73 protein-coding genes, 1 tRNA gene and 7 pseudogenes (2 of these 81 cut by a window edge) are annotated in these 115,343 nt (G+C 67.5%); 48 read left to right on the top strand and 33 right to left on the bottom strand.

The features are described from left to right. On the bottom strand, positions 1-377 hold the start of the coding sequence (locus OG937_11330; GenBank protein ID WUD72227.1) for a Re/Si-specific NAD(P)(+) transhydrogenase subunit alpha. It extends 1,168 nt beyond the left edge of the window; 377 of the gene's 1,545 nt are visible here — the first part of the coding sequence; its start codon is at positions 375-377; the stop codon falls past the left edge of the window. Between the two features lie 327 nt (positions 378-704). Here OG937_11330 and OG937_11325 point away from each other — a divergent pair, with 327 nt between their 5' ends. Next, positions 705-1,718 (top strand): 2-dehydropantoate 2-reductase, encoded by a 1,014-nt coding sequence (locus OG937_11325; protein WUD72226.1) that lies wholly within the window; start codon positions 705-707, stop codon positions 1,716-1,718. A 335-nt stretch (positions 1,719-2,053) separates the two neighbouring features. Further along, positions 2,054-2,986 (top strand): LysR family transcriptional regulator, encoded by a 933-nt coding sequence (locus OG937_11320; GenBank protein ID WUD72225.1) that lies wholly within the window; start codon positions 2,054-2,056, stop codon positions 2,984-2,986. Here OG937_11320 and OG937_11315 read toward each other — a convergent pair. After that, the gene (locus tag OG937_11315; GenBank protein ID WUD72224.1) at positions 2,979-4,613 is read right to left on the bottom strand and encodes a FadD7 family fatty acid--CoA ligase; all 1,635 of its coding nucleotides are present in this window, start codon (positions 4,611-4,613) and stop codon (positions 2,979-2,981) included. The genes OG937_11320 and OG937_11315 overlap by 8 nt on opposite strands. A 258-nt stretch (positions 4,614-4,871) precedes the next feature. On the opposite strand from OG937_11315, the gene oxc reads away from it, so the two are divergent. Together oxc and frc are read left to right on the top strand one after the other, a co-directional pair. Further along, on the top strand, positions 4,872-6,623 hold the full coding sequence (oxc, locus tag OG937_11310; GenBank protein WUD72223.1) for an oxalyl-CoA decarboxylase: 1,752 nt from the start codon (positions 4,872-4,874) through the stop codon (positions 6,621-6,623). A 104-nt stretch (positions 6,624-6,727) separates the two neighbouring features. Further along, positions 6,728-7,984, top strand: a complete 1,257-nt coding sequence (gene frc, locus OG937_11305; GenBank protein WUD72222.1) for a formyl-CoA transferase — start codon at positions 6,728-6,730, stop codon at positions 7,982-7,984. 161 nt (positions 7,985-8,145) lie between these two features. Here the strand turns inward: frc and OG937_11300 are convergent, their stop codons facing one another. Beyond that, a complete protein-coding gene (locus OG937_11300) occupies positions 8,146-11,328 on the bottom strand; it encodes a DNRLRE domain-containing protein (protein WUD72221.1) in 3,183 nt (1,060 codons plus the stop codon). A 568-nt stretch (positions 11,329-11,896) separates the two neighbouring features. Here OG937_11300 and OG937_11295 point away from each other — a divergent pair. Beyond that, positions 11,897-19,795, top strand: a complete 7,899-nt coding sequence (locus OG937_11295; GenBank protein WUD72220.1) for a polymorphic toxin-type HINT domain-containing protein — start codon at positions 11,897-11,899, stop codon at positions 19,793-19,795. Positions 19,796-19,806: 11 nt separating this feature from the next. Continuing rightward, positions 19,807-20,196: a hypothetical protein gene (locus tag OG937_11290; protein WUD72219.1), complete on the top strand. Its 390-nt coding sequence runs from the start codon at positions 19,807-19,809 to the stop codon at positions 20,194-20,196. 364 nt (positions 20,197-20,560) lie between these two features. Here OG937_11290 and OG937_11285 read toward each other — a convergent pair. Then, a pseudogene (locus OG937_11285) lies at positions 20,561-20,803 on the bottom strand (tyrosine-type recombinase/integrase). A gap of 63 nt (positions 20,804-20,866) precedes the next feature. Here OG937_11285 and OG937_11280 point away from each other — a divergent pair. After that, positions 20,867-21,804 (top strand): annotated as a pseudogene (locus OG937_11280) (IS5 family transposase). 53 nt (positions 21,805-21,857) lie between these two features. Here the strand turns inward: OG937_11280 and OG937_11275 are convergent. Then, positions 21,858-22,130, bottom strand: a pseudogene (locus tag OG937_11275) (site-specific integrase). A 591-nt stretch (positions 22,131-22,721) separates the two neighbouring features. After that, on the bottom strand, positions 22,722-23,165 hold the full coding sequence (locus OG937_11270; protein WUD72218.1) for a PAS domain S-box protein: 444 nt from the start codon (positions 23,163-23,165) through the stop codon (positions 22,722-22,724). Between the two features lie 1,348 nt (positions 23,166-24,513). Here OG937_11270 and OG937_11265 point away from each other — a divergent pair. Both OG937_11265 and OG937_11260 read left to right on the top strand, forming a co-directional pair. Beyond that, a complete protein-coding gene (locus OG937_11265) occupies positions 24,514-26,757 on the top strand; it encodes a M4 family metallopeptidase (protein ID WUD72217.1) in 2,244 nt (747 codons plus the stop codon). Positions 26,758-26,907: 150 nt separating this feature from the next. Continuing rightward, entirely contained in the window at positions 26,908-29,340 is a 2,433-nt protein-coding gene (locus OG937_11260; GenBank protein ID WUD72216.1) for a helicase-associated domain-containing protein, read from the top strand. A gap of 20 nt (positions 29,341-29,360) precedes the next feature. Here OG937_11260 and OG937_11255 read toward each other — a convergent pair whose 3' ends face one another. Further along, complete coding sequence (locus tag OG937_11255; GenBank protein ID WUD72215.1) at positions 29,361-29,795, bottom strand: DUF2809 domain-containing protein; 435 nt, start codon at positions 29,793-29,795, stop codon at positions 29,361-29,363. Between the two features lie 436 nt (positions 29,796-30,231). Then, a complete protein-coding gene (gene tnpA / locus OG937_11250; GenBank protein WUD72214.1) occupies positions 30,232-30,660 on the bottom strand; it encodes an IS200/IS605 family transposase in 429 nt (142 codons plus the stop codon). A 48-nt stretch (positions 30,661-30,708) separates the two neighbouring features. Here tnpA and OG937_11245 point away from each other — a divergent pair, with 48 nt between their 5' ends. Further along, positions 30,709-31,923 carry a transposase gene (locus tag OG937_11245; protein WUD72213.1) on the top strand — a complete coding sequence of 405 codons (1,215 nt, stop codon included), beginning with the start codon at positions 30,709-30,711 and terminating at the stop codon, positions 31,921-31,923. Between the two features lie 743 nt (positions 31,924-32,666). Here OG937_11245 and OG937_11240 read toward each other — a convergent pair. The 3 genes from OG937_11240 to OG937_11230 form a co-directional block, all read right to left on the bottom strand. Then, positions 32,667-32,858, bottom strand: coding sequence for a hypothetical protein (locus OG937_11240; protein WUD72212.1), 192 nt, complete (start codon positions 32,856-32,858; stop codon positions 32,667-32,669). A gap of 23 nt (positions 32,859-32,881) precedes the next feature. Then, on the bottom strand, positions 32,882-33,544 hold the full coding sequence (locus OG937_11235) for an MBL fold metallo-hydrolase (GenBank protein ID WUD72211.1): 663 nt from the start codon (positions 33,542-33,544) through the stop codon (positions 32,882-32,884). A 235-nt stretch (positions 33,545-33,779) separates the two neighbouring features. After that, positions 33,780-35,165: an FAD-dependent oxidoreductase gene (locus OG937_11230; protein WUD72210.1), complete on the bottom strand. Its 1,386-nt coding sequence runs from the start codon at positions 35,163-35,165 to the stop codon at positions 33,780-33,782. A 73-nt stretch (positions 35,166-35,238) separates the two neighbouring features. Here OG937_11230 and OG937_11225 point away from each other — a divergent pair, with 73 nt between their 5' ends. The 6 genes from OG937_11225 to OG937_11200 all read left to right on the top strand — a co-directional run bounded on the left by OG937_11225 (position 35,239) and on the right by OG937_11200 (position 41,301). Continuing rightward, positions 35,239-36,162: an AraC family transcriptional regulator gene (locus OG937_11225; protein ID WUD72209.1), complete on the top strand. Its 924-nt coding sequence runs from the start codon at positions 35,239-35,241 to the stop codon at positions 36,160-36,162. Positions 36,163-36,395: 233 nt separating this feature from the next. Then, positions 36,396-37,055 (top strand): nicotinamide riboside transporter PnuC, encoded by a 660-nt coding sequence (gene pnuC / locus OG937_11220; protein ID WUD72208.1) that lies wholly within the window; start codon positions 36,396-36,398, stop codon positions 37,053-37,055. Beyond that, on the top strand, positions 37,052-38,155 hold the full coding sequence (locus tag OG937_11215) for an AAA family ATPase (GenBank protein WUD72207.1): 1,104 nt from the start codon (positions 37,052-37,054) through the stop codon (positions 38,153-38,155). Before pnuC ends, OG937_11215 begins: the two co-directional genes overlap by 4 nt. 627 nt (positions 38,156-38,782) lie before the next feature. Beyond that, a complete protein-coding gene (locus tag OG937_11210; GenBank protein ID WUD72206.1) occupies positions 38,783-39,691 on the top strand; it encodes a helix-turn-helix domain-containing protein in 909 nt (302 codons plus the stop codon). Positions 39,692-39,903: 212 nt separating this feature from the next. Continuing rightward, positions 39,904-40,329, top strand: a complete 426-nt coding sequence (locus OG937_11205; GenBank protein WUD72205.1) for a hypothetical protein — start codon at positions 39,904-39,906, stop codon at positions 40,327-40,329. Between the two features lie 72 nt (positions 40,330-40,401). After that, a complete protein-coding gene (locus OG937_11200; GenBank protein ID WUD72204.1) occupies positions 40,402-41,301 on the top strand; it encodes a hypothetical protein in 900 nt (299 codons plus the stop codon). A gap of 155 nt (positions 41,302-41,456) precedes the next feature. On the opposite strand, the gene OG937_11195 is transcribed toward OG937_11200, so the two are convergent. Together OG937_11195 and OG937_11190 are read right to left on the bottom strand one after the other, a co-directional pair. Next, the gene (locus tag OG937_11195) at positions 41,457-41,999 is read right to left on the bottom strand and encodes a hypothetical protein (GenBank protein WUD72203.1); all 543 of its coding nucleotides are present in this window, start codon (positions 41,997-41,999) and stop codon (positions 41,457-41,459) included. 662 nt (positions 42,000-42,661) lie between these two features. Continuing rightward, a pseudogene (locus OG937_11190) lies at positions 42,662-43,435 on the bottom strand (hypothetical protein). A gap of 158 nt (positions 43,436-43,593) precedes the next feature. Between OG937_11190 and OG937_11185 the strand changes: the two are divergent. From OG937_11185 to OG937_11175, 3 genes are all read left to right on the top strand, one after another. Beyond that, positions 43,594-43,668: a DUF6233 domain-containing protein gene (locus OG937_11185; GenBank protein ID WUD78710.1), complete on the top strand. Its 75-nt coding sequence runs from the start codon at positions 43,594-43,596 to the stop codon at positions 43,666-43,668. Between the two features lie 731 nt (positions 43,669-44,399). After that, entirely contained in the window at positions 44,400-45,251 is an 852-nt protein-coding gene (locus OG937_11180; GenBank protein ID WUD72202.1) for an IS5 family transposase, read from the top strand. Positions 45,252-45,608: 357 nt separating this feature from the next. Next, on the top strand, positions 45,609-48,371 hold the full coding sequence (locus OG937_11175; protein WUD72201.1) for an N-6 DNA methylase: 2,763 nt from the start codon (positions 45,609-45,611) through the stop codon (positions 48,369-48,371). A 134-nt stretch (positions 48,372-48,505) separates the two neighbouring features. Here OG937_11175 and OG937_11170 read toward each other — a convergent pair whose 3' ends face one another. Together OG937_11170 and OG937_11165 are read right to left on the bottom strand one after the other, a co-directional pair. Further along, a complete protein-coding gene (locus tag OG937_11170; GenBank protein WUD72200.1) occupies positions 48,506-49,444 on the bottom strand; it encodes a DUF3800 domain-containing protein in 939 nt (312 codons plus the stop codon). 163 nt (positions 49,445-49,607) lie between these two features. Further along, the gene (locus tag OG937_11165; protein ID WUD72199.1) at positions 49,608-49,805 is read right to left on the bottom strand and encodes a hypothetical protein; all 198 of its coding nucleotides are present in this window, start codon (positions 49,803-49,805) and stop codon (positions 49,608-49,610) included. 582 nt (positions 49,806-50,387) lie between these two features. Between OG937_11165 and OG937_11160 the strand changes: the two genes are divergently transcribed. From OG937_11160 to OG937_11135, 6 genes are all read left to right on the top strand, one after another. Further along, positions 50,388-51,908, top strand: a complete 1,521-nt coding sequence (locus tag OG937_11160; protein WUD72198.1) for a type I restriction-modification system subunit M — start codon at positions 50,388-50,390, stop codon at positions 51,906-51,908. After that, on the top strand, positions 51,905-53,086 hold the full coding sequence (locus OG937_11155; protein WUD72197.1) for a restriction endonuclease subunit S: 1,182 nt from the start codon (positions 51,905-51,907) through the stop codon (positions 53,084-53,086). Before OG937_11160 ends, OG937_11155 begins: the two co-directional genes overlap by 4 nt. Positions 53,087-53,271: 185 nt before the next feature. Further along, entirely contained in the window at positions 53,272-56,841 is a 3,570-nt protein-coding gene (locus OG937_11150; protein WUD72196.1) for a DEAD/DEAH box helicase family protein, read from the top strand. Positions 56,842-57,357: 516 nt separating this feature from the next. Continuing rightward, a complete protein-coding gene (locus OG937_11145; protein WUD78709.1) occupies positions 57,358-59,133 on the top strand; it encodes an IS481 family transposase in 1,776 nt (591 codons plus the stop codon). Positions 59,134-59,308: 175 nt separating this feature from the next. After that, on the top strand, positions 59,309-59,479 hold the full coding sequence (locus OG937_11140; GenBank protein WUD78708.1) for a helix-turn-helix domain-containing protein: 171 nt from the start codon (positions 59,309-59,311) through the stop codon (positions 59,477-59,479). 418 nt (positions 59,480-59,897) lie between these two features. Further along, positions 59,898-61,187, top strand: a complete 1,290-nt coding sequence (locus tag OG937_11135) for a DUF3825 domain-containing protein (GenBank protein ID WUD72195.1) — start codon at positions 59,898-59,900, stop codon at positions 61,185-61,187. A gap of 250 nt (positions 61,188-61,437) precedes the next feature. Here the strand turns inward: OG937_11135 and OG937_11130 are convergent, their stop codons facing one another. From OG937_11130 to OG937_11115, 4 genes are all read right to left on the bottom strand, one after another. Continuing rightward, positions 61,438-61,758, bottom strand: a complete 321-nt coding sequence (locus OG937_11130) for a MafI family immunity protein (GenBank protein WUD72194.1) — start codon at positions 61,756-61,758, stop codon at positions 61,438-61,440. A gap of 31 nt (positions 61,759-61,789) precedes the next feature. Further along, positions 61,790-62,959 (bottom strand): IS630 family transposase, encoded by a 1,170-nt coding sequence (locus OG937_11125; GenBank protein WUD72193.1) that lies wholly within the window; start codon positions 62,957-62,959, stop codon positions 61,790-61,792. A gap of 24 nt (positions 62,960-62,983) precedes the next feature. Next, positions 62,984-63,853 carry an XRE family transcriptional regulator gene (locus tag OG937_11120; protein WUD72192.1) on the bottom strand — a complete coding sequence of 290 codons (870 nt, stop codon included), beginning with the start codon at positions 63,851-63,853 and terminating at the stop codon, positions 62,984-62,986. 292 nt (positions 63,854-64,145) lie between these two features. Beyond that, entirely contained in the window at positions 64,146-65,351 is a 1,206-nt protein-coding gene (locus OG937_11115) for an IS256 family transposase (GenBank protein ID WUD78707.1), read from the bottom strand. Between the two features lie 175 nt (positions 65,352-65,526). Here OG937_11115 and OG937_11110 point away from each other — a divergent pair, with 175 nt between their 5' ends. From OG937_11110 to OG937_11100, 3 genes are all read left to right on the top strand, one after another. Then, positions 65,527-65,700, top strand: a complete 174-nt coding sequence (locus OG937_11110; GenBank protein ID WUD78706.1) for a helix-turn-helix domain-containing protein — start codon at positions 65,527-65,529, stop codon at positions 65,698-65,700. Then, entirely contained in the window at positions 65,697-67,070 is a 1,374-nt protein-coding gene (locus OG937_11105) for a site-specific integrase (protein WUD72191.1), read from the top strand. The genes OG937_11110 and OG937_11105 overlap by 4 nt, the downstream gene beginning before the upstream one ends. A gap of 619 nt (positions 67,071-67,689) precedes the next feature. Then, positions 67,690-68,538, top strand: coding sequence for an HNH endonuclease (locus OG937_11100; GenBank protein ID WUD72190.1), 849 nt, complete (start codon positions 67,690-67,692; stop codon positions 68,536-68,538). A 340-nt stretch (positions 68,539-68,878) separates the two neighbouring features. Here the strand turns inward: OG937_11100 and OG937_11095 are convergent. Next, positions 68,879-68,959: transfer RNA gene (locus OG937_11095), tRNA-Arg, on the bottom strand. A 224-nt stretch (positions 68,960-69,183) separates the two neighbouring features. On the opposite strand from OG937_11095, the gene OG937_11090 reads away from it, so the two are divergent. From OG937_11090 to OG937_11060, 7 genes are all read left to right on the top strand, one after another. Next, positions 69,184-69,729: a hypothetical protein gene (locus OG937_11090; protein WUD78705.1), complete on the top strand. Its 546-nt coding sequence runs from the start codon at positions 69,184-69,186 to the stop codon at positions 69,727-69,729. Then, positions 69,699-71,117, top strand: coding sequence for a hypothetical protein (locus tag OG937_11085; GenBank protein WUD72189.1), 1,419 nt, complete (start codon positions 69,699-69,701; stop codon positions 71,115-71,117). The genes OG937_11090 and OG937_11085 overlap by 31 nt, the downstream gene beginning before the upstream one ends. Continuing rightward, positions 71,114-72,553 (top strand): VWA domain-containing protein, encoded by a 1,440-nt coding sequence (locus OG937_11080; GenBank protein WUD72188.1) that lies wholly within the window; start codon positions 71,114-71,116, stop codon positions 72,551-72,553. Before OG937_11085 ends, OG937_11080 begins: the two co-directional genes overlap by 4 nt. Positions 72,554-72,631: 78 nt before the next feature. Further along, positions 72,632-73,750, top strand: coding sequence for an AAA family ATPase (locus tag OG937_11075; GenBank protein ID WUD72187.1), 1,119 nt, complete (start codon positions 72,632-72,634; stop codon positions 73,748-73,750). Next, positions 73,747-76,548: a DUF5682 family protein gene (locus OG937_11070; protein WUD72186.1), complete on the top strand. Its 2,802-nt coding sequence runs from the start codon at positions 73,747-73,749 to the stop codon at positions 76,546-76,548. Before OG937_11075 ends, OG937_11070 begins: the two co-directional genes overlap by 4 nt. A 704-nt stretch (positions 76,549-77,252) precedes the next feature. Further along, positions 77,253-79,514: a M4 family metallopeptidase gene (locus tag OG937_11065; protein WUD72185.1), complete on the top strand. Its 2,262-nt coding sequence runs from the start codon at positions 77,253-77,255 to the stop codon at positions 79,512-79,514. A gap of 373 nt (positions 79,515-79,887) precedes the next feature. Next, a complete protein-coding gene (locus OG937_11060) occupies positions 79,888-83,721 on the top strand; it encodes a S8 family serine peptidase (protein ID WUD72184.1) in 3,834 nt (1,277 codons plus the stop codon). A 401-nt stretch (positions 83,722-84,122) separates the two neighbouring features. Here OG937_11060 and OG937_11055 read toward each other — a convergent pair whose 3' ends face one another. Further along, entirely contained in the window at positions 84,123-84,746 is a 624-nt protein-coding gene (locus OG937_11055) for a hypothetical protein (protein WUD72183.1), read from the bottom strand. 158 nt (positions 84,747-84,904) lie between these two features. Beyond that, positions 84,905-88,930 carry a S8 family serine peptidase gene (locus OG937_11050; protein WUD72182.1) on the bottom strand — a complete coding sequence of 1,342 codons (4,026 nt, stop codon included), beginning with the start codon at positions 88,928-88,930 and terminating at the stop codon, positions 84,905-84,907. Positions 88,931-89,159: 229 nt separating this feature from the next. Here OG937_11050 and OG937_11045 point away from each other — a divergent pair, with 229 nt between their 5' ends. Together OG937_11045 and OG937_11040 are read left to right on the top strand one after the other, a co-directional pair. Beyond that, positions 89,160-90,146, top strand: a complete 987-nt coding sequence (locus OG937_11045; protein ID WUD72181.1) for a transcriptional regulator — start codon at positions 89,160-89,162, stop codon at positions 90,144-90,146. Positions 90,147-90,213: 67 nt separating this feature from the next. Continuing rightward, positions 90,214-90,327, top strand: a pseudogene (locus OG937_11040) (phosphotransferase). A 69-nt stretch (positions 90,328-90,396) separates the two neighbouring features. Here OG937_11040 and OG937_11035 read toward each other — a convergent pair. Beyond that, a pseudogene (locus OG937_11035) lies at positions 90,397-90,729 on the bottom strand (IS5/IS1182 family transposase). Positions 90,730-90,942: 213 nt separating this feature from the next. On the opposite strand from OG937_11035, the gene OG937_11030 reads away from it, so the two are divergent. Beyond that, positions 90,943-91,347: a DUF6188 family protein gene (locus OG937_11030; GenBank protein WUD72180.1), complete on the top strand. Its 405-nt coding sequence runs from the start codon at positions 90,943-90,945 to the stop codon at positions 91,345-91,347. On the opposite strand, the gene OG937_11025 is transcribed toward OG937_11030, so the two are convergent. Beyond that, a protein-coding gene (locus OG937_11025; GenBank protein WUD78704.1) for an IS5 family transposase occupies positions 91,332-92,107 on the bottom strand; the annotation gives its coding sequence in 2 pieces (ribosomal slippage) (positions 91,332-91,822 and positions 91,822-92,107; 777 coding nt in all). The genes OG937_11030 and OG937_11025 overlap by 16 nt on opposite strands. Before the next feature lie 533 nt (positions 92,108-92,640). Between OG937_11025 and OG937_11020 the strand changes: the two genes are divergently transcribed. The 3 genes from OG937_11020 to OG937_11010 all read left to right on the top strand — a co-directional run bounded on the left by OG937_11020 (position 92,641) and on the right by OG937_11010 (position 95,474). Further along, positions 92,641-93,231 carry a cupin domain-containing protein gene (locus OG937_11020; GenBank protein ID WUD72179.1) on the top strand — a complete coding sequence of 197 codons (591 nt, stop codon included), beginning with the start codon at positions 92,641-92,643 and terminating at the stop codon, positions 93,229-93,231. Positions 93,232-93,665: 434 nt separating this feature from the next. After that, positions 93,666-94,562 carry an alpha/beta hydrolase gene (locus tag OG937_11015; protein WUD72178.1) on the top strand — a complete coding sequence of 299 codons (897 nt, stop codon included), beginning with the start codon at positions 93,666-93,668 and terminating at the stop codon, positions 94,560-94,562. A 408-nt stretch (positions 94,563-94,970) separates the two neighbouring features. Further along, complete coding sequence (locus tag OG937_11010) at positions 94,971-95,474, top strand: hypothetical protein (protein WUD72177.1); 504 nt, start codon at positions 94,971-94,973, stop codon at positions 95,472-95,474. A gap of 196 nt (positions 95,475-95,670) precedes the next feature. On the opposite strand, the gene OG937_11005 is transcribed toward OG937_11010, so the two are convergent. Together OG937_11005 and OG937_11000 are read right to left on the bottom strand one after the other, a co-directional pair. Beyond that, entirely contained in the window at positions 95,671-96,324 is a 654-nt protein-coding gene (locus OG937_11005; GenBank protein ID WUD72176.1) for an XRE family transcriptional regulator, read from the bottom strand. Positions 96,325-96,664: 340 nt separating this feature from the next. Then, positions 96,665-96,823, bottom strand: coding sequence for a hypothetical protein (locus OG937_11000; protein WUD72175.1), 159 nt, complete (start codon positions 96,821-96,823; stop codon positions 96,665-96,667). A gap of 797 nt (positions 96,824-97,620) precedes the next feature. Between OG937_11000 and OG937_10995 the strand changes: the two genes are divergently transcribed. Together OG937_10995 and OG937_10990 are read left to right on the top strand one after the other, a co-directional pair. Further along, the gene (locus OG937_10995; protein WUD72174.1) at positions 97,621-98,322 is read left to right on the top strand and encodes a type 1 glutamine amidotransferase domain-containing protein; all 702 of its coding nucleotides are present in this window, start codon (positions 97,621-97,623) and stop codon (positions 98,320-98,322) included. A 183-nt stretch (positions 98,323-98,505) separates the two neighbouring features. Further along, positions 98,506-101,556 (top strand): AAA family ATPase, encoded by a 3,051-nt coding sequence (locus OG937_10990; protein ID WUD72173.1) that lies wholly within the window; start codon positions 98,506-98,508, stop codon positions 101,554-101,556. An 84-nt stretch (positions 101,557-101,640) separates the two neighbouring features. On the opposite strand, the gene OG937_10985 is transcribed toward OG937_10990, so the two are convergent. From OG937_10985 to OG937_10975, 3 genes are all read right to left on the bottom strand, one after another. Beyond that, positions 101,641-102,786, bottom strand: coding sequence for a helix-turn-helix transcriptional regulator (locus OG937_10985; protein ID WUD72172.1), 1,146 nt, complete (start codon positions 102,784-102,786; stop codon positions 101,641-101,643). Between the two features lie 156 nt (positions 102,787-102,942). Beyond that, positions 102,943-103,761 (bottom strand): alpha/beta hydrolase, encoded by an 819-nt coding sequence (locus tag OG937_10980; GenBank protein ID WUD72171.1) that lies wholly within the window; start codon positions 103,759-103,761, stop codon positions 102,943-102,945. A 652-nt stretch (positions 103,762-104,413) separates the two neighbouring features. Beyond that, positions 104,414-105,265 carry a GNAT family N-acetyltransferase gene (locus OG937_10975; protein ID WUD72170.1) on the bottom strand — a complete coding sequence of 284 codons (852 nt, stop codon included), beginning with the start codon at positions 105,263-105,265 and terminating at the stop codon, positions 104,414-104,416. Between the two features lie 629 nt (positions 105,266-105,894). On the opposite strand from OG937_10975, the gene OG937_10970 reads away from it, so the two are divergent. Further along, on the top strand, positions 105,895-106,428 hold the full coding sequence (locus OG937_10970) for a hypothetical protein (protein WUD72169.1): 534 nt from the start codon (positions 105,895-105,897) through the stop codon (positions 106,426-106,428). Between the two features lie 68 nt (positions 106,429-106,496). Here OG937_10970 and OG937_10965 read toward each other — a convergent pair whose 3' ends face one another. From OG937_10965 to OG937_10955, 3 genes and pseudogenes are all read right to left on the bottom strand, one after another. Next, a complete protein-coding gene (locus OG937_10965) occupies positions 106,497-107,948 on the bottom strand; it encodes a catalase (GenBank protein ID WUD72168.1) in 1,452 nt (483 codons plus the stop codon). Positions 107,949-108,279: 331 nt separating this feature from the next. Next, positions 108,280-109,098, bottom strand: a complete 819-nt coding sequence (locus OG937_10960; GenBank protein WUD72167.1) for an alpha/beta hydrolase — start codon at positions 109,096-109,098, stop codon at positions 108,280-108,282. An 835-nt stretch (positions 109,099-109,933) separates the two neighbouring features. Next, a pseudogene (locus OG937_10955) lies at positions 109,934-110,218 on the bottom strand (transposase). 586 nt (positions 110,219-110,804) lie between these two features. Here OG937_10955 and OG937_10950 point away from each other — a divergent pair. The 4 genes from OG937_10950 (at position 110,805) to OG937_10935 (ending at position 113,638) form a co-directional block, all read left to right on the top strand. Then, complete coding sequence (locus OG937_10950; GenBank protein WUD72166.1) at positions 110,805-111,134, top strand: hypothetical protein; 330 nt, start codon at positions 110,805-110,807, stop codon at positions 111,132-111,134. A gap of 193 nt (positions 111,135-111,327) precedes the next feature. Then, positions 111,328-112,092: an endonuclease/exonuclease/phosphatase family protein gene (locus tag OG937_10945; protein WUD72165.1), complete on the top strand. Its 765-nt coding sequence runs from the start codon at positions 111,328-111,330 to the stop codon at positions 112,090-112,092. Between the two features lie 24 nt (positions 112,093-112,116). Continuing rightward, positions 112,117-113,286, top strand: a complete 1,170-nt coding sequence (locus tag OG937_10940) for an IS630 family transposase (GenBank protein WUD72164.1) — start codon at positions 112,117-112,119, stop codon at positions 113,284-113,286. A gap of 31 nt (positions 113,287-113,317) precedes the next feature. Then, positions 113,318-113,638: a MafI family immunity protein gene (locus OG937_10935; GenBank protein WUD72163.1), complete on the top strand. Its 321-nt coding sequence runs from the start codon at positions 113,318-113,320 to the stop codon at positions 113,636-113,638. Positions 113,639-114,164: 526 nt separating this feature from the next. On the opposite strand, the gene OG937_10930 is transcribed toward OG937_10935, so the two are convergent. After that, positions 114,165-115,343: the 3' portion of a serine/threonine protein kinase gene (locus OG937_10930; GenBank protein ID WUD72162.1), read on the bottom strand. 429 nt of this gene lie beyond the right edge of the window; 1,179 of the gene's 1,608 nt are visible here — the last part of the coding sequence; its start codon lies off the right edge, out of view — the gene reads right to left on this strand; it ends in the stop codon at positions 114,165-114,167.

The following is a 115,343-nucleotide window of genomic DNA, read 5'->3' as shown; positions in this document are numbered from 1 at the left end:
CGGGAGATGCGCGGGACGGCGTCCAGCGCCAGGACGGTGATCGGCCGTGAGGCCAGTTCCCCGACCAGGTCGGGGCTGTGGGCCGGGGCGATCAGCCCGATCAGGGTCGCGCCTTCGCGCAGCTTCCCGATCTCCTCGTGCGAGGGGGCGTTGACCTTCAGGACCACGTCCGCCTGCCAGGCATCGCCGATCCGCGCGCCCGCTTCGGCGTACGCCTCGTCGGGGAAGCCGGAGGCCGCTCCGGCCTCGGATTCCACGACGACCTCGTAGCCGAGGCCGAGGAGCCGGCGGACGCTGTCCGGTGTGGCCGCCACCCGCGTCTCTCCGGCGGTGGATTCGGTGACGACACCGATCTGCTGAGGGGGTGAATCAGACATCGCTCTCCTTTTCGTCGCTACCGACTGACGTCACGGCCTCGTCAGCCGAGCCGTCGTCCGCACTGCGTGTTCCCCGGCCTCGTGGTGCGGCCGTGCGTGCCCGGGACCGCGTGTGCGGCGAAGCGTTCCCCCGCTGCGTGCTCGATCAACCTGTCCGGAGCGTGTGTGACCCGGTTCATGGCGCAGGGTGACGCCGGAGACCTCCGTCGCGGCGCCGGGCGGGACCCTGTTCGGTCCCGGGCGCGCGACTTTCCGTGAGGGGACTGTACATCCCAAGAGAGTACTGCATACAGTATTCACTCCCCCTTCGAATGGAGAGGAGTCGCCGTGAAAATCGCAGTCCTCGGAGCCGGTGCGATCGGCGCTTACGTGGGCGCGGCACTGCACCGTGGTGGCGCCGACGTCCACCTGATCGCCCGGGGTGAGCATCTTCAGGCGATACGTGCCCACGGAGTCCGGGTGAACAGCCCGCGCGGTGACTTCGTGGCCAAGCCCCACGCCACGGACGACCCCAAGGAGATCGGCCCCGTCGACTATGTCTTCCTGGGCCTGAAGGCACACTCCTACGCGACCTCAGGTCCGCTGATCTCCCCGTTGCTCGACGACAAGACCGCGGTGGTGGCCGGTCAGAACGGCATTCCCTGGTGGTACTTCCACGAGCTGGCCGGCCCCTACGAGGGGCGGCGGATCGAGGCGGTCGACCCCGGCGGCGCCACCAGCGCGGTGCTGGCGCCGGAACGCGCCATCGGTTGCGTCGTCTACCCCGCGACGGTCATCGAGGCCCCCGGGGTCATCCGGCACCTGGAGGGCACCCGGTTCTCCATCGGAGAGCCGGGCGGCGGCGTCTCCGACCGGTGTACGGAGCTGAGCGAGGCCATGATCGCCGGCGGCCTCAAGTGCCCGGTGGAGCCCAACCTGCGCGACGACATCTGGATCAAGCTGATGGGCAACGTCGCCTTCAATCCGATCAGTGCCCTCACCAGGGCGACCATGGTCGACATCTGCAAGCACCCGCACACCCGGCGGCTGGTCGCCCAGCTCATGGAGGAGACCCTCGACATCGCGGCCAGGGTCGGCAGCACCCCCGACATCTCCATCGAGAAGCGGCTTCGGGGCGCCGAGGGGGTGGGACACCACAAGACCTCGATGCTCCAGGACCTCGAGGCCGGAAAGCAGCTGGAACTCGACGCCATCGTGACGGCCGTCGTGGAGATGGCCGACATCTCCGGCGCGGACGCCCCCAACCTGAGGGCGGTCCACGCCGCGACCGACCTGCTGGCGCGCGGCGTCACCGCGGACCGGGAGACCGGGGCCGGCGCGCGGAAACCCGTCCCCGCCTGACCCGTCCCACCCGTCCCACCCGTCCGAACCCGGGACACCCGCGGATCTCCGGTCCACCGCCGGACGTCCGCCGCAGCAACTCCGGAGCCCGGTCCCGTCGCGGCGGCGACGGGACCGGGCCCCGGGCAGGGGCCCGCGCCGGCTCGGCGGGCACGAACGAGGGCCGCGATCCGGCTCGGTAGGCTGTGCCAGGTCACACCGCATCCAGCTCGTCCGCCGTCGGCCACCCGGTGACGTTCCCGGCCCCGGGAGCGTCGGTCCGCCGGCACCGACGGCGTTGCGACTCCAGCAGGAAGTGCCGGCGCGGCTGCGGCCCAGGCAGAGAGGAGTCGTTCATGCTGTTCCGTCAGCTGGAGTACTTCGTGGCGGTCGCCAGGGAGCGGCACTTCGCCCGGGCGGCGGAGTCCTGCTACGTCTCGCAGCCCGCGCTCTCGGCGGCGATAGCCAAGCTCGAGCGGGAGCTGAACGTCACGCTGATCAACCGCGGGCACAACTACCAGGGCCTCACCCCGGAGGGCGAACGGCTGGTGGTCTGGGCCAAACGCATCCTCGCTGAGCAGGAGGCCTTCAAGGCCGAGGTGGCCGCCGTCCAGTCGGGCATCACCGGCACCCTGCGGCTGGGCACCGAGCCCACCGCGTCCACCACCCTGGTCCTGCCCGTCGCCGCGTTCTGCGCGGCGCACCCGCTGGCCAAGGTCCAGGTCCGCTCCAGGCTGTCGACCACCGAACTCCACCGCCAGCTCCTCGCGTTCGAGCTGGACGCCGCGATCGCGCACTTCGCCCCGCACGACCGGGAGAACCTGCAGGTGATGCCGCTGTACGAGGAGCGGTACATGCTCCTCGCCTCCAGCGACCAGCTGCTGCCGCAGACCGACACCATGAAGTGGGCGGACGCGGCCACGATGCCGCTCGCGCTGCTGACCCCCGACATGAGGATCCGCCAGGTCATCGACGACGCGTTCGCCGAGAGCGGGGTCGTGGTGACCCCGCAGGTCGAGACGGACTCGGTGGCCGCCCTGTACGCCAGCGTGGGCGCAGGCGCGTGCGCGAGCATCGTCCCGCACACCTGGCTGCGGGCGATGCCGCCGCTCGGCCGGATGCGGGCCGTGCGCCTCGTCGAGCCGGACGCCAGGGCGCAGGTCTCCGTCGCGATCCACGCTGCGACCCCGGGGTCGGTCGCGGCGCGGGCGTTCATGACCGCAGCGGCCGGGTTGTCGCTGGACGAGTTCTTCGACGAGCCGCTGCCCGCGGAGCACCGCGTCAGGTGAGCCCGGGCCACTCGGGGCCCTCCGCGTACAGGACGTCCACCGCCGCCCGGTCCAGGCCTCCCTTTGCGGTGTGCGGGAGCGAGGCGACGACCCGGATCCGGTCGGGGATCTCGAACGGGGCCAGCCGGGCGCGGCAGTACCGGCGGATCTCCTCGGCCCCGGGCGCCTCGGCCCCCGGCGCCTCCGCACCGCTCAGGACCACGGCCGCGCCGACCCGCTGCCCGTACGTCGCGTCGGGCACGGCGAACACCGCGGCCTCGGCCACCCCCGGACACCCGGCGAGGACGTCCTCCACGTGCTCGGGCACGACCTTCTCGCCCCCGCGGATGATGAGGTTCTTCAGGCGTCCGGTGAGGAACAGGTGGCCGTCCTCGTCGAGCGCGCCCAGGTCGCCGGTGCGGAACCAGCCGTCGGCGAAGCCGTGCGCGGTCTCGGCGGGGTTGCCCAGGTAACCGCGGGCCACCGTGGGACCGTGCACCCACACCTCGCCCTCACCGCCGGGCGGGCACGGCTTTCCGTCCGGGTCCAGGACCCGCAGCTCGATCCCGGTCGGCCGGCCGACCGAACCGTGCTTGAGCGACCCGTGCTGCGGCAGCGGCTCGCTCGTCGCCTGATGCGCGGACTCGGTCATGCCGTACGCCGACAGCAGGGGCGCGCCCAGGGTGCGTTCCAGCGCCCGCTGGGTGGCCGTGTTGAGGGGGGCGCTGGAACTGCGCAGGAACCGCAGCGCCGGCACCTGCGGGCCCGTGAGGTCCGTCGCCGCCCGCTCCAGGAGGAGTTCGTGGACGGTGGGGACCGCGGTGAACCACGTGGCGCCCGCCGCCCGCATGTCGTCCCAGAAGGTGTGCGCCGAGAACCGCCCGCGCGCGGGCAGCAGCACGCAGCCCCCGCTCGCCAGCGTGGACAGCAGCGTGGCGAACAGCCCGTGCCCGTGGAAGAACGGCATCGCCGCGACCGTCGCGTCGCCCGGCACCAGTTCGTAGGTGGCGCACACGCCGCGGACCGAGGCGGCCACGTTGCCGTGCGTCAGCGGGACCATCTTCGCCCGGTCGGTGGTCCCCGCCGTGAACAGCACCAGGGCGTCGTGCGCGGTGAGTTCGCCGGACGCGCCCCGCGCCGCGGCCGGCGCGCCCGCGCCCGTTCCGAGCGCGGCCGTCGCCGTCCCGGCGGGGGAGAGGTCCACCCGCAGCGTCCAGGCCGGGACACCGGGCCCCACGGCCGCCGGCGGGGCGCCGCCCGCGGTCGGGCCCAGCAGGACGGCCCGCACCCCCAGCGCCTCCAGCCGGGCCGTCATCCGCGGCTCGGGCAGCGCGGGGTCCACGGGGGCGACCACCAGCCCGGCCCGCGCCCCGCCCAGCAACGCCACGACGAACTCCACGGTGTTGGCGCCGACGAGGCCGACCGGGTCCCCGGGGCGCAGCCCCGCCGAGGTCAGGCGCGCGGCCACCGTGTCGGCCAGCTCGTCCAGGGCGCGGTAGGAGACCTCCGCGCGGTCCGCGCCGGCGATCAGCGCCGGTGCCTGCGGACGCCCGCGGGCGTGCCGGTCGAGGAGATCGGTCAGGCCCGTGACCGCGGGCGGCCGGTAACGGTCGGGGTCGCGCACGGATGCAGCGGCCGGAACGGCCATGGCCGCACCTCCTCGCGCCGGGAATGTCTGATGAACCGTCCCCAGCGAGACTGCGCGGGGCGCGGAGCACCCGTCCAATACGCACTGGCGAACGGTCGATAGCGGAGGTCTATCAACCCACCTCAACGCCCCTGTGGCGTGCGTCGATAAACGCCGTCTATCGGCTGGTCGCCGATAGGTCTTGGACGCGGGGGAGCGGGCTGCGGATGGTGAAGGGAGAAGCCGCACGCATGACCTGCCCAAGGAGGACCTCGGACCATGACCGCCCCCTCACCACTGGAGACCGCGGCGAACGCCGACGCACCGGCCGAGCTCACCGACGGGTACCACCTGGTCGTCGACGCGCTCAAGATGAACGACGTCGACACCATCTACGGGGTGGTCGGCATCCCGATCACGGATCTGGCACGGCTCGCCCAGGCGCAGGGCATCCGTTACATCGGCTTCCGCCACGAGAGCAACGCGGGACACGCGGCGGCGGCGGCCGGTTACCTCACCAAGAAGGCCGGCATCTGCCTTACGGTGTCGGCGCCGGGCTTCCTCAACGGACTGGTGGCACTCGCGAACGCCACCACCAACTGCTTCCCGATGGTGCAGATCTCCGGCTCCAGCGAGCGCCACCTCGTCGACCTCAAGCAGGGCGACTACGAGGAGATGGACCAGCTCGCCGCCGCGCAGCCGTTCTGCAAGGCCGCGTACCGCATCAGCCGCGTCGAGGACATCGGCCGCGGCATCGCCCGCGCCCTGCGCACCGCGGTCTCCGGGCGCCCCGGCGGCGTCTACCTCGACATCCCCGCCGCGGTGCTCGGCTCCATCATGGACGCGCAGGAGGGCGCGAAGACGCTCAGCCGCCTCGTCGACCCCGCTCCGCGCCAGCTGCCCGCCCCCGAGGCGGTGGACCGCGCGATCGAGCTGCTGGCCGGCGCGCAGCGGCCGCTGATCGTCCTCGGCAAGGGCGCGGCCTATGCGCAGGCGGACACGCAGATCCGCGAGTTCGTCGAGTCCACCGGCATCCCGTACGTGCCGATGTCGATGGCGAAGGGCCTGCTGCCCGACGATCACCCGCAGTCCGCGGCCACCGCCCGCTCGCTGGCGCTGAAGAAGGCCGACGTGGTGATGCTGGTCGGCGCCCGCCTGAACTGGCTGCTGAACCACGGCGAGGCACCCCAGTGGAACCCCGACGCGAAGTTCGTTCAGGTCGACATCGAGGCGAAGGAGATGGACAGCAACCAGCCCATCGCCGCCCCGCTCGTCGGTGACATCGAGTCGGTCGTCGAGGCCCTCATCGAGCGCAGCAAGCCGGGCCAGATCGCGGCCCCCGCCGCCTGGCGGGAGGAACTGGGCGCGCGTTCGGCGCAGAACGTCGCCAAGATGGCCGAGCGCCTCAAGGCCGACCCGCACCCGATGCAGTTCATGGGCGCCCTGAAGGCCGTACGCGACGTCATCCGCGAGCGCCCCGAGACGTACCTCGTCAACGAGGGTGCCAACGCCCTCGACATCGCGCGCAACGTCATCGACATGCACGTGCCGCGGCACCGCCTCGACAGCGGCACCTGGGGCGTCATGGGCATCGGCATGGGCTACGCGATCGCCGCCGCCGTCGAGAGCGGGGCGCCGGTCGTGGCCGTGGAGGGCGACAGCGCCTTCGGCTTCAGCGGGATGGAGATCGAGACGATCTGCCGCTACAAGCTGCCCGTCGTCACGGTCATCATGAACAACGGCGGTGTCTACCGCGGTGACGACGTCAACCCCTACGACGAGGCCCCGTCGCCGACGACGCTGATGTCCGCGGCCCGCCACGACGTGATGTTCGAGGCCTTCGGCGGCAAGGGGTACCGCGCGACCACCCCCGCCGAGGTCACCGCCGCCCTCACCGAGGCGCTCGCCTCGGGCGGCCCGGCCCTCATCGACTGCGTGATCGACCCCTCGGCGGGCACCGAGAGCGGCCACATCGCCCACCTCAACCCCAAGGGCATCACCGTCGGCAACATCGTGCCGGCCAAGAAGTGACCGCCCCGTAGGCGACGCACCGCACCCCGAAGCACCGAACCCCGAAGCACCGTTCCCCAGCACCGCCCACCCGCGCACCGCGAACAGACAAGAAGGAAGCCACCATGAGTGAAAAGCCGCTCGCCGGGATCAAGGTGATCGACTTCACCGGGGTCCAGGCCGGCCCCGCCTGCACCCAGATGCTCGCCTGGTTCGGCGCCGACGTGATCAAGGTCGAGCGTCCCCAGGGCGGCGACGTGACCCGCAACCAGCTGCGGGACGACCCCGACCTGGACGCGCTGTACTTCACGATGCTCAACAGCAACAAGCGCTCGCTGGCCATCAACACCAAGACCCCCGAGGGCAAGGAGGTCATGGAGAAGCTGATCCGCGAGGCGGACATCCTGGTCGAGAACTTCGCGCCGGGTGCCATGGACCGCATGGGCCTGGGCTGGGAGCACATCCACGAGCTCAACCCGCGCCTGATCTTCGGCTCGGTCAAGGGCTTCAACGACGACTCGTCGTGGAACGACCTCAAGGTCTACGAGAACGTCGCCCAGGCCGCCGGCGGCGCCGCCTCCACCACCGGCTTCTGGGACGGCCCGCCGACCATCAGCGGCTCGGCCCTCGGCGACAGCAACACCGGCATGCACCTGATGATCGGCCTGCTGACGGCGATCATCCACCGCAACGCGACCGGTGTGGGCCAGAAGGTGTCGGTGTCCATGCAGGACGCCGTCCTCAACCTGACCCGCGTCAAGCTCCGCGACCAGCAGCGCCTGGAGAAGATCGGCTACCTGGAGGAGTACCCGCAGTACCCGAACGGCGAGTTCGGCGACGCGGTGCCCCGCGGCGGCAACGCCGGCGGCGGCGGCCAGCCGGGCTGGATCCTGAAGTGCAAGGGCTGGGAGACCGACCCCAACGCCTACATCTACTTCACGGTCCAGGAGCAGAACTGGAAGCGCACCGCCGAGGCCATCGGCCGGCCCGAGTGGGTCGACGACCCGGAGTACACGACCGCCAGGGCGCGGCAGCCGCACATCTTCGAGATCTTCGCGGAGATCGAGAAGTGGCTGGCCGACAAGACCAAGTACGAGGCGGTCGACATCCTGCGCAAGTGGGAGGTGCCCTGCGCGCCCGTCCTCAGCATGAAGGAGCTCGCCGAGGACCCGGACATGCGCAAGAGCGGCACGATCGTCGAGGTCGAGCAGAAGGGCCGCGGCACCTACCTGACGGTGGGCAGCCCCATCAAGTTCTCCAACTTCAAGCCCGAGATCAAGGGTGCCCCGCTGCTCGGCGAGCACGGCAGCGAGGTCCTGGCGGACCTGGGGTACGACGCGAACGACATCGTGGCCCTGCGCGAGAAGAAGATCATCGTCTGACCGGTTCCGCACAGTCCCACGTGTGCCCCGCGCGATCCGTGCGCGCGGGGCACACGTGCGTCCGGGGCGGTGTGCCGCGCGGCGCACGGCGAAGCCCCCGGCACCGAGGATCGGTGCCGGGGGCTCACCCGTGGGGAACGGGCCGGGTCAGACGGGCAGGATCACCCGAAGACCAGCTTGTCGTTCCAGCCGGAACCGATGACGGTCTTCACCGGTGCGTTCGTGTTGGTGGTGGACGGGTTGTAGATGGCCATGTGGCCGTCCGACGTGAACCGGGCCCAGATGTCCGGGATGCCGTCGTTGTTGATGTCCGGGATGCCGATCGCCGCGTTGACGTTGGCCTCGGTCCAGCTGGTGCCGAACGGGACGTCGCCGTTGAGCGAGTTGGCCGCCAGCATCAGGGAGTTGAGGTCGACACTGCCGGCGACGGAGCCGGGCTTGCCGTGCCGGGCGTACATGTTGCCGTTGTCCAGGTTGCGCCAGAGCAGGTCGGGCGTGCCGTCCTTGTTCATGTCGGCCAGGTTGACGATGTCGCGGCGGCCCCAGGCGTCGGGGTTCATCAGGGTCGCGGTCCGGAAGGTGGCGCCGCTGTAGCCGGAGAGCACCCAGAAGCCGATGTCGGTGCGCAGGACCAGGTCGGGCAGCTTGTCGCCGGTGATGTCGCCGATGGCCTTGAGCTGGGTCCAGGTGGACGGCGCGGGCGCGTTCGACGGGAGGCGGATCTTCAACCGCTGGCCGACGTCGAACGAGCCGTAGCCGTCGCCGGGGTAGAGCCAGAACGTGCCGTCCGGGTTCACGGCGAACAGGTCCGTGGTGCCGTCGCCCGGGTAGGCGTCCTGGTAGTGCGCGATGAGCGCGGCCTTGCCGGTTGTCGCGTTGTACCAGTGACCGGCCGGGTTCAGCGCGGGCTTGCCGTCCGCGCCCATGGTGTACGAGGACGTCAGCTGGCCGTACAGCTCGCCGCCCGGCTGACCCGGATACGTCCGCAGGACCCCGGTGTTGTCGATGACGAGCAGGTCGGCGGTGCCGTCGCCGCCCGTGTCACCCGGGGCGTCGGCGTTGTCCTTCGGCGGGACGTAGGTCGTGTAGTCCGTCCGCGCGCTCGCATTTCCGAGGCTGTCGTAGGCGTAGACCTGCAGCGTGTTGGGGCCGGCGTTCAGCGGCCGCAGGTCGGGGACGGTGGCGATGCCGTTAGCGTCGGCGTTGACCGAGACCGCGCCGACCCCGCCCCACGCGTAGGTGAACCTCGCGGCCCCCGGCGATTCGAAGGTGATCGGTCCGGTCAGGCCGAACTTCACCGTCGCCCACGTGGCGCCGTCCGACGTGGCCCTGGGGAACACGTCGCTGGCGACGATGGGCTGCGACGGTCCGCTCGGGTCCACCGTGATGCGGCAGGGCTCGGTGCCCGGCGGGTAGTTGGTGGACGTCGCACCCGCCGAGTCCTTGCCCATGGCGTCCCAGGAGAAGGTGGTGTTGGTGGTGATGTCCTTCAGCAGCGGGTCGCTGGACGGGATGGTGTACGTGGCGGTGCCGCCGGAGCTGCCGATCGGGATCTCGACACCGGCCGGGACCGTGCCGCCGGTCTTCCAGAACCGGAAGCGGACCTTGCTCATGTTGTTGTCGGGGTCCTTGGCGGTCACCGACAGGGTGATGTTGGTCTTGCCGACCGTCACGCCCGCGCCGGGGCCGGGCGTGCAGGGGCCGCCGGGCTTCGAGGAACCGCCGGTGGGCTCGGACGGGTTGCGGTTGTAGACGGCCTCGATGGTCGCGGAGGTCGCCTTGAACTTGCGCCAGGTCTGCGTGTCGGACTCGCTCGTGGCCCGCATGCCCAGGGTGACGGTCGAATCGCCCCTGTCGGTGGCGTACTGGGCGGCGTCCTTGACGTTGAAGGCCTCGTACTCGTCCGGGCAGGAGGTCGACCAGCCGTGCGCGAAGGACTTGCGCTGGATCTCGTCGGACCAGCTGGGCTGCGCGTTCCAGGTCGTGCCGGACGAGATCGCGCCGGTGCGCCACAGCTGGAACTCGCGGTCCGTGCAGGACCAGGAGTGGTTGTTGAGCACCTTGAAGGTCGCGCTGGTGATGTCCGCGCCCTTGATGGCCTTGTTCCAGTCCATGCGCCAGAAGGAGCGGGCGGTGCCGCCGGTGTCGGACTCGTGGCCCACGCGGGCGTCGGAGGTTCCGGAGGAGAAGTTGGTGCCATTGAAGAAACTGGTGCTCGGGTACGGCTTGTAGGCCACCGTCCACGCGTCCCAGCCGGGGTTCAGCGGCGGGTCGACGTACAGCGGGTACGTGACGTCCTCGCGCGCCGCGAGACCGGAGGCGGCGAAGCCGAGGCCGAGCCGGGCGGTGTGGGTGTCCTCGCCGTCCAGGGTGATCGGCAGCGGCGCGGACTGCGCGCCGGGCTCGATGCCGGTCAGGCCCGACAGCTTCAGCACGTCGGCCGGGGTGGCGACGGACGTACGGTCCGGGGTGCCCTCGGGCAGCTCGGGGTCACGGCCGCTGGAGTCCCACGCGAACGGCGTCGGGATCGTGCCGACTTCCTTGCCGGCCTTGTCCAGGACCTGGACCCGGCTGGCCTTGCGGTCCTGCCGGAACACGGCCGTGGCGGAGCGCAGGCCGTACGAGACGGTCCTGAGCGCTTCCTGCCGCGCGGCCTCGGGCGTCTTGACGATCAGGACCTGTGCCATACCGCCCTCCTCGCGGGCGACGAGCAGCAGGTCGACGCCGGGGAGGACCTCGGAGTACAGGGCGCGCGGCCCGTCGAGGACCGGCTCGGGCAACGCGTCCGGCCAGGTGTACGCGACGGTGTGGCCGTCGAGTTCGACCTCGGCGAGCACCGTCTCACCCGGCGTCTCGGTGCGGGCGTACGAGCGGTCGGCGCGCGTCTTGCGGGCATCGCCGCTCGCGAAGCGGACGGGAACGGCCGGGTTCGCGGGTGCGATGCCAAGGCCCTTGGGGGCCTTGGCCGTTCGCTTCAGGGTGTTGTCGACCGGGGCCCACTCGCCCTTGGCGTTCTTCGCCCTGGTCGGTGCGGCCGTGATCCGGGTCTTGAAGTGGCCGTCGGGCAGCGCCCAGGTCAGCGTGGTGGCGCTGGTCGCGGTGTCGACGAGTACCTGCTTGTGGGTGCGCACGGCCTGGGCCATCGCGGTGGCCTCGTCGCGCGGGCCGGTGGAGACGGGGGTGGCGTCGGTGGTGCCGCGGCCGGCGGTGGCCGGGGAAGGGGCGCCCGGCTGCCACCACGGCAGCAGGGCGGCGGTCAGGGCGGCCAGCACGAGGCCGAGGGTCAGGGACAGCCGCGTGCGCGTGCGCACGAATGGGCTGAGAAATCGAGGCGGCGCGGTCACGGCGGTCTACTCCCGTGGGAACCAGACGGATTGAGGACAGCACAGACAGCCCCGGTCGGCAGGCCGCGGGGCAGAAGGCGGGCACACGATCACACGTGTGAAGTCTTTACGTCCACGGGTGAAGATTTTATGAATCCGTTACATGGGCGTGGAGCGGACTTGACCGGCTGTTAACTGAGTCCGGTTTGCGGCAATTCCGGGGCCGCATTGGTGCTGATCATTGGATTTCCACCATCCTTCTGATTGGCCGTTACTGGAGCGGTCTGATCCGTTACGCACCGTGTCGCAGATCACTTTCGCGGGCTTTTGGCACCCCGCGGTGATCTTGCATATGCGGCGGACATGACAGAAGGTGCCACATGCATGCGCCTGAGCCAGGGGTGTGCCTATTGGTGTTTCCGCACCTCGTCCGTCGTTTGAATCGCCAGGGTGGGAGTCGACGCGTATGCGTGCTTCAGGTCGGCTGTCGTGGCTGGGGCGGGGACGCCCAGCCATGACGGAGTCACAACGATGGCGCCGGCGGCGAAGCCGCACGGGGGTCGTCCTTCTGCTGTCCTCGACACTGACCATGACCAGCCTGGGCAGTGAGGCGCTCGCCGTTCCCGGGCCCGGCATGAACCGCGAGAAGTCGATCGCCGAGGTCGACCTCCCGGATCTGCCGAAGGCCACCGAGGTCGAGGGCGACGAGCTGGCCGACAAGACCCTGACCCTCGCACCGGAGAACCCGGTCACCTCGTACACCCCCACCGCCACCGCGGCGTGGACCTCCGGCACCGGTCAGGCCACGCTCGACGCGAGCAGCGCGCCCGGCACCACCAAGCCGGTCAGCAACGACCTGCCGGTCGCCATCGGCGTCCCCGAGGGCGGTGACGCCGCCGCCCTCGCCGGTGACTGGACCGTGGGCGTGGCCCCGCAGACGACCTCGCAGGACGCGGGCGTCTCCGGCATCATCATGAAGCTCACCCCGCCGGCCACGGTCGACCCGGCCGCCGAAGTGGCGATCAGCATCGACACCGCGGGCTTCGCCGACCTCTACGGACCGCAGGCCGTCGAGCGCTTCGGTCTGATGCTGCTGCCCGAGTGCGTCTACTCCTCCCCGACCGAGGGCGACTGCGCCGAGGACGGCGGTACGAGCACGATGTCCCTCTCCGACGGGGACAAGAACGTCAAGAACGGCAGGAAGAACTTCCAGCGCCTGCGCAGCACGGTGACGACCGTGGCCGCCAAGGACGCGCCGACCAACGCCAAGACGGCGAAGAACACCCCCACCCACAAGATCCTCAGCGGCACCATCCCGGTCTCCAGCCTCGTCGACGAGGGCTTCGTCCCCTCCGGGGCGACCAAGGCCTCCTACCGGGAGGGCGTCCAGCCCGCGGTCTCCGCGGGCGGCGGCGCCGCCGTCGGTGGCCTCGACACCGGCTCGTCGGCGACCGGTGACTTCACGGCCTCGCCGCTGCTGTCCTCCGGCTCCTGGTCGTCGGGCTCCTCCTCGGGCGCCTTCACGTACTCGTACGACGTCCAGGTCCCGGAGACCGCCGGCGGCCTGATGCCGAAGGTCAACCTGGCGTACTCCTCGCAGTCCGTCGACGGCCGCACGTCCTCGACGAACAACCAGGCCTCCTGGATCGGCGACGGCTGGGACTACAACGCGGGTTCCATCACCCGCACGTACGCCAACTGCCGCCAGGACTCCAAGAAGGCCGGCTCCAACAACGCCACCCACCGCACCGCGGACCTGTGCTGGGGTTCGGAGAACGCCACCCTCTCCCTCGGCGGCATGACCACCGAGCTGGTCTGGGACAAGACCCAGAGCAAGTGGTTCACGGCCAACGGCGACGGCTCCACCGTCCAGGTGATCAAGGGCGAGGCCACCGGCAACGGCGCCAAGGACGGCGAGTACTGGGTCGTCACCACCAAGGACGGCACGAAGTACCACTTCGGCAAGAACAAGCTCCCGGGCTGGTCGGACCACGGCACCGCCGCCGACGACCCGACCACCGACTCGGTGCTCACGGTCCCGGTCTACGGCAACCACTCGGGTGAGGACTGCTACAAGGGCCCGACGACCACCGACTGGACGAACTCCTGGTGCACGCAGGGCTGGCGCTGGGGCCTCGACTACATCGAGGACGTCCACGGCAACGCCATGTCGCTGTGGTGGAAGAAGGACGCCCCGAACTACTACGCCCGCAACTTCAACTTCAAGGCGCCGGTCCCCTACGACCGTGACGGCTGGCTCGACCACATCGACTACGGCCAGCGCAACAACAGCATCTTCACGGCCGAGGCCCCGGCCCGGGTCGGCTTCAAGGTGGCGGAGCGCTGCTACACCGTCGACGACGTCACCTGCTCCGACGCCAACTTCGCCTCCAAGGACCCGCGCAACTACCGGCCCTGGTTCGACACCCCGGCCGACCTGCGCTGCGAGGCCGGCAAGAAGTGCTGGAACGCCGGTCCGTCCTTCTGGACCCGCAAGCGCCTCGACAAGATCACGACCTCGGCCCAGCGGCTCACCACCACCACGGCCCGCCAGGTCGTCGACGAGTACCAGCTGAAGCAGAGCTTCGCCAAGCTGCTGACCGGCCCGAACACGGCCCTGTGGCTGGAGTCGGTCCAGCGCACCGGCTACGCCCGCAAGGGTTCCACCGACGCGAGCGTGAAGCTCAACACGGTGCGGTTCGAGCCCAACGCCGAGGACATGCCGAACCGCGTCAAGAAGGTCCACCCGTCGCGTCCCGGCTTCTCCCGGCTGCGCATCGGCCGCGTCGTCAACGAGTACGGCGGCGAGACCATCGTCACGTACAAGCCGATCGAGGGCGACTGCCTTTCCGGCAACCTGCCCGTGCTCGACCAGCAGCCCGGCGAGGACAGGGCCACGGCCATGGCCAGGCTGCAGGCCCAGCTCAAGGTGAACGACCGGCTCTGCTACCCGTCGTTCTGGAACCCCGACCCCGAGGTCGAGGACGTCGACTGGTTCCACAAGTACGTGGTGGACACCGTCGAGGAACTGCCGAACATCGACGGCAACTTCACCACCAGGACGGAGTACCGGTACAAGAACCCGGCCTGGAAGCTCGCCGAGGCCGAGTTCACCAAGAAGTCCCAGCGCACCTACTCGCAGTTCGCGGGCGTCGAGCAGACCACGGTCCTGACGGGTCCGGTCGTCGAGGACACTCCGGACACCGTCAACCAGCGCTCCAAGTCCGTCACCCGCTTCTTCCGGGGTCTCGGCGACACCGTGTCCGTCAAGGACATCACCGGCGCCGAGATCGCCAAGGACCGGGAGCCGTTCGCCGGCCGGATCGCCGAGGAGATCACGTACACCGACTCCACCAAGGCCGACTCCGACTGGCTGTCCCGCTCGATCACCAAGCCCGAGGCCACCGAGCTCGCCAAGCGCGACCGCGACGACGGCCTGAGCCCGCTGCGGGCCTGGCGGGTCACGGAGCCCGAGGAGATCGCGTACACCAGGTCGTCCGGCACCAACACCGACGACCCGCGCACCCTGCGCACGGTCAAGACGAACACGACGTACGACGCGACCTACGGTCTGCCGACCCTGGTGGAGTCCCTGGGCGACGCCGACTCCACCAAGACCGGTGACGAGTCCTGCACCAAGCTGGAGTACCTGCACCGGACCGACAAGAACCTCATCGGTCTGTCCAAGCAGGTCCTGGTCTCGCCGACGACCTGCGAGAACGCCAACTGGGCCGACCTGTCGACCCTCAGCGGCGGCCAACGCACCGCGTACGACGGCACGTCGTACGGTACGGCGCTCGGCTCCTCGACCCGCGGCCTGGCCACCGAGGCGTGGTCGCTCAACGGCGCCGGCACCGGCTTCCAGACCGCCGGTACCAAGGAGTTCGACGCCGTCGGACGCGTGGTCAAGGAGACCCCGGCGGACCAGCTGACCCAGCAGAATCCGAAGTCCGCCACGATCACCTACGACTCCATAGGACCGGCCACGGGCCAGGTCTTCAAGGTCACCACGACCAACGTCCTCGGACACAGCCAGATCCAGGAACTGGAGCCGGGCCGCTCGGTCACCGTCAAGACGACCGACGCCAACAACCAGGTCAGCGAGGCCGTGTACGACCCGCTGGGCCGGCTCGCCGAGGCCTGGGCCCCGGGCCGTACCCCCGGCAACGGCGTGGCGGACTTCCGCGCGGTCTACACGATCCCGGCGGAGGAGACCGACCCCACCGACGCCAACATCAAGATCCGCAAGCCTCCGTACGTCACCACGTACGCACGTGGCTACGAGGACCGCATCGAGACCTCCGTCACCCTCTACGACGGCCTCGGCCGCGAGCGGCAGACGCAGGAGGAGGCCGACAACGACGCCGGCTGGCTCATCACCGACACCCTGTACAACAACTCCGGTGAGGTCTACCAGACCAACAACGCCTACCTGACCCAGGAGGCGAAGCCGGGCGAGCTCTTCAGCCCGCTCGCAGACACGGCCGTCCCCAACATCACGCGCTACACCTACGACGGTCTCGGCCGCGTGCTGAAGGAGACGCCGTACCTCAAGTGGATCGACCCGGACACCAAGGAGTCCTTCTCCAAGGCGTACGAGGACCGGGCCGTCCGCTACGAGTACGGTGAGGACTGGTCGAAGGTCATCCAGCCGGAGGGCGACTCGTCCTACCGCGTCTGGACCGACGCGACCGGCCGTACCGTCCGGACGGACACTTTCAACCCGGCGGCACCCGGCGGGTTCACGTCGACGCGCTACGAGTTCGACACGCGCGGCCAGATCAAGAAGGCGACCGCCTCGGCGGACGACACGCACCCGTGGTCGTGGACGTACAACCACAACGGCCAGGTGGAGACGGCCACCGACCCTGACTCGGGCACGACCCGTACGACGTACGACGCCTTCGGCCGGCCTCTGACGGCCACGAACGACCGAGGCGTCAAGGTCTGGAACAGCTACGACGAGCTGTCGCGGCCCAAGCAGCAGCGCCTCAACGACGCCGCCGGCACCCTGCTCTCGGAGTACACGTACGACTCCGCCACGGGCGGCAAGGGCATGCCCGCCACCGCCACCCGTTACACCGACGGCCTCGCGTACACGCAGACGGTCAACGGCTACACGAAGGACTACCAGCCGACCTCGACCACGCTGTCCCTGCCGCAGTCCATCGTCGACACCTGGGGCCTGAAGAAGGAATACAGGTACGACTACACGTACAACGACAACGGGATGCTGGACGAGTCCACCGTTCCGGCGGTGGGCAACTTCGAGGCGGAGAAGCTGGTCGTCCGCTACAACAAGGACGGCAATCCGCTCTCGGTCTCCGGCAAGGACTGGTACGGCTCCGAGACCGCCTACGACGCCTACGGCCAGGTGCTGCGCTCCACGCTCGGTGCCCAGCCGTACCGCGTGTGGACGCAGAACTCGTTCGACGAGGGCAGCGGCGAGCTCACGGAGCAGTCGGTCTACCGCGAGAAGACCGACGACAAGACCGTCGTCGGCGGCAACCTGGTGTCCAACCGGGCGTACACCTACGACCCGGCCGGCAACGTCACTTCGATCCAGGAGAAGTCCGACGGGATCGCGGAGCGTCAGTGCTTCGTCTACGACCCGATGGGCCAGCTGAAGTCGGCCTGGACCGCCAAGGACCAGACGACCTGCGTCAACCCGAGGAACCCGGACGGCTCGCTCAACAAGAACGCGGACGGCACGCTCCGGGTCGCCGCAGGCGCGGACGCTTCCGGCTACTGGCAGGAGTACGAGTACGACCTGCTCGGCAACCGCACCAAGCTGACCGAGAACGACCTCGCCGGCGACACCACCAAGAACGCCGTCAGCACGTACGCGTACGGCAAGAACGCCGCCAAGGACCAGCCGCACACGCTGACCAAGGTGTCGAAGACCTACAAGACCCCCGCGGGTGCGCAGGTCACGGCCGAGGCCACGCGTCTGTACGAGCTGACCGGTGAGACCAAGTCGGTCACCTCGGTCCAGAACGGCGACAAGCAGGACCTGACCTGGACCTACGACGGTCAGGTCGACCGGATCACCGGCCAGGGTTCGGGCGGCAAGACCTCGTACGTGGGTCTCGGGCAGAAGTGCCTCGACCTCAAGGGCGGTCTTCCGTCGGCCAACCAGGTGATCCAGCTCTACTCCTGCAACTCCTCGGGGGCGCAGAAGTTCAAGTTCACCGCCACGCCGGGGCAGGGCAACTCCAACCGGGGCACGCTCTCGACGCAGGACACCTGGTGCCTCCAGCCCACCGCGGCGTCGGTGGGGTCGGCGGTGCAGATCCGCAAGTGCGACGGTTCCGCCCTGCAGGAGCTGCAACGCAACGCCGTCGGGCAGCTCATGCTGGCCGGCACTCCCAGCCTGTGCCTCGCGGTCCAAGGCGCCGTCAACGCCAACTCGACCCCCGTCGTGCTGGCGACGTGTGACGGTTCCTCCGCGGCACAGCTGTGGGAGCCGCAGAACGACACCCGTCACATCTACGGCCCCGACGGTTCCCGCCTGCTCACCATCCAGGGCAAGCAGGCCACGCTGCACCTGGGCGAGGCCGAGGTCACCGTCCAGAAGGGCGGTGTCCTGGTCAGCACCCAGCGCACCTACGCGGCGCCCGGCGGCGCGGTCATGCGCTACGCCTACGGCACCGGCTCGGACGTCCTGGTCGCCCAGACCACGGACCACCAGGGCAGCGCCTACACCGAGGTCGTCCTCAGCGGCACCATGAAGGTGCGCATCCGCAAGCAGGACCCCTTCGGCAACGAGCGCGGCAGCGCCGGTGCCGGCCTGCAGAACCACAAGGGATTCCTGGGTCAGACCACGGACGACGCCTCCGGCTACCAGCCGCTCGGTGTCCGTCTCTACGACCCGGTGGTCGGACGCTTCCTGTCCGCCGACCCGCTGCTCGACCTGAACGACCCGCTGCAGTCCAACGGGTACGCCTACGCGCAGAACAATCCGGTCACGTACTCCGACCCGACCGGTGAGTCGATCGTCCTGACCGCTTCGGAGAAGGCCGCGGCCCTCGCCGGCGCGGGTCTGTCCGCGGCGCAGGTCGCGCAGGCGCAGTCGATGCAGGGCAGGTCCCTCACCTCCGTCATCCTGGCGGTCGCATGGGAGACGCTGAAGGACTTCATCGGCATCAACGACGCCATCGCCTGCTTCGGCGGCGACATGTGGTCCTGCGTCAGCATCGCGGTCGACGCCATCCCGTGGGCCAAGCTGGGGAAGATCCCGGCGGTGATCAAGGCGGTCAACCGCACCATCGACGCCATCAAGGCGTTCAAGGTCGCCAAGCGGGCCGCCGAGGCCGTCCTCAAGGCAGCCAAGGCCGCAGAGTCAGCCGCGCTACGGGCCAAGAAGCTGGCCATCGAGAGGGCCAAGAAGGAAGCCGCACAAAGGGCCAAGAAGAAGGCGGCCGAGGCCGCAAAGAGAAGAGCCGACGCAGCGGCCGCCGCGAAGCGGAAGACCGGTAACCCCACACAGAAGCAGTCCCAGGCCAAGGCCGCACCCAAGTCCTCCTCGCACTCCGGCGGAGGCAAGGGCGGCGGCAGCAAGTCCGGAGGCGGCGGAGGCGGCGGCAAGTCCGGCGGTTCCTCCCGCAGCAACGGCGGCAGCAGCGGGAACGGCGGTTCCGGCAAGGCCGGGGAGGGCGACACCTGCAACAGCTTTGTGCCGGGCACGAAGGTGCTGATGGCCGACGGCTCCACCAAGGCGATCGAGAAGATCAAGGTTGGTGACAAGGTCGTCGCGACCGATCCCGAGTCCGGAGAGACCCGGATCGAGACGGTCACCGCCGAGATCAAGGGCCAGGGCCTCAAGCACCTGGTCAAGGTCACCATCGACATCGACGGCAAGCATGGCACCAAGACGGCCCAGGTCACCGCGACCGATGGCCATCCCTTCTGGGTAGCCGAGCTCGGCGAATGGATCAAGGCCACCGACCTGAAGTCGGGCCAGCGGCTCCGGACCAGTGCCGGCACGTATGTCCAGATCACGACGATCAAGCGCTGGACGGTCAAGCAGTCCGCGGTCAACAATCTGACTGTCTCCGACCTCCACACGTACTATGTGCTGGCGGGGGCTACCACCGCGCTGGTTCACAATTGCGGTGGCGAGATGCCGGATTCTTTCGGAAAACACGATGTCACGTGCGAGTGCATGGGTTCTGGCGAAAACATCACTTACGAGTCGGTTGCCGATGAGACCTCAACCAACATTGCCAATCACGCCAACGGAGAGGCTCTGCGTCCGGATGGAGATGGCACTCACTACGTGAGGGGAGTGCATCCGGGACGGATGGCCGAATATGCCGATGGAGTCATAAATGGCAATGTTCCAAACGTAGAACCCCCCCGAAATCTCCGTGCAGGCCGCAGGGCCTACTGGGATCCGGACAAGGGCGCGGTTGTCATCGTCGATGGAAATCGCGGCACGATGTTTACGCCGAAGACGGGACGGAAGTACTTTGACGAACTGAGTTGAGGTGGCGCGGCGTGAATATCAGGTTTAGCGGCGAGGAGTTCCGGATCCTTTGCCAGCTAATGAAGGAGGCGTCTAATGTTTCTCCCGACCGGGCATCCGCATCGTCTTTCTCGTACACGCATCTCACGAAACTTGTGGATGTTGTAAGACGCCTGAGGGAAGATCTGGCTGAGGCTTCCAGCGTGACCATGGTGGCCTCAGATGTCACTCAAATTCGACTGCTCCCTGAGAGTCGGGATGGTGATTTTGTGGTGGCTGTGGATCGGGAAATCATGGAGAGGTGGCAAGCTGTTGCAGAATTCCTGGGCTCGCTACATTCTCCGTATGAGATCTTCCTGCGAACTGGATACTCGCTAGAGCAGATCACGGAAGTGGTGCGAAAGCTTCCGCGGGGCGCGTAATGGAATTAATCGGATGAGCTGGCCGGTTCCCTTGGGGCTGTAGGGTGCCGAAATTCGCAGGTTGTCGTTGACCTGGGAGTTTCTGCTCGCATGATGGTGCTGAACGGCCCCGGATGAGACCGTTCATGCCCTTATGGTCGCCGACATCCACGCGTACTGTGACTGCTTCCGCAGGATGCGGTCCAAGGGGAAGGTTTTGTAGAGATTAAGCTCACACGCCTCCTCGACGTGTAACTCGTCACAAATAGGCCCTGACGGATGCAATCCGGCAGGGTCTATTTGGTACCTGGATCTGTGAAGGGCCCCACCGGAATGAAATCCCGGCGGGGCCCAGAGGCGTTTGACGGCAACGGTGACGGCAACGTCAGCGGACGACGGCTGTGGTAGGTGGGTCGTCGGGGTCGTTGCCGGTAGGGCTGAGGGCGTTGCCGAGGGTGTCGATGGCCTGGCGTTGGAGGCAGAGTCGTACGTGGGCGTAGACGCCGGCGGTGACGCCGATGTGGGCGTGACCCAACAACTCCTTGATCACGACGAGGTCGGCGCCCTGCTCCAGAAGCAGGGTGGCGGTCGAGTGCTGTAGGTCGTGGAACCGAATGCGGCGGAGCCCGGTCTAGGTGCTGTTTCTTGGATCTCCTGACGTGATCATGCGTGTGGGTTGAGGCTGTTCAGCATGGTTGGCCGAGGAGACCTGACGAATGCGGAGTGGGGGCGGCTGGAGCCGCTCCTGCCTCGTGGTGGTGCGCGTGGCGGTCGGTGGAGCGAGCATCGGAGGGTCATCAACGGGGTGCTGTTCCGGGCCAGGACGGGGGTGCCGTGGCGGGACCTGCCTGAGCGCTTCGGGCCGTGGGAAACGGTCTACAAACGGCATCGTCGCTGGTCGGCGGACGGCACGTGGGACATGCTGCTGGCGCGCGTGCAGGCGGCCGAGAACGCCGAGGGCAGGATCGACTGGGATGTGTCGGTGGACTCCACGACGGCCCGGGCCCATCAGCATGCCGCCGGCGCCCGCCAAGCGGCCCCGCCGGTTATTGCTCCTGAAAAGGGGCCCCGCAGCGGCGCAAACCGGGGCGATCCGGAGCTGGCGAGCCTGTCCGTCCGCCTGGCGGAGGTGGTCAGGCAGGCGAGTGCTTAGGCCGTTCACGCGGCGGCTTCACCACGAAGATCCACCTGTCGGCCGACGGCCGGTGCCGTCCGCTGTCCATCGTCCTGACGCCAGGTCAATACGGCGACAGCCCGCAGTTCCAGGCCGTACTGGAGAAGATCTCGGTGCCGTGCATCGGGCCCGGCAGGCCCCGCAACCGGCCGGACACCGTCAGCGCGGACAAGGCCTACAGCTCCCGCAGCAACCGCCGCTACCTGCGGCGACGCAAGATTCGGCACAGCATCCCCGAGCCGAAGGACCAGCGGGCCAACCGCCGCAGGCGCGGCTCGGCCGGCGGTCGGCCGACCGGCTTCGACAAACAGCGGTACAAGAAACGCAACGTCGTCGAGCGGGCGATCAACCGCCTCAAGAACTTCCGGGCCGTGGCCACCCGCTACGACAAACGCGCCTACACCTACCTCGGAACCGTCACCGTCGCAGCCCTGGTGATCTGGCTCCGCACATGATCCAAGAAACAGTGCCTAGTTGAGTAGTCGGCTGAAGCTGCGGGTGAGGTTGGCGGTTCGAGAGGGCTGCCCGTGGGGGTGGTGAACACGAGGCCGTTGTCCGACCCGCCCGTGCCCGCGGCCTGCCGTGCTTCCTCCTGCTGTTCCCGGTGAGTCTTCAGCGAGTTGACGCATTCGGTAGGGAAGACGATGCGACGTTCGGAGGCGCGGGTCTTGGTGCGCAGGACGGCCGGGCCGCCAGTGCGGGTGTGCTGGAGGGAACGGTGGATGGCGGCGGTTCCCGTGTTGAGGTCGAGGTCGTCCCAATGCAGCCCAAGGAGTTCGCCCCCACTGTTGGCATGGGGCGCCATTCATTCCGACTGGTGCCCCATGCCCCTTGGAATTTCCATGGCATGCCCCATCCTGTGGCATGAGGTACCTACGAGAGCTGTAAGAACCGGAACCGCGCGGTGGACGATGATTCAGGGTGTCGTGCCGCTGCTACCGGCCGGACAGTTGGGCCGTCCGTGTGGCAGGCGCATCTCGTCGCCGGCGGGCATGGCGGGGGAGTCGCGGGCGGCATGCTTCGCCGCGATGTACGTCTCGACGGGGTCGACATCAGACGGCCCCGCCGACACCCCGGCGTCATGTCGTGCAGCGCAGCAAGCCCGCCGCCTGCTTGGCCGTCACCAGGCGCCGGACGCCGTTCGCGACGAGCGTGCACACTTCGGTTCGCGGCGTATGGCGTTCCGGATGCCCTCTAGGCCATCGTGGGGACCTCGCGCCGCGGAGATGCCCGCCGGAAGGGGACCCACCCCGAAAAGGAACGTCAGCCTTCACAACCCCAAACGGGTCTTGGAAGCCGACATCCCTCACAGCCCGAGTCGGTCAACAGCAACCGCTGTTCCATACCGGGTAGAGAGTTCGTGCGGAGGAGGTCAGGTCGTCGTCTGGTCCGCCTTGGCGGCTGCCACCTGGCGGTACAGCTCCTTCTCCTTGGCGCGCCGCTCGGTGACGTCCCGGATGACGGCGCCGACGTAACCCGGCTGCCCTTCGGCGCCGTTCAGCAGCACCACGCTGAACTCGATCGACAGCTTCCGGCCGCCGGCGCCCACCGCGGGGACGGACAGGAGGTCGTCGTCCCCGTACTTGGTGGTGCCGCTGGCCATGGATTTGTCGAAACCGTCCCAGTGCCGCTGCCGGTGCCGTTCCGGGATGATCACGTCCAGACTGCGGCCGTCAACCTCGGCGGCGGAGAAACCGAAGATCCGCTCCGCTCCGTGATTCCAGTAGCGGATGAGTCCTTCGCTGTCGATGATCACTACGCCGTCGGGCGCCTGGGCCGTCATGCCCAGCACTACCTCGGGGTCCAGGTCTGCCATGTCGCCTCCGAGCTCTCCGTGTTGGTATGCAGAATACAGTCGTCAGGCCGGAGGTGGGAGGGCCCGGAGCCTGCGGGCAGCGGCACGTCGGGTGGGCGTGCGGCCCGAGGAGGGCGGCGTGCCAGTCGGCGGCGGCCATGTCCTGCTCCGGGTCGGCGCAGGAGAGCAACCGCCGCGACGAGGGCGACCAGGCGAAGACGGCGTCCTGGCCGAAACGGCGGCCCATCGCGCGGGCCTGCGCGTCGTCCATGCCGACCACGGCCGCGCCGGGTTCGGCGTGGGCGCCGGAAGGGTCGCCGCCGACGGCGGGCCACCAGGGCAGTCCCGCGACGCCGATGCGGTGCAGCAGTGCGTGGTGCGCACGGAGGTTGGCCTGCGTGGTGGCGTCGCGTCCCCCGGGATTGAAGGCGGTGACGATGTGGATCGTCCCGCCGGGGAACGGGTACGCCAGACCCGGTCGGCCCCGCCGTCCGGTGGTCGGCATGACGCGGAGCGTGTGGGCGGGGAAAGCGATGTCCACGACCGCGCGCAGGTGGAACGGCCACTGCGTCGGCCGGGCGGGACGAGGGGCATCAGGCACAAGGGTCTCCTCTGAAAGGGACCCCCTTACCTGCCGGCAGGGAGATCTGCGGGCCGCGGATGCGGCGAGCTCGGGCCGGTCAAGTGCCGTGCACCTGACCGGCGGTGATGCTCGCACAGCGCCCGGCGCGACGTCCAGAGGCCGCAGCCGGGGTGTCGCGCCGCGTGCGCGGCAACGTCGTCCGGCGGCCACATTGGCCGGAAACCGTCCTGCCCTCTCGTGGCGCGAGGCGACTCGCCCCCCATGCGGGCCCACGGCGGCGTCGCGGCATGGCGGGGCGGCCGGCGACGAGGCTTCCCTTGACCGCCGGGTACCGCCACCGGTCCGGAGGGGCGCTTGTGGGCAGCCGGCAGCGTCGGGCTGACCTGCGATGACGGTAGGTCAGCGCACCGACGGTGCCTTCGTGGTGCGAGCCCGGTAGTACGCGGCAGCCGATGTCCGGAGCGGGCGGCCGGGCGTCGCCGACCACCACGCCCGGATCCCTGCGAGGTCTAACAGACCAGGTAGGGCCCCGCTTTGTGACACCACGGCGAGCGTCTCTCCGGAATCCGGACAATGATCTCCGCACTCGTGACACCGGGACCGGCCGCTGCAAGCATCTGGGGCTGTGTTCGGGCCACTTCAGGGGGCGAGGGCGGCTCCGACGCAGCCACGTCCCCACCGTCCGCGCATCGCCCCCACTCACAAGGAGCCTCAGGAGTGACGAGCACCTTCCGCGCCACCCGGTCCACGCCATCCACAGCGCGGTCGTCAGGGCGCAGACGTGCCGTGGCGACCGCGACCGTCACCATGGCGACGCTGATCGCGTCCGTCCTGCCCCTCGCCTCGGCGGGCGCGCAGGAGAGCCCGCAGGGGACCATGGCGTCCTCCGTGCCCGGGGCGCGGACGGTCCCGCTCACCGCCGCGCAGCGCGGGCAGATGCTCAAGGCCGCCGCCGGTACGAGCGCGGGTACGGCCGAGTCGCTGAGGCTCGGCGACGAGGAGCAGCTGATACCGAGGGACGTCGTCAAGGACGTCGACGGTACCGTCCACACGCGGTACGAGCGGACCTTCGCCGGTCTTCCCGTCCTCGGTGGCGACCTGGTGGTGCACGAGCGGGCAGGCGCCCGCACGGTCACCAAGGCTTCGGCCGCGAGGCTCACGGTGCCGACGACCAAGCCCGCCCTCGCGTCGGCGGAGGCACGGAAGTCGGCCCTGGACATCGCCGGCCAGGAAAAGACCCGCAAAGCCGCGGTGGACCGCGCCCCGCGCCTGGTGGTCTGGGCGTCGACCGGCGCACCGACCCTCGCCTGGGAGTCCGTCGTCACCGGCGTCCAGAAGGACGGCACCCCCAGCCGCCTCCAGGTGGTCACCGACGCGAAGACCGGCAAGCAGCTCTCGAGCGTCGAGCAGATCCACTCCGGTACGGGCAACGGCCAGCACAACGGCACCGTGCAGATCGGCTCCGTCCGCAACGGCGACGTCTTCGAACTGGTGGACGCCGAGCGTGGCGGCAACGCGGCGTACGACTACGACACCCGCGAGGTCATGACGGACGACGACGACGTCTGGGGCGACGGCACGCCGTCCAACCGCCAGACGGCCGCCGTCGACGCGGCCTACGGCGCCCAGCAGACCTGGGACTTCTTCCACTCCCGCTACGGCCGCGACGGCATCGCGGGTGACGGCGTCGGAGCGCGCTCCTACGTCCACGTCGGCGACCGGTACGTCAACGCGTACTGGGACGACGAGTGCTTCTGCATGAACTACGGCGACGGCGAGGACAACGCACGGCCGTTGACCGCCCTGGACATCTCCGGCCACGAGATGACGCACGGCATCACCTCGGCCACCGCGGGCCTGGTCTACAGCGGCGAGTCCGGCGGCCTGAACGAGGCCACCAGCGACATCATGGGCACCGCGGTGGAATTCTTCACGAACAGCCCCAAGGACGTGCCGGACTACCTCATCGCCGAGAAGGTCGACGTCTACGGCACCGGCGTACCGCTGCGCTACATGGACCAGCCGTCCAAGGACGACGTGGGCTACGGCGCGTCCCAGGACTACTGGACCACCGACACCAAGCACCTCGACCCGCACCAGAGCTCGGGCCCGGCGAACCACTTCTTCTACCTGCTCTCCGAGGGCAGCGGCAAGAAGACGATCAACGGCGTCCGCTACGACAGCCCGACCGCCGACGGCAAGGCGGTCTCCGGTATCGGCCGCGAGTCGGCCACCGACATCTGGTACCGCGCGCTGACCGTCTACATGACCAGCACCACGGACTACGCCGGTGCGCGCGCCGCCACGCTCCAGGCCGCCGCCGACCTCTACGGGATGGGCAGCAACAAGTACGAGGCGGTCGGCAACGCCTGGGCCGCCGTCAAGGTCGGCTACCGCTTCGTCGACCACATCGCGGTCGACAGCACGAACCCGCGGCGGACGGCGACCGGCCAGCAGGTCACCTGGCAGATCCAGGCACAGAGCTCCCGCCCCGGCCCCCTCACCTACTCCGCCAAGGGCCTCCCGCGCGGCATGTCCATCAACGCCAGGACCGGCCTGGTCTCCGGGACCCCGGTGAAGGGCGGCGAGTACCGGCCCTCCGTCACCGTCACGGACGCGGCCGGCAACTGCCGTACCGTCCACTACCAGTGGACCGTCCTCGCCTCCGGCGGTGACGTCTTCGTCAACCCGAACCGGTACGACATCCCCAACTGGGCGGTGATCGAGAGCCCGGTCACCGTCAGCGGCCGCAACGGCAACGCCCCGGCCGACCTCAAGGTGACCGTCGACCTCTACGCCGTCCACGTCGGCTTCTACGTCATCGACCTGGTCAGCGAGGACGGGCAGGTCATCCCGGTCAAGGGCTGGTCGCAGGGCCCCGTCGCCATCCCCGAACTGCACCAGACGTTCACCGTCGACGCCTCCGCCGTCCCGGCCAACGGCACCTGGAAGCTCCGGGTCAGGGACAACACCCCCGGCAACTTCCACGTCCTCCCCGGCTACCTCGACACCTGGAGCCTGGGCTTCTGAGCAGCCTCCTCGCGGGGCGCGGCCTCACGACCCGGCGGATGCCCGGGCGTGAGGCCGCACCTCGTTCCCGCCGGTCGACGCCTTCCACGAGGCTCGGCGCATCGCGAGAAGGCGTCATCAGGGAGACTCGGACCGTTCTAGGCTCAGAAGGTGAATGCGCGTACTGCCCTGGAAAAATGGCTCGCCGGGCTCTCCGCCGAGCGTCTGACCGCCCTGCTGGAAGAGCGTGAACTGCCCCGTGCCGCGGGCTATTCCCCCGTCACCACGTTCCGGCAACTGGCGGAGCACCTCCTCACCGACGACTCCGTGGAGCGCGCCGTCGCCGTGGGGACGGGGGGCGAGGCGCAATTGGCGGCGTGCGTGGCAGCCCGGGCCCTGGAGACGTACGGGCCGGTGCCCGTGCCCGAGCAGCACACGTACGCCTGGCGCCCGGCGCCGCCGCCGGTGGACCCCTACACCCGGCTGGTGCCCGAGGCAGAGGTGCTGGACTGGCTGGAGCAGGGCGGCACACCACGTGAGAGGACCGCGGAAGCGCTGCAACGGCTGCGGGAGCGGGCGCTGGTGCTCCCGGCGCCGCCCGGCCGGCTGGCGCTGCCGTCGTTGCTGCACACGTCGGCGGCCCGGATGGACGGCTACGGCAGGCCGGCCGACCTGCTGTTCACACAGGCGTACAACGCGCCGGAGATCAAACGGATCGCCGCCGCCCTCGGGATCGAGCAGCGCACCCGCGCGGACGCGCAGGCGGCGGTCGGCGCTCTGCTCGCGGACCCCGGCCGGGTGCGGGAGCTGGTGGCCACCGCCCCGGCGGCGGCTCACGAACTGCTCGACCACATGCTGCAGGGACCCCCGCTGCTGCGCACGCACTGCTTCGTGTCCCGGTACGGCGACTACGCGGGACCGGACCGCAAGTACACGTTCCGGGAGGGCGGCAGCGGGGACGAGGGTACCGACTGGCTCGCCGAACACGGCATGGTGGTCCCGGTCGGGCCTGATCTGGTGGAACTGCCGTACGAGGTCGGTCACGCACTGCGCGCGGATCAGCCCGCGCCCACGCCGAGCCTGGACCCGGAACCGCTGACGTGCGTCACCAGGCTGCCCGCGGACTGGGCGGCCCAGGGCGCGGTGGCGGCGGGGGCCGCCGCATGGCGGGCGGAACTGGTGCTGCGGGAACTGGCCGCGCGTCCGGTGGCGGTGCGCAAGGCCGGCGGGATCGCGGTGCGCGACACCAGGAGGCTGGCCAAGGCGGCCGGGACGGGTGAGGAGCACACCCGGTTGTGGCTCGACCTGGCGGTGAACGCGGGCCTTGCCGCGCCCCAGAGCGAGAAGGCGGAGCCTGCCGCTCGCGGTCGGGGGCGCCGACGCCCCGCCACGCCGCCGCAACCGGCGCGGCTGCTGCCCAGCGAGCGCTACGACGCCTGGGCCGCGGCCACACCCGCCGGGAAGCTGCTGCCGTTGACGGCCGCCTGGGCCGTGGTGCCAGAGGTGTTCACGTACTGGCCGGAGGAGGGCGAGACCCCGGTCGCGCTGATCAGCCCCCAGGACCCGTACGCGGCGCCACTGCGGCACGGCGTGCTCCAGGCGCTGGCCACGTTGCCGGACGGGTACGGGCTGGCCGCCGGGGGAGAGGGACGCGACGAACTGCTGGAGTGCGCCGTCTGGTTCCGGCCGGTGCTGATCGCGCCCTACGAGGACGAGGATCTGGAAGGGCGGCTCGAGGCCACCTTGGCGGAGGCGGAGCTGCTCGGCCTGGTGGCCCACGGCGCGCTCACCGAAGTCGGCCGCGCGGTCGCCGGACTCCTCAGCGCCGGGGCCGCCCGCCACTACCCCGCCGTGCCCGGCGCGTACGCCGACCCGGCGGCCGAGGGCGCCGACCGGCTGGGGGAGGGCCTGGCCGAGCGCCCGGCCCTGGCCACGGCGGTGGCCGCGCTGCGCGATGCCCTGCGCTCGATGCTGCCGGCGCCGAGCACCACGGCCCGGTTCCAGGCCGACTCCACGGCCACGGTCACCGGCGCGCCCGCCCCCGATCTGGCGGCGCTCCTGTCCGCGGTCGGCGACATCGAGTCCGAGGGGCACGCCGTGGTCTGGCGCATCACGCCCGCCTCCCTGCGCCGGGCCTTCGACGCGGGATGGGACGCCGACGGGATCCTCGAACGCCTCACCGCCGTCTGCCGGCCGGGAACGGAACTGCCGCAACCGCTGACGTACACGGTCAAGGACGTCGCCCGCGGTCATGGGCGGTTGCGGGTCGTGCGTTCGGCGTGCTGCATCCGCTCCGACGACACGACGCTGATCGCGGAGGTCGCGCAGGCGCGCGGCCTCGCCAAGCTGGGCCTGCGACGGATCGCGCCGACGGTGCTGATCTCCACGGCGCCCCCGGACGAGACCCTCGCCGCCCTGCGCACGGCAGGCTACGCCCCGGCCCTGGAGGCGGAGACGGGCACGACGGTCCTGGAACGCGTACCCGAGGAACGGTCCCGCTCCCTGGTCCCCACCCTCGACCAGGCGCACCCGCAGTACGGGGAGCCCGTCCGCGGAGTGCCCTCCTCCGCCCGGGAGATGGCGCTACGGCTCGCCGCGCGCTGAACCGGGGCGGCGGGGCAGGGTCAGCGGTGCCCCGTACGCCGGCGTGCCAGGAAGGAGCACACCGCGGTGTGGACGAGCCACCCCGCCGCCGCGCCGAAGGCGTACCAGAGCAGATCCGGCGGATTGAAGGTGGAGCCGAGCACGAGACGGGCGACGACGCTGCGTTGGGCGAGCTCCGCGGGCACGTCGCTGAGCTGCAGGAACTCGATCACCCAACTGGCGGCCAGGGCGCTTCCGGCGGCCATCAAGGGCGTCACCCGAGGCACCACCAGGACGACGAGGGTGACGAGCAGGACGGTGTAGAGCGCGTCTCCGCCGTACTTGGCCACGCTTCCCTCAGCCACGGCCCGGAGCCCCAGCCCCGCAGCGACGGTGATCACCGCGGCAGCGGCGGCCGTCAGACGGGTCCGCACCGGGTCCGCGGCACGGTGGTGGGGTCCGGATTCGGGGGTCACGGGGCCATTCTGTCGGACGCCCGTCGGGCGCAGCGGGCGTGGCCGCTGCGCCGAATCGTGCTTTCCGGCGCCTACCGGTCCTTCGGCGAGATGAGGGAACGGATGAGCCGGCGGATCAGCTCCGCCGCTATCAGGGCCGGCAGTGTCGGTGCCGCGATGTGGACGTCGATCCGGATGCGCGAGGCGATCGCGGTTCCCAGGACCAGTGCGACCAGGACGACAACGACCGCTGTGGGTATGCGGATACCGCGACTTCTCTGTCGGGGTTCTTCGGTGGATGAATGGTGTGTGTGCGTGTCATGCGGCACGCTGAGGGACCTCCCATCCCTCTTTTTCGGAGGGAATCCCCGCCTTCAGGCGGGGAGGGAATCCGATCCTGAGCCCTGCGGCGCGGAGCGCCGCAGCAGTTTCGGAGCGCTCCGCCAGTGGCCCGCGCTCAGTCGGGCCGTTTCTGGTTGTCGATGTAGTCCTTGACCACCTGGAGGGGCGCTCCACCGCATGAGCCGGCGAAGTAGGAGCCGGACCAGAAGCGGCCGTGCATGATCGCCTGGTTGGCATGGCCGGTGTACTCCTGTCGCAGGCGGCGAGAGGAGACGCCTTTGAGGGAGTTGACCAGGTTGGAAAGTGCGACTTTCGGCGGGTAGTGCACTAGCAGGTGCACGTGATCCTCTCCGCCGTTGAACTCGATCAGGTCGGCCTCGAAGTCCTCGGACACCTTCCGCATGATTTCTTCGCAGCGCGTCAGCATGGCGTCGTTGAAGACGGACCGCCGGTATTTGGTGACAAACACCAAGTGTGCATGCAGGTGGTAGACGACGTGACGGCCACGCCGTACGTCGGTGTTTGGTTCCCAGCGCGGTGACATAAGCCAATGTTAGAGTCGAGGTCGACTTGTACCGAAGGGGGTGGGCTGATGATCCGTGCGTACAAGTTCCTTATGCGGCCCACCGTCGGTCAGGACCAGGCCCTCTCCGAGATGCTGCGGGATCACTGCTCGCTCTACAACGGCGCGTTACAAGAACGCCGCGACGCCTACCGGCACGTGTCGACGACGAGCGTCACGTACGGAATGCAGTCCGCGCAGCTCAAGGACATCCGGGCATTCGACGCGGAGTGTCAGGGCCGTTGGTCGTTCTCCTCGCAGCAGGCCACCCTGCGCCGGCTGGACAAGGCGTTCGCCGCGTTCTTCCGCCGCATCAAGGCCGGCCAGGCGCCCGGATATCCCCGCTTTCGAGGGGTGAACTGGTTTGATACGGTCGACTTCCCCAAGGACGGGGACGGCTGCCGCTGGGACAGTACGCCGCACGACCCGGTCACCCGCGTCCGCTTCCAAGGTGTCGGGCATGTCAAGGTGCATCAGCACCGGCCGGTGGTCGGCAAGGTCAAGACGGTCAGCGTCAAGCGCGAGGGCCGTAAGTGGTTCGTCGTGCTGACTGCGGAACAGGACCAGCCCGAGCCGCTGCCCGCGACGGGCAGTGTGGTCGGCATCGACCTGGGCATAGCCAACTTCCTCGCCGACTCGGGCGGCGGATTCGTTTCCAGCCCGCGCCACGGCCGTGCCAACGCTGCGAAGCTCGAAGCCGCGCAGCAGGCCCTCTCGAAGTTCCCGCGGGTACGCCGGGACAAGCGCACGGCCAACCACCGCCGCGCGGTGGAGAAGGTCACCAAGCTGCACGGCAAGGTCCGCCGCCAGCGGCTGGACCACGCACACAAGACCGCCCTCACGCTGGTCCGCGAACACGACTTCATCGCGCACGAAGATCTCAAGATCCGCAACATGGTCCGCGCCGCCAGGCCTAAGCCCGACCCAGACAAGCCGGGCGCGTTCCTGCCCAACGGCGCGGTGGCGAAGACCGCACTCAACCGCTCGATCTCGGATGCCGGTTGGGGGGTGTTCCTGACGATCCTGCACGCTAAGGCTGAAAGCGCCGGACGGGAAGTGATCGCCGTGGACCCCCGTAACACCTCGCGCCAGTGCCCGCAATGCGGACATACCAGCGCGGAGAACCGGCCCACACAGGAGAAGTTTCACTGTGTCTCGTGCGGCCACACCGCGCACGCTGACACGGTGGGCGCTCTAAACGTTCTACGGGCCGGGCTGGTCCGTCGCGAAGCCCAACCGGCATAGCGAGAAGCCACCCCGTTTACGGGGTGGAGGAGTCACGGGCAGAGTGGAGCCCACGCCGGGGATCGGTCCACCCGGTATCCTGAATTGATTTCGCGCCTGACGGCAGCGTGGGCGAAATCCGGACAACCATGCCACGCGGCTTTCCGGCCAGCTGGGCCGTACTGCCAGGTCAGGACTCCGACCACTACGGGATGAGCATATTGCGGCCATTCTTGGAGCGGTATCGCACCGCAAAGGTATTTCCTTTGCTTTGCCGACCTGCTGCCATTGTCCTTGAGACCACGACGAAATCCGGTTCACCGGATCTTATCCCGTGAGGCACCCAGGCCGGGTGTCCCTGGGGTATAGGTGGTCTGTTTGGCTGACCCCGGCCGTTGCCACTCGCAACAGGGGACAGGGCCGTGTTCTGTTGCAGCGCAGTCGGCCCGATCGTGCCGACGCCGCGCACGCGTCGAGCAGCGTGCGCGCGCGTCGGTGGCGTCACGTACCCCGCTCGGCCGCCGCTTCCGCGGCCCTTGTCACCGCTCGCCACCCCTTGCCCGTCGTGGCTCTCGCGGATGTGCTCGCCCCCATCCAGCAGCGGCTGTTCACCCTGCTGGACAGGACGCGCCCACCCCCGAGCCTGCTGCTCGATTACCGGCGTCTTGGTGGTCAGCCGGTGGTTGAGCGGTTCGTGGTTGCCGCTGCGGGTCCCGGCCGGGCGGGTGTCCGCCAGGTGTCGGGGTTCCTGCGCACCCTGCTCATCAGGCGTTCAGCACTGCGGGGATGTTGACCTGTAGGTGGATGGATTCGTACATGCTGTAGTCGCTGTATTCCTTCATCTCGAGCGCCTCGCGGGCCTGGTCGGCCGGCAGTCCCTTGTCCTGGGCGTCCCGTGCCAGGCCGGTCAGCTCCTCGAGGTAGGCGATCGAGTGCAGGATGTCTGCACGGCGCATGGTGCGGCCGTGGCCCGGCACGATCAGGGTGCCGTCGTCGAGGATCTCGTAAAGGCGCCGGTAGGTGGCGAGGGCCTCGTAGGCTCGCCCCTCCAGCAGCCACGGGAATGCCGGGGGCGGCGCCTGCAGCATGTTCCCGACGAAGACGATGTTGTCCTCGCGCATTCGGACGACCAGGTCGTCTGGGCGAAGCCGATGTGGTCGATGTCCACGTGCTTTCCTCCCAGGTCCAGGGAGCACGGCCCGGACACCGCAACGTCCGCCGAGCGGGCCACCACCTCCTCGATTCCCACGTTCGGGCCGAGCAAGTCGATCATGAAGGCGCGGTCCTGCTCGAATCGCTCGTCGATCGCACGCTTGGTTGCCTCGTGGTGAATGATCACCGTCTGTGACGGGAAGGCGAAATTTCCGAAGCAATGATCACCGTGGAAACTCGTGTTGACCAGGAACCGGATGGGCAGCGAGGTCACTGTGCGCACCGCGCTGATGACCTGGGACGCCAAACGGCCGTTGCTCAGCGATTCGACCACCAGCACTCCCGAATCGCCGACGGCGAAACCGGCGTTGGTCGCGGTGTGGTCGGTGTCGTCGACATCCGCTGCCATGACCGCGTACACGCCGTCGGCGAGTTCGCGTGTGTGCATCCGGACGTCGCCGAGTTCGAAGGGCTTGTTCTTCTGCTGCATGGTTCGTTTCTCTTCTGGAAGGCGGGTCGGCTGGTCGTTCTCGCTCGGCGTCTGCGGCTTGAGGCACCTGGACCTCTTCTGGACCTGTCCCATTTGTCTCACGGCCTGACGGCAGTTGCATGCTGCCCCGACGCGGAATTCCGTCGACGCCACGTGAAGGGCGTGGCGAGACGCGATATGGGCCTGACGGCACACCGTGCCCGGGTGAATGCCCGTCGCGGGCGGCTCGGGCCGGTCAGGGGAGGACCTTGTCGAAGACCTCGTTGAGGGCTTCGGTCGAGCTCGGGTGGGTGTAGATCGAGTCGCGGAGCTGCGTGGCCGTGATGTGGTGCCGCATCGCCAGTGCGACGGTGTTGATGATCTCCTGCGCGTCGATGCTGAGCAGGGCGGCTCCGAGGATGAGATCGGTGTCCGGGTCCACGATGAACTTCATGACGCCGCGGGTCTCCTCGACCGTGTAGGCGCGGGGCATGGCCACGATGTCCGCGACCTTCTCCCGTGAGACCTTGATGTTCAGCCCCTGTGCGCGCGCCTGGCTCTCGGTCAGTCCCACGGTGGCGAGCGGGGGTGTGATGAACAGGGTGTGGGGCACTGCCCTGCGGTCGCTCGTGGTGCGCTTGCCCTCACCCAGGAGCTGGTCCAGGACGATGCGCGCGTCGTCGAGGGAGATGTAGGTGAACTGCTCGCCGCCGTTGACGTCGCCGAGTGCGTAGATGTGCGGTTGGCTGCTGCGCAGGTACTCGTCCACCACGATCGCACCGTTCGGTGCGGTGAGGACGCCGGCGGCGTCGAGCCGGAGGCCGTCGGTGACGGGGCGGCGCCCGGTGGCGGGCAGCAGCGCGGAGGCCTCGACGGTGTGGGTCCGCCCGTCCTTCTCGTAGACGACGGTCGAGACGGCGCCGCTGTCACGCACCTCGGTGACGTTCGCGCCGGTGATGACGCGGATGCCGTCGCCGGTGAGGATCTCCCCGACGGACCCGGCGATGTCCTGGTCCTCCCGCGGCAGGAGCCGGTCGGCTGCTTCGAGGACCGTCACCTCGGTGCCGAAGCGCTGGTAGATCCCGGCGAATTCCAGGCCGAGGTATCCACCTCCCAGGACCACGAGACGCTCGGGCAGGTTCTGCGTGCGGGTGAGCTCCGCGCTGGAGACCAGGTGGGAACTGCTCGCGAGGCCGGGAACCGGGGGGATCACCGGTTCCGACCCGGTGTTGACCAGGATCGTGGGGGCGGTGACGGTGACGAGGTCCGGTCCCTCCCCGACGGCGACGGTGTGCGGATCGACGAACCGGGCCGTGCCGGTGATGACCGTCGCGGTGTCCCTGCCGTTCAGCGCCTGGAAGTTGCCGGCGCGGAAGGCACTGGTCAGCGCGCGGACGCCGGCGATCGAGTGGGCGAAGAACTCCTGCGCGTCGTCCTTGAGGCGTTTGGTGTCGGCGTAGTGGACGAGCATCTTGGTCGGTACACAGCCGACGTTGGGGCACGTTCCGCCGTACATGTTCTCGGACCGCTCGATCAGGACCACGCGGCGGCCGGCCTCGGCGAGCGCGTGAGCGGCGGTCTTGCCGCCCTTGCCGAAGCCGATGATTAGGACATCCGCGGTGAGTGCTGTGGTGATCTCCATGCGTCGAGTCTGCGACCCGGCCACTGGGGCAAATAGACTCGAGCGTCTCACTGTCCTGCCCGAAAGTCTCACCGTGGACTCAGTCAGCCGACTGCTGCGCCTGGCCCGGCTCAGGGCCGACCTCGACAAGCGCTGCCTGCTCGGGGCCGGCACCAGGATGGAGGTGGCGGCTCACGGCGAGCTGGAGGCGCCCTTCCACGTGCTGCTGGAAGGCACATGCCGGCTGCAGGTGGGCACGGTCCTTCTCGACCTGCGCCCCGGGGACGTGGTGATGATCCCGAGCGGCGCCCCGCACCGGGTGATCACCGATGGCGAAGGCAGCCAGGTGGGGACGGCGGAGGCGCCCGGCGACGTGTTCGTGACCACGCGCAGCGAGCACGGTGCGGAGCCCGTCATCGACCTGTTCTGCGGGCACTACACCTTCGACGCCGGTTCGGGCTCACTGTTGTTCGCAAGCCTGCCCGACCCGGTGCACGTCTCCTTCGGGCAGTCGGCCGAGAGCGACGAGGTGCTGCGCATGCTCAGCGCCCTGATGCGCGGCGAGGCGCGACGTGAGGGCGAGGGCACCGCGGCGATCCTCTCCGCCCTGTGCACCGTGCTGCTGGCGATGGTGCTGCGCACCGCGCGGGGCGACGCCACGCGGACCACTCTGTGGACCGCGGCGGCCGACGGCCGCATCGCGTCGGCCGTCGAAGGCATGCTCGACGACCCTGGAGCCGACTGGACGATCGAACGGCTCAGCCGCACGGCCTCCATGTCCCGCGCCACCTTCCTGCGCCACTTCACCCGGGAAACCGGGACGACCGTGGGCGACTTCCTCACCCGGGCACGGCTGATGGCGGCGGCGGAACTGCTCACCACCACCGACGCCACCGTCGCGGCGGTCGCCGGCCAGGTCGGCTACTACTCCGAGTCCGCGTTCTCACGGGCCTTCCGGGCCCATCTCGGCACGACACCCGCCCGCTTCCGGCGCGAGAATTCGCTGCGCGGGGTGTGACGGGTCCGGCGCGATCGTGCCCGCGGTCACTGCCTGCTCGTGCGGACGATCACCCCGTGCCCACCCTCACGGCGCGCGGAGGTGAGCAGCGGAGTCCACACCTCGACCGCAAGCGCCGGGTACGGGTTCCCCGATCCGGGGTCCGTCCCGCGCCCATCCGGCCCGCGGAAATTCCCTTGCCTTAGCCACGTCCGCCCATTATCGTCAGGCTGACATTTATGGGAGGTTGCCGCGTGGCTCTCGCGGATGTGCTCGCCCCGCTCCAGCAGCCGCTGTTCACCCTGCTGGACACCCCCGTCAGCTGGGTGGAGGTGCTGGGATTCGGCAGCGGCGCGCTGTGCGTGTGGCTCGTGGCCCGCCGGCACATCGCCAACTGGCCCGTCGGCATCGCCAACAACCTCTTCTTCATCCTGCTCTTCGCCGGCGCCGGCCTCTACGCGGACGCCGCCCTGCAGGTCGTCTACGTGGCGCTGGCGGTGTACGGCTGGTGGTCCTGGGCCGCCGGGGGATCGGCCGCCGGGCGGCTCGCCGTCAGCCGCACGGACCGGCGCACTTGGGCGGTGCTGGCCCCCGCGACGGCGGTCGCCACCGTGCTCCTTGCCGTACTGCTGGACCGGGTCACCGACTCCACGGTGCCTTTCTGGGACGCGCTCACCACCGCCCTGTCGCTGGCCGCCACGTACGGCCAGTGCCGGAAGAAGATCGAGTCCTGGTACCTCTGGATCGCCGCCGACCTCGTCTACATCCCCCTGTACGCCTACAAGGGCCTCTACCTGACCTCGTTCCTCTATGCCGGCTTCCTGCTGCTGTGCCTGGCCGGCCTGCGCGGCTGGCGGACCGAGGCGGCGTCCCGGGCCGGTGGCCCGGAGGCCCGGACGGAGGCCATGGCATGAGCGAGTTCGACCACGGGCTGGTGCTCGGCAAGTTCTACCCGCCACACGCCGGCCACCACCACCTCGTCCGCAGCGCCGCCGCGCGGTGCCGCAGGCTCACCGTGCTGGTCTGCGCCTCCGCCGTGGAGTCCGTCCCGCTCGCCGACCGCGTCGCCTGGATGCGCGAAGTGCACCCCGAGGCGGGCATCGACGTCGTCGGCACCGTGGACGACGAGCCCGTCGACTACACCGACCCCGCCGCTTGGGACGCCCACATAGCGGTCTTCCGGGCCGCCGTCCCGGATCCCGTCGACGCCGTCTTCACCTCCGAGCCGTACGGGGAGGAACTCGGCCGCCGCTTCGGCGCGGTGGCGGTCACCGTGGACGTCGGCCGGACCGCCCACCCGGTCTCCGCGACCGCCGTCCGCGAGGACCCCGTCGCCTGCTGGCACCATCTGGCCGCGCCGGTACGGGCGGCCCTGGCCCGCCGGGTGGTCGTCGTCGGCGCGGAGTCGACCGGCACCACCACCATGGCCCGCGCCCTGGCGGAGCACTACCGGGTGCGCGGAGGGGTGTGGGGGGCGACCCGGTGGGTGCCCGAGTACGGGCGCACGTACAGCGAGGAGAAGTACGCACGTCTGCTGGCCGTCCGCCCGGACGCCGCATTCGACGAAGTCACCTGGGACTCGGACGAATTCGAGGTGATCGCCGAACGCCAGCTCGCCGAAGAGGACGCCGCCGCATGGACCGGGTCGCCCGTCCTGTTCTGCGACACCGACGCCATGGCCACGACCATCTGGCACGAGCGCTACATGGGCGGACCCAACCCCCGCGTGGAGGCCGTCGCCGCCCGCGGCCGGCAGCACCTGTGGCTGCTCACCGACGACGCCGGCGTGCCCTTCGAGGACGACGGACTGCGCGACGGGGAGCACCTGCGCTCGTGGATGACCGGCCGCTTCCGCGCCGAACTCACCCGCCGCGGCCTGCCGTACGTGGTGCTCACCGGCCCGCACGAGCAGCGGCTGCGGACGGCCGTCACCGCCGTCGACGCGCTGCTGGCCCGCGGCTGGGGGTTCACCGCGCCGCTGCCGGAGCGGGTGAGGTACAACGCGCCGGAGTGACCCGGGCGACGGCGACCCGCTGGATCAGTGTTCGGAGCGGCGGGACCGGAATCGGCGGCGAAGACCGGCCCGTCCGGTGGCACGCGCCGACGGGCGGACCCGCAGGCGGGACACGGCACTCGACCGTCGAGCGGGTTCACTCGCAGCCCGCGGGTTCCCTCGTCGAACCGTTACGGATGGCGGTGAACGTGCTGTCCGCGAGGCGCCCGCTCATGGCATCATCGGCACTCGCCACGCTGACTTCACGGGGGAGATCATGGCGGAGCGGGCTAGTCCACGTCGCGCGCCCAACCGGGCCGTCGGTGCCGTCGGCGGCAGCGTGGCCGCGCTGAGCATGACCGACCCGCGCAGGCTGCCCGTTCCCGCGTAGTCCGCCCCGGTGCGGCACTCGGGCGATCGAGTGCCCAGCGCCACCCGAAAGAGGGTCGGAGTGGCGGCCGCACGCCGCATCCCGGCTCGCTCACGATGAGGCGTTTTCGGCCAAGCCGAGAGTTGCCTGGCTTGGCCATGCCAAAACATGCGCTTCGGAATCCGTCAGCCGGATCATCCCTGGGGGGTAAGGGTATGGAAACAAGGGTCAGTACGCGCGTCTTACCGCGCCACGAGCGCTTCGACTTCTGGCGGGAGATGGTCGAGCGAATCGTGGCGCCCCTTGAGATTCACAGTGACCATACGGCGGATTTCGACGCCACCATCCATGCGGTCGAGGCCGGCCCGCTGCGGGTGGCGTCCTTCGATCAGCCCGGTCTCGAGGCCAGGCGCACCGCACGGCTGATCCGCCGGTCGGACCCCGACGTCTATCACCTGGGGCTGATCACACGGGGGACGGCCTGGCTCGTGCAGGGCGACCGGTCGGCAGTGTTACCGGCGGGGACCCTGGTGCTCGTCGACTCCTCACGTCCGTACACCAATGTGCTGAGGGCGGAGTCCGGCAACGTGCGGGGCCTGACCGTGAGCATCCCCCGGGGGCTGCTGCCCGTGTCCGCGAGAGCCGCGGAGTCATTACTGGCCACGCCGATGTCCGGGCGGACGGGGACCGGTGCGCTGACAGCGGCCCACCTGAGCGGTCTCCTGGCCCACGCGGGCCAGTACAGCCCCCTGGACACCGCCCGCCTGGCAACCGTCAGCCTGGACCTGATCTCCGCCCTCCTCTCCCAGCGCCTGGACTTCCGGCAACCCTCCCAAGCTTCGGACACCCGGGTGCTCTTCGAGCGCGCCCTCGCCTACATCCAGCACCACCTGGGCGATCCCGCTCTCACCCCCGGGCGCATCGCCGCGGCACACAACATCTCTCCTCGCACGCTGGAACGCCTCTTCCGAACCCACGAAACCACCCCTGCCGCGTGGATCCGGACCCGCCGCCTGGACCGCTGCCGACGCGACCTCTCCGACCCCCTGCTGCGTGAACGCCCCATCCACGCCACGGCCGCCCGCTGGGGATTCGCCAGCCCGGCAAACTTCACCCGCACCTTCCGCGCCGCCTATGGCATCAGTCCCCGCGAGTGGCAGCAGCTCACAGCGGTTCCGGAGGCATGACGCGAACCGTCAATGCACTGTCGCCACAGGACAATGCCTTCGTGCCCCGCACCCGGCAAGCTCGAACCCGCCACCGAACCACGGGGACACACCGGCGACGCGCCGGACGCCATCAGCGACAGCTGTGGACGACTGTCCCGAGGGGGCACCGCGAAGCACACCCGGGTGGGCGGACGACGTCCACCCGAGACGACACGTGAATTGGGGGATCCATGAACCGAGCCATCGTCTCCGGCGCCCTTGCGCTGGTCTCCGCCGCGGCCTGCCTGGTGCTCGCTCCTGCCGCGTCCGCAGCGCCGCAGGCCTGCGTGACGTCGACGCTCAACACCGGGTACGAGGCCCAGGGCACCATCACCGCCGTCAAGTCGTCCACGAGCTCGTGCAGCGACCTCAACCTCACCTACACCGACGACAAGTCGGCGGACAACTACGACTACTACGCCGGCCGCCTGCGCCGCTCCTCTGACGGCAGCTGGTTCACCTGCTCCAGGGGATACAGGACCGACGTCAAGGTCTACGACGGGAACCACAGCGTCAGCGACCCCTTCTTCTTCCTGTGCACCGACGTCGCCGACGGCACCCGCTTCGGGGTCGCGAGCTGGCTGGACAGCGGCGACACGGTCAAGATCACTCACTGACCCCTAGTCCGCGCCTCGCCGGGGTGCCGCCTGTCGGCGGCCCCCGGCCACCGGAGGAGAGGAGCGACCCGGATGATCCGTCCGGCGAGCCCGTACCGAATCGTGGCCCGCGTCGTCGCGGCGGCGGCCGTCGCCCTGTCCGCTGCCGCCTGCTCGACCGGCCCCGGCCCGTCGGGCAGCGCGCCGGTCGCCCACGCCGTCCCCGCCCGCCTCACCCACACCCTGCCGGACGATCCCGTACGCATGCTCTTCCCCGCGACCGGCGCCGAAACCCGCTGGACCCAGGGCATGGACGTCCTCCGGCAGCAGGCATCGCGTTACGCGGCGGCCTCTTGCGCGCGCGACGCCGGAATCAGCCTGCCCGAACAGATGCCGGTCGCCTTCATCCCCTTCGGAGACATTCCCGACCTGGACTTCATCGACAGGCACGGATTCGGCCAGAGCGCCGAGGTGCCGGCCCCCGCCGCCGGCCCGCTCACGGCCCGCTCCGGCAATCCCGCCGCCACCCGATCCGCCGACCCGGCCGCGATACGCCGCTGCAGCGGCGCAGGCTCCGCAGCTGCCCGCCGGACTCGCGATGCCTTCGCCCCGCTTCAGGGGGAGTGGTTCCGCGAACTCGCCTCGCTGCGCCGCGACCCTGCCACCATCCGGGCCCTGGGCACCCTGCCCGGCTGCCTCGCGGGACACGGTTTCCACGTCCGCGACGAGGACGCGTTCTTCGGGCTCGTCGACTCCCGCCTGCTCACTGCCGACACCACCGACCTGCCGCGCGTGAACCGCGAACTCGGCCACGCCTACGCCTCCTGCATGCGCCCGGTGGAGGCCGTCCGCGAACCGGCGCGTCTGCGCCTGCGCACACGCTTCGTGGACGAGCACGCCGACCAGATCCGCGAGCTGCGAAAGACGCTCGTCCCCTCACTCCGCGGCACCGAGGAACAGTACGGCCTGCACCTCTCCTTTCCCGCGCCCTGACCGGCTGGCAGTAGGAAGCGGAAGTGTCGTCCTGGTGGTGTGTGGGAGACGAACACCGTTGGTCTTTCCAGTCCTGCAGCCAGGTGGGAGGCGACCTGTTGCGTCTCCGCAGCTGGGAGAGGTCTTTTGCCTTGCCAGGAAGCGGAGCTTCGGGATCAGTCAAGACGCGGCAAGCGATGTTGGCCTGGATCTCCTCCGGCCAGAGCAACGTGTGGAGGACGAGCATCCCGTGGCGCGGCCGCAGCACCGCCAGGCGCTCCCTCGTCCGCAGCGTCACCTTCGCCACGGCGACCGTGCCATGCCGCGCCAGGGCCTCGACGAGCAGCGCGTACGGCCGCTGCGCCTGCTCGCCGGCCGCACCGACCCAGTAGGGCTTCGAGTACAAGAACCGGGTCGACGTCCCGCTCGTCGACGAAGCCGAGGACCTTGACCGTCATCCTCGTCGGGATGGGGAGCGCGGCCAGGTCCTCGTCGAGGAGCACCACCGTGCGGCCGTCAGGCCGCTCCCAGCCGCGCGCGATCTCCGACTGCGGCACCTCGACGTCCTCCCGCTCGCGGACCTTCCGGTGGCGGATGCGCGCGCCATCGCTCGCGTGGACCTGGTGGAAGCCAGCGCCGTGCTCCTCAGTCGCTGTGAAGAGCTGCACCGGGAGCGTCACGAGCCCGAAGCTGATGAAGCCGGTCCACGTCGCGCGCATGCGGACAGCGTGCAACCCGGGGCGGTACGCCGCCCGGCACGCTGCTCCGGCCCAGTGACCATGGTCCAAGCCACGGCAATCCGTTTCCCCAGCTACGGGCGTGCTGGAACACTTGAGCGGTGAGCGAAGCACCGCATGACGACACACACCTCTATGCCCTTCTCGGCCTTCGGCCGGCGCGCGCCTGCTGGCGTGACAGCCCCGCGTACGCGCCGGGACGGGTGGGAAGCCCGTGGACGTTGCGCCGGTCGTGAAGCTGCGGTTCGCCCAGCCCTGGCCACAGCAGACGCCCGGTTTGGATCACCAATGCGCCTATCCGAGTCACTTTCGGACGTCCCGCGAGCGAGAGACGCGCGGTGGGGTATGTCGTTTCGCGCAAGGTGACTTGGGATCCGTGAGGAGATCAGCTATGTACGCAGTAGTTCGGCGTTACGAAGGGGTGACCGACCCTGCCGGGGCGGGGCGACGAGTGGATGAGGGATTCGTGGCTCTCCTCCGCCAAGTCCCTGGATTCGTGGCCTACTACTGGGTTGACGCTGGGGATGGAGTGATGGTCTCTACCAGCGTCTTTGAGGACCAAGCCGGCGCCGAAGAGTCGGTCAAGAGGGCGGCGGACTTCGTACGTGACAACCTCGCGTCACTGCTTCCCAACCCCCCTCAGGTCACGGCCGGCCAGGTTGTGGCTGCCGGGTAGACCTGCAGAGTGGCGCCGGAGCCCAAGTACCGTTCCCAAAGACCGACATGAGTTGCATGTGCTCAGCCGGATGTCCCGAACGGTGTTGGGTGTCCTGGTCCACCGCGTTCGCTCCGCGTTCAGCGCGCAGGGATCGTGTCCGTGGTCCGGGTACGGGAGGGCGGTTTTCCTCGCGCTCTCGGGTATCGGATGGGGTTTGGGCGGTCCGATGGCCGCCGGCATCGCTCTGGTGCTGGCGGGGCGGTGCCATCCGTCGCCGGATCCGGTGTCCGAGGGCGCGTCGTCCGATCGCCACGGGGGCAGCCTGATGGCGAGTGGTGCTGCGAGCGGTCGTGGTGAGTGGGGCTTGCCAGTGCTCGGCGCCCCACCTGGAGGTGTAGGCGGGATCGACAGCGATCACACCGAGACCGGGCTCGGCGGACATCGACAGCGGCCGGGCGCGGAGTTTGCCTGTGGGAATGCCGGAGACGAGCTGTCGGAACCGCTTCCTGCGGCCGTGTTTCTCGCGAGTCCTGGAGTCGGTGAAGTCCAGGTCTTCGATCGCGATGGCCTGCATGCCTGTGGTCTTGGCCCAGTGCAGGAGGCGGGTGAGGGCGTGGCGGAGCTGGGCATCACGTCGGGTGGCCGACCCGGACATGTCGTAGTCGAAGCGGCGGGGTGCGCCGACCGGGTTTCGCTCGTCGAGCTGCCACGCGGCGAGGTGGTCGGCGTTCATGTCCACGCCGACCACGCCATCGGCCCGCAGGGTAACGAGGGTGCGACGGGCAGGTCTGTGCGGGTCCAGGACGCATCCAGGTGATCTCGTACAGTCCCGCCATCCACCGTTCCCTCTCTGCCGACCGCGTCTGCGCGCCCCAAACTTTATGACGCGCCCCCGTCAGCGGATCCAACGGGTAGGCGCTGGATGCGCTGCGGCAGCAGGTGCCGGCGTGCACGCACTGCCGGGCTGATACTGCGCTCGGCTTCACGAAGTAGGCGCAGGGCGGGCCGGGGTGCCGCAGTTAAAGGTGATCGCGTGGAGCTTCCTGTGAAATTTACCGAGAACCTATTGACTCGCGACATATTTTGTGAGTCAGTGGTTATTAGGCCATAACACCGAAAGAGTCGCAAAGTCGATGAGGACGTCTAGTCGGCGGAGTGACTTGGACAGGATGTGGTTTAGGCCCCCAGCAAGCCGGCGCGATACCGAGGCGACAGTGACGACTGAGCTTCAGGACACGCGCAGTACTACTGGGGACTGTTTTACCTTCGGAGCCTTCGGGCGGGCCGAGCGCCGGTGCGAAGGCTCTGGTACGCCCACTCTCCCAGCGAAACCGATGAGCAGCAGGCGTGACCCGTTCCTGCAGGCGAGACCTACTCATCGACGATGCCGGGGCTCGTCGTGAGGGCCCTGGCCGGGACGACCGGCACGCGGTCGTGACGGTGACGAGGCTGTGTTACCCGGGGCTCAGGTGCATGTTCGCCCGGCTCGCCTGCTCGGCTTGGGGGTGTGTCGGAGGTGTGTCGCGGACACCGAGAGACAACGAGGGAGGGCGGGAGTCAGTCAGACTGACTCCCGCCCTCTCGTGTCGGCATTCGCCCTGGTCAGCGGTTAAGGGCGACCGGCAGTAGGTCGCGAGCACGGTTGCTGTCGGGGTGGCAGAAGAACGGGCACAGGCCTACGTGATCATGGAGTTCTCTACGCTCTGTGATCGCGAAGGACGACTGTGCCCGCGCTGCCATCATGCCTGCTCGAACCCGCCTGGGACCAGTTCAGGGCTCTGCTGCCCGATCGGGCAGAGTTCGATCCAGGCCATCCGCTCGGCTGTCATCGGCGGCGCATACCGGACCGCGTCGTGTTCGACCACGTCATCCAGGCGCTGGTTCACGGCTCCGGGTATGAACGCATCTCCTCGCCCGGCTGCTCCGACCGTACGATCAGACGTCGCGTCAAACTATGGGCTGAGATGGGGATCGCCCAGCGGCTACGCCGGATCGCACTGGAAGCGTACGACCGCATGATCGGTCTCGACCTCGACGAAATCTCGGTAGACGGCTGCATCACCAAGGCCCCGTGCGGTGGGGACAAGGCAGGCCGCTCGCCCGTTGATCGGGGCAAGAAGGGACTGAAGCGCTCGGTCGCATCGGACGCGTGCGGGGTCCCCCTCGGGATCGTGTCCGACGGCGCGAACCGGCACGACTCGCCGCTACTCGGACCCACCCTGGCCGCGGCAAAGAACCAGGCCGGTGCGATACCGCAAGCTGTCAACGTCAACCTTGACCGCGGATACGACAGCGCCAAATCTCGCGTTCTCATCGACGAGTTGGGCTACTCGGCCGAGATCGCCCGCAAGGGCCTGCCCGCCCCGATCCAGGCCGGCAAGCGCTGGGTGGTCGAGCGCACGCACTCATGGATGAATGACTACGGCAAGCTGCGACGCTGCACCGACAGGAGCGGCAAGGTCGTGGACTTCTACCTCTACCTCGCCGCCACTCTGGTTACGCTCCGCATGCTCATCCGACGCTCGACGAACCGCTACCGCTGGGACGACCGCCCCACCACACGACGCCTCAAGTGATCCATTTGCCGGTCGCTCTATATCTAACGAGCGACCCGGCGAGTGCCCCCGGCAGGATTCGAACCTGCGCACACGGCTCCGGAGGCACCGTGCGTGAGTGCTCTTACTGCTGGTCACAGCGCAATGAGCAGATGCCGCCAGGCTTGCAGTCCACACATGGTCCACGGGGGCGGACGTTCGACGCACCGTAGGGCTATGACCTTGCAGGAGGCTTGCGGCAGTGGCAACCATGCGACGGGTACCAACGTGACCAGTTCCGCACCGGCTGGTCGCCCAGGACCACGCCTTTAAGCTGGGCTTGGAAGGCGATTCGCGCGGACAGACACAGTCGTCCACGTCACCCGATAGCGTACTGCCGTGATCACGGGTGAGCTGAAGAACAAGATCGACCGGGTCTGGAACGCCTTCTGGTCTGCGGGGATCTCCAACCCGCTGGAGGTGGTCGAGCAGATCACCTTCTTGTTGTTCGTCCGACATCTGGATGACCTACAGACGTCCAAGGAACACGCGGCGGCTCGGACGGGCGAATCGATCGACAACCCGATCTATACCGACGAGACGTCGTTCCTAAGGTGGTCGCGGTTCACCAACGAGCCGCCGGAGAACATGCTCACCTGCCTCCGCGACGGCGTGTTCCCGTGGCTACGGAATCTCGGTGGCGGAGAGTCCACTTACGCACACCACATGAGGGACGCTCGGTTCGCCATCACCACCCCGAACCTGCTTGCCGAGGTCGTCGACATGCTCGACGAGCTGCCTCTAGGCGAACGGGACGTCATGGGCGACATGTATGAGTACATGATCAGCAAGACCGAGACGGCGGGGCACAGCGGGCAGTTCCGAACGCCACGGCACATTATCCGCCTCATGGTGGAAATGGCGGCTCCCGAGCCTGAGGACGAGATCTGCGATCCGGCTTGTGGAACTGCAGGCTTCCTTGTCGCCTCCGCTGAGTACGTCAGCAGAGCTCACCGTGAGGCGCTGCTGAAACGAGCCCAGCATGAACACTGCAACGGAAGCATGTTCCACGGCTTCGACTTCGACAACACCATGTTGCGAATAGGGTCGATGAACATGCTGCTTCACGGGGTCGAGAGTCCGGACATCCGGTACCGCGACTCGCTTGCTGAGAGCACTGCTGGGGACGCAGAACAGTACTCCCTCATCCTGACAAATCCGCCGTTCGGCGGCAGTCTCGACTACGACTCCACAGCCGCGGACCTGCAGCAGGTCGTCAAGACAAAGAAGACCGAACTTCTATTTATTGCCTTGCACCTGCGGCTCCTTAAACCCGGTGGCCGGGCAGCCGTGATCGTCCCGGACGGTTTCCTCTTCGGCACGACCAAGGCGCAGAAGGAACTGCGGAAAATTCTCGTCGAGGACCAGAAGCTCGATGCGGTAGTAAAGCTACCGAGCGGGGTCTTCAAGCCGTATGCTGGGATCTCGACTTCGATCCTGTTCTTCACCAAAACTAACAGCGGAGGGACAGGCAACGTATGGTTTTACGAAGTCACCGCGGACGGCTGGAGCCTGGACGGCAAACGCACCCCGCTGCTTGAGCACAACAAACTTGGCGCCGTACCTATGGTCGATGTGCTGACCGAAGTCGAGCACGAGAAGAACAACCTGCCGGATGTACTCAGACGCTGGAAACTTCGAAACAACAGCGAGTTGCAGCGTGCTCGGACTGAGCAAAGCTTCTGTGTCCAGAAAGCAGAGATCGCTTCGCAGGGCTACGACCTTAGCATGAACCGATACGCGGAACGGCCTCGGTATTTCATGACTGGCCGACGCGTGACCCTAGCCGACCTCGTCGATGCAGGTCTACTGGCGGAAGGCGCACAACTGACCTTCGAGCATGCACGGTTGAGTCACACCGCAAGAGTGACGGCCGTAGGCTGGCTCGAACTGGCTGATGGCCAACAGTTTCGATCTCCCTCTGAGGCGGCAGCAGCTGCGGCCGGCGAAGGATTCTTTGACGGCTGGCAGGCATGGACTCTGAAAGATGGCACAACACTTGATCGCCTGCGCCAGCGATTCCTGGATACTCCGGCAGCGGGCACCTCAAGCATCGGTGTTGGTGATGCCATGCTCCCGACTCAACGCCACGAGAATCTTAAGCGGGCCAGGGAACAGGCTGGAGAAGGCAGGCCAGTAACGCTCACCGTGAGGGAACTGCTCGGATGGTGGGGGGCTCAGAAGCGCAGCTACCTCATCAGCGAGCAAATAGCAGCAGACTTGACCAATCATAGCCTCGTCACGCACCCCGACTTTGATGCCGTGCCCTTGTCCGCGAGGGTACGACTGCTTGGTGCAGTACAGCACGCCGACACCGCGAAAGATTCCCGCCGGATTCAATCGGTCAACGAAGCCCCGGCAGCCGTTGAAGGCGAGGATGCACCAATGGTCGGTCTGACCGTAGGAAACTTGCCATCCGCTCTCGGTGGTGTCGTATTTGTATCCCCGTCTGCGACGTTCGACGAAGCCATCACCCATATGGTAATCAACGACTACTCCCAGCTTCCTGTGCTGTCGGGAGCGCGTAATGTCCGCGGGGCTGTCACATGGAAGTCAATTGCGCGCGCACGTCACGCCAATCATGATCCATCATTCTCTCATGCCATCATCCGCCCCCGGGAGGTCCTTTACAACCAGGACCTCGTTGACATACTCCCGGTGCTCGCAGAGTCCGAATTCGTGCTTGTCCGAGACCAAACCAACGCCATTGCAGGTATCGTAACCGCGAGCGACGTGGCAGCTGCCTACGGAACCATGGCGACCCCGTTCTTTCTCGTCGGAGAATTCGACCAACGGCTGCGTCAGGTACTTGTGGCATCGTTCGAGTTACCTGAAGTCAAGGGCCTCTGCGATCCGGAAGGCGACCGAGGCATCGAGACCTTCGACGACCTGTCAATCGGGGACTACCAGCGCGTCCTGCAAAACAAGGATGCATGGGAAAAGCTGGGGTGGTCGCTGGACCGAAAGATCTTCATGGAGCGCCTCGACCAGATACGAGAGATCAGGAACGATCTCATGCACTTCAACCCCGACCCACTGCCCGACGATGCCGTCCAGAAGATTCGCCACATGATCAACGTGCTACGACAGTATGGAGTCTGACCCGAGGAACGCGGGGGAATCGTTGAGTCCTTGGAAGCCCTTGGGCAAGAAGACGACGCTGGCACGCATGGACGCGGCGCTGCCAAGGCTCGCGGCGGCGTAACGAAGGCTGCCGCGTTGTCATATGTCGTTCCCTACGGGAGAAGGGGCAGACCGCCGTGCGGTTCGGCCTCGGGCCGCTCGGGGGTCGGAGCTCCCGGCTGTCCCGGGATCGCAGTAGTTGGCACGGTGACCGTCTTCTCAGGTCCGAACATCAGGCTGGAAGACTGCTGAGTCCTCCGGTCCGACACGACGATCCCGCCGCGCCACTTGCCTACGGCGTCCTGGTACCGGAACTGCAACTTCCTGAGCCGTGCGCCGAACTCCTCTCGCAGTGGCTCGTAGGCATCGTCGCAGTGCACGTTCCACCTGACGTCGTTGAGGTAGGCGTGACAGGCGATGGGAAACAGCAACGAGGAGACCAAGAGGTCCGCGAGCTGAAGAAGAGCGTGCGTGTCACTGTGTCCGAAGACCGGTGACTCGATGATCCCGCGCAAGCTGTCGCCGCCCGCACGGTACTTACGTGTTGTCACACAGTGCACGTTGGGGGCGTTCTTCACCTTTGTGCGGCTGTCGAGTACCATCATGCCGCGCGAGTGCTCGTGGGCGAGCTGCGCCTGGAAGGTCTCGTTCAGCGCGGCGACGGAGGCCGGGTAGACCCCGGACTCGTCGAACGCCAGTCCCTCCTCCTTGATCCACACACGAGCGAGGATGCGGGTCTCGTGAGCTTCCAGAATGTCGAGGATCGAAGCGATCAGCTCAATGGCCGCACGCCGCCAACTATGGTTGCCGGCGCGGAGGTTCTTGCGCACATCCGAGCCCTTGATCTCGTGCTGGATCACCTCGGAGAGCTGGTCCGCGTTCCGCAACTGCGGCCGGTAATGCTTCTTGACTTCGAGAAAGGCCCAGGTCAGGGACTTGACGTGGTTCCGGGGCACGGTGAATCCGCCGACGACGAGGACTGGAGGGGCGTCAGGCCGCGCGGGGTCAAGGGTCTGCCCGTTGCCCGCTTCGTCGATGTAGCACAGATGCACCGAACCTCCCGGAAACACGTCTGTGGCCGCCCCCGAAGGGACGGCCACAGGGTCTGCGCAGCCATATGCGCGGTGTTTTGCTTGCTGATTCCGATCCTGCCAAGGCAACTACGGGCGGTCAAGACGGGCGTCACACATGGTTGACCAGTGAGTCGGGTTTCGGTCAGCCGCGGCAGGCAAAGGCGAGAAACGCGCCCAAGCGCTCGGCGTGACGGTGAAGCTGCTCCGGGGTGGCCTGGGTGCACCTGGCCCGTTCGCGGAAGATCTTGATCTGCCTGCCGACCGACCGCAGCAACTCGTCGGCCGGGTCCTCACTATGCCGAGCGACGGCTTGTTGCGGCACCGACGTCCTGATCTTCATTGAGCACCTGTCTCACCACCGACACCGAAAGAGCACCCACCGCTGCAAAACAACCACGCTGTGTGTATGCCGTGGCTGGTCAAGGTACTCGCGTGGGCCCACGCTTGTGCCCATGAAGAGGAGCGGACTGTTCCGAGGACACCTGCCAGCCTTCGCTGCTCGCGCGGGATTCCGCATGGCGTTCACGTCGACGCCGCGTGGTGGCGTCTGCCTAGCCTGTGGGCTCGCCTCCCGCCGCCTCGACGCCTGGGGCAACCGGTACGAGTCCGACCTGAACACCACGGTGACCCTGATCGTGGCCGAGCACCCGGCCGCGGGGCCAGTGCGGGTGGAAGTGACGGATACGCGGGACGATTGCATGCCGCCGAAGTCATCCTCGCTGGCGTCCGAGCCGGACACGGAGTCGGGCCGTGGCCCGTGCCTGGTCTCGGCCCTGGCTAGCCGGTGGGCGGTGGTACCGCGCATGGACGGAGGTCCGGGCAAGACGGTGCGCGGGAAGTCGATGCCTGAGCGGTCGATCGAGCTGTCTCGGAAACCACAAGCGGGTCCGCCCTGGGGCTCGGGGGCCGTAGGATCCTCCATGTGATTACGGGCGAACTGAAGAGCAAGGTGGGACGCGTCTGGGACGCGTTCTGGTCCGGCGGTATCTCCAACCCGCTGGAGGTAATGGAGCAGATCACCTACCTGCTCTTCATCAAGCGGCTGGACGAGATCCAGACGCGTAAGGACCGCAAGGCGACAGCAACGGGCAAGCCTGACCCGGACCCCTTCTTCTCGGATGACCAGCAGGATCTGCGCTGGCAGAACTTCAAGGTCAGGGACCCCGAGATCATGTACGGGATTGTCGCCGATGGCGTCTTCCCTTATCTGCGCCGCGTGGGCGGAGACGATTCGACGTACTCCCACCACATGAAGGACGCCCGGTTCACGATTCCGGGGCCCAATCTGCTGGCGAAGGTTGTCGACCTGCTCGACGGCATCTCCATGGACGCCAGTGACACCAAGGGCGACATCTACGAGTACCTGCTCGCGAAGATCGCCACGGCCGGCCAGAACGGCCAGTTCCGCACCCCGCGCCACATTATCGACCTGATGGTTGAGATGACCCAGCCGGGGCCGCGCGACGAGATCTGTGACCCGGCGTGCGGCACGGCGGGCTTCCTGGTGCAGGCGGCATCGTACGTGCAGCGGGTGCACCGCGACACACTGCTCGGGGTGGAGCAGCGCAAGCACTTCAACGAGTCGATGTTTCACGGCTTCGACTTCGACAACACGATGCTGCGCATCGGCTCGATGAACATGCTGCTGCACGGCGTGGAGAACCCGGACATCCGGTACCGCGACTCACTTGCGGAGAGCGCGGCCGGCGAGGCTGAGCGCTACTCCCTGATCCTCGCGAACCCGCCTTTCGCGGGGAGCCTGGACTATGAGTCCATGGCGGTGGACCTCCAGCGCATCGTCAAGACGAAGAAGACTGAACTACTATTCCTGGCCCTGTTCTTGCGGCTGCTGAAGCCCGGTGGTCGGGCCGCCGTCATCGTCCCGGACGGGGTGCTGTTCGGTTCGACGAAGGCACACAAGGAGTTGCGCCGGATCCTGGTAGAGGACCAGCAGCTCCAGGCAGTGGTCAAGCTCCCGAGCGGGGCGTTCAGGCCGTATGCCGGTGTCTCGACGGCGATTCTGTTCTTCACGAAGACGGAGTCAGGCGGCACGGACCATGTCTGGTTCTACGACCTGCAGTCGGACGGTCTCAGCCTCGACGACAAGCGTGCTCCGTTGCTGGCCGACGATCGGCTCACTGTGCGGCCGATGGGCGGGCCGCTGACGGAGACCGAGCACACGAAGAACAACTTGCCGGACGTGCTGACGCGCTGGTTTGAGAGGGACGGCGCCGAACGCGCGCGGCAGCGCACGGACCAGAGCTTCTGCGTACCCAAGGCGGAGATCGTTGCCCAGGAGTACGACTTGAGTATCAATCGGTATAAGGCGGTAGTGCACGAGGAGATTGAGACACGGACTCCGGGCGAAATTTTCGCCGACTTGGAGCGAATCGAGGCAGAGATCGCCATGGGCGTATCCGAACTGAAGGGGTTGCTTGCGTGAGCAGTACGGATACCGCTTTGGGTGACATCATCAAGCCTGCAGTCCTTCGGCGAGCCGGATCCGAAGAACTCCCCATCCTTTCCATGACCATGCGAGATGGGCTTGTCGATCAAGCAGACAAGTTCAAGAAGCGTGTAGCCTCTGCTGACACCTCCGCGTATCGCGTGGTTGACCGCGACCAACTTGTCGTGGGATTCCCGATCGATGAAGGAGTCCTTTCCTTTCAGGCCCTCTATGATTCCGCAATCGTGAGTCCTGCGTACGAGATCTGGGATCTCATTGATCCAGACTCTGTATCGCGAGATTTTCTGGAACGATTCCTACGTTCACCTCGGGCTCTCAAGTATTATGCAGCGAAGCTTCAGGGAAGTACCGCGCGCCGGCGATCACTGCCGAGAGATGTTTTTCTCGCGCTGCCGGTCCCGCTGCCCCCGCTCGCAGAGCAGAAGCGCATCGCCGCTGTCCTCGACCAGGTGGACGCGCTCCGCGCCAAGCGCCGCGAGGCCATCGCCCTCCTCGACGACCTCGGCCAGTCCATCTTTCTTGACATGTTCGGTGACCCCGTCGTCAATTCGAAAGACTGGCCGGTGCGGAAACTCGGGAACATGGGAACCCTTGATCGCGGCGTCTCCAAGCATCGCCCCCGGAATGATCCGGCCTTGTTGGGTGGAGAATTCCCTCTGATTCAGACGGGAGACGTTGCTGGTTCTGGTGGATATATCACCAGGTTTACTTCCACCTATTCCGACATCGGCCTGAATCAGAGCAGGCTCTGGCCTGCAGGAACCTTGTGTATCACCATTGCGGCAAACATCGCCAAGACGGGGATTCTGACGTTTGATGCTTGCTTCCCTGATAGTGTCGTCGGATTTACCGCGAGTCCGGCGAAAATTGAATATATTCGAGCCTGGTTGTCGTTCCTTCAGGAGGCGTTGGAGGCTTCTGCTCCTGAGTCTGCGCAGAAAAATATCAATCTTGCTGTCCTTCGTAATCTGGAAATTCCCTACCCTGGCGAGGATCTGATCCGAGTCTTTTCGGAACGTGTAAAGGCTATTGAGGCGTTCAAGGGTACCCACCGCACCCACCTAGCAACCCTCGATGAACTCTTCAACTCCCTCCAACACCGTGCCTTCTCTGGCAACCTCTGCGATCATGATGCGACTGGCGAAGCCGCGTAAGCCGCTCCCGCCGTACCCGGTGCGCAGCACCGACTACACCACACGCCGCCCGTGCGGCCGGGCAGGGGAGCCCGGCCCAGGGGTGGTTCTGCCGTAGGAGACGGGCGAGATGCGTCGGCCACGTACGGGCGGGGACGCCCAGGGCCCGTACGACAAGGCCGTGCACCAGAGGAGGGGACGCCAGTATGGGTAACGAGCAGAACAGCGACGACCAAGGGCAGGACAAGCAGGCTCGCGACCGCGCAGCCGCCGACAGTGTCAGCCGCGCTGCGACCGGCAACTTCGCCTTCCTCCTTGCCGAATGGCCCGCCCTCTATGACGAAGCGACCCGCGCCGAGCGGCTGATCCACCACGATCCCCGAACGGCCTGCTTCTACGCCCGCCGCGCCATCGAGATCGCCGCCCGCTGGATGTACGACAAGGACAGCAGCCTCAGCGAGCCGTACAAGAAGGACCTCGCGGCGATGCTCCACGAGCCGAGCTTCCGGCAGCTCGTCGGGCCGATGGTCAACGCCAAGATGGATCTCATCCGCCGGCACGGGAACAACGCCGTGCACAAGGCCGCTCCGGTCCCGAGGGCCGTCGCCGAGGCCAGCGTCAAGGAGTTGTTCCACTCCCTCTACTGGTTCGCCCGGACCTATACGCGCCAGCCCGCCGCACTGCCGCCCGCCGGGCTGGAGTTTGACACCAGCGCCATACCGCGCCCCCTCTCTCCCCAGGCTCGCGCGCTAAAGCAGGCCGAGCTCAAGGCCAAGGAAGCCGAGGACGCGGCACGTTTCAAGGCGCAGGCCGAGCAACTCGCGGCCGAGCGCGCCCAGAACGCAAAGCTTGCCCGGCAGCTCGAAGAGCTGAAGGCGCAGATCGCCGCCGCGAAGGCCGCCAACCAGTCCGTGCAGGACACCCACGACTACGATGAGCAGGCGACCCGCGACGCCTTCATAGACTTGCTCCTCAAGGAAGCGGGCTGGGACCTCCTCGCCCCCGGCAAGGACACCGAGTACCCGATAGCAACCGGGATGCCCACCAAGAGCGGCAAGGGCTACGTCGACTACGTGCTCTGGGGCGACGACGGCAAGCCTCTCGCCGTCGTCGAGGCCAAGCGCACCCGGCGTGACGCCCGTGACGGGCAGCAGCAGGCGAAGCTGTACGCGGACGCGCTCGAAAAGCAGTTCAACCGCCGCCCGGTGATCTTCTACACCAACGGATACGAGACCTACCTCTGGGACGACGGCCTCGGCTACCCGCCCCGCCAGGTTCAGGGTTTCTTCACCAAGGACGAGCTGCACTGGCACATTCGGCAGCGTGCCGGCCGTCTCTCCCTCACGGCCACACCGGTGAACGAGAAGATCGCTGGCCGCCCGTACCAGCTCCGAGCGATCAAGCGTGTGGGCGAGACCTTCGAGCGTGACCGGGGGCGGCAGGCGCTGCTCGTCATGGCGACCGGAACCGGCAAGACCCGTACCACCGTCGCCCTCGTGGACCAGCTGATGAAGGCGGGATGGGCGCAGCGGGTGCTGTTTCTCGCCGACCGGCAGGCTCTGGTCGCCCAGGCGATGAAGGCGTTCAAGGAGAACCTGCCGAACACACCCGCGGCCAGCCTCCTCGACGACAAGGCGGCCTCGGCCCGTGTCTACCTCTCCACGTACCAGACGATGATGAAGCAGATCGATGTCACCGACAGCGCGGGCCGCCGCCGCTTCGGGCCGGGGCACTTCGACCTGATCGTCATCGACGAAGCACACCGCTCCGTGTACGCGAAGTATGGCGAGCTGTTTCGCTACTTCGACTCGCTGCTGCTCGGCCTGACGGCCACGCCCAAGGACGAGATCGATCACAACACGTACAAGCTGTTCGCCATGGAGGACGGGGTCCCGACCGATTCCTACGACCTTCAGGAAGCCGCCGCCGAGGGCTATCTCGTCCTTCCCAAGGCGGTGAAGGTGCCGCTGAAGTTCATGGAACACGGCATTCGCTACGCCGACCTCTCCGAGGAGGAGAAGGCCGAGTGGGACGCCAAGGAGTGGACCGAGGACGGTGACATCCCGGACGCGGTGGGCCGCCACGATATGAACAAGTACCTCTTCAACGAGGACACCGTGGACAAGATGCTGCAGACGCTGATGACGCGCGGTCACCGCGTTGAGGGTGGGGACCGGCTCGGCAAGACGATCATCTTCGCGAAGAACAACGACCACGCCCGGTACATCGAAGAGCGCTACAACTTCAACTATCCACAGGGCGCCGGCCACGCCGCGAGGGTGATCACGTACAAGGAGACGTACGCCCAGTCCCTCATCGACGACTTCTCCAACCCGAAGAACCCTCCGAATGCCCCCGACATCGCCATCTCCGTCGACATGCTCGACACGGGTATTGACGTGCCCGAGGTAGTGAATCTGGTCTTCGCCAAGCCGGTCTTTTCCAAGACCAAGTTCTGGCAGATGATCGGCCGCGGAACCCGCCTGCGCCCCGGTCTCTACGGCCCCGACCCAGACAACCCCGAGCACAACAAACAGAACTTCTACGTCTTCGACTTCTGCGGCAACATCGACTTCTTCAACAGCCAACTCGACCGGTCGGAGGGGCGCAGGGCCGTCACCCTCACCGAACAGCTCCTGCAGCGCCAACTCGACCTGGTCCGGGTCCTGGACAAGCGGCAGCAGCCCGATCCGGCACGCGACTCCGGTCCCGATGCGATCGGTACCGAAGCCGAGATCCGCTGGTCGCTGGCGCACCGGCTGCACCGGACCGTCACCGGCATGAACCTGGACAACTTCCTGGTGCGCCCGCACCGCCGGGAGATCGAGGTCTTCGGCGAGTTCGGCAGCTGGCACCGAGTGGACGACGCCGCAGACACCGCGATCCGTGACCACCTGCTCAGTCTCCCAAGTGAGTTCCGTCCCGACGACGAGGAGACGGGCGAGGAGGCCAAACGGTTCGACCTGATGGCGTACGGTCTCCAGCTCGCTGCGCTGGAAGGCGGCAAGGAGTTCGCCAAGCTACGCACGAAGATCCAGGACATCGCCTCCAACCTGCTCACCAAGACCAACATCCCGGCGGTCGGCGAGCAGGCCGAGATTCTGGAAGCGGTGGCGGGCGAGGAGTGGTGGAACGACGTGACGCTCCCGATGCTGGAGGACATGCGGCGCCGTATGCGCCGGCTCGCCCGGCTCACCGACCCCAAGGTCAAGCGAAACGTCGTCTACACCAACTTCGTCGACGAGTTCGGCGACATCGACGAGGCGGAAATTCAGGGGATGCCTCAGGGAACGGACGAGCAGCGCTTCAAGCAGAAGGCGCGGGCCTATCTCCTTCGCCACGAGGACCAGCCGGTCGTGCGCAAACTGCGACTCAACGAGCAGATCACTGAACTCGATCTTGCAAGTCTGGAAGAGATCTTCCTCGCAGAGGCTGTCGCCTCGCCCGAAGACCTGGACGACGTGCGCTCCTCCGGAGGCCTCGGTCTGTTCGTGCGCGGACTGTGTGGGCTGGACCGGCAGGCCGCGCAGAAGGCGTTCGAGGCCTTCTGCGCGGGCAAGCAGCTCGGCTCCCGCCAGCTCGACTTCCTGACGCTGATCATCGACACGGTTGTCAGGCGCGGAATCCTCAGCCTGGGGGACCTCTACGAGGACTCGTTCGCCGACCTTGCCCCCGGCGGTCCGGACGACCTCTTCACAGGTGACGAACTCGAACACCTCAAGGTCATCTTCAAGGAACTGGAGCAGACAGCCAAGCCCATTACCCTGGCGGCGTAGGCTCGACGCTGCGGCGATCAAGCGGTCGGCGGAGCGGGTTTGGCTGGTGGCCTGCCTGGGCTGGGGCCGTGCATGATCAGGGGGCCGTACGCTGGTTGGCAACTCGGGCAGGCTTGCCCCTGCCCGCAATGTGTCCGAGTGGCCCCCTGGTCTTGCTCGGCGCGGGTCCCGGACCGGGGAGGTGGCTAAAGCCGTGGAGCCGACCACCTAAGCCACTGCGGGGTTCCCCTCAACAACTCATCGCCGTCTGGCGGGCGGCCGGTGGCCGGGCCGGAGCGGGACGGAGGCAGGAGCGTCGGGCCGAGCCGCCGGGCCGCGCGCCGCCGCGCTCTGCGCGGCGGGAGCGCCTTGATGAGGTAGAGAAATCTGTAACAGCTTGGCTGAGCGGTCTTGTTGTCCTGTCTCGGTTGATGGTTGACAGTGTGGCTTCACCTGATGCTTGACATCGCTTGCCTCGGCTTGGCTGTACGCGTCTGATTCGCGCGTGCGGGGAGGGCCGGGGCCGTGCTGGTGGAGTTGAGCGTGGTCGAGCAGCGGTATCACGCGGTCATGGAGGTGGCCGCCGGCGCCCCGGTGGTCGAGGTTGCGGCGCGTTACGGGGTCTCCCGGCAGTCGGTGCACGCCTGGGTGCGCAAGTACGAACAGGCTGGCCTTGCGGGGTTGGCGGATCGTTCGCACCGCCCGGCGTCGTGTCCGCACCGGATCCCGTCCGCGGTGGAAGCGCTGGTGTGTGACCTGCGGCGGGCGCATCCGGGCTGGGGCCCGCGCCGTCTGGTGCATGAACTGGAACGCAAACGGATCACACCGGTGCCGTCCCGAGCCACGGTCTATCGGGTGCTGGTGCGAAACGGCCTGGTCGAACCCGGGATCAGGAGGCGCCGGAGGTCGGATTACCGCAGGTGGGAACGATCGGTGGCGATGGAGCTGTGGCAGCTGGACATCGTCGGCGGCATCCTGCTGGCCGGCGGGGCGGAGTGCAAGGTGGTCACCGGCATCGATGACCACTCGCGGTTCGTGGTGATCGCGAAAGTTGTGCCGCGGGCTACCGGGCGGGCGGTCTGCCTGGCTTTCGGGGAGGCCCTGCAGCGGTTCGGGGTCCCCGAAGAGGTGCTGACCGACAACGGCAAGCAGTTCACGGCCCGGTTCGGCTCGGGCAAGCCCGGTGAGGTGATGTTCGACCGGATCTGCCGGGAGAACGGGATCAAGCACCGGCTGACCAAACCGAAGTCACCGACGACCACGGGGAAGATCGAACGGTTCCATCAGACCCTGCGGCGGGAACTCCTCGACGACTGTGACCGGTTCACCGATGTTGCCGCCGCCCAGGCGGCGATCGACGCTTGGCTGGTCGACTACAACACTGCCCGTCCGCATCAGTCCCTGGACATGCAGCCACCGGTCAGCCGGTTCACCAGTACGGAAGTCACGGCGCTGCCGGTGAAGCTGCCGCCCAGCCTGGAAGTGACGCCCGGCGAACCGGAGGTGGTGGTGCCGACACAGCGCTCCGAGCCGCCTCCGGAGTCGCGGTCGTGGCCCCTTGCCGAGGGCGAGGTCGGTGCCGTCGAGGTCGACCGGGTCGTGCCCCGGTCGGGAAACCTGGGTCTGTGCGGCCAGCAGATCTGGTTCGGCCCGGCCCTGGCCGGCACCGCGGTGACCCTACGGATCGACGTGAACCGGCTGCACGTCCTGATCGACGGCACCCGGCACAAGACCCTGCCCTCGAAACTGTCCGGCCGGGACCTGCGAACGCTGCTGGCCTGCGGTGATGCCCGGCCCGCCGGTCCATGGACGCAGGATCCGGGCCCGGTCACCGGCGCGGCGGTGGAGGTCGACCGCACCGTGAACCCGGTCGGATACGTCGGCCTGGGCGGCGACAAGGTCAACATCGGCTGGGCGTTCGCCGGACAACGCGTCATCCTCCGGCTCGACGGCACCGTGATGCAGGTCCTGAACGAGCACCGGGTCCTGCTGGCCGCACTGCCCAGTCCCTTGTCGGCCACGGCCTGCGGCCGACTGCGCGGAGCCCGGCCCGCAGGCCCACCACCGACCGTCCCACTGCCGGCACCTCAGACTGCCGAACGGATCGTCTCCAGCAACGGCGGCTTCGTCATCGCAGGCCAACGCGTCCAAGTCGGCCGGACCTGGGCCCGCCAGGTCGTCACCGCCCACCTCGACGACACCGTCATCCAGGTCTTCCACGGCAACGACCTGATCACCACTGTCCCCCGCACCACCACCAAGGGAGTGGTCGTCCGCAAATCCGGGGAGTACAACAAACGAAAAATCGTCTAGCCCAAACGTCAAGCATCACCCGACGCCAAAACGTCAAGCATCAACCGAGACCCGACAGGCTGAGCGGTCTTGTGTCCTGTCTCGGTTGATGCTTGACACCGCTTGCCTCGGCTTGGCTGTATGCGTCTGATTCGCGCGTGCGGGGAGGGCCGGGGCCGTGCTGGTGGAGTTGAGCGTGGTCGAGCAGCGGTATCACGCGGTCATGGAGGTGGCCGCGGGTGCCGCGGTGGTCGAGGCCGCGGTGCGTCACCAGGTCTCCCGGCAGTCGGTGCATGCGTGGGTGTGCAGGTACGAGCAGGCCGGCCTGCCGGGGATGGGCTCACCCTCCTCAACCTTGCGTCGATAGTTGCGCAGAACCCACAGGACTTCATACGGGCGAAGACGTGCTCGATGCGGGCGTGGACCTGGTGTTGGGAGACGTTCTGCTCTCGTTACTTCGCTCTGTCTGGACTTTCGGCGATGTGGGATGACCAGGCCCATGCCCAGGTGGCCTCCGTTAGCGATAGTGCCCGCTCCCGGTCGACAGCGGTCTTCGCGCCGGATTCCTCCCAAACTTGACGGTTGTTGTCCTTGAAGCAGTATGCCGCCGAGGTGGAGCCCTCTCACAGCACAGGGCAGGCGCGGTACCTGACTGGAATTCCTGCGCGGCTCGGTGAACGCGTCCGATCCCTGGCGCTTCGGGTGGAGGTTCTGCGAAACATCTCAGCGGAACGGCCTGCGCGGAGGGTAAACTGACCACTCGTCACATCACTTGAGGAGGTCACATGCAGGGCATCATCAAGCGACCTTGGGCCCAAGGTGGGTTCACCTTCATAGCGGTCGACGGGGAAGAAGATGTATTTCTGCACTTCTCTCAGCTGACTTCGCCGCTTGAGCAGAAGGAAGTCGCTCCGGGCTCACGCGTTTCGTTCGAGCTATTCCTCACTCCGGAGGGCAAGCGCCAGGCCCGCGGGGTGCGCTTGTTGGATATCCCGACAGTGGCGTCACAACGGGATTTTACGGGCAAGCGAATTGAAGGAACGATTAGCACGTGGAAATGGGACAAAGGGTACGGTTTTGCCGCGTGTGACGAGTTCCCTAACGGACTATATCTCCATCATACGGATTTTCGGTCTTCTCGGGAGCTTCCCGGACGTGGCACGAGGGTCCGGTTCGAAATCGGAATGTCGACGCGTGGCGAGTGTGGCAAGGACATTGAAATAATTGGCTTTGAGCCGACAGGCGATGCGTGGAGCGACTTCGCTGCCCTGCCTCATACGTGGACTAGGGACCTAGCAGCCCTTGCCGAGCCTGAAGACTGGAACTACCGCTATACGCAGTCCTCAACACCCCTGGCGGTGCTGGCCAATTATGTCCGGTACACGTTTCTGCGACTGCAGGAAACGGGGAAGTTGGTGGAGGTCGAGCACAAGGGCCGGCGAACGGTCGGATTCAACACTGGACTAGTCACTCAAAATCAGAAGCAGATTTTCGCTGTGTTTAGCGAGCAGCCGCATCAGCCTGGGCGCTTCCAGTTGGATGAGTTCCTGTCTGAGGGGCGAAAGATGCTGCAGATCTTCGGGGCCGACGAACCACCGTTGGCTCGGTATTTCGACGACCCTACCGAACTTCTCTTCGATGATCGGCTCGATCTGAAGATCGCAATCGACCATGTGGAGGAGCGGCTAGCGCGAGCTCCGAAAGAGCTGATCGACAATCCTTATGCCTTCATCAATGCCATTAACTCGCAAGCAGAGCCACTGAAACGGCGGGTCGCTCGGAATTACAAGACAGCCATCCCCGTCTTCTACCGACACAAGGGTGGGGCTGGACGCCTGCAGTTGCTGTTGCCGCTTTGTCTGGTGCGGGCGAACCGCGTCGATCTTGCGCTTACCGTCGATAAGATCAATGGTGTCTATTACGGGGCTACGGTACTCACGGTTGACATGGCTTACTCCAATGCGCGACTGCTGACGAGACCGGACACTGAGTGGCTGCGACCCGACCGAGACGCGGGAGAGCCTGTGGCGCTTGCGCCTGAGAATGTCGAAAATGTAGACGAGGCACTCGACTAACCCATACCACGGCGTATGCTGCTTCGAGTTCTACACTAGCCTGCTGACCTCCCTGTTTCGCCTGACCGGCGTCCACTGGTCCACCGCGACCAGGTCAGCTCAACTATCCGAAGCGAAACAGGGAGACTAACTGACGCGACTCAGTACGTTTAGATGCTCGAGGTACTCCTTGCCCGTTGCCGCGTTGCTGAAGTCTCGGTTCACGATGGTGGCTAGTGCTCTGACCGGGAAGGTTCGCCGGGTTGGCGGATCATTCCTGCTCGGAGGCAGCGGCGAGGTGACGGCGGCAGAAGTCGGCAGCCGTGAGGTGAGGCACGTGCAGTGCATCGCTGTAGAGCCGCATTTCACGAGCCGCTCGGTCCAGGTGCTGCCAGAAACTGAGTGGAAGGTCGAGGTCGTGACCGAGATCGACCAGGCAGTCGAAGGCGAGTGCCAGTTCGTTGTGCTCCAGGAACTCCAGCGTCGCTGAGAGATCGATGTCCGGCAGGCGTGTGAGGTGGGCTCGGGCGGCGTCGAGGTGGTCACGGGTCTGATTCCAGCTGGCCTGCAGAGCCTTGCGATCATCGGTCATGGCGCCAGTGTTGCTGGTGCCCTGATCGAGGTCACGCGACTTTCGCTGGTCGTCCGCCCCAGCGCAGGCCCTTCTCGCTGCGGATGCGAGCACGCTCCTTCCGCTGGGCGGCGAGGACGTCGGGGTGACGGGCATTTTTGTTGCGCCAGCGCAGGTAGGCGTGCAGGGCCCGGGTCTGGACGGTGTGGTTGCGGTGGTGGGAGTTGGCGACGGTGAACTGTCGTAGCGGCCCGAAGTGGGCCTCGATCGGGTTGGCCCAGGACGCGTAGGTCGGGGTGAAGCACAGCTCGACCCGGTTCTTCTTCGCCCAGCGCCGGATCTTGTCGCCTTTGTGGGCGGAGAGGTTGTCCAAGATGACGTAGATCGGGGCGCCGTCCGGGCGGGCAGCGCGGATCGACCTGAGTGCGGCCAGTGTGTTGCCAGCTCCCTTCCTGCGGCGGCTGACGCCCCAGAGGGTGTCGTCGCCGACGGAGTAGCAGCCGTGGAAGTATCGGACGCCGTGGGTGCGGTGGTAGGTGGCAGGGTGCCGTTCAGGATGACCGGCAGGGGCCCAGGACAGGCCGGCGGTGGGTCGGATGCCGAGCGGGCCGAACTCATCGAACGCGAAGACCCGGTCGGGGAAGCGGTCCAGGACGTGTTCGATGCGGTCGAGCTTGGTGTCGCGCTCGGGGTCCGGGGACTCCTTCCACGTCTTGGTGCGCTGGAAGGTGACGCCGCGGCGAGCGAGTAGGCAACGTAACGCCTCGCGGCCGATGCAGATGACGCGGCCTTGAACTTTCCGCAGGTAGGCGGCGAGTTTGCGGATGGACCAGCGGGTGAAGGGCTGGCCGAGCTTGGTCGGGCGAGTGATGGCCGTCTGGACGACGAAGTCCTCGTCGTCAGGACTGAGCAGGCGGGGACGGCCTCCCGCCCAGCGAGGGTCCAGGCAGGCCAGGCCGCTCTCGTTGAACCGGTGGATCACCTCCCGGACGGTGTCCTCGTCGGCCTGCACCAGCTGCGCAATCACTGGCACCCGGTTCCCGCCCGCCGAAGCCAGCAGCATCATCGCGCGTCGGTAGCGCACCGAACTGGTGCTGCCCCGGCGCACGATCTGCTGCAGCTTCTGCCCCTCCTGATCGGTCAGTCTGCGCACCCGCACAGGCTCAGCCACCGCACCTCCAGCAGTTGGATCGGACGTCACCGCACATCCAACCGCCGCCATCACCAACCCGGCGAACCTTCCCGGTCAGAGCACTAGCTCGCGGCTGACCATGAGCAATGACGGGAGGGACTGACGTTCGCTTCTGAGAGCCCATTCGCCGTACTGGACGGCTTGCTCGAGGTCGCCTTGCCGTGCGGCGACGACGCCGAGGGTGACCCGGGCTTCGGCCATGCGCATGGGTGCACGCTCCGCGCCGTCGAAGTCGGTTCCGGCACGAATCACTTCATGGGCGAGCGTCTCGGCGAAGCGATCCTCGCCCAAGAGGCGGTAGCAGTCCATGGCGTAGAAGTCGAACTTCGCTGGATCGACAACGAAGTGGTGATCCAAGTTTTCGGGGTACGCCATACCTTCGAGCAGCTTGCGCCCTCGGTCGAGCGCTACCTCGGTCTGCCGGCGGTCACCGAGTCGGGCCCACGCCTTGGCCTCGTGCGCCGCGAGCTGGACGGCGACGCCCTTCGTAGGCGCTGCCTCGGTGCCTGCCTGCGATGCGGCGAGGATGCCGCGGTAGTCGCCCGTGGTGAGGGCAAACCAGGCGCGCATCTCGTGGGCCCAGCCAGCGATCTCGGCGTTCTCGGCTTCTTGCGCCAGAGATAGTGCCGCTCGGCGTGTACTCTCCGCGGCAGCCCGGTCGCCCATGTCGTACTCGACGCACCCGACGAGCAGAGCCAGCCAACCGGACAGCGCCAGAACCTCGCGGTGTTGGGCGAGTGTGAGGCGCTGGGACTGAAGCCCGGCGATGCGACGAAGCCACTGGCGGCCCTCGATAGCGAGTTGGTCACTGGGAAGGTGCGGATATTCCGAGCACAGCCGGTCAGCGGTGATACGGAGCGCATCGAGCGTCGCGTTGTCGACGTCTGAGGCTTGCAGCCGGCTGAGAATGTCCAGCGTTTCCATGCCGCTGGCTGCTGCGATCTCGCCGGCCTGTCGCGGGGAAGATCGCGTGGGTAACGGTGCCGAAGGTGTCGGCGATGATCGGCTGGTAGAAGTCGCTCGGCATGACTTCGCCGGACTCCCAGCGCTTCCACTGGCGGATCATGCTGGCACCCTCGGGCAGAGGCTTCGGCGCGTGGGCCCGTAGGGCTGCAACAGCTTCTGTTTGCGACCACTGCCGTGCTTCCCGTTCTGCGGCGATGCGTCGCGCCCATGGGGTGTGTCAATTTAACGGCTGATCTTGGTTGTTGAGGGTTCAGTTGTTGGTCGGGGTGAGCCGGCCCTCGAAGGCGATCTGGAAGGCGTTCAATGGTGCTTTCCAGCGCATGGTCCAGCGCTTGCGACCCTTGCCGGTCGGGTCAAGGCTCATCAGTGCCATGTAGACACACTTCAAGGCTGCGGCTTCGTTGGGGAAGTGCCCGCGGGCTCGGACAGCTTTGCGTATCCGCGCGTTGACGGACTCGATGGCGTTCGTCGAGCAGATGACCGTGCGGATCTCGACGTCGAAGGAGAGGAAGGGCACGAACTCGGCCCAGGCGTTCTCCCACAGTTGGACGATCGCCGGGTACTTTCTGCCCCAGGCGTCCTGAAACTCTCCGAAGCGTTCCGTTGCCGCGCTCTCGCTCGGCGCCGTGTAGACGGGCTTCAGCGCCTTGGCGATCTTGTCCCAGTCCTGGCGGGCCGCGTATCGGAAGCTGTTGCGCAGGAGGTGCACGATGCACGTTTGAACAATTGTTCGGGGCCAGACCGCCTCGACCGCGTCAGGAAGGCCGTTCAGCCCGTCGCAGACCAGCATCAGCGCGTCCTCCAGGCCGCGGTTCTTCAGCTCGGTGAACACCTGCAGCCAGTACTTCGCACCCTCGCCGCCGTCGCCGGCCCAGATTCCGAGGATGTCGCGGTGGCCCTCGGTCGTGACGGCCATGACGACGTAGATGGGCCGGTTCGCGACCTTGCCGTCTCTGACCTTGACGTTGATGGCGTCCACGAACAAGACCGGATAGACGCGGTCGAGCGGCCGGTTGGACCATTCGGCCATGCCCTCCATCACCTGGTCGGTGATCGTGGAGATCGTCTGCTTGGAGACCTCGGCGCCGTAGACCTCGGCCAGGTGCGCGGAGATTTCCCCGTGGGTGAGGCCTTTCGCCGACAGCGACAACACCATCTCGTCCACCCCGGTCAGCCGCCGCTGCCGCTTGCGCACGATCTGCGGCTCGAAGCTGCCCTCCACGTCACGGGGCACCCTGACCTCGACCGGCCCGACATCGGTCAGCACGGTCTTGGACCGGGTCCCGTTGCGGCTGTTGCCGGTGTTCCGGCCGGCCGCGTCGTGCTTCTCGTAACCGAGGTGGTCCGTGATCTCGCCTTCCAGGGCAGACTCCAGCACCCTCTTGGTCAACTGCTGCAGCAGTCCGCCCTCGCCCGTCAGCTGCAGGCCCTCGCTCCGAGCCCGGTCGACCAGCATCGCGATCAACTGCTCGTCCGACGTGGCCGGATCAGCCACGGACTCGTGCTCGATCGTCATCTCACTCACTTGGCGTCTCCATGATCAACAGATCCGCCGTTTATTAGACACTCCCCCGCGAGGCCCTGCGCGACCAATTCGCCCTGGAAGGAGCCGCAGCGTGAAAGACGAATTGATGACCGTTCCGCAGATCCTTGCCGAGTTGGGGGGCGTCTCGCGTCGTACCTTCTACCGCTGGCGTGAACTGGGGCAGGGTCCGGACGCCTTCAAGCTGCCCAATGGAGAGCTTCGGGTGTGGCGAAGCGACTTCATGGCGTGGCTGCGCCGGCTGGAGGGGACGGCCGCGTGAAGTCTCTCGACGTGAAGTTGTGGGCTGTCCGTAAGCGGAACACCAAGACACCCTCCTACAACGTGCGCTGGTCTGTGGGTGGCCAGGTCTTCTCCGACACGTTCCGGACCAAAGGACTCGCCGACAATTTCCGCTCGAAGATCCTGCGGGCGGCCCACGACGGAGAAGAGTTCGACTCCGGCAGCGGTCTCCCTGAGTCCATGGCTGAGAAGAAAGCCACGCTGACCTGGTACGACTTCGCGCTCAAGTACCTGGCCATGAAGTGGCCGCACGCCGCGCCGAACACGCGTGTCGGGATCAATGAATCACTGGCATCGGTCACCTTGGCTCTCCTGGATGACCGTCTCGGCCGGCCGCCGGAAGAACTGGTCCGCAAGGCTCTGCGGAACTGGGCTTTCGTCCTGCCGGGGCCGAGTGATCGGGAACTGCCTCCGGAGATCGCCAGCGCGCTGCACTGGGTATCCAAGGCGTCACGCCCGCTGGCCGATCTGGGAGACCCGGTTATCGGACGTGCCGTGCTCGATTCCCTCAAGCTCAAATTGGACGGTACCGCCGCGGCCGCCGAGACCGTGCGCCGGAAGCGACGGACGCTCGTCAACGCCATGCATTACGCGGTCGACCTGGGCGAGTTTCCCGAAAATCCGCTCGCTGGCGTGCGGTGGCAAAAACCCAAGGTCTCCAGCGAGGTAGATCCTCGGGTCGTCGCCAACCCTCATCAAGCCCGGGCCCTGCTGTGCGCCGTTTCCTACGTCGGCGGCTACCGCCGCGCTCGTGGCCGGCGCCTGGTCGGACTGTTCGCAGCCATGTACTTCGGCGGCTTGCGCCCGGCCGAAGCCGTCGGCCTGGCCGACACTGATCTGACTCTGCCCGCCGCCGGATGGGGTTCCGTCCTGCTGCACCGCACCCGTCCCAGCGTGGGGAAGCAGTGGACCGACTCGGGGGAGAGCCATGACGACCGCGGGCTGAAGAACCGGCCGGCCGAGGACGTGCGGAGGGTGCCGATTCCTCCGCAGCTGGTGGCCATCTTCCGGGAACACCTCGACGCCTTCGGCACGGCCAGCGACGGGCGCCTGTTCTTCAGCGAGGGCGGGGGAGTGGTCTCCTCGTCCTCCTACTACCGGGCCTGGCAGGAGGCTCGGCTACTGGCGCTGCTGCCGGCTGTGGCCGCCTCACCGCTCGCCCGGCGTCCCTACGACCTACGGCACTCGGCGCTTTCGACCTGGCTGAACGCTGGCGTAGACGCCACTGAGGTTGCCGAACGGGCGGGCAACAGCGTTGAGGTACTACTCAGCCGTTACGCCAAGTGCATCGACGGCCGGCAAGAGGTTGCGAACCGCCGCATCGACGACCTGTTGCGCGAGTACGAGTGACGCGCCTCGAATCGAGCTGGACCCATTGCTACCTGTCCAGGGGCTCGCCGTTTCTGGGTTCGCTTCAACCGCGGAGGACAACAGGCGCTGGCGGTTCGAAGTAGATGAGCTGCTGTCGTTGCCCCCTATTAGCCTCTTCACCATGGGACTTGGGGATTTGACGCGTGCAGGAGTGCTGGCCGCCGTTGGGGAGTGCCAACACCTCGGGCGAGAGGCCTTCCGTAACCAGCACCACTTCGGTCAGGCGAGGACGTATGAGCTGGTCTATGAGGGGGGCCGCTATGACTCGAAGGCCATAGCGGGCGTAGCACACCTGTACTCCGTAGGCAGCTTGCTGTCAGCTGGTGACTTCAGCGGCGGTGCGCGCACAGTGGCACACCGTCTGCGGGCACTGGGCTTTACCGTGGACGACGGCACCGTTTCCGTGGACGGGGCACAGGTGGACAGTGACCAGACTGCCCAACTGGTCCCGGAGGGGCGCCGACAGGCTCATACCCCTGCTTTGGCAACGCCGCCAGCCTCACCTGCGGAACTTACCTCGACGGATTTGCTGGGTCGGATCGGCTCCCTCAACACACACCGTAATCCGGAGAATGGAGCTCCCAGTCGTCATCAGCCGTTGGCTCTGCTGTGGGCGATCTCCCGGATCACGGCGGGCAAGCCGCGCCTGGCTCCGTGGTCTTGCTTTCGTACGGAGGCTGGGGCACTTCTAGCAGAATTCGGTCGCCCCGGTTCCAAGGTCACCCCGGAGTATCCGTTCTGGCACCTGCGAGGCAGCGGCCTGTGGGAGGTGCACGGCGTACCGAGCGATGCCGGCTCCATGCCCCAGGTTGGGGTCTTCAACGCAGTCCAACCGGTCGCGGGCCTCACCTATCAAGCTGCCGAATTGCTGAGTGACCCTCTGACTCGTCTGGAAGCCGTGATCAAGCTTTGCGGCGCCTACCTGGATGATGTCGATCAACGTGAGGTGCTCAGCCGAGCGGGCCTTGCCGGCTATACGACGGCTGACGGCTTGCTCGATCAGACCGAGGACAGCCGTGCCCAAGGGGCTGTCGACCAAGAGACCGCGACGGGGCCCACTGGACGGCGGGAGTCCACCTCGTCCCGGTTGATTCGCAATGTGGCGGTCGCAGCACAGGTCAAGCACCTGCACAACCACGCGTGCCAGGTGTGTGACACCCGCCTGCAGTACAAGCGCAGGCCCTACAGCGAGGCTGCCCACATCCGCGGCCTGGGCTCTCCCCATGACGGCCCGGACGAGTTGTCCAACCTGCTTTGCCTATGCCCCAATCACCATGTCCTCTTCGACGGCCTGGAGATTTACATCGATGCGGACGGCGTCGTGCGGCGGACCCATGGGGGCGAGCAATTGCGGCATCTTCGCCGGCACGCCGATCACCGAATCGACGAGACTCACCTGCGCTACCACCGCACGTTGTGCGAACTCAACAACCTGGCTGGGGGATGAAAGGCCCTTCGGCGCTTGATGCTGACCGCATCGGTGACCGCGGGCGTTGATCTGGTGGAGCTGACCCGATGCGCGGGGTGCTTCGACTGGTTTCTCGGAGCGCTGTGGCGCGAGCGCGAGTGACGATCCGCGGACTTCTGCGATCCTGGCCCTTGGACCTGTCCGAGGGCCTTCGCCGTTTTTCGGGGCTGACCTGGGCTGATGCTTCAAGATCCTGTCCACGTACTGTCCACAGACCCCGTCCTAGACCCGCTTCCGGCGGCGTACGGCTGCGCATACGCGAAGACCCCGCGTCCAGCGTTTTGGCTGGTGGCGGGGTCTTTTGGCACCTCTCACAAGGTGCCCCCGGCAGGATTCGAACCTGCGCACACGGCTCCGGAGGCCGTGACCGCCGTCGACGCGCTGCTCGCCCGCGGCTGGCGCTTCGCCGCCCCGCTTCCGGAGCGCGCTGGGCTCGCCTCACCGCGGTGACGCGGTGTCCGCCGGGACGCCCGGTGGTCCTTCCGGCATACCGACCGCCGGGAGGGCCGTGAAGCGGTGTTCTCGGAGGTCGCCCCGTGCCCTTCTCAGTGCCCCTGACCTTGGGCTGTGCATAGCCAGACGGCGTTGTCAGTGATCGCGGATATGTTCATTGACGTCCCGCCGATGTGGCGCGGAATACCCCCATGCTGCACAGGAGATGGCGCGTTGTCAGATTGGGAGAGGTCGAGCACGGCCCGGGTGACGGCACCCGCCCGGCCGCGCAAGCTCGCCAAGGTACCGTTCGTCGAACTGGCCGACGGACGACTGCAGGGCGTGGTGTCCAGCGGCTCGGACATCGAGCGGGTCTACGTCTCGTCGGTCGCCGCCGGCACCTACGCCTACACCTGCAGCACCAACAACAACCGGCCCTGCGGCGGCGCACGCGGCGGCTTCTGCAACCACATACGGGCCCTGATCGTCGAGGCCGTGCTGCAGTACGGCGCCGAGCGCGTCTCCCGCTACGTCAAGGCGGAGACCGCGAGCGGCGAGCCGGACGCGCAGACCCTCACGGCCGCCATGACGAGCGCCCGCCCGTCGCCGGGGGACAAGCAGGCCGCGGCGCCGGTCTTCAGCCGGTTCCTGCGCCACCTCGCCTACCTGGAGCTCGCCGCCACCACGGCCCCGCTGCCGGAGATGCAGTGGTTCCCGCCGACCAGGGCGGTGGCCTGATGCGCTACGACCTGCTCGCGGAAGCCGTCCCCGGGCTCGACGAGGCCCTGGCGGCTGTCGACGCCTTCGATACGACGCTCGTCACCGGACTGCTGCGTCCGCAGCCCGCCCAGGCCGCCGGCCTGACGGAACTCGTCCACGCCGTCGCGGGAACCCCGCTGGCCGCGAGGGTCGCCGAGGCGGCCGAGAAGGCGGCGGCCGGAGCCGCGAGCGAGGACCACCTCGTCGTCCTCGCCGCCGCCCGCACCGCGCTGCTCGGCTCCGTCCACGACGCGCTGACGGCCCGGATCCAGGAGGCGACCGGCCGGACCCGCTCCGAAGAGGACGCCCCGCAGCCCGAGGGCGGCCAGGCGCCGAACCTGCTGGCCGCCGCCAGGTCCTGGCTGTCCGACCTGGCCCGCTCCGGCTGGCAGGGCCTCGACCACGACCTGGTGTCGGGTGCGGCGCAGATCGTCTCCGCGATGCTGCCCGACCCGTCACTGCGCCGCCTGGCCACGCTCCTCGACGGCTTCGCCGCCGAACTCGCCGCCTCCTGCCCCGGCGCCACCATGGAGCGGTTCCCCGTACGCCGCTGGGCCGACCTGTGGTCGCGCGGCATGCTGCTGACGCTGCTCGGCGCCGCCGGTGCCCCCGCCCCCGACACGGCGACCGGCCGCCTGCTGCCCCTCGGCGTCGACCTCCAGGAGCACGCGACCGCCGTACAGGCCCAGGTCCACGCCGTGCTCGAACCCGCGGACGGCACCACACCCCGCCTGGTGCGCGCGAGCGTGTCCGCGCCCAAGCCCGACTCCGTCGTCGGCGCCGGACTCTGGCAACTGCTCCGCCCGCACATGTCGCTGCTGGCCGCCGTCAGCGAGGGCCGCTCCATGGACCTCACCGGCATGCCGGTCACCGCCGAGGGCGATCTGCTCTGGAACGACACGCACGCCCAAGCGGGCGAGCCCGCCGACGCCTTCGCCGCCGCCCGCGTCGTACTGCCCACCGCCGCCGACCCGGCCGTCGCGCCCCTGGACCGCCACCCGGCGCGCATCGCCGTACCTGTGTTCCTGGAGGGTTACGCCGCCGGGATCGAGGACGGCGTGGTGACGTTCACCGTTGCCGGGCAGTCCCTCGCCGTCGACACCGACCGCGTTCCGGCCGCCGGGCCGCTCACCCCCGAGGCGGTCGCGGCGTCGGGTGCCTGCATCGGGCTGCTCCGCTGGGACGAGGGGACGTACCGGGTGCAGCCGCTGGCCGTCGAGACGACGGTGCGGAAGAAGGCCGTCGCCGTCCACGCCGGGGCATGGGCGGGCGGGACGACCGACAAGAACGGCGTCAAGGCCGAGAAGGCCGCCATCGACGCGGTGGCCGTGCTGCGGGAACGCGCCGGAAGGCTGCTGAGGAAATGACCGAACAGATCACCGGGCACACCGAAGGTACGGACGGGCCTCCCGTCGCCGACCCGTACGACAACCGCCGCCAGGTCCTGTACTGGCGCCTGCTGGCCCGGCTCTTCGACCCCGAGGAACAGGCCACCCTGGAATCGGCGAGCCTCGCCGTCGTCGAGGACATCGGCCTGCCGCCCGCGCTGCTGGACCCGCAGACCTCCGTCGACTCCATCGTGCAGCGCCACCCGGAGCTGGCCGCTGAGCTCGACGGCCTGATGACCCCCGAACCCGACCCTGAGGACGGCGCACGCGACCGGGCCGCCGAAGTCCGTCGCGCCGCACTGGTGTCGAAGGTGCTGCTCAACGTCTTCGCCTCCGGCTCCGGAACGGTCACCGCCGGGCAGCTGGCGCGCTGGCAGTCCGACGCGGGCTGGCTGGAGCGCGCGCTCGGCTGCCGCCCCGGCGAGCTGCGGGGCGGCCGCGCCGGGGGACGGGCGGCAGGACGCGGCGTCAGCCCGACCGGCACCGGCGGCGGGGGCACCACCCCCGACCTCAGCCGGCTGATCCCGGCGATCGGCCCCGAACTCGGCTCCATCGAGGCCGACCTGGTCAAGCGGATGCATCTGCGCGAAGTCCTGGCCGACCCCAAGCTCGCCGCGCAGCTGACCCCGAGCATGTCGCTGATCGAGCAGCTGCTGCGGGACAAGAACAACCTCTCGGGCGTCGCCCTGGCCAACGCCAAGTCCCTGATCCGCCGCTTCGTCGACGAGGTCGCCGAAGTACTGCGCACGCAGGTTGAGAAGGCCTCGGTCGGCACCCTCGACCGCTCCATCCCGCCCAAGCGGGTGTTCCGCAACCTCGACCTCGACCGCACGATCTGGAAGAACCTCACCAACTGGAGCCCCGAGGAGCAGCGGCTCTACGTCGACCGCCTCTACTACCGGCACACCGCCCGCAAGACGACGCCCCAGCGGCTGATCGTCGTCGTGGACCAATCGGGTTCGATGGTCGACTCCATGGTGAACTGCACCATCCTGGCCTCGATCTTCGCCGGGCTGCCGAAGGTGGACGTCCACCTCATCGCGTACGACACGCAGGCGCTCGACCTCACGCCCTGGGTCCACGACCCCTTCGAGACCCTGCTGCGCACCCAGCTCGGCGGCGGCACCGACGGCACGGTCGCCATGGCGCTCGCACAGCCGAAGGTCGCCGAGCCCCGCAACACCGTCGTCGTGTGGATCTCCGACTTCTACGAATGGCGGACCGAGCCGCTGTTCGAGAGCATGGCCGCCCTCCACCGCTCGGGGGTCAAGTTCATCCCCGTCGGGTCGGTGACCAGCTCCGGCCGCGGCAGCGTCAACCCGTGGTTCCGGGAGCGCTTCAAGGACCTCGGCACCCCGGTGCTCTCCGGCCACATACGCAAGCTCGTCCACGAGCTCAAGACCTTCCTCGCCTGAGCACCCCCCGGGCAGTCAAAGACACCGCAAGGCAACCCAGGTAACCCGAACAACCCCACCACGCCCGAAAGGCCCCTCATGTCCGACCTGTTGCGCGCCCCCGCCGAGACCAAGTACGCCGAGGAACTGGACTGGCTGGAGTCGGTCGACGACAACCCCAAGCCCTTCTCCTGGCGCCTGTCGCCCAAGATGGTCCGCCTGTTCATCCTGGGCTCCGAGCCCTCCGACGGCCTGGACCGCGAGATCGCACAGAAGTGGTTCGGCGACCGTAGCTTCGTCGAGCGCTCCGTCGTCACCCTCGCCTCCGACCGCGGCCTGCTGCTCATCGGCGACCCCGGCACCGGCAAGAGCTGGCTCGCCGAACTGCTCTCCGCCGCGATCTCCCGCAACTCCACCCTCGTCGTCCAGGGCACCGCCGGCACCACCGAGGACCACATCAAGTACTCCTGGAACGTGTCCATGGTCATCGCCAAGGGCCAGTCACGGGAGTCGATGATCCCCTCGCCGATCATGACCGCCATGGAGACCGGCGCCATCGGCCGCTTCGAGGAGCTCACCCGCTCCACCAGCGACGTCCAGGACGCCCTGATCTCCATCCTCTCCGAGAAGTACATCTCCGTCCCTGAACTGGACGGCGACAGCGACAACATCGTCTTCGCCAAGCCCGGCTTCTCCATCATCGCCACCGCCAACAGCCGCGACCGCGGGGTCAACGACCTGTCCTCCGCGCTCAAGCGCCGCTTCAACTTCGTCCGCATCCCCGTCGTGACGAACAAGAAGAGCGAGGCGGAGATCGTCCGCTTCCGCACCGAGGAGCTGCTGCGCCGCCACCAGATAGAGCTCGACGTGCCGCCGACCCTGCTCGACGTGCTGCTGCAGAGCTTCGCCGACCTGCGCGCCTCGGCGGCCGCGGCCGGCAGCGACGACGAGAAGCTGGAGTCGGCGCTGTCCACCGCCGAGCAGATCGGCGTGCTGGAGGACTCCATCCTGCACAGCAACTTCTTCGGCGAACGCGCCCTGACCGCCCGCGCCCTCGCGTCCTCGCTCGTCGGGTCGCTGGCCCGGCGCGAGCCCGAGGACCTGGCGATCCTCAACAAGTACCTGCACGGTGTCGTCGAGCCGCGCAGCAAGGACGAGGGCGGCGCTTGGCCGGAGTTCCTGGAGGGCGGCCGCGACGCGATCGCCACGCTCTCATGAGCGCCACCCAGAGCCCCGACGAGGGCACTTTCGAGGCGCTGCGCAGCCAGCTCCGCGAAGCGGCCACGACGTTCGCCGACGGGCCCGACGCCCTGGAGGGCATCCTCCTGGGCATGGTCGACGACGTCGACCGCGCGGTGCGCGAGCCGCTGGAGGTCTTCCCCGTCTGCCACCACTCGCCCGCCTCGGCGGTCGCCATGGCGCGCCGCCTGCGCGAGAAGCAGCCCAAGGTCGTGTACCTGGAGCTGTGCGAGGACATGACGCCGCTCCTCACCGAGCTGCGGAACTGCCGGCTGCCGGTGGCGGTCCAGGCGTATGCGAGCGAGGCCGACGGCTTCCCCGCCGACTGGGCCCCGCTGTCGGTGGTCGCCCCGATCACCGAGGCCTCGGCGGAGTACCAGGCCATCGCCTACGCGCTGGACACCCCGGGCGTGGAACTCGTCCTGGTCGACCGCTCCTCCGACCACGTCTTCCAGTGGGACGCCCGCGCCGAGCAGCCCGACACGCCGGACGACCCGGACGCGCCGCCCGCCGAGGAGGAGGCCGCGCTCCACGGCGACGCGGTCGGCGTCGAGATCGGCGATCTACGGCCGCGCTTCGCCGAGCTGGAGGAGCACCTCCTGCGCCACGGCCGGGTGCGGCACTGGTCGGAGTGGTGGCACCAGTACGTGGAGCTGCCGCTCGGCGACGCCGACCACGACACGTACCGCCAGGTCATGTTCCTCATCGGCAGCCTCTTCCGGCGCCTCGCCCCCGGCGACCCGCACCGGGTGCGTGTGGACGAGGACCGGGAGCGCCACATGTGGACCCGGATGCGCGAGCACCTGGCCGCGACCAACGCCGACCCGGCGGACTGCCTCTACGTCTGCGGCGCCTTCCACGCCGCCAGCCAGGTCGCCGAGTTCGGCGTGGACGGCGCCGACACCTTTGAGATCACGCCGCGCAGCGCCACCAAGTGGCTGCACGGCCTGATCCCGTCCAGCCACGCGGCGATCGAGGCGCAGTTCGGCCTCGCCGCGGGCTCGGTGTCGATCGCCGCGACGCAGTGGACGAAGAACCTCAAGCGGACCCGAGTCAAGCCGTACCGCCTGACGGGACAGGCAGGCGCGAAGAAGACGACGCCCGCCAAGACCCCGGCACCCGCCCCTCAGGCTGTACCCGCCGACCAGCTGACCGGGTTCCTCCAGCGCCCGCCGGTCCTGGACCAGCTGGACGAGGCCGAGCTGCTCGGCTGGTCCGTGGACATCGTGCGCGCCGCCCGGCGCAACGGCTACCTCGCCTCCACCGCCGACGCCATCGCCGTGTTCGAGACGTCGATCCTGCTGGCCGGGATGCGCGACCGGGCCAAGCCCACGCCTTACGACTTCCAGGACGCGGCCGTCACCTGCATCGAGAAGGACGCGGTGCCCGGCCGGCGCGACGTACGCCGGCTCGTCGAGATCATGATGGGCGGCGACCGCATCGGCCAGGTCGGCTACGACGCGCTGCCGCCCCTAGCCCGCGACGTGCACGACCGGCTCGCACCCCTGAACCTCAAGCTCCAGCAACGCGGAGTGCAACGCGCCCTGCTCGACATCGCCGGCCGGCCGGAACTCGGCCCGTGCTCCGACGTCCTGTGGATGCTCCGCCGCCTGATGCCCGAGGGCACCGCCCGACCCATCATGGGCGAGCGGAAGCTCGGCGAGCGCCCGATCCAGGAGTCCTGGGACCTGGCCCTCGGCACGCACCAGCGCGCCCTCATCGAGCTCGGCTACGAGGGCGTCAGCATCGAGCAGGTCCTGGAACAGCGCCTGCGCCGCCGCGCGTACGACCCGAAGGCCACCGCGGCAACCGTCCTGGAAGCCGTCGAGGACGCGACCCTGTACCTGAACAGCCGCCGCCTCGCCGACGAACTCGGCACCCGCGCCCTGGAGGTATTGTCCGCCGAACGCACCGTCGACGGAGCGCCCGAAGTACTCCACCGGGTACGACGGCTCCTCTCCTACTACCGCACCAGCGAACCGACGCTGCCGTCGTGGATCGAGTCCTTCACCAAGGCCGGCTACGCGCACTACTGCACGCTGCTACCGACGGCGTTCACTGACGACGACGCCACGGTCCGCCAGGTGGCGGCGATGCTGGGCTTCCTGTTCAGCATGGAGACCCTGGCCCTGTCACTGGGCTGCGACCGCACCCAGCTGGAACTGGCCGTCGCGCAGTCCCACCCACAGGACCCGTCGAAGACGGCCCTGCTGTGGGCGGCCCAGGTCCACCTCGGAACTTTGACCCGCACGGAACTGCGCGCCAAGTGCGACGAACTGCTCGCCAACCCCCTGGTGGTCCCCGCCTACCCGCGCTACCTCAGCGGCCTCCTGCACGCCCTGGAGCCGGTCCCGGGCCTCGCCGACGTCGTCGTGGAGGCCGTCTCGAACGCCTTCGCGCGCCTGCCGGACCAGGTCCTCCTCCCGTGGCTCCCCACCTTGATCATGAGCCTCCGCTCTGGCGGCACGGAGCTGGCCCCCCGCCTCATCCGCGAGGCGGCCCGCATCTTCCCGGGCCGACTGGCGGCACTGGACGCGTGGGTCCCGCCATGGAAGGCCGCGCCGCAGCCCGTGCCCATGATGTCGGCGCCCCGCATGCAATCCGCCCGCGGTGCCGCACTGCTCGCCGCCCACCCGGCAACGACCGACGCGGTGGGCCGCCTCCTGGGCTGCGAGGGCACGTGGGCAACGGCGGAGCCGGGCTCGCAGGGCGCGGAGCTGCTCAGCCGGTACCCGGACACGGTGGCGGCACTGGAGGCGCTGCTGGCCGGGGCGTGACCGCGGTGTGGTGTGGCCTGGTGAGCGGGCAGGCCCCGTCGCCGGGCGCCACCGCACTCCAGCGGAGACCACCACGTCCGCCCTGGGGTCACGGCGCTCGGCGGCGACGAGCACTACCGGGGCTGGCGGGAAACGTCGGTTGGGTGCGTCAGTGTTCCCAGTGCGGCCATGCCGGCCGCCTATGCTGCTCGGGCCGTGGTGGACACCCCCATGGCGCCGCGGCGCGCGCGAGGAGGAAGTGCTCCTCAGCACCGCGACCGCGGTCGCACGGCAGGTCGAGGACCGCACAGACGTCATCCCACGCCTTAGGTCACCCGGAAACACCGAGTTCGCAGAAGAGTTGACATCAGTGGTGCCTCGTGGGCGCGGCAGGGACTCAGCGTCACCACCGACCACGGAGCAGAGCTCAAATTATGACAAATCCCCGCACCCCGACAGGGTGGCAGTGGCAGACGGCGCATGTCGGCGTTGAGACATGTCGCAGTTACGACATCTGAGGTCAGTGACACGTGTCGTTCTGGTGGCCTATTTCTGAGGGATGTACCCCAACGGTGTCACAAGGTGTATCAACACGCTGTGACCGCCCTCGACGCAGCGACCCCGTATATCCCCACCAAACCGCCAGTTCTGACCGGGCAGCACCAAGACCCACTGCTCGGATTGTCACCGGCCGCCATCGAGCGGTCGCCGCAGTAGGAGTCTGAGTGAGACGATCACGCCGCAGCACAGTCACCGCCGGCGCACTCATAGCCAGTGCTGCGCTGCTCACTGTCGCCGCGTCATCCGGCAGCGCGACGGCCGGCACGCCCCAGGCGCACGCCAACCCCGTCCGGGTCCAGCCCCGAGCGGGCGCGCTTCCTGTCCAGCTCTCGACCTCGGAGCAGGCGAAGCTCCTGAAGGCTACCCAGGCGGACCGTGCGGCCACTGCCCGGTCGCTGCACCTGGGAGCCCGGGAGCAGTTGATCCCCAAGTCGGTCCTCAAGGACGCCGACGGTTCCGTGCACACCCGTTACGAGCGCACCTTCGCGGGCCTGCCGGTCCTCGGCGGCGACCTGGTCGTGCACACGGCGGCTGACGGAACCTCGAAGGGGGTCGACAAGGCCGTCAACGCGACCATCAGCGTGCCGAGCACCACCGCGACCCGGTCCGCCGATTCGGCCAAGACCTTCGCGATCGGCCGCGCCAAGGCCGAGGGCGGCACCAGCCCAGCCGTCACCACCTCCCGCAAGGTGGTCTGGGCGGCTTCCGGCGCGCCGGCCCTGGCCTGGGAGTCCGTCGTCGGCGGACTGCAGGACGACGGTACGCCGAGCCGGCTGCACGTCATCACGGATGCGAGGACCGGTGCCAAGCTCTTCGAGTACCAGGGGATCGAGACCGGCGTCGGCAACAGCCAGTACAGCGGCGAGGTCACCATCGGGACCACACTGTCCGGCTCGACGTACAGCATGACCGACAACATTCGTGGCGGACACTCGACGTACGACCTGAAGCGCGGAACCGACGGCACCGGCACACTGTTCACCAACTCCACGGACACCTGGGGCGACGGCCTGCCTTCCAACGCCCAGACCGCCGGTGTGGACGCCGCCTACGGTGCCCAGGTCACCTGGGACTTCTACAAGCTCGTGATGGGTCGCAACGGCATCCGCAACGACGGAGTCGCCGCCTACTCACGCACCCACTACGGCGACAACTACTTCAACGCGTTCTGGGACAACGACTGCTTCTGCATGACCTACGGTGACGGCCCCTACAACAGCCACCCGCTGACCACGCTGGACGTCGCCGGCCACGAGATGAGCCACGGCGTCACTGCCGCCACCGCGGGTCTGATCTACAGCGGCGAGTCCGGCGGCCTCAACGAGGCGACCTCCGACATCTTCGGCACCTCGGTCGAGTTCTACGCGAACAACGCCGGCGACGTCGGCGACTACCTCATCGGCGAGAAGATCGACGTTCAGGGTGACGGCAGCCCGCTGCGCTACATGGACAAGCCCTCGCGGGACGGCGCATCGGTCGACAACTGGTATGCCGGCCTCAAAAACCTCGACGTCCATTACTCGTCCGGCCCGGCGAACCACTTCTTCTACCTGCTGTCCGAGGGCAGCGGTACGAAGGTGATCAACGGCGTCAGCTACAACAGCCCCACCGCCAACGGCCGCCCGGTTCCCGGCATCGGCCGGGACAACGCCGCCAAGCTCTGGTACAAGGCCCTGACCGAGCGTTTCACCTCCACCACCGACTACTCGGGCGCCCGCGCCGGAACCCTGCAGGCTGCCGCTGACCTGTGGGGCGCCGGCAGCGCCACCTACAACACGGTCGCCGACACCTGGGCCGCCATCGGCGTCGCAGGCCGCGTCACGGTCACCAAGCCGGTCGACCAGAACACGGTCGTCAACACCGCCGCGAGCCTGCAGATCGAGGCCGGCACCAACAACCCCGGAGCGCTGACCTACTCGGCCACCGGTCTGCCGGCCGGACTGTCGATCAACGCGAGCACCGGTCTGATCTCCGGCACACCGACCAGCGTGGGCCTCAGCAATGTGACAGTCACGGTCAAGGACTCCTTCAACCTCACCGGTTCGGCGACCTTCGGCTGGGGTGTCTCCACCGTCGGCGGCAACGTCTTCCAGAACACCACCAACGTGGCCATCCCGGACGCCGGCGCCGCCGTGTACTCCACCGTCAACATCACCGGTCGCGCAGGCCATGCGCCGAGCACGTTGCAGATCGACGTCAACATCGTCCACCCCTACCGCGGTGACGTTGCCATCGACCTGGTGGCCCCGGACGGCACCTTGTACCGGCTGAAGAAGTCCGACGGCTTCGACTCGGCCGCCAACGTCATCGCCACCTACACCGTCAACGCCTCCAGCGAGACCGCCAACGGCACCTGGAAACTGAAGGTCCAGGACGCGTACCGCCAGGACAGCGGTTACATCAACAGCTGGAAGCTCACCTTCTGACCGCCGTTCCTCGCGGTCGGATCAGAGCCTCTTGGTCTCAGTCCCACTCAACGAGGTCCACCCTGCCATGGCGAACCTCGTCGCAGCCGGGCTCGCTCAGGCTCCTTGAGGCCAGATCACTGGGGACCTCGTGCGCATCCCGTTCGCGGGACGGCGTGGTCTGAGCCGGAGCAGTCGATCCGCAGCCGCGCGTTCGGCCCACCACCACCACGGGCGTTCGCGGCCGCGCTGACAGCGCGGCTGCGCACATGCGGCTTGTCTCGCCGTTGAGACATGTCGCAGTTGTGACACCCGAGGTCAGTGACGCTGCCTACTTTGACAGTCAATTCATTCGAAAGTTGTACCTCCACCCAAACGAGAGGTTGTCCCACCGATGTCAAGAATCCGCCTGACGGCGGCGATAACAACGGGATTGGCGCTGGTTGCCGGCGCCGTACCGGCCGCCTTCGCGGCCCGGGCGGCAGACGCCGGGGCCGCCGTGCGTCCTGCTGCCGTGCCGAGGGCGCACTCTGCGACCGTGCGGCTGCTTACCGGTGACCGCGTGACCGTGACCGCGCTGCCCAATGGACGCCATACGGCGTCGGTGCAGCCCGGACCCGGCCGCGAGCGGATGGCCTTCCGGACGCTGGAGGGCGACGACAAGCAGTTGACCGTGATGCCGTCGGACGCCGAGTCGTTCGTCGCCACCGGCACCCTGGACCGCCGGCTGTTCAACGTCACGGCGCTGATCGCCGAGGGCTACGACGAGGCCCATACCCCCGCGCTGCCGCTGATCGTCTCCTCGGCGCCGTCGCGGGCCGGGGGCAGGGTCTCCGCGCAGGCGGCGAAGGCCGCCGCGGCCACCGCCGACCGGCTCGTGGCGTTCAAGGCGGCCAGGACGCCCTCCCGCGCTCTGGAGAGCATCCACGCGCGGTCGCTGAGGGTCGCCGGCGACGACCTGGGCGCGTTCTGGAAGACCCTGAACTCCGGCGGGGCCTCGGATGCCGCGCGTGCCGCGGTCACCCCGCGCATCTCGCTGGACGGCAAGGTGAAGTCGGTGCTGGACCGCAGCACCGCGCAGATCAACGCCCCCACCGCCTGGAAGGCCGGCTACGAGGGCCAGGGCGTCAAGGTGGCCGTGCTCGACAGCGGTGTCGACGCGAACCACCCCGATCTAGCCGGCCGCATCGCGGAGGCCAGGAACTTCTCCGATGCCCCGGACACCGGCGACCACTTCGGGCACGGCTCACATGTCGCATCCATCGTCGGCGGCACCGGCGCCGCGTCCGGCGGCAGCCGCCGCGGCGTGGCGCCCAAGGCCGACCTGCTGATCGGCAAGGTCCTGGGCGACTACGGCTACGGCGACGAGTCGGGCGTCATTGACGGCATGGAGTGGGCGGTCGGCGAGCACGCCAAGGTCGTCAACATGAGCCTCGGTGGTGAGGACAGCGACGGTACCGACCCGATGAGTGAGGCCGTCAACTCCCTGACGGCCTCCACCGGTACGCTCTTCGTCGTTGCGGCGGGCAACTCCGGCCCTGACCAGTCCACCATCAATACCCCGGGCGCGGCCGACGCCGCGCTGACCGTGGGGGCCGTCGACCGCGACGACTCCCTCGCCCCCTTCTCCAGCCGCGGCCCGCGCTCGGGAGACGACGCGGTCAAACCCGACGTGACCGCCCCCGGCGTCGGCATCGTCGCCGCCCGCGCGGCCGGCACCACCCTCGGCGACCCGGTCGACACCCACTACGTCGCACTGTCCGGGACCTCCATGGCCACCCCGCACGTGGCCGGCGCCGCCGCGCTGCTGGCCCAGCAGCACCCCGGCTGGAACGCCCAGCAGCTCAAGGACGCGCTGACCAGCACCGCGCACACGGTGCCCGGCACCAAGGTCACCGAGCAGGGGGGCGGCCGCATCGACCTGGCCGCGGCCACGGGCCCGGTCACCGCCACCGGCTCGGTCACCCTCGCCCCGCTGCACACCGGCGGCAGCGGGGGCGAGACGGCCACCGTTCACTACACCAACACCGGTGACCGCCCGTTCACGCTCTCCCTGGCCGTCAGTCTGGCCACCGAGGGCGGTCGTGCGCTCCCCGACGGGGTGGTCGGCCTCGGCTCCGACAGCGTGCGACTGGCCCCCGGCGCCACAGCGGAGGTCCCGCTGCGCACCGACGCGGCGCATGCGGTCCGCGGCAAGTACTACGGATACCTCACCGCCAAGTCCGCCGACGGCACCGTACTCGCCCACACCACGGTCTCCCTCGCGGTGCACGCACCCCAGCACCGGCTGACCGTGGACTACCGCTTGCGCGACGGCCAGGTCCAGCATGGTCGTCTCGCGAGCATCTGGGGTCCGGACGGACTCGTGCGCTACACGGACCCGGACGCCGGATTCACCATGGTGGAGGAAGGCACGTACCTCGTCTCCGGCCTGTTCACACAGGCGTCCGATGCGGGCGACGAGGCAGATGAAATCGTCGTCCCCGAGGTGAAGGTCACCAAGGACACGACGGTGACGCTGGACTTCACCAAGCTCAGCGAGGTGAAGATCCGCACTCCGCGTCCAGCCGAAGAGCACGGCGTCGTCAGCACCATGTTCCACCGCCAGATCGACGGCCGCAGCATGAGCTTCGGTTCCCAGTACTACGACGGCATTCACCTCTACGTCACCCCCACTGCCCCGGTCACCGACGGCACCTTCGAGTACTACTCGCGCTGGCAGATGACGGCTCCGCAACTGCAGGCGGACGTCTCCGGCAGCTCGCTGCGGTTCGCCCCGTTCTACGAGGCGTTCTCCCCGGTCTTCGGGGACCGGGGTGCGCAGCTGACCGCCGTTGACGCCGGATCGGTGGAGCAGCCCGACTTGAGCGATGTCCGTGGCAAGCTGGCCGTCGCACGGTACAAGTGGCCGGAGGACTACTCCGAGTTCATGCGACTGGCGGCAGACGCGGGGGCGAAGGCGGTCCTGTTCGCGTGGGAGCCGGTCGGGCACGCCGTGTGGGGCCGTTGGCAGCCGGACGGTGACCGGATGGAGCTGCCGGCCATGCGGACCGACTGGACGAACGGAACGGCCCTGCTGGAGCGCATCAAGCAGGGCACCACGACGGTGAAGTTCACCGGCACGGTGCGCAGCCCGTACCTGTACGACGTGATGCCGGTCTGGAAGGGCTCCATCCCCGAGCGGACGGTCTACACCGTCTCGGAGCGGAACAGCGCCGTGGTGCGCAGCACCTACGCCCGTACCGGCGCCTCGTCCTGGGCGATCGAGCAGCGTTTCGGGTGGCGGTCCTACGAGGACGTCATCCTCAACCAGTGGGCCCGCTACGTTCCGCAGGGACAGGAACGCGTCGAGTACGTGAGCAGTGCCGAGGACACGCTGTGGAACCATGTGGTGCACCACGATGTCCCCTGGTTGATACCCAGCTGGGCGTGGACGGTCGGGTCGCAGGATGCCCCGCACACCTACCGGCACGGCCAGCGCGCCACGGAGCGGTGGTTCGGGGCGGTGGTCCGCCCGTCGATCCCGCGTGGGTGGTCCCGGAAGTCGGTGCGCCACGGTGACACCCTGTCGGTGGACATCCCGGAGTTCAACGATTCCGGCACCGGTCACTGGTCGTTCGCGGAGCTCTCCAACTTCGGCCCCCTCGGCGCCGGGGCTGCCGGGGCCGACGACGAGCCTGACACAGCCGTGGCGGTGCTGTACCGCGACGGGGAGCAGATCGCCGAGTCCGACAGGGGAGCGGCGGGCAAGTTCGAGGTGCCGGCGGGCGACGCCGAGTACCGGCTGGACGTGGCGACGGCTCGCGACTCGGACGACTGGGAGTTCGGCACCAGGACCTTCACGTCGTGGACCTTCCACTCGGGCACCACGGCCGGGGAGACCCCGCTGCCGCTGCTCCAGCTGGACTACGACGTGCCGGTCGACATGCAGAACTCGGTGGGCTCGGCGCGTAGGCACACCTTCGGCCTGACAGCCCGCATGCAGGACGGCATGGCCGCCCCGCGCGGGGTGAAGCTGAAGGTGGAGGCCTCGTTCGAGGACGGGAAGAACTTCGCCAAGGCACGTGCGGTGCCGAGCGGCAGCAACGGGCAGTTCACCGTCACTGTGGAGCGCCCGTCGGACCTGCACGGCGACAAGTATGTGACGCTGCGGGTGACCGCGACGGACGCCGCAGGCAACAGCGTCCAGCAGACCGTGGTCCGCGCGTACATGCAGCACGGCAAGTGAGTCGCCGCAGCCGGTGACGTGGTCCGTCCGGACGGTACTGCGGCGGGTGTCAGGAGCTTCGAGTCCTGGCACCCGCCGCACCGCGTAGACCGCGGTACACAGCGACGGCGTTGTCACGTTGTTGGGTGTGCGTGGGTCCAGCCGCGACGATATCGACGGCACCGTGCACACCAGCGCCGAGGCGCTTCCCTCCCTGCTGCTCTTCGACACCACACCGGGCGGCGCCGGCAACGCCGTCCGCGTCGCTGACCCCGGCCGTTGCCACTCGCACCACGGGACAGGGCCGGGTTCTGTGCAGCGGAGTCGGCCCGATCATGCCGACGCGGCGCACGCGTCGAGCGGCGTGCGCGCGCGTCGGTGATCCCCAGCGCCGCTCCGCGCGCCCCGCGCGGCGGCGCACCTCATTCCGCGACGGCGCAGTTCCTCCATGCCGTGGCCAGGGCCCGCGGGATCTGCGGGATGTCGCCGCAGCCGTGCGGGCCCGCGGGGAAGCCGTCGCTGGCGACGTAGGTCCACTCGCTCCCGGAGGTGCTGCGGAAGTACTTCATCGCGCTGCCCTCGTCCTGCAGGCCCACGAGCTCCCCCTCGCTTGCGCCGGAGGTGGGATCGAAGGGGGTCGCGGCGTAGCGGACGGTGCCGCACTGACCGTAGAAGAACCGGTGCGGTACCGGCGCGATGTGCTCGAAGCGCGGGAAAGCGCGCTCGTAGCCCCGCGTCACGGCGGCCTTGACCTCGCGGCTGACGGCCAGATTGCGGCAGCCGGGGACGGAGACGGGCGCCTGCGGGGCCTTGGCCGGGACGGTGGAATTGTGCGACGGCGAGGTGACGGCGCCGGAGGACGACGGGGTGGCCGAAGGAGAAAGCTCGGCGGAGGCGTCCGCGGTGGCGGAGGCCTCCGCGGAGGGCGAAGCGGTCCCGCCCGCGGCGGAGTTGGACCCGGGCCCGGAGGAATCGGAGCACCCCGTCAGCAACAGGGTGCAGCCCAGCAGTGCGGCCGCTATCGAGGCACTTCTGATTCCGGACAACTCGAGTCTCCTCCTGGGTCGGTACACCGCTCGCCTTCCACTACTCCCGCAGCACTGCGGAGGGTTGCACAGGGGCCTGTGTCCATGGTTGCGATTCGGTACAGGCGCGCCACGGGGCGGGAAGCGGTGACCGCTTCCCGCCCCGAACCGCCGTGCGCTCAGTAGGAGAACTGGCGGATCTGGCCGTCGTAGGCCCCGTACGTCCAGCCCGTGCGGGTTGCCGGGTCCAGTTGCACGGAGTTCATCACACCGCCGTGGACCAGGGGACCGCCGTGTCCACCGATCTGGAAACCGGACAGCGTCCGCACCACATCCCCGGTCGTCACGTCGATGACGAGCATCTGACCGGTGGCGTTGTTGTCCGCGACGACGGCGGTGCCGGAGCCCGCGTAGCTCGTGCCCTCCGGCGCCGTGAACGCCGCCACCGCGAGCCCGTTCGCGCCGTCCACGGCCATCCCCGTGGCGGGGCCGCGCCGCACGGCCACAGGGTCGTCCGTCTCGCCGGTCGCCACGTCGAGCGAGCCGAGGACGCTGGTCGGGACAATTTTGGTGCTGATCGCGGTGGCCGACAGGTTGTAGAGCGTGCCCGCGCCGTCGGAGCCGAAGCCGTTGCTGCAGCCGGACATGGTCCCCACGAGGCTCACGCTGCGGGTCTGCGTGTCCACGCGCGGGATCTGCACGCCGCCCAGACAGAGGGCGATGGGAGCGCCCTTGGCCAGATAGACGTCGCCGGTGGAGGAGTCGACGTCCAGCAGGCTGTACGAGCCCTTGGCGACGCCCGGCAGGTCGGCGGGGATGGGGTCCTCGGTGGTGCCGTTCGCGAGGTCGACGGGCAGCACCAGGTCGGCGTTGTCGGAGACCGCCCGCAGCAGCAGCGCGCCGCGGGAACGGACGGCGTCGACGCGTCCGACGACGAAGCGGTAGTCGGCCGCCGCGAGCGTGGTCCGCCCGACGAGGGTGCCGGTGGCGGTGTTCCAGGTCTCCACCTGCACATCGCCGCCGGGCTCCGCCTGGTGGACCGCAAGGGCGCGGTGCGTGGCGGGGGCCACGCCGAGGACCTCGTACTCCGATCCGTCGCCGCTGTCCGAGGCGATGACCGGGCCGTAGACGCCGGTCCTGGTGGAGTAGTGGCGGATCTCGGTGGTGCCGGAGACGGTCTGCAGTGCGGCGACCGAGTCGTCGCCCGCGGCGCCGAAGGACAGCACCGTGCTTCCGGCCGGGGCGACGCCGTCGTCGACCTCGAGGGTCGAGACGGGGGACGCCTGGCCGATGACCCGGTGCTTGCTGTCGAGGGCCATGACGCGCACGCCGTAGACAGTGGAGGAGGACAGGCCCAGCCGCAGGGCGTCGAGGTCGATGCTGCCCTTGGTGGCGGGCAGGACACGGTGGGCTGTGGAGGGCGCGTCGACGCCGGTGTCGTCGAGGGCCGTGCCGTTGGCGTTGGTGAAGGTGTTCAGCGAGTTGTGGAGCGTCGGGGCGGGCGCCGCGAACTCCACCTGCGCGTACTTCGCCCCCGGCACGTCGCGCACGTCGTACCGGACGGCGAAGCCGGCCTTGGCACGGGTGACCTGGGTGCTGTGCGCGGGGGTGCCGTCCTGCCCGGTGACCAGCGGTGCCTGCGGGCGCTGCTCCGCGGTTCCGCCATTGACGCGGACCGGCGCGAACTCCCCGTAGGTGGTCAGGCTGGGGTTGCCCCCGAAGCCGGACTGGGCGATGCCGATGCCGTAGAGGCCACCCCCGGCGCCGAACGCGTCGGCGGGGATGGTGACCGTGCCGGAAGTGGCCGTCAGGGCCTGGTGCCACGCGGCGCTGAACAGGGGCGCGAGGGCGGGGTTCCAGTGGCCGACGGTGGACACGACGAGCTGCGGGTCGTTGAGCTTGGCGACGCCGGTCAGGTCGTAGGTGACGGTGACCGCATGGCCGGCCTTCACCACCGCGGGCGTCTTGGGCGCGGTGCTCTCCACGTAACGGCCGTCGCTGGGACCGACGGTGAGGGTGCGGCGCACGGTGGCCTGGGTCCGGCCGCCGATCTGTACGCGGTAGGTGGCGGTGATCGTGCGGTCGGAGTCGGAGACCACGGGGAGTCCGGCGGCGTTCAGCAGTTCCGTCGGCGTCACCCGGATCGCCGGGGTGGCGGACCGCCAGGTCCGCGCGCCCACGGTGAGCGTGTACGTGGGGCTGGCGCCCTTGGGGAGGCCGGTGACGTCACCGGCGAAGGTGACCGGGCCCACCAGGCCCATGCCGTTGCCGCCGGAGGCCATGTCGCCGAGGTCGATGCGGTTGGGGTCGGTCGTCTCCAGGAACTGACCGCCCAGGCCGGCGTTGGTGACCCGGTGGGCGACCGACAGCCGTACAGCCGCGACCTGGCCGCCGCGGTGCCCGAGGACATCCTCGACGGCGGCGGTGACGTCGATCTGCTTGCCGACGTTGAGCTCGCGGTCGATCTGCGCCGGGGTGGCGACCTCGCGGCCGGTCCGCTGCAGGACGTCCCGTACCTGCGCGGGCGTCAGGTGGTGTCCGGCCAGCCCGGCGGCCTGGAGCACCACGGCGGCGGCCGCCGCGATCTCGGGCGCGGACGCGGACGTACCGCCGTTGAGGACGGGGGTGACGGACTGCGCGTCGCCCCGCTCGGTGTGGGTGAAGGCGACGATGTTGTCGCTGGGCGCCGAGAGGTCGATGCGGGTGCCGAAGCCCGAGGAGAAGGTGCCGAAGCCGCTGATGCGGGTCTCGGCGGTGGTGGCGGGTCCGGTCCGGGAGGCGAGGGTGTCGTCCAGGGTGGTGCCGCCGGCGGCTATCGCGCCGCTGTCGGGGACGCGCGACGGGGTGGTGGAGTAGGCCACGTCGTTGATGTCGGTGGCCGACTTGTCGTTCTTCGCGTTGTCGGTGGGCGTGCTGCCGCCGTCAGGGCCGACGGCGGCCGGGGTGTACAGGCGGGTTCCGTCGTTGGAGGAGATCACCACCACGACGTGGTCCTTCTGGACGATCGAGGCGACCACGGACCGGATGTACGGGTCGTCCTCGAGGTAGCGTCCCGGGAAGCCCTGGGCGTCGGTGCCGAAGCCGAGGCTGGCCGTAATGACGTCCGGCTTGGGGGACTGGTGGGCGGCGGCCAGGAGCGCGGTCGCGATCTGGTCCATCGTCGGCTGCTGCGGGACGACGAGGCGGTAGTCGGCGCCGGGGGCGACACCGAGCAGGTCGGTGTAGTCGCTTCCGGTCCGGTCGGGGCGCTGCCGGTCGTGGGCCAGGGGCGCCATGACGCTGAAGTCGAGGAGGACTTCGCCGAGGCCGGGGTCCTGGTCCTTGGTTGATGCCGAACCGCTGAGGGTTCCGTCGGGAGCCGCGACGTAGGCGGGGATCAGCGGCATCGAGGGGAGGTCGAGGTAGCGCTGACCGTCCTTGAGCACGGTGGTCGGACCGTGGCCCTGCACGTACGGGTCACCGGCGTCGGCCATGGCCTGGTCGGTCAGGTCGCCGATGGAGACGTTGGTGATGGTGCGGCCGGCGCCGGGCTGCTGCCCGTAGCGGCCCTGGAGGATGCCGAAGGCGCCCACCGCGTTCACGCCGCCGGCGTTGAGGAAGGCCTGGGCGGAGTCGGTGAGGGCGAAGTTGGTGGGGATGGGGGAGGCACTCGGCGCTGCCGGTGGTGCGTGCTTCGCGGACGCCTTCACGGTGGCGGGCAGTCGCTGCCCGCCGGTGTTCATCGTGTTCACGTAGCGGTTCGGCTCGGCGTGGGTGATCCCCGGCGTGCCCTGGAGGGCGCGGGCGACGGCGGCGGAGTCGCGGTTCCCGGTCCGTACGACGTAGGTGCGCGACAGGTCGGCGGCGTCATCGCCCAGGCGCGGGCGAGCTGATGTGGTCATCGACTCGGTGGCCACGGCCGACAGGGAAGGGAGGAGCGGCTGGAGCGAGGTGGCCCCGACCGCGTTCAGCTTCTCGTTCACGGCGGCGCTGCTGGTCCCGGGGGAATGGGCCTGTGCCCTGTTGCCCGGCAGCTTGCGGCCGGTCACGGCGGTCTGCGGGGAGAGGGTCACCAGCACCTGCCCCGGGACGACGCCGGCGCGCTGGGCGGGCAGCGACTTCTGCGGCGACGCGTCACCGAGAGGCGTACGGCTGGTAGGAGCGGGAGCGGCGGAGGCCGGGAGCGCGGCGGTGAGGGCCAGGAACACGACGGATGTGACGGACACGGCACCGAGCCGCCGTCTTCCGTGCGGATGGGCACGCGACATGGGACACCTTTTCAGCGGGGCGAGGGTGTGCGGGGGGACACACCGTGGCGCGCTGACGCCCACCTCAACGCAGGGCAGCGCGCTCGTTGCTGGAAGATGTCAAGTGCGGCGGACGAGACGCAAGGTGGGAAAGGTGGCCTACCTCCGCCAGGTGGCCGGTTGGTGCCACGGAGGTGTGGGAGAGGGCATGGATTTTAACGTTCTGGGGTTCACGGCGGACGCGGAGCGCGTATATACGGCGCTGGTGGGAATGCCGCGGTGCACGGCGGCGGAGGTCGCCGACGCGTGCGGCCTGACCGCGCCCGCGGCGGGGAAGCTGCTGTCCGGCCTGGTCAGGGACGGCCTGGCGGTACGCAGTGCGGGGCGGCCGCCGAGGTTCTCGGCCGCGGCTCCCGATGTCGCGGTCGGCGCACTGATCCACGAACGGGAACAGCAGCTCGGCGAGGCGCGGGCGCTGGTGCAGCGGCTGATCGAGACGCACCGGGAGGCGACCAGGATCAGCCACCCGGACATGGCCGCCGAACTGCTCACGGACCGCGAGGACATCAGCAAGGCCGTGCACCGGCTGACGACCGGAGCGCGCCGCGAGGTGTGCGCCTTCGACCGCCCTCCGTACGTCGACCGGCCCGGCAGCAACCTCGACGGCCAACTGGAGCGCCAGCGGACCGGTGTGGCCCACCGGGTGATCTACGACCGCGAGGCGGTGGCCTGGCCGGGCAGGCTCCAGGGCGACATCGTGCCGAGCGTCCGGGCCGGGGAACAGGCTCGAATGCGCCCGGAGTTGCCGCTCAAGCTGGTGATCAGCGACAGCCGTGCCGCGATCATTCCCTTCAGTCTGGCGCCGGGCGGCCAGTCCGCGGCGTATCTGATCCACCCGTCGCCGATGCTGGTGGCTCTGCAGGCGCTTTTCGAGGCGCAGTGGGAGCGGGCGATCCCGCTGGGGGAGGCGGCCGGTCCGATTTCGGCGGAAACGGGGCAACCGGGGCGGCCGGATGCCGAGACCCTGGCCCTGGTGAGCCTGTTGGCCGCGGGGCTCACGGACGCGGTCATAGCCCGCACCCAGGGCTGGAGCGCCCGGACCACGCAGCGGCGTATCCACCGCCTGATGACCGAACTCGGCGCGTCCACCCGCTTCCAGACGGGGCTGGCGGCGGCCCGGCGGGGCTGGCTCTGAGCGGCGGCAAAAGTCCCTGCCACTCGTGGCGAGCCTTGGCGCGCTGCTGGCCGAGGGGCTTGGCGCCGTGCACGCCGCGGGCCTGGTACACCGCGACTTGAAGGCACAGAACATCATCCTGGGCGACTTCGGCCCCGTGATCATCGACTTCGGTCTCGGAGCCTTCGTCGGAGCTTCCAAGGGTTCGCTCACGCAGGCCGGCATGCTCATCGGGACGGTCCGCTGCATGCCGCCCGAGCAGGCCCTGGGTGACCTGGACGTTCATACCGTGGCGCTTGTGCTTTCCAGAGTAGTAGGGGCGGTCGGCGGCAATGCGGTCCATGTGCAGCAGGGTGCCGTCCAGGATCACAAATGCCTTGTTGGCGGCCACGGCCATGGCCTGGTGGAGGGTGGGGGCAAGGGCGGCCAGGACCTCAACCGCCTCGACTATGTACCGGTAGACGGTGGCCAGCCCGATCCCGAAGCCGGCCGCGAGCAGAGCTTGTCGGTCCGCGGTCAGGCGGCGCCAGCGCGTGCCGCACTCACGCCGACGGGCCGTCAGCAGGTCGGACAGGTAGTGCAGGGTCGAGTTGGACAGATCGATCCCCGATGGGTAGGCAAGCGCGTGAAGCTCCGGGCGGAGAGGTTGATCTTGGTCGACAACCCATCTACCAGGAGCTTCACCTTTTCCTCAGAGCTTGTAACGCGATCTTGCTGAAGCGTTGAGGGCCGCTCGGTTGGGGTCCCAGCCTGTCCTCGGAAGATTCGGGAGCCCCCACTGCGCCGCTCGGGCCGGCCGGCTCCGTAGCCTTGCCCTATGGAGAACGGGATCGATCGTCTCGTGGACGGTTGGGACGTCCGTGCAATCCGCGGTGTGGGCGTCAGCGAGGTGACCGTCGGTGGCACGGTGCAGCTGCACATCGGTTCGAACGGGATCGAGGTGCATAGTCCAGCCGAGCTGACTGCTGGCACAGAAACCTATCCCGTCCACGCGTCGGCGCGGATCAACCTGGACAGGGTCACGCAACTGCTCGACCAAGTGGTAGCTGAGGTCCGTGCCGACGATTCGGGCGCGCTGAGGGTCCGCTTTGCCAATGGGTGGCAACTGAACGTTCCGGTGGCCTCCGACGCTTTCGGTTGGACGGTCGTGCTCGGAGGCCGGCACTTCATCAGTTCTGTTCCGGGTGGTGGCGTGAGGATGTCCGATCAGCGGATGGGCTGAGGTTTCGGTGGCATCAGTCTCTTGAGCCTTCTCCAGCAGATGAGGGAGCAGGCCAGTGAGATGAAGGCATCGTGGAGGTCGAGGCGACGTTCCCAGCGGACGGCGAGGCGCTTGAACTGGTGCAGCAGGGCGAAGGTCTGCTCAACGACGTAGCGGAGCTTTCCCAGGCCGTGGATGTCCGGCTGACACCTGCGGGAGATGACTGGCAGGATCCCGCGCCTTCGCAGTTCCTTGCGGTTGGGGTTGCTGTCGTAGCCCTTGTCGCCGAGCAGAGCTTCTGGGCGTTTGCGGGGGTGGCCGACCCGGCCTGCGACCGGTGGGATGCCGTCGACCAGGGCGAGGGTCTGGGTGACGTCGTTGATGTTGGCTGCGGTGGTGATGACGTTGAGCGGGATGCCGCCGCCGTCGGTGATCAGGTGGTGCTTGCTGCCGGTCTTGCGGCGATCGACCGGCGAGGGAGCCGTCGCGGCACCCCCTTTTTCGCGCGCACGTGAGAGGCATCCACGCACGCGCGACTCCAGTCCAGTTCGCCGGCCGCGTTCAGCTCCGACAGCAGGATCCGGTGCAGCCGGTCGAAGACCCCAGCTTCCCGCCATCGCTCCAGACGCCTCCAGCAGGTCTGCCCGGAGCCAAAGCCGAGCTCCAACGGCAGCTGCTGCCACGGGATCCCGGTGTAGAGCACGAAGAGGATGCCCTGTAGGCACAGCCGGTCGGGTACTGGCTTGGGGCCGGGCGAACCCTCGGGCCAGGGCGGCAGCATCGGCCCGATCAGCGCCCACAACTCGTCGTCCACGACCCACCGCTTGACGCTCGCGCCCTCACGAACGGCTCAATCGTCAGACCGGTCACGGCTGACCTGCACCAGCCCGCAAGATCGTGTTACGAGCTCTCAACGCGGCGTTCAGCCAACCGACGTGCTACGCAACCAGGTTGGAAAAGCCTCAAGGGCGTCGGATTCCTCTCTCGCGCAGCGATGACCCTCGCAGGCGGCCCTGCGATCGCCGGCCCGATAGCCGGCACTGGTTCCTGCAGTGCTTACATCGTGTCTTTGCGGGATGTTCCATTCGTATCGTCTGCTCGGCGAAGACGCTAAAGCGACGTCTCACGTCTGCCGCGACGATCTGCAATACGTGCCCGTGAGTCTGTGACGGGGCATCCTGTTGGAGGCGCTTTGGAAGGCGAGCAGGTACACGCCGCTTCGCCCGGGTCATCATGCAGCGCGTTGCTGGACTTTTCCCAGAAACCGCAACGCGGCTTGGCAGCATCTGCGGGGTTCGTGCACGCTGCCCGTGGATGACCGGCGCATATCGCGTGTGCCAGTGGATCGTGAAGTCGTATTTGGCTGCTTCGGGATCATCCGGAGTGGTAGGGCAGGAGGAGGAGTCAGTGGGTATCTGGGGAGAAGACGGCTGGAGCGTCGGGCCGGGGGAGGGCACACGCGTCGAGACTGGTGGGAAGCACTGGCTGGAGGTGCTGGTTCGCGGCAAGGATGTCGAAGATGCTCTGGGGGTGTTCGTCTTCACCCACGATGTGATCACCGAGAATCCTCCGCACGCCCACCACGATTTCATGAAGATAATCTACGTGCTGGAGGGTCAGTACGATTTTCGCGTGGGTGAAGCGACATTCTCTGGTGGGCCAGGGACCGTGATCGTTGTGCCGAAGGGGAGTCAGCACACGTTCACCACTGCGACGGGCGGGCGGGCTTTGTTCGTATCGTCACCTGCGGGGAACGAGGAAATGTTCGTCGAGATGGGAAAGCTGGGAAGCCGGCCCACTCCGGAACAGCTGGATGAACTACACGCCCGCTTCAGCACAACCGGCCTGGAAGGTGAGACGGCCTCCTGGAAGCCGATGTACAGCGACAACCACTCCACCGAATAGGCGCCTGTGCGTTCTGTGGCGGGCGTGACTGACCTCCGTTGATAAATTCCATCTCCATAGGCATCTGCCCACCTTTGCCGGCCCCTCGCTCGGATACAACCATCAGGCCGAGTTCATGCCACGGGCGATGGGGCGCCGTACCAGGGCATGCAGGACATGGCCGTCCGCTGGGCTCACCCCGGCAGGGAGCCCTTCGCGGTTTTCGAGGACGGCGCCATCGGCGCCACCGTCCCCATGCGGGCGAAAGGCGAAGCCGCCGGCCCGTTCGCAGGTTGCATCCTGCGCGAAGTCCGTGGACGCGGCGCCCGGTCCGTACTGATCACCGCCCGCATCCCGCGCCGCAGGATGCGGGCGGCTCGTCGTCGGGGCTCTGGACGGATATCGCCGTCGCTCAAACCCTTATAGAGCTTCACATCAGCAACAAGGAACGGAACATGAACGCACTGTCCCCAGGCCACCACGTCATTGACGTCGACGGCGTACCCCAGAAGTACGAGGTGCGCGGAGTGGCCGGCCCTGTGTGCTTGGCGCTCACCGGCGGGCCGGGCATCGACGGCGGCTATTTCCGGCTTCCTTCCCTGGAGGAACGGATGACGATGGTGTACCCGACCCAGGTGGGGACCACCGGTCACAGCAGGTTGCCCAGCCACCCGGACGGCTACACCATGGAGGTGTACGTCCGCTTCGTGCACGCGGTCGTGGAGCACTTGGGCGTCCCCCAGGTCTACGTGCTCGGTCACTCCGCGGGTGGCTTCTTCGCGCAGGGGTATGCGCTGACGCATCGTGACCGGCTGGCCGGAGTCATCCTTCACAGTTCCATGGCACACAACACCATGGAACTGCTGGCGGAGGCGACCGCCAGGCTCGAAAACCTATCTGTCCGCTTCCCGGGCCACCCCGGCCTTGCGATGGTGCGTGCGGCCTGGGACGAGCCATTGCCGGAAAATCCCACGGACGAGCTGCGGACCGCACGGTTTCGCAAGCTGTTGCCTGCGTATTTCAAGGACTACTGGGGTCGCGAAGAGGAGTTCGCGGCGATGACCGAGACCGTGCTGGTCCACAACGTAAATGGCTTGTCGTTCGATCACCGGGGCCGACTGGGCGAAATGCGTACCCCCACATTGGTGATCGTTGGTACGCATGACTTCATCTGCTCGCCGCGCTGGGCTGAGGAGATGATCGCCGAACTCCCTGATGCCACCCTGGTCGAGCTGCTGGACAGCGGTCACTACGGACACCTTGAGCAACCTTCCGAGTTCACAGCCGCGGTGGCTGAATTCGTTACCGTGACGGAAAAGTACCGAGCGGAGAGCACGACCGAGACAGCCTGACACCTAACCTGCACGGCCGTGGCATCGCTGCCTGCACGACGGGAACGGCACGTCGACCCCGGAAGTTTGACACGGGGTCACACGACTTACAATGCTTCGTCGCGTCAAACGTACGACTGGTCGCCGAGTGGGAAGCGACAACGGTGCCGACAACACCCCAGATCAAGCCCGCCCGCATCACGCGATAAAACAACGGGAGAAAACGCATCGCTCCCGGCTTGCCTCTGTAGCGGGGGTACTATGACGTACATGTCCCGTGCGTAAAACGTCTTCGAAGATCCCTTTAACGGCGGCAGTCAGAACCAGTGACTCGGCCAAGGGACCGGAACGGGCCTCACGGTGAGGGCGCGTTCACACAGTCGGCAGCGGATATTGAAAAAGCTTTTGGTCGAGCGGAAGCGAAGGCAGATGGCGCAAAAAGTGAGGGTCTTTTCAAATAGTGCCGATCGCAACGAGTTCGATCCTGTAGTCATCAGGAGTGACTATAGCGACGAACACGCATGGCTGCTCATCAAGGCGACTCTGGCTGAACATTCTGAGTCAGGATCGCCTACTTGGATTGTAGACGATCCTGCTTGGCAGGGTGTGGGTGTAGATGAGGTACTGGCCGCAGTTTCGGCAGACGAATCACTTAAAGGGTGCCTGCCGGTATTCTTTTTGGCCGACTCCCTGGCGATGCATGCCAGTCACCACGCATTGCTGGCGGTAAGTACAGTCACTCGAGAAGATTTTGCCGACGACAAAGAATATGCGGAAGCGATGGCGTTCGGTCGGGAGTGTAGGGTTGTTCCGCATATAGTCCATTCCATGCATGGAAACCTGAACATTGCAAGTATGGATTTCGAGGAATTTGCATCAGTGGCCCGTCGTGACCATGAAGGTATCTACCGATGCTGCTGTCGGTCGTTTTGACCCGACTTCTCATTTTCGTCGGCAAGTGCCCTTCTTCTTTAGTGGTGGAAAGTCCCGGGCCTCCACCATGGGTCGCGCGTGGGTCCATCCTGTTTCTGCCCTGCGGCAGTATCACCCTCGAGCAGCGCCGTTGAGACGCTCAGTAACCGACTCGTGTGCTCGACTACGCTTCTAAGCCGTCCGTGGCACGAGGCATCTACGGGGAGGCATCGCCAGCCGGCTCGGTTGGGATCGCTGCGGCCACGGCAACCGCCGGGTGACGTCCAGAGCCGGCGGTGGGTATCACACGGGGCCGTACCTGCTCGCCCTGGCGCCCGAACATGCAGATGACTTCGGCTGGCTCCGGCTCACTGTTGCCGAACCAGTGCGGCAGCCGTGTGCAGAACTCGGCTGACTCACCGACTCTGATCTGCAGATCCTTGTCTCCGAGGACGAGACGCATGCGGCCGGACAGCACGTACATCCACATGTGCCCCTCGTGACTCTGCGGATCTGGCTCGGTCCGGCCTGCCGGTATCACGAGCTTCCACGCCTGGATCGGGCCGATCTCCCGGGTGAGCGGCATACGTACCATCCCGTTCCAGGAGTGCGGTTTCAAGCGGTTGAACGCTCCCTCGGGAGGGACCACTTGGACCACGTCGTCCATGCTGATCCGGAGTGCATGGATGATGGGTAGCAACAGTTCCAGACCGGGGCGCCGCTGGCCCGACTCTAGGCGGGAGAGGGTGCTCTTGGAGATGCCGGTTGCCTCGGCGAGTGCCGTGAGAGTCACGCCGCAGCGGACACGGTGCCGCCGCAACTGAGGGCCCACTTCTGCCAGCGCCTGGCCCATTGCGTCTGAATTCTCCATGACGTCACAACGTAGTCGCCGACTGGCCTATTCCCGGAAACGGCAACGAGGCTTGGCAGAGCCCGGGGACTTTTGCAAGACGTTCCACACCTTGAACGCGGGCCGTGCAGGCCTGGGGCAGGCTGGATCCTTCGTCTTTCTTACAGTGGTGACTTCGTATCCAACAACCCCGGAAAGAGAAGGCGTAGAATTTCCGTGCCCCAGTCTCCGGAATCCATTGGCGCGCACATTCCATGCTCCGTGCGGAGTCCTCCTGTACTAATTTCTTGCGAGACGTAATCATGTGAGGAGCCCGAGAAGTGGTCAAGGCCAGCCCGTGCATCGCTCCCAGAGGGCGGATCTACTCGCTGGCCGTCACCGACGACACGGGGGCCGCGACGGCGTATGGCATCGTCCGGGGCATCGATTCGGCCGTCAGGGCCCACGCCCAGACCATCGACGTGCCCGTGACCACTTCGACGCCCAGGAAGGCTTTGGCAAAAATCGTCCACAAGGCCACGGGGGCGCCGTTGATCGTGGCGCGACCTGCCGCCGATGGGCAAGCACAGGCTGCCGATGGCTACCCGGCGGCGTATTCGGGCGTCCTGTCCGTTGCCGCCGACTGGCCGGACGAGGTCCATCCCGACTCCGAGGCGATCGACGCTCTGGTCGACCTGACCGCCCTGGGGAAGTCGGTGCTAGGCATCGGACCGGGTGGCGGCGTCTGCACCGGATCCGGTCCGACTTCGCGGCCGGGCCGGCTGCACTCGTCGCGTGGTACCAGGGGCCCCTGGTATCTGCCGAACGCCTCCAGCGTCCTGGAAGCCACCGCGGTGCACCCCGGTATCGCATTGCCGACCACCGGCGCCTCGCCCCACTGGTACCGGATGAGTTCGGGACCGCGACTGCCACTGCGCCGGCGACGCCGAGCCGGATCGCCATCTGCCGGCCGCTTGCGTCCGCGACCAGGAACGCGGCCTCCGATGTGGCCGCAGTCGGCTTCGGTCTCGTTGCCGTCGTTACGCGCGGCCGCCAGCGGTCGTGCGCCCCGGACATTCCTTGCCGGTCGCAAGACCGGGCGTGACGCCGGCGTCGACAGATCGCCCACAGGGGATGATCAGCAGGGTCTACGGTGGCCAACGGCTTGGCGGATGCGCTCCGGTCGGGGCTGATCGGCACACGGCGACTGCCGTCTGCCCCCAACAGACAGTCGGCGCGTCTGCGCCCTGAACAGGGAGACCTCCTACGGGTAGGAGGTCGCGTTAACCATCGTCTGATAGCGGAGTGCCGGCCCCTAGCGCGGAGATTTTGTCTGCCATGCGTCATGTTTTGTTAGTCCTGACGAGTCACACCGAACTGGGAGGAACCGGACGGTTGACTGGTTTCCATGTCGCCGATGCGGCTCATCCATGGAGAATTTTCACCGCTGCTGGATTCGGGGTGAACCTCGTATCACCGCAAGGGGGCCGCCCTTATCCGGACTGCACTGACGTCACCGATCCCGTCCAAATGAAATTCTTGAATGACGCGTCAATCACCCAGCAGTTGGCGAACGCGATGACTCCGGATGACGTGATTCCTGGCAACTACGACGCGATTCTCTATGCAGGGGGCTATGGCGGCATGTGGGACTTCCCCCAAAACCCGGTTCTGATGGATGTGGCTCGGCGTATTTACGAGGCAGGTGGCGTTGTGGGAGCAGTGGGCCACGGTGTGGCAGGGCTGGTGAACACCGCTCTGTCCGACGGATCGTACCTGGTCGCCGGCAGGCAGGTGGCTGCCTTCAGCAACGAGGAGGAACTCTCCATCGGCCTGGGGAACGTGATCCCCTTCCTGTTGCAAAGCCGGCTGGAAGAGCGTGGCGCGAGGTACAGCGCAGCACCTGAATTCCGCCCCCACGTAGTGGTGGACGGGCGCCTGGTCACGGGGCAGAATCCGGCATCGGCCGCTGGTGTCGGCCAAGCCATCGTCTCCGTTCTCTGTGGACTGACGCAGTCGGCCGACCATGACTGGTGGTAGAGATTGAAGCCCGAACTTGCCAAGCATCGGGAGCGGTTGGGCGTGGTCATGTTGTCCGATGCTGCTTCGGAACCGCAGGTCGGCAACCGTTCCTTGCGTCTTCAGATCTTGGGTCCGTTGCGACTGTGGCGAGGGGAAGTCGAGCTGGATCCGGGTCCTAGACAGCAAGGAGTTCTCCTGGCGGTGCTCCTGGCCAGGGCGGACCAGCCGGTCAGTCGAACCCAACTGATCGATCTGATCTGGGACGACCGACCCCCAGTCAGTGCACTGAATGTGATTCACAAGTATGTAGGTGCGCTGCGCCGGGTATTGGAGCCGGATCTGCCGGCCCGCGCAACGGGTTCGTACCTGTTGCGGCGCGGCGACGGCTACCTGTTCGAGAGTCGGAACAGCGGGCTTGATCTGATTGATTTCCGCGAGCATGTCAAAACTGCTCGTCTGGCCGTCTCGGGGCGGCAGTATCAGGCAGCGCTGAACAGTCTGGTCGAGGCACTGGTGTTGTGGCGTGGCTCGGCTGGGGACGGGGTGGGTCTCGGATCGCTACCGCTTTTCATCGCGTTGCAGGGTGAGTTCCTCCAGGCGTGCGTGGCGGCAGGTGATCTTGCAGTGCGGATGGGACAGCCGCAGCGGGTCTTGTCGGCGTTGCGTCTGGCAGCGTCAATGGCACCGTTGGATGAGGATGTGCACGCCGCCCTCGTCAACAATCTGGGTGCAGCCGGGCATCGAGCTGAGGCGCTTGAGAGAGTGCGGACGGTTTGCGCCCGGCTCGGTGACGAGCTCGGCGTAGATCCTGGGCCGGCGTTGTGCACCGCGCAACAACGAGTCTTGATCGAGAGCCCGGCACCGGATGTCACGGCGAATGGGATCGGCGAACCCTCCGGTGCACCCGACAAGGTTGCCGCAGGATTCGTAGGCCGTGCAGAAGAGCTCAGCGTGCTGGCGAACGTCGTGCGCTCCGCCCTTGCCGGTGAGACGAGCGTGGTGGTTGTCGACGGGGAGCCAGGCGTGGGAAAGACTCGCCTGCTGAAGGAGATGACTGCCGAGTCGGAGCGTTGGGGCGCGCTCGTGGTGTGGGGCATGTGTCTTGAAGGCGACGGGACACCGTCCATGTGGCCATGGGTGAACATGGTCCGCGCGATCTTTGACAGCCTGCCTGCCGAAGAGCGAGCAGCATGGCTCACTGGCGAACTTGGTCAGCTCGTGGAAACTGCACGGGATTATGGCGGATTGACGGTCCCGCCTGACGGCGGCGCACGCTTCCGTTTGTTCGAGCAGGTTGTCGCCCTGGTCAGCCGAACCCTGGCCCGGAGGCCTGTGGTCCTCGTTGTCGATGATCTCCAGTGGGCCGACGTGGCTTCCCTGCAATTGCTCGGCCACTTGTCGATGCGATTGCCCCGCGGTGCCGTGGTGGTCGGTGCCCTTCGGGACCGCGCGCCCGTACCGGGAACAGAGTTGTCCCAGTTCCTCGCCACGGTGAGCCGTGCCCCCGGCCACCACCGGATCCGTCTTGGCCCGCTGGGCGAGGACGAAGTGGCCGAGCTTGTCCGGCAGGAGACAGGCAAGGAACCCGAGTTCGGCGCCCTTCACAGCATCTATGCGCGAACTGCCGGCAATCCGTTCTTCGTCCGGGAGCTTTCGCGGCTACTGGCGTCGGCTGGTGGCATAACTGCCGCGTCGGCCGGCGGGGCCGGTGTGCCGTGCAGCATTCGAGACATCGTGCGTAGCCGGACCGCCGACCTCAGCAACGAGGTGCGATGGTTGTTGCAGACCGCCGCGCTCGTGGGGCGCGACGTCAGCGTCAGGTTGCTCGCGCACGTCGCGGCTGTCGACGCCCCGACCTGCCTCGCCCGACTTGAGCCCTTGACGGCGCTCGGTGTGCTGGAGCCCGTGCCGGGAGACCCGTTTTCGGTCCGTTTCCCGCACGACCTGGTCCGCGAAGCGGTGGCCGCTGTCATACCGCCCAGACTGGCTGGCGCGTCGCACCTTCGTATCGCGGACGCGCTCGACGCCGGAATCATTGCTGACGACTCGGTTACAGAGCGCCTCGCCTACCATTTGTGGGCTGCCGGGCCCCTTGCTGAGCCTTCCCGAACCGCTAGCGCACTGCTGCGTGCGGGCCGCCGTGCAGCAACCAAGTCCGCGTTCGAGGCCGCCGAGCGTCAGTTGCAGTCCGCCGTCCGAATGGCCAGAGCGGCCGGTTCGGCAGAGGTGGAACTGGCAGCTGTAGCGCTACTGGCCACCGTCTTCTGGAGGCAATCAGGGTTCAGCGGGTCCTACGCGGATCTTCTGGCGCGCGCCGAGCATTTGGCGCGCAGTCTTGGCCGGGAGGGCGAGGCCGCTGACTTCCTGTTCATGCGGGTCGTTGCCGCGTTCAGCCACCATCAGCCCGAGACGAACGCCCTCGCGCGACGACTGGTCGAGGAGGGCGAGGGATCCGCCGATCGAACGGCGCGCGCATACGCCCGGCAGCTCAATGGCCTGTATGCGTTCGAGCAGGGTGACGCCGGCGCGGGACTGCGGTACATGAATGATGACGACTGGACCGTACTCGAAGACGCTCAATGGCGACAGGAAAACCCATTGCGGCGCGATCTGCGGATGTTCGCACCGATGTTCCGGGCGCTGATGATCACGGTGCACGGAGACGTCGACGCCGCGAGAGCTCTGCTGAGCGCAGTGGAGGACGCTGCGGGCGACGACCCGTACGCGATTTCGGTCTGGGCCCACTGGGCTGCCGATGCCGCTCAGTGGGCCGGCGACGCGGCTTGGGGGATGCGTATCACGGAGCGATGGCGAACGGCGGACCCCGACCACTTCTTCGTCAACGTCGACTCCTATCTGCGGGTGAGCCGGTGCTGGGCGCGCGCAATGACCGGTGACGATCCGGCCGGCGCCGCAGCCGAGGCCGAACATGTCATCGTCACGACAATGCTTGATCCACCGCTGTACGGCGTCACCCAGTACCTCGCCCTACTCGCCGAGATGTTCCTGGCAGCCGACATGCCGGACGAGGCCGACGCCGCCCTCGACCGTTCCGAATGCCTGTCCGATGTCCATGACGAGCGGTTCACCGAAGGCTTGCGTCTCCTGCTCCGGGCAAAGGTGCTGCACGCGCGAGGCGCGCCTTCAGATGTCGTCAGGGCCGCGGCTGCAAAGGCTGAGGCCGTTTCGAATGAACGCGGGGCATACATCATCGCCCGTCGTGCCGCGGAGTTGATGGTGCCCTTGGGGTGACGCCCGGGTGTGATCGGGTGCCGTCAAGCAGCACAGGACAAGCATGTGCATTCTGCGCCGCCCGACAGAATCTATCGGAATTGTTCACAGATTTCTCAAGTAGGCCGCAGGCGTGGTGCCGTACAGGTCCTTGAACTGGCGAATGAAGTGACTTGAGTCCGAGAAATTCCATTTCGCGGCAAGGTCTGCGACCGTCACTGCTCCGCGAGTCCTGAGTAGCTCGGCATGAGCCTCGTGCATTCTACGTCGCCGAAGATATCCCATAACAGTATCGTCGGCGGCAGCGAAGGAGCGGTGCAGGGTCCTCACTGATACGCCGATGCCATGCGCGATAGAGGCGGGGGTAAGATCATGATCCGCCACTTTCAGATCGATGAACCTTCGAGCCGCTCCCAGGGTTGCACTTCGAAATTCCTGTGATTCATGCGGCGAAATGCCCGCGACGAGTCCTGACAGCAGCGTTACGGCAGCCTGTTCGATCGCGCGCGTGCCGGCGGGTGACAGGAGTTTGTGGTCCTGGGCCTTGACTGCCTCCAAATACGAGATCAGAAATTTTGCCTCGGGGGACGAGTTGCAGACCACCGCGGGATTCGGCATTTTGTCATCGCGTAGATGATTGACGACCATGGGCCGTGGCACCGTCATCCATCGCGTCACCGTTCCCGGCTCTACCCAGAAGCGCTGGTGCCTGATGTCCCGTACGCACATCTGCCCAGGTCGGACACTGACCGCGTGGCCGCCACTCTCGAATCCGATCGAGCCGGAAAGCACGAAGTGAGCGATCACGGCATCCGGTTCGCACTCTTTATCAGTGAGGCCGGTTACCGCATCACAGTACTGATTCACATAGAGCATGTCGCCCAGTTTGTATCCGTACGCGTCGAAGCGGAAGCTGCGTTCTCCGCCATATGGGGACAGATTGAGATTCGTTACGTACGGGAATAGGTTTGCGCGACTCCACCGGTGAAGAATCTGCTGGGCCTGAGGCATGGGCCGGGGTGGGATGCGCAGTGACATGAGCATCTTTGCATAGTCAGTGGCGTTTCGGGTGATCTGAGATCCGCTCCGGTCGCAGATGTCGCGACTGGCTGTCGCGAGAAAAAGATCGGACATGTGGCTTGCATCCTTCTGTTCGGCGCCCACAGATTTCAAAAACTTCCTCCAACCGCTGGTAAAGCCAGGGTCGTAGGTAGTCAGGAAAATCCGGATCTCATCCTGGGAGAGATTCACTACCCCATGGATAGTGGTGATACGGCTACTTCGAGTTCTAGCCGGTTGGCCCTGTTGTTGTCAGGGCCAACCGGTGTCACGGGCGTTTGCGCTGTTTTCGTGTGGCGAAGCGTCCGTGTGGGGTGTTTTTGATGTTGAGCGGTGGTGTGGGTGGTGTCAGGACTGGATGAAGGCGAGGAGGTCGGCGTTGAGGACGTCCGCGTGGGTGGTGAGCATTCCGTGGGGGTAGCCCGGGTAGGTCTTCTGGGTGCCGTTCTTGAGCAGTTCGACTGCTCGCGGGACGGAGCTGGCGAAGGGAACGACCTGGTCGGCTTCACCGTGCATGACCAGGACGGGGACGGTGATCTTCTGGAGGTCTTCGGTGTAGTCCTCCAGCCAGGTGTTGGGGGTCTCGTAGTGGGCCTGGATGCTGCCGGCCATGGCCTGCCGCCACCAGTTCGCGATGATCCCCTCGGACCGCTCGGCTCCCGGGAGGTTGAACCCGTAGAACGGGCCTTCCGGCACCTCGCGGAAGAAGTCCGCGCGCCTGTTGAGGGTTCCGTCCTTGATGGCCTCGAACCACTCCTGAGGCTGGCCCGCGGGGTTGTCGTCGGACTGGTACATGTTCGGGGTCAGTGAGGCGACGAGCACTGCCTTGGCGACTCGGTCCTGGTAGCGGGCGACGTAGCGGGTGACCTCGCCGCCACCCGTGGAGTGCCCGATGTGGATGGCGTCCTTCAGGCCCAGGTGCGCGGTCAGCGCAGCAAGGTCCTCGACCCAGTGCTCCATGTCGTTGCCCGTGCTGACCTGCTCCGACCGGCCGTGCCCGCGCCGGTCGTGGGCGATCACCCGGTAACCGTGCTGCAGAAAGAACATCATCTGCGCGTCCCAGTCGTCGGCCGACAGGGGCCAACCGTGACTGAAGACGATCGGCTGACCAGTACCCCAGTCCTTGTAGAAGATCTCAACGCCATCCGAGGTAGTGATGGTAGGCATCGACTTGTTCCTCTCTCTTGGTGTACGGGTATTCAACGACAAGGCACACGATTATTTGTGAATCACCGGGCTCAGGCGATCGATGGGTAAGTAACAAACCGTCAAGTCAGAATCAACTGGTGGACACCTGAGAAGGCCCGACCCGGCGACGGGGCCAGACCCCCAACCGTGCATGCGAAACCTGTACCACGATCGCTCTGCACAACCCTGATCAGGCGCGCCAGAGCCAATTCACACCGTTCACGGTGAGGGTTTGTGCTTAACCCCCGACACCGCGGTCGGCGCCCCCGGCGCTCCAGTCTGTGGTTGCCGCTTCTCATGCCCCCACGATGCTGTGAGGACCCGAAAAGTTTCCGTCCGCGACAGAAATTTTGAGGCGGCGAACAGGTAGTCCAACGGTCTCGTGCTGTCGACCGACTTCTCGCGACGTTCGCGCACACCGATCACGCGCCAGCCTGCTGGTCCGGCATGGGGATGGAGCGTTCCATGCTCACCCGCATCGCCGAGGTGCGGTCCCCTCTCGCAGAGCGCGGGGACCGCACCACCTGTCGGAAGAACTGGTGAGTGCCGGCGTGCGGCCTGTACGGGCCATGACAGAGGTGCGGCAGCGAGCGCAGCCCGTCCCCTCCAGCCATTCACCAGTTCCTCAGCCTCACTGGGAGGCTGCTCCTGGGTTGCGCCAGATCCAGTTCGGGCGCGGATAACGCAGGGTGAATCCGGCACGGATCAGGTTGTGGTACGAGGAGTTGTGCGTGCCCGGCGGCTCGTCGAAGGTCTCCACGACAAGCAGTCGGCATCCCGCCTCACGGGCGGCATCGACCCGTGCCGCGATCAGCGCTGACTGAGCGCCGCGCTTGCGAGCCTCGGGCAGAGTGCATCCAGCGAAGAGGCTGCCCACCTCACCCTGTACGCGCAGGGTCGCAGTGGCAACGATGGAACCTGCCTCTCGAACAGCGAAGGGGTACCAACCGGAGCGACCGACAGAGGCGGCTGCCATCTGCTGCATACCCTGCGCCGGCATACCCATCGCCCGGGGCATGACCTCGGCCCACTCCGCGGCCTCGTCGAGGGTCACCGGACCAACGGACAAACCCTCGCCGATCCTGGCATGTGAACTGGCGGTCACAGCCGCGTCGATATCGGCACCGAGCTTGCGGATCACCGGCCCACGCGCGATGCCGAGTTTCTCGCATATGTCCGGCCAGTCTTCCGGGATGACCGACGGCGCGATTTGTATCGTGGCCTCACGGATGCCCCGCTCCTGGTAGAAGTCGATGACTTCCTCCATCAGTGGAGGCGTGACGGGCTCGTCGAAGCCAAATCCCAGCGCCTTGCTCCAGTAGTCACTTATGTCGTCCCGCATTGCCAGGACGACTCCACCGCCCAGTCGCATGGAGTCCATCCCCCAACGCGACCGATCAGGCTCGGGGACGCCCTCTTCGAACTCATACATCTCCTCCGCCTCGGCCTTTTCGAGGATCGTTGCTGGGATGGTAGATGTCATGGAAATTCCTCTCTTGATCTGTCTGACGCGAGACCTGCGCCAGTGTGTGCAGTGGCAGGGCCGAAATCAGGGTCTGAAGGATCCTGAGTGGACTCACCAACGACGGAGGAGGTGAGGTCAGGGATCGAGGAGCCTCGACGGCTCGAGAGCCGCAAGGCCTGCTCCGGTCTTGCCGGCGCGATCCTGCCGCCTCGCCGCCTCAGCTCAGCAGCACTTCAGGCCCGGGATCACCCCCGGTCCCTACTCGCGTGGCCTGTCCAGGGGCCACTGCCAACCGTCATCTCGCCAACTGCTCATTCGGGTCTCCCTCGACTGCCCAGTGATGGATATGGCAACGGCCCCTGTGCTTCGACGGCGAGCGAGTCGCACCGCATGCGCAACGCCTCCGCTAAGAGCGCGGGGTGCCACTCTCGGAGGGCATCCATGCACCGGACAACCGATGTTGCCGTTTCTGGGAATGGAAGTTCCGAAACGATCACTCGGGCTCTGTCTGAAGCAGGCGCTCAGCTACGTCGCCATGGGTTGCGCAGCGGTCTGACGCGCTCACAGCACTTGCCGGGGCAACCGGCATCTCCGCGAGCACCCTGCCGCAGCCGGAGTCCGGTCAGCGACGGCCCGGTCTGGAGCTCATGCTGCCGATCATCCAGGTACTCCGGATCGGACCCGACGGCGTGCGCCAGGTGGAGCCGCAGGAGAGTCAGTTTGACCCGGTGGCGCCGCACCCCTGGAACGGAATGGTGCGCCTGTCACTCTCATGGACGCTCGAGCCGATCCAGGTATGGAAGCTCGTCATCCCTGGCGGTCGAGTCCACCCGGACCCGCAGGCGCATGAAGGACATATGCGGGAATTACTGGTCAAGCTCGGAGAGGCAGCGGAATTCAGCAGGCGTCACCACACTGGTCCGGCAACATCGAGCGGGAACCAGCTGAGGTCCTTTGTCTGCAACGGTTTCGACCGTGCGGTCGGGCAGCAGATCGATTGCGCGGCGGGTCTCGATGGGAACGAGGATCGTCGCTTAGACGTGGCCCTCGCGCAGGGCGAACTCGTCGATGCCCAGGACACGCGGCACCGCGGGCGCCGGATGCGGCAGGGGACCGTATCAGCCGCAGAAGCGTGGAACGCTTCACCGGGCTCAGGCCCTGGCCGGCTGACCGGCCCGTAACGCAGGCGGAGGGGGCCGGGGCCTGGACGCTCCCGACCCCCTCCGGGTCTTGCGGGGACGAGCCCCGGTCAGCCCCGAAGGGCCCGCACCGCGGCCTCCAGCCGTTTGCTGAAGTCCTCGTCGGCACGGCGGAAGTTGCCGATCGCGCGCTCGGCGATGTCGTCGCGCGACACCTTGGCGATGAATCCGGAGAGGTTGGCGACCAGGCGCTCCTTCTCCTCCTGCGACATCAGCCGGTAGAGGTTGCCGGCCTGCACGAAGTCGTCGTCCTCGGCGTGCGAGGGCGTCTCGTGGTTGCCGGTGTACCCGGCGACCGCGGTGGCCGACCACAGGGGACGGCCGGTCTGCGCCGGGCCGCCGAAGCTGTTCGGCTCGTAGTTCCTGGCCCCGCCGTGGCGGCCGTCGTAGAGCGCGCCGTCGCGGCCGTGGGTGCGCGCCTCGGTCGCGTGCGGGCGGTTCACCGGCAGGTGGTCGGCGTTGATGCCGACGCGGTAGCGGTGGGCGTCGCCGTAGGCGAAGAGCCGGCCCTGCAGCATCTTGTCCGGGGACGGGCCGATGCCGGGCACGAAGTGCGCCGGGGAGAAGATCGACTGCTCGACCTCGGCGAAGATGTTCTGCGGGTTGCGGTTGAGCTCCAGCCTGCCGATCTCGATCGGCGGGTAGTCCTCGTGCGGCCACACCTTGGTGAGGTCGAACGGGTTGAAGCGGTAGGCCGCCGCCTCGGCCGCGGGCATGATCTGCACCTGCACGGTCCAGCTCGGGAACTCGCCGCGCTCGATGGCCTCGCGCAGGTCGCGCTGGTGGGAGTCCGGGTCCTCACCGGCGAGCCGGTTGGCCTCCTCCTGGGTGAGGTTCTGGATGCCCTGGTCGGTCTTGAAGTGGTACTTGACCCAGAAGACCTCGCCGGCCTCGTTGTTCCACTGGTAGGTGTGCGAGCCGTAGCCGTTCATGTGGCGGTAGCTCGCCGGGATGCCGCGGTCACCGAACAGCCAGGTCACCTGGTGCGTCGACTCGGGCGACAGCCCCCAGAAGTCCCAGACGTTGTCCGCCTCCTGGGAGCCGGTGTACGGGTCGCGCTTCTGGGTGTGGATGAAGTCGGGGAACTTGATGGCGTCCTTGATGAAGAACACCGGGGTGTTGTTGCCGACGAGGTCGTAATTGCCCTCCTCGGTGTAGAACTTCAGCGCCCAGCCGCGCGGGTCGCGCACGGCGTCCGCCGCACCCAGGTTGCCGGCGACGGTGGAGAACCGCAGGAAGGTCCCGGTCTGCTTGCCGACCTCGGAGAGGAACGCCGCCCGCGTGTACTTCGTCACGTCGGCGGTCACCGTGAAGGTGCCGTAGGCGCCCGCCCCGCGGGCGTGCACCACGCGCTCCGGGATGCGCTCGCGGTTGAAGTGGGCGAGCTTCTCCAGCAGCTGCTGGTCCTGGACCAGGACCGGTCCCCCGGGGCCCGCGGTCTCGCTGTTCTGGTTGTCCGCGACCGGAGCACCGGCCTCCGTAGTGAGTGGTCCCTGGGTCACGTACGCCCCCTGCATCTTCCTCTGCGATAGCCAGACGGATTCGGAAATCCGTCCGTCGCTACTCGGCCCCGGTCCGTGCACCCTGATTGCCTGAGAGGTCGCAACTCGGCGAAGCAGCAACTGCGTTGTCTTCAGCGGCACAACCTGTTTGCAGGTTTCAAGGTCAAGAAGCCGTGCGGCCCGACAGGGCCGGTCCGTGTAGGACGTTGTTTTCGGCCGGTTGGCCCTGTTGTTGTCAGGGCCAACCGGTGTCACGGGCGTTTGCGCTGTTTTCGTGTGGCAAAGCGTCCGTGTGGGGTGTTTTTGATGTTGAGCGGTGGTGTGGGTGGTGTCAGGACTGGATGAAGGCGAGAAGGTCGGCGTTGAGGACGTCCGCGTGGGTGGTGAGCATTCCGTGGGGGTAGCCCGGGTAGGTCTTCTGGGTGCCGTTCTTGAGCAGTTCGACTGCTCGCGGGACGGAGCTGGCGAAGGGAACGACCTGGTCGGCTTCACCGTGCATGACCAGGACGGGGACGGTGATCTTCTGGAGGTCTTCGGTGTAGTCCTCCAGCCAGGTGTTGGGGGTCTCGTAGTGGGCCTGGATGCTGCCGGCCATGGCCTGCCGCCACCAGTTCGCGATGATCCCCTCGGACCGCTCGGCTCCCGGGAGGTTGAACCCGTAGAACGGGCCTTCCGGCACCTCGCGGAAGAAGTCCGCGCGCCTGTTGAGGGTTCCGTCCTTGATGGCCTCGAACCACTCCTGAGGCTGGCCCGCGGGGTTGTCGTCGGACTGGTACATGTTCGGGGTCAGTGAGGCGACGAGCACTGCCTTGGCGACTCGGTCCTGGTAGCGGGCGACGTAGCGGGTGACCTCGCCGCCACCCGTGGAGTGCCCGATGTGGATGGCGTCCTTCAGGCCCAGGTGCGCGGTCAGCGCAGCAAGGTCCTCGACCCAGTGCTCCATGTCGTTGCCCGTGCTGACCTGCTCCGACCGGCCGTGCCCGCGCCGGTCGTGGGCGATCACCCGGTAACCGTGCTGCAGAAAGAACATCATCTGCGCGTCCCAGTCGTCGGCCGACAGGGGCCAACCGTGACTGAAGACGATCGGCTGACCAGTACCCCAGTCCTTGTAGAAGATCTCAACGCCATCCGAGGTAGTGATGGTAGGCATCGACTTGTTCCTTTCTCTTGGTTGAACTTACGCCGGCAAAAACGCCGACGCAGTCAGGCTAGTTTGATACGTGATCAAGAGAACAGAAGGAGCGCGCCACCTCCTTGGCGGCCATTTTCTAGTCATGACGGCCTACTACCGCCAGCGACGGACATGACGCGACGCTCGTCGTATCTCGAAGCCCTGTTGCGCGAGGGTGTGGGATCGCCAACGCAGGGAAGTGCGACGCAAGGTGAGCAGCATCGAATGCTCGCCCCGCCGGGAGATGGCAGCTCCACAGGGTTTCGTGATTCCACGACTACTGACGCTTCTGGAAACGCTTTTGCTGGTGTTCACCGTTGACCGCCATCGAGACCCGGACGTAGACGGTAGACGCAACCTCTCCTGTAGCGGTTGCTCACGTGGCGACGAAGCCACGAAAGCCCCTAACGCGCACCTGGCATTCTAAGCTACGGCAAGTTGTCGAGTCGGCCGACGCGGATCTGCTAGCCCGCGAGAATGTTCACCTCGATGGAGCAAAGCTCCTCGTGCAACCGGCGTATGAATCCGCAGAAATAGGGGCCTGGATTTGATTCGCTTTTATCGGGCATTGTCGGTGCGTCACTGATGTTGATCGATCAGACCTGAGTCGTGGCATTCTGCACGAGGCGTAGCAGTCCTCCCACTCGCGCAGTTTGTCGTTGAAGACCTCGGCGTCGTCGATGATGACGCCGTCGAATAGTCGGTGGAAGTCCTCAGCGTCGATGCGGTGGGAGCGTTCGAACTTGCCGTTCAGACGCCGGCTGCGGGGCGTCGGCTTCGGAGACGACGGACTGGACCTCGGACAGGCCGTGGGCTCCAGCGGCCGGCGGAACGTGGCCAATTGCTCGTCCAGATGCCGCGACACACTGACATGAGATTTGTTCAGCTGTGTCACGCCGAGGGGCTCGGCGAGCCAGCCCACCCGGCGAGTGGACACGCCCAGCAGGTAGGCAGTGGCCACAACCAAGATCAGAGTCTGTTCGGCCCGACGGTGGCGTTCCAGCAGCCCGTACGGGAGGTAACTACCCCGCCGTAGCTCGGGGATGGCCAGTTCGACAGTGCCGGCCCTGGTGTCCCACACACGAAGGCGCAGCCGTCCTCGTTTGGTAACAGATGAGTCCTCGGCAGGTCACTATGACCGTCAGTCCGTCGGCATTTTGGCAGGCATATTCTTTCCTGGGTCCATGTGGAGCCACCGCATCCGCTGGTTGGACGTCGCCCAGCAGCATGAACGAGGCTGTCATCTTAAGGAATTGGCGGAAGTCTGGTCGGATGCTCGGCATGTGCTTGACGCTCAAATTCCATTTGCCCCTGACGTCAGCGCTGACCTACTGTTTGCGCAGTGCCCGGCGCTTGAAGCCTGATTGGCGCCACGCGGTTTATGTGCACGCGTGAATTCGACGCAGCAATTCCTGGCTCTGGTTCAATTTCTCCTGCGGCGCCGGCACAGCCACTGAAAAGATAGAAAACTGAGAAGGTGTAGTATGCCCAGCAACCGTCGTCAAGCCACCGCCGTCGTTATCGGCCTCGCCGTCGCGTTCCTCACGACCGCGTGCGGATCGTCCGGTACCACCTCTAGTGCGGCAGCGAATGGTTCGTCCTCGGCCGATGCCGCGTCCGGCGTCACCCCCTCGGCCTCGACGAGCGTTCCCGGCGACTCCGACGACATCTTGAAGGCGTGCACCGTGAAGACGGGTTACGACAACTTCTTCGGGCTGCAGTCGGTCGAGGCCACCCAGGGCGTCGTCACCGTGCACGTAACCCAGGACACCTGCAAGGTGGACGAGAGCGTCATCGAGGACATTGAGTACACCCCCGGCCCGGCCGAGTCGTACACCCTCGACTCCAACGCGTCCATCAGGGTTTTCAAGGAGACCTCGACCAGCTCGACCCCGGAAACGGTGAGTTCGAGCTGGCTGGTGGAGAACAAGGAGGCGCTCGCAACTCACGAGTTCTACCTCGATGTCAACGCGAAGCACGAGGTCATCGCGATGGAGGAGGTCTACCAGCCGTAACAAGTGAGCCGTCGTGCGCAACCTGGACGGCGCAGGCTCGTAGCGGTGTCAAGGACGTGGGCGGCCGGACTGCCGGCTCGCCCGCGGGTCCGGGGAGCCGTCGAGGACCCGGTGAGGATGGATGAAGTGCCGGCCGTGGTGGGAACCGGTGATCACGAACCATCTCGCCGGGCAGACCCAGGAGTAGGAATCCATGGAAAGCACGGTCTCTGACGTCCCCCGTGATTCGGATCGGCGGTCATCCGGTCGGCGCGGACGAACGTGGGGGTCGCTGGGCTGGGGCATCTCGATTGCCGCACCCGCCGCTCTGCTCGTCGTTCGGCTGACGGGACTCGACGCGGGAACGCCGCTCGCGATACCCATGGTGCTCTTTCCCTACTCGACCGTCCTCTGTGTGCTGGTGCTGGCCGCGACGGCCGCCGTCCCTGCTCTGCGGTCCCGATGGGTCGTGGCGGTCGTTGCGGCGCTGGTGATCGTCCACGTAGTGCTGCTTGCACCACGGTTCATACCTGAGCGCAGGCATGTGCCGCCGAAATCCCTTGACTTGCGCGTGGTAACCATCAACGCCAATGGCGGCCGCGTCGATGCGTACGCGCTGGTGGCGTTGGTCCGCACTGAGCGGATCGATGTGCTGGTTGTGGAGCAGATGTCGTCGGGAGGTGAGAGCGCACTCGACAAGGCAGGCCTTGGTGGAGTGATGCCCTACCAAGAACTCCACGCGGAGTACGACTCCTCGATCTACTCACGACACCCGCTGTCTCACGGCGGCGTTACGCATGTGGATACCGCTTGGCCCCAGACCACTGCCGAGGTCTCGGTTGGCGGACGCAGGGTGAATTTCGTGGCTGTTCATACCTATTACCCGCTCGGAGACACACAGCGCTGGACACGGGACATGACCGCCCTTGCCACCCTGGCCCGGCATGCCGACCCGGACAGCGTATTTCTAGTGCTCTGACCGGGAAGGTTCGCCGGGTTGGTGATGGCGGCGGTTGGATGTGCGGTGACGTCCGATCCAACTGCTGGAGGTGCGGTGGCTGAGCCTGTGCGGGTGCGCAGACTGACCGATCAGGAGGGGCAGAAGCTGCAGCAGATCGTGCGCCGGGGCAGCACCAGTTCGGTGCGCTACCGACGCGCGATGATGCTGCTGGCTTCGGCGGGCGGGAACCGGGTGCCAGTGATTGCGCAGCTGGTGCAGGCCGACGAGGACACCGTCCGGGAGGTGATCCACCGGTTCAACGAGAGCGGCCTGGCCTGCCTGGACCCTCGCTGGGCGGGAGGCCGTCCCCGCCTGCTCAGTCCTGACGACGAGGACTTCGTCGTCCAGACGGCCATCACTCGCCCGACCAAGCTCGGCCAGCCCTTCACCCGCTGGTCCATCCGCAAACTCGCCGCCTACCTGCGGAAAGTTCAAGGCCGCGTCATCTGCATCGGCCGCGAGGCGTTACGTTGCCTACTCGCTCGCCGCGGCGTCACCTTCCAGCGCACCAAGACGTGGAAGGAGTCCCCGGACCCCGAGCGCGACACCAAGCTCGACCGCATCGAACACGTCCTGGACCGCTTCCCCGACCGGGTCTTCGCGTTCGATGAGTTCGGCCCGCTCGGCATCCGACCCACCGCCGGCCTGTCCTGGGCCCCTGCCGGTCATCCTGAACGGCACCCTGCCACCTACCACCGCACCCACGGCGTCCGATACTTCCACGGCTGCTACTCCGTCGGCGACGACACCCTCTGGGGCGTCAGCCGCCGCAGGAAGGGAGCTGGCAACACACTGGCCGCACTCAGGTCGATCCGCGCTGCCCGCCCGGACGGCGCCCCGATCTACGTCATCTTGGACAACCTCTCCGCCCACAAAGGCGACAAGATCCGGCGCTGGGCGAAGAAGAACCGGGTCGAGCTGTGCTTCACCCCGACCTACGCGTCCTGGGCCAACCCGATCGAGGCCCACTTCGGGCCGCTACGACAGTTCACCGTCGCCAACTCCCACCACCGCAACCACACCGTCCAGACCCGGGCCCTGCACGCCTACCTGCGCTGGCGCAACAAAAATGCCCGTCACCCCGACGTCCTCGCCGCCCAGCGGAAGGAGCGTGCTCGCATCCGCAGCGAGAAGGGCCTGCGCTGGGGCGGACGACCAGCGAAAGTCGCGTGACCTCGATCAGGGCACCAGCAACACTGGCGCCATGACCGATGATCGCAAGGCTCTGCAGGCCAGCTGGAATCAGACCCGTGACCACCTCGACGCCGCCCGAGCCCACCTCACACGCCTGCCGGACATCGATCTCTCAGCGACGCTGGAGTTCCTGGAGCACAACGAACTGGCACTCGCCTTCGACTGCCTGGTCGATCTCGGTCACGACCTCGACCTTCCACTCAGTTTCTGGCAGCACCTGGACCGAGCGGCTCGTGAAATGCGGCTCTACAGCGATGCACTGCACGTGCCTCACCTCACGGCTGCCGACTTCTGCCGCCGTCACCTCGCCGCTGCCTCCGAGCAGGAATGATCCGCCAACCCGGCGAACCTTCCCGGTCAGAGCACTAGGCGACTTCAACGCTTCTCTCGATCACAGCCCGATGCGGAAGTTGCTCGCGGCCGGGCTCACGGACACCCAAGCCGAACTCGGTCAAGGGTTGGCCCGCACGTGGCCCGTCGGCCGTGCTCTTGTCCCGCCCTTGATCCAACTGGACCACGTGCTGCACGGCTCGGGCCTGGTGGGCGTATCCGCCGGCGAACGCACCGTGCCGGGTACGGACCATCGGGCGGTCGTCGCGGAACTGGCGCTACTCCCTGCAAATGACCAGGTCACTGACCGGACATGAGGTCGGCGGGCGCCCGGCATCCGTGGATGCGCAAGGTCCGGGGGCGGCCACCGCAGATAACTCGTCCAGTCCGCCGTCGCCCTCGGCATTGACCTCGGAGACCCCCGCACCCCTCGGACCAGAGGATCCGCCTCCACCCGAAATATCGGGCAGACGTGGCCGGCCAGCGGCATGCGTACCCCGCTGCGGAGGTTGCCGGCCACGCCAGCACTACTCGTCGAGGCGGAGTCCAGCCACTGCAGTGTCGAAGATCGCCTGGTCGTCGGCCCACTGGTCGGACGGCGCGGACAGATAGACGGTGATCTCGCGCTCTCCGGGTTGCCCGAAGCCGATATCGATCGCGTGGAATTCCTGGGTCTTACCTTGGAAGGTGAACTCCCATATTGCTGCCGGCCGCCCTCGCCATTGGGTGTTTTGCATGCGCAAGCGCTTGTAGGCATCCGTGTCCGGGGTCATCTGCGTCTCGACGTCCTTGAGATGCAGGAGCGGATCGGGGCCCGCGAAGTCGAGCGAGGCGACGCGCAGCCCGACCAGTCCCGACGGATCGACGTAGACAAGCTGCCGGCCGTCATTGCTCATCACCTTACGCTTCCACCCGTTGGGCACGGGAATGGCCAAGCCGAGATCAGGCTCCTCGGCCAGGTGGTAGCGCGCAGGGAGTGGAGGCGGGCTGTACGAGTCGGAAGAAGAAGCGGTAGCTGGAGTGACGGGCCGATTGCCGGGAGACCCGGGAGCGGGTGTGGCCGCGAGTGAGCCGGCGCCGCCTTGAGGCACGCCGCGGAAGTGCAGGGCGACGTACAGCCCACCCCCGGCGAGGGCCGCCACCACTACGCTGATGGTGATCCACAGCGGGGCACCACGACGGTTCACGGGGCGACGGACCACGCGCCACCTAGGCAGCGATGCAGGCAACGGTCCGGTGACCTGCGACGTCAGGGCGCCCCGCGACCCGATCACCGTCTCCGCCCCGCTCTCGGCCTTGAGGGTGGGGGCGTGCAGCATCCGCTCTGTCTCATCCGCCGACAGCCGTCTTTCCGGTTCCCGTACCAGCAGCCCTGCGATCACAGATCCCAAAGGGCCCGCACGGCCCGCTACAGGTATCTCATCGGTGGCGATTGCGTACGCCGTCTCGATGGCCGTGTTCCGCCGGAACGGCGAGCGCCCCTCTACCGCCTGGAACAACGTCACCCCCAGTGACCAGAGGTCTGCCGCAGGACCGGGCGCACCCCCCGTCAATCGCTCTGGTGCCAGAAAGTCGATCGACCCGATCAGCTCACCGGTACGCGTCAGATTCGACATGCCCGACGCTTGTGCGATACCGAAATCCGTCAGCACCACGCGGCCGGTATCCGACAACAGCACATTTCCCGGTTTTACATCCCGGTGCAG

Source organism: Streptomyces sp. NBC_00510, from assembly GCA_036013505.1.
Classification (GTDB): domain Bacteria; phylum Actinomycetota; class Actinomycetes; order Streptomycetales; family Streptomycetaceae; genus Actinacidiphila.
The sequence above is the reverse complement of the archived record's forward strand: the minus strand, read 5'-3'. Positions and strand labels throughout refer to the sequence as shown.

Bases quoted from the DNA above. Each gene is read 5' to 3' on its own strand.
- OG937_11320 (WUD72225.1), top strand. From the start codon at position 2,054: ATGCTGTTCCGTCAGCTGGAGTACTTCGTGGCGGTCGCCAGGGAGCGG.
- OG937_11315 (WUD72224.1), bottom strand. From the start codon at position 4,613: ATGGCCGTTCCGGCCGCTGCATCCGTGCGCGACCCCGACCGTTACCGG.
- oxc (WUD72223.1), top strand. From the start codon at position 4,872: ATGACCGCCCCCTCACCACTGGAGACCGCGGCGAACGCCGACGCACCG.
- frc (WUD72222.1), top strand. From the start codon at position 6,728: ATGAGTGAAAAGCCGCTCGCCGGGATCAAGGTGATCGACTTCACCGGG.
- OG937_11295 (WUD72220.1), top strand. From the start codon at position 11,897: ATGACCAGCCTGGGCAGTGAGGCGCTCGCCGTTCCCGGGCCCGGCATG.
- OG937_11270 (WUD72218.1), bottom strand. From the start codon at position 23,165: ATGGCAGACCTGGACCCCGAGGTAGTGCTGGGCATGACGGCCCAGGCG.
- tnpA (WUD72214.1), bottom strand. From the start codon at position 30,660: ATGTCACCGCGCTGGGAACCAAACACCGACGTACGGCGTGGCCGTCAC.
- OG937_11245 (WUD72213.1), top strand. From the start codon at position 30,709: ATGATCCGTGCGTACAAGTTCCTTATGCGGCCCACCGTCGGTCAGGAC.
- OG937_11240 (WUD72212.1), bottom strand. From the start codon at position 32,858: ATGCGCCGTGCAGACATCCTGCACTCGATCGCCTACCTCGAGGAGCTG.
- OG937_11235 (WUD72211.1), bottom strand. From the start codon at position 33,544: ATGCAGCAGAAGAACAAGCCCTTCGAACTCGGCGACGTCCGGATGCAC.
- OG937_11230 (WUD72210.1), bottom strand. From the start codon at position 35,165: ATGGAGATCACCACAGCACTCACCGCGGATGTCCTAATCATCGGCTTC.
- OG937_11215 (WUD72207.1), top strand. From the start codon at position 37,052: ATGAGCGAGTTCGACCACGGGCTGGTGCTCGGCAAGTTCTACCCGCCA.
- OG937_11210 (WUD72206.1), top strand. From the start codon at position 38,783: ATGGTCGAGCGAATCGTGGCGCCCCTTGAGATTCACAGTGACCATACG.
- OG937_11205 (WUD72205.1), top strand. From the start codon at position 39,904: ATGAACCGAGCCATCGTCTCCGGCGCCCTTGCGCTGGTCTCCGCCGCG.
- OG937_11200 (WUD72204.1), top strand. From the start codon at position 40,402: ATGATCCGTCCGGCGAGCCCGTACCGAATCGTGGCCCGCGTCGTCGCG.
- OG937_11195 (WUD72203.1), bottom strand. From the start codon at position 41,999: ATGCGCGCGACGTGGACCGGCTTCATCAGCTTCGGGCTCGTGACGCTC.
- OG937_11165 (WUD72199.1), bottom strand. From the start codon at position 49,805: ATGAAGATCAGGACGTCGGTGCCGCAACAAGCCGTCGCTCGGCATAGT.
- OG937_11150 (WUD72196.1), top strand. From the start codon at position 53,272: ATGGGTAACGAGCAGAACAGCGACGACCAAGGGCAGGACAAGCAGGCT.
- OG937_11135 (WUD72195.1), top strand. From the start codon at position 59,898: ATGCAGGGCATCATCAAGCGACCTTGGGCCCAAGGTGGGTTCACCTTC.
- OG937_11130 (WUD72194.1), bottom strand. From the start codon at position 61,758: ATGACCGATGATCGCAAGGCTCTGCAGGCCAGCTGGAATCAGACCCGT.
- OG937_11125 (WUD72193.1), bottom strand. From the start codon at position 62,959: ATGGCGGCGGTTGGATGTGCGGTGACGTCCGATCCAACTGCTGGAGGT.
- OG937_11120 (WUD72192.1), bottom strand. From the start codon at position 63,853: ATGGAAACGCTGGACATTCTCAGCCGGCTGCAAGCCTCAGACGTCGAC.
- OG937_11115 (WUD78707.1), bottom strand. From the start codon at position 65,351: ATGCTGGTCGACCGGGCTCGGAGCGAGGGCCTGCAGCTGACGGGCGAG.
- OG937_11110 (WUD78706.1), top strand. From the start codon at position 65,527: ATGACCGTTCCGCAGATCCTTGCCGAGTTGGGGGGCGTCTCGCGTCGT.
- OG937_11090 (WUD78705.1), top strand. From the start codon at position 69,184: ATGTGGCGCGGAATACCCCCATGCTGCACAGGAGATGGCGCGTTGTCA.
- OG937_11080 (WUD72188.1), top strand. From the start codon at position 71,114: ATGACCGAACAGATCACCGGGCACACCGAAGGTACGGACGGGCCTCCC.
- OG937_11075 (WUD72187.1), top strand. From the start codon at position 72,632: ATGTCCGACCTGTTGCGCGCCCCCGCCGAGACCAAGTACGCCGAGGAA.
- OG937_11070 (WUD72186.1), top strand. From the start codon at position 73,747: ATGAGCGCCACCCAGAGCCCCGACGAGGGCACTTTCGAGGCGCTGCGC.
- OG937_11060 (WUD72184.1), top strand. From the start codon at position 79,888: ATGTCAAGAATCCGCCTGACGGCGGCGATAACAACGGGATTGGCGCTG.
- OG937_11045 (WUD72181.1), top strand. From the start codon at position 89,160: ATGGATTTTAACGTTCTGGGGTTCACGGCGGACGCGGAGCGCGTATAT.
- OG937_11030 (WUD72180.1), top strand. From the start codon at position 90,943: ATGGAGAACGGGATCGATCGTCTCGTGGACGGTTGGGACGTCCGTGCA.
- OG937_11020 (WUD72179.1), top strand. From the start codon at position 92,641: ATGACCGGCGCATATCGCGTGTGCCAGTGGATCGTGAAGTCGTATTTG.
- OG937_11015 (WUD72178.1), top strand. From the start codon at position 93,666: ATGAACGCACTGTCCCCAGGCCACCACGTCATTGACGTCGACGGCGTA.
- OG937_11010 (WUD72177.1), top strand. From the start codon at position 94,971: ATGGCGCAAAAAGTGAGGGTCTTTTCAAATAGTGCCGATCGCAACGAG.
- OG937_11005 (WUD72176.1), bottom strand. From the start codon at position 96,324: ATGGAGAATTCAGACGCAATGGGCCAGGCGCTGGCAGAAGTGGGCCCT.
- OG937_10995 (WUD72174.1), top strand. From the start codon at position 97,621: ATGCGTCATGTTTTGTTAGTCCTGACGAGTCACACCGAACTGGGAGGA.
- OG937_10980 (WUD72171.1), bottom strand. From the start codon at position 103,761: ATGCCTACCATCACTACCTCGGATGGCGTTGAGATCTTCTACAAGGAC.
- OG937_10975 (WUD72170.1), bottom strand. From the start codon at position 105,265: ATGACATCTACCATCCCAGCAACGATCCTCGAAAAGGCCGAGGCGGAG.
- OG937_10970 (WUD72169.1), top strand. From the start codon at position 105,895: ATGCTGCCGATCATCCAGGTACTCCGGATCGGACCCGACGGCGTGCGC.
- OG937_10960 (WUD72167.1), bottom strand. From the start codon at position 109,098: ATGCCTACCATCACTACCTCGGATGGCGTTGAGATCTTCTACAAGGAC.
- OG937_10945 (WUD72165.1), top strand. From the start codon at position 111,328: ATGGAAAGCACGGTCTCTGACGTCCCCCGTGATTCGGATCGGCGGTCA.
- OG937_10940 (WUD72164.1), top strand. From the start codon at position 112,117: ATGGCGGCGGTTGGATGTGCGGTGACGTCCGATCCAACTGCTGGAGGT.
- OG937_10935 (WUD72163.1), top strand. From the start codon at position 113,318: ATGACCGATGATCGCAAGGCTCTGCAGGCCAGCTGGAATCAGACCCGT.